Raw genomic sequence first — 115343 nt, 5'->3', positions numbered from 1 at the left:
AGCCCCAGGACTGCACGCCGAGGAAACCGCTGCGGAATGCCGATCGATCCTTGCCGTCCAGCTTCGCCGGATCCCGATCGCAGAACCGGAACGCGCCCGACACCGCCCAATCGCCCGGCTCCGCCGCCACGTCGAACACGAACGTGTCGGACGGATCGAGCGCGATGGTGCGCAAAAGCTTCACAGGCGCGGTCCTCCAAGCTCGGGGTCGAACCAGGAGGACGAGGCCAACGCCTCGCTGAGAACGCGCCGATCGGCCCTGCTTGTCGCGCTCCGGCGCAGCAGAAGATCGCCATTGTCATCGATCGCCTGCATGGCCTGCCGCTCGCACGACAACCGATCGAGATATTGGCGCGCAATGCCGTCGAAGCCGTCGACCTGCCAGCCGTCGAGGGCGCGCATCAGATGCCGCGCAAAGCTTTCCGTCACCTGGATCGCGCCGGCCTCGCCGAACCCTTCCTGATCCAGCGCGGAAGCGAGCGGATGCAGACCGGCATCGCCGTCGGTCATTGCGACTGTCCGGATCATGGCGCCGAACACCAGCCAGCGCGGTGGCTCCTCCTCACTCGCGGACGAGGGCCAGCCCAGCCGGCCGCCACCGACGAGTCCGCCGTCGACACGGATCGCGTCCGGCCAGTCGATGGCGACCTCCTTGTTCGGCGGCGCATAGGCACGCAAGGCATCGGTCAGGGCGACCATCCCCGCGTAGAAGGCGCGGCGCGCGGTGCGCAAGGGCTCACCGGGTTCAAGCACGACGGCGAACTCGGCAAGGTCGAACCGTCCGACATAGGTCAGCGTACCTGCCCCACCCTGTTCGGCAATTGCCATGGCGTGGGTGAAGGCATCACGACTCTCGCGCAGCCTCACCAGCGCAAACGGCGGTGGCAATTCGATCGGCTCCGAGGCTACTGCGCGCCAAAGGTCTGACGATGTCAGTCGGACCTCCTCCTTCCTTTTCTTCTCTTGTGAGAATAGCTTAATCGGGCAAACGCGTCGACGCGAGTCCGCCGCGATCATTCTTGGGCCTCGTCAGGAGGTAAGAGCTGGCATGCCGGATCCGCGTCAGACGATCCTGATCTGCTCGTGCGAAGACACGATGCACCCGGATACGGCCGCCCTCAAGCGGACGTGCCGCGATAGCGAAGTCGCCGGGTTCCGCCAGCTCTGCCGCGCGGAGCTCGATTGTTTTCGCGATGCGGCAAAGGCTGGGGGATCGCTGATCGTCGGCTGCACGCAGGAGGCAGCGCTGTTCGCGGAGCAGGCGGAAGGACATTCCGGGAAACTGGAGTTCGTCAACCTGCGCGAGACCGCCGGCTGGTCCACCGAAGGGCGCCAGGCGACGCCAAAAATGGCAGCGCTGCTCGCAGCCGCGTCCGAGCCAGCCCCTGATTTTCCGTTTGTCGCCCTGTCGAGCGAAGGGGTGATCCTGATCTATGGCTGCAACGAGGTTGCGATCGAAGCAGGCCAACTGCTCGCCGACCATCTCGACGTAACTGTCATGATCACGCGGCCGGCGCAGATCACCCCGCCGGCGACAACCCCGTTTCCGATCGTCCAGGGCACGATCCGCAACGCCAAGGGCCATTTGGGGGCGTTCGAGCTGACGGTCGACGGCTACTCGGCGCCTCGTCCCTCCTCGCGCGGTGCGCTGGTGTTCGAAGCTCCGCGCAACGGCCTGACCTCGCGCTGCGACATCGTGCTCGATCTCTCCGGCGGAACGCCGCTGTTTCCCGCCCATGACCTGCGCGACGGCTATCTCCGCGCCGATCCGCGCGATCCGGCCGCGATGTTGCGCACGGTGCTCAAGGCGCGCGACCTCGTCGGCAGCTTCGACAAGCCCAAATACATCAATTTCACCGCGTCACTTTGCGCCCATTCGCGCTCGAAGCTGACCGGCTGTCATCGCTGCCTCGATCTCTGCCCGACCAGCGCGATCAGGCCGGCTGGCGATCACGTCGAGATCAGCGCGGAGATCTGCGCCGGCTGCGGGCAGTGCGCCGCGGCCTGCCCAACTGGCGCCGCCAGCTATGCCCTGCCGCCTTCCGACGCATTGCTGCACAGACTGCGCGCGATGCTGCTGACCTACCGCGAAGCCGGCGGTTCCAATGCCGTCGTTCTGGTGCACGATGTTCAGCATGGCAGCGCCCTGATCGATGCGCTTGCCCGTCACGGCGATGGGCTTCCGGCCAATGTGCTGCCGTTCGCCGTCAACGAAGTGACGCAGGTCGGCCTCGAAGCTGTCGTGGCGTCGTTTGCCTATGGCGCGGCAGGAATCCGTTTCCTGCTTCGCGCACGGCCGCTGCACGACATCGCCGGGCTTGCGCAAACCATCGCGATGTCCGATGCCATCGTGTCCGGTCTTGGATTTTCGGGCCGCCCGGTGGCGACGATCGAAACGGACGATCCCGATGTGCTGGGGGACGCGCTGCGGGCAATCGAACCCGCGCGATCCGTGGAGCGTCCTGCAACCTTCAAGACGGTCGGCAAGCGGCGCGACCTGCTCCGCTTCGCGCTTCACGAGCTGCACCGCGTCGCACCTGCGCCGACCGACGTGATCGCCCTACCCGAAGGCGCACCGCTCGGTGCGATCAGTGTCAATGTGGACGGGTGCACCTTGTGCCTGTCCTGCGTCTCGGTCTGTCCCACCGGGGCAGTCCGCGACGATCCCGAACGTCCGATGCTCAAATTCATCGAAGACGCCTGCGTGCAGTGCGGATTGTGCCAGAGCACCTGCCCGGAAAAGGTGATTACTCTGACGCCGCAGATCGATTTCCGGGCCGCCAGGGCTCCCGCGCGGATCATCAAGGAAGAAGAGCCGGCACTTTGTGTCCGCTGCAACAAGCCCTTCGGTGTGAAGAGCACGATCGACAAGATTGCCGCGAAGCTCGAGGGCCGGCACTGGATGTATCCGGCAGGCGAGAAGCGGCTGGAGGTGGTCAGAATGTGCGCAGACTGCCGCGTGATCACCATGAGCGAACAGCAATTCGACCCGTTCAAGGACGTGCCGGCACGCGCGCCGCCTCGCACGACGGACGACTATTTGCGCCAGCGCGACAACAAGGATTAGGGCAAGCAACTATTCACAGAGCAACGAACCTGGGGGAAGTGCGTCATGTCTCTATTCACCAAAATTGCGTCCTTCGCCGCTGTGTTGATTGTTGGCATCGCTGCGGTGATGCCCTCACCCGCTGAGGCGGCACGCCCAACCAAGGCTGAAAAGGTTGCTCTCAAACGGGCGATCGTGGCCTGCAAGGCGGAAGCGAAAGGCAAAAAGATCAGGTGGCTCTCGCGCCGGAAATACGTCAACAACTGCGTGACCGAGGCCATGAAGGACCATCCCAACATGGACGTCATGACCATGCTCAAGGAACGCCCCAACTTGACGAATCTTCCGGTCGAGCGATGGCCCGGCTTCTAGAGCATGATCCGGAAAAGTGTGAAGCGGTTTTCCCTCACGACAAACGCGAAGCGTTTGCGCGGAGATCATGCTCAAACAAAGAGCTAAAGCGCGATGATGATTCAACCTAATCTCATCGCGCTTTAGCCAGCCGAGGGACAACTAGCGTCGTCTATTGTGAGGTTGCGCGGGCGAGAAAATCGGTGAGTGCCCTGCGATCCTCCGCCGATCCTATTCGCTGCTCCGGCATTTTTGTCCCCGGCGTGTAGGCATTCGGACCGACCTCGAACAGCCTTGCGACCGTCTCTGGCGTCCAGACGATATCCATGCCCTTGAGTGCGTCGGAGAAGTGATAACCCGGCAGCGTCGCGATCCGTCGGCCATACAGGCCTGCGAGCGTCGGGCCGGCGCGTTGCGGCTCCTTCTCCGATAAGGTGTGACAGGCAATGCACGCCCGAAACACCTCGGCGCCGTGATCTCCCGCAAAGGCGGCGAGCGGGTCCCGCGTCGCGGCCTGCAACGATGCGCCGATCGGCTCGCCGGTGCGCGCGTTCCAGCGCCTGATCTTACCGTCGCCCCCGCCCGTCAGCAAAGTTGCGTTGTCGATCAGGAACGCGGCCGACCAGACCGGCGAGCCCGCATCGGCCAACGTTCGCGCGATGCTTCGCGTCTTGCGGTCGATGACGGCCACCACGCCGCGAATTGCGGCGGCGGCGATCAACGTCGCGTCGGGAGAGATCGCCAGCGCGATGATCGGCGTGACGCCGGCCTGCACCTCGCCGGTTTGCTCGCCCTCCGGCGTCAGAAAGCGGACCTTCCCATCGGCGCCGCCCGTGATGATGTCGCCGTCGGGCGCGACCGTCACCGCGTTGAGCGGCGCCGGGAGCACGACGAGTTTCGGTGTTCCGCCCGACATCGGCCAGATCCTCAATTCGCGATCGTAACCGACGCTGACCAGCGACCGTCCGTTCGGCGCGAATGCCACGCCATTGACGTTCTGTGCATGTCCTTCGAGCACCTGCGCCTTGCCGTCGGCAAGCGACCAGACGCGAACCGTGTGGTCCCACGACGCCGACGCGAGCCTTGTGCCGTCTGGCGACTCGCCAAGCGCAACGATCGGTCCGCGATGGCCCTCAAAAATCTGATCCGGCTGCGGCCGACCTGGCGTCCAGATGCCGATCCGCGCATCCGCGCCGGCGGTGGCCATTCGGCCGTCCTTCAGGAAGGCGACCGCGTTCACGGCATCGGAATGAAAGCGAAGGACCTGGTCAGCGGATTCGGTCTTGAGCGACCATCGGATGGCGGCGGTGTCGAAGCTGCCGGACAGCAGGCTGTTGCCGTCACGGGACATCGCAATTGCCCGCACGGGTCCGCCGTGACCTGCCAATTGCGCGCGCGCCGGCGTTACATGGAGCGCGAGCACGATGACGACGCCGCACAGACTTGCGCCCCAACTCATCGGCTGGCAGGCCGGCCGCGGCATGTCGCCCAAGGCCAGGCAGAACATCTCCCTCGCCCGCGTCAACGCGCGGAGCGGTCGGCCGGCTTCCATGTTGCGCCGCGTGATACGCATCGACCGCTACTCAATGCCGCAATAGGTCCGGCTTGAACGCGATATAGCCCGATCCTATGCTGTGTGACACGTCGAGGACGTCATTATGCATATACGACCTAGAACGTATCTGCATTTTCTCTCGCGGAGGCGATCACTTCGCGATTCGATCCCGCCACGGGATCGTGACGCGCCGGCTGAGGCGTCCCCGTTCCTCATTTATGTCGTCACCGTGCTGGCGTTTCTATTGGCCATTCTGGAACTCGACGCACATCGTGCCGAATTGGAAGCGCTCGGCCTGTTGCGAAGTGCCTATTCGATTCCGCCCAACTTCTTGAGCCCGTGACCGGTCCGCTGCTTCACCGCTTCGATTCGCGCGGGAAGACCAATGACCGATCGTCAAAGTCGTCGGCCGGGAGCTTGTCGGCCTGCCGCCCGCTTTGCATGTCGTGCAGCGACGATCCGCCACCCGCTTTGGCAAGTCCGACGGTCGAGATCGGGTGTGATCGCGGGGCGGTCAGGACTGCAAGCAGTCCGACGGCGGCTATGAAAGATGCCATGATCAAAGGCTTCATGCGAAATCTCCTGCTCGGCTCAAATCCAGGAAACGCCCGCCCGCGATCTGATTAGTGCGCGGCGCGGCGAGGGGGTATGAGCGAGTTCACAGCTTGCAGGATTTCCCGCATCGAACAGGCATCAGGTTCCTGGCGCGGAACCCGCAAGATCGGTGCGCTCAGGCGAGAATCCCCCAACCGTGCGCCGGCACCGTAATCTCGGTCATGGCACCCCTGCGATCGACCGCGAGATCGCCAGCCAGCTTGTCGAGCCTCGCATCGATCGCGTGCGTGACCGGCGCATCGGACACGCTCAACGCAACCCACAGCCGGCTCTCTTCATGGAACGCCTCGAACAGCATATCGGTGTTGCGAAGCGCGGTGATGCGAGTCTTCGCCCGATGCAGCCACGGATATCGCCGCCGCAGCCCGATCAGGTCCTGATGAAGACGATAGACCGGCCATCCGAACGGCGCGAGATGGGCCGGCGTCGCGGGAAAAGCCGGACGGACCGCATCGTCGCCTCCCGCCCGGTGCTCCTTGATCCCGCGAAACGCCTGCTCATCACCGGCATAGATTGAAGGTGTGCCGCCACAGGTCATGAGGACGACAAGCGCATGGGCAAGGTGCCGTTCATCGCGCAGTTGGCTCGCAATCCGCGTGACGTCATGATTGCCGACAAAGGTCTGCGGCACGAACGCTTCAAGCATCGCGGTGTGACGATTGAGCGCCCAGGCGAGCTCGAACAGATTGCGATCGTTGAGCGCGCTCCAGATCGCCTTCCATAATTCATATTGTGTGACGGCGCTCATGCCGGTGTCGTGAACAAAACCCGCGTAATCGCCGTGGATGACCTCGCCGAAAATGTAAGCGTCCGGATGCCGGGCCCGGACCTGCGGCAAAACTCGCCGCCAAAACGGCCTTGGGACGGCGTAGGCCGCGTCGAGACGCCAGCCGTCGGCACCGCGCTCGAGCCAATAGTTCATCACGCCCGTCACGTATTCGGCGACCGCAGGTTCGTCATGGTTCAAGGCAACCAGTTGCCGGTGGCCTTCGAACGTCGCGTAATCCGGCTCGCGATCCGCAGCCCCGTCCGGCGGCCAGGTCAATCGAAACCATGACGCCTCTCTTGAACCCGGGCCGCCGGCGACCGCGCGCTGGAAGATCGGGCAGTCGCGGCCGACATGATTGAACACGCCGTCGAGGATGACCCGCAGGCCGCGTTGCTGTGCCGCCGAGATGAAGGCTTCGAAATCCGCCTCGTCGCCGAGGCGGCGATCGATCTGAAAGTGATCGATCGTGTCGTAGCCATGGGTGGCGGAGGCAAAGATCGGCCCCAGCAGCAAACCGGAAACACCAAGGTCCGCCGCATAGTCGAGCCACGCGGCAAGCCTGCCGAAGCGATGCGCGACGCCGCTGCACACACGGCTCTCCTGCTCCGCCCCGACAAAGCCGAGCGGATACACATGCCACCAGATGGCCTGCTCAGGCGCGCCCGACACCTGAAGATCCCGTCCGTCTGAAAACATCACAAGCGAGATCTCCTTCTGAACCGCAGTCTATGGAAGCACAAAGCGCGCCAAATCTGACCAGCGGCGCATCGGCCTGCGTCAGCTCGATCTGCTTTTCCGGACCGATCCGGAAGCGGCCGTCGCCCTGCCTGCTGATGGCATATTGCTGGACCTGAAGCCTGCCCTGCTGCGCGATCGCGCTCCTGATGCGCCCTGCTCCTCGCCCTCTCAGCTTCAAGAGCTCTTCGCGTTCAGCGCCGAATATCACGGGACTTTCGCTCCGCGCGAGGTGGAAGAATATCGTCCGGTTGGTTTGCGCGAGATCGTTCCACAACATCCCTGTCGCCACGACGACAAGCCCCAATCCGGCGGCGGCAATTCTCCACGATCTCGACATCTCCGTCACGTCGGTTGAATGGCTGACATGGTCATAGGCCTGAAATCGAGTTCTCCAGGTAAACAACCTGTCAGACTCGCACAGATCCGGCATTTCCATGCATGTGGAAATGCATGGGCGCGACGTCCTTCGATGTGCTTGGCGCGCTGAAGACGCTACGGTTCGGCCACTGCTCTCGGCAGAGAACGCGGTCGGTCGGCAGGCCTCCGATTGCTGGGCAAGGAAAGATCGGCCGCAGCCGGACATCAAAGGATGCCGGTCACACGGGAGGAGTCCGCCGCATGTCCGAAGAGACGCTTGCTTCGTCGCGCCTCGTCGCTGCCAGGGCAGCCGAGGGGCAAAGCCTGTCGCTCAGCACCTGGTCGTGGATCGGCTATGAGGTTGGCCGCGTTCCCTATGTCGTGCTCATCAAGATCTATATCTTCACGCCCTACGTCACCAAGGTGCTGATCGGCGACCCCGTCATGGCGCAGGCCCTGTTGGCCGGCTTTGCCGTGGCTGCCGGCGTGATTGCCGCATTGACCGTGCCCTTTCTCGGGGCGGCGCTGGACCGCATGGGGCCGCGAAAGCCCTGGATCGCGGTGTTCGTGCTGCTCGAGATCCCGCTCCTCATCAGCCTGTGGTGGGCGAAACCCGACCGCAGCGGCTTGTCGGCAACGGCCGTGATCAGCATTCTGGCCTTGCTCGGCCTGCTGTTCGCCTATGCCGAGATCCTGCACAACGCAATGCTGGGACCTTCGGTCGGCATCCGGCGCGCAGGCCGCTATTCCGGCATCAGCCTCGGCGTCGCCAATCTCTTCACCGTCGCCATCATGATCTTCCTGCTGTGGGGCTTTGCGCTGCCGGGCAAACTGCATGGGCTTGGCGTGCCGGACCAGCCGCTGTTCGGCCTGTCGCGAGCCGATCACGACATGGAGCGGTTGCTGGGACCGTTCATTGCGGTCGTTGTCTTTGTCGGGCTCACAGGTCTGCTGCGCTTCGCCATCGACGCCGCGCCGACACGCGAGACGCTGGGCACGGCGGTTCGCTCGGGCCTCAGGGACGTTCTGGTCCTAATCCGAAGCCTGCCGCAGCAACGCAACATCCTCAAATTCCTGATTGCCCGGACGGTCTACGGCGACGGCCTCTATACTCTGATCAAGCTGGAGGGGATTTACGCGTCCGGCGTGATGGGATGGCATGCGCTCGATCTGCTGGCCTTCGCGGTGGTCAAGATCATCTTCGCGAGCCTCGGCGGGCTGCTTGCCGGCATCCTGAATACCCGGATGGGAACGCGTCGCGCGCTCATCCTCGAGCTCTGCTGCACCATCCTGCTCCTGGTGATGGTGCTCGGCACGACGCCGACCAGGCTGCTCTATTTCTGGCAGTACGATCTCGCGGCACATGCACCATTGTGGTCCGGCCCGGTGTTTCGCAGCTGGCCGGAGGTTGCATTTCTCTTGATTTCCTCGTCGATGACCGCGTTCGCCGTTGCGACCACCGCGTCGGGCCGCGCCATGGTCGTCGAGATCGTGCCGCCCGAACGGCTCGGCTCCTTCCTCGGCCTGTTCCATGTCACGGCCTCGACCACCGCCTGGATGGCGCCCGCCATGATCGGAGTCTTCACGGCGTATTTTCACTCACAGTCGCTCGGCCTCATTCCGGTTGCGGTGCTGCTCGGCATCGGCACGATCGGCTTGCTGTTCGTGGAGGGTGGCGACCGTCACGGTGCAAAGCAACGGAGCGGGATTGGCCGCGCCTGAGCGCGCGGCCCTGGCGTTCACGCCTTTCCCCGTAGCCTGCCCGGGCGGAATCCAACGTCCGGCCAAAGCGCGCCGCAATCGCGAGGCCAGCCCCGGCGGAGGTCGCGAGCACGCGATCCGCCAGGCCACACCGCCGATTTCGTCAGGTAAGCTCCTCGGACGAATAGCCGAGGATTTCGCGCGCAATCACGAGGCGCTGGATCTGGCCGGTGCCTTCATAGATGTCCGTGATGCGGCCGTCGCGCAGATACTGCTCGATCGGATAGTCATGGCTGAGGCTCATCGCACCCAGCGCCTCCATAGCGCGCTGGGGCCCGCTGCGGCAGAGCTCACCGCCTTTGGCCTTTGCTACCGACGCTTCGAGATTGTTCGGTTTCCCCTGGGAAGCGAGCCAGGCCGCTCTCAGCACGGTCAGGGTCGCCGCCTCGATGTCGGCCTCGATATCCAGCAGCGCCTGTGCGGCGGCGCTGCGGCAGGTCGGGCCTTCGTCGACGTCGACCACGATGCCTTCCTCGGCAAGCCTGTCGCGCGCGAACCGGAAGGCGCCTAATGCCTTGCCGATGCCGCCGGCCGCAACGAACGGACGCGTCATGTTGAAGGTCTTGAGCACACCCTTGTAGGACGCCGAGCCTTCGCGCTCGCCCCGTGGCACGCTCTCGTCCCCGCCGATCAGGTGATCGCGCGGAACGCGGCAATCCCGGAACGCATACGCGGCCGTGTCGCTGGCGCGAATACCGAGCTTCTTTTCCTTGCGAACAAGCTCAAAACCGGGCGTGCCCTTCATCACCAGAAAGGACTTGATGCCGCCGCGGCCAGCCGACTTGTCGACGGTCGCCCAGACGATGGTCCCGTCGCAACGGACACCATTGGTGACGAAGATCTTGTCGCCGTTGAGGACCCACGCGTCACCGTCGAGCCTGGCGGTGGTCTGGATCGCCTTGGTGTCCGAGCCGGCACCAGGCTCGGTGATCGACATCGCCAGCATCAGATGTCCCCAGCGTGCCTTTTGGACCGCGGTCCCGGCGGCGTCGAGCGCGGCATTGCCGAGCGCGGTGGGCGGCTGACGCAGCGGCACCCCGCAATGAGCCTCGCGCTCGATCCGCATCAGCACCTGCAGGACGAGCATCGGCGTGTCGTGGCCCGATCGGCCGCGCAAGCGTTGCTGGATGGGCGGGAAGCTGGAGGCTTCCGGAAAGGATTTCGGCAGAAGCTCCTCTTCATGGTCGTCATAGTGACGCGCGTATTTTTCGCCGGCTTTCGCCTCGGCGGCGACACCATCGAGAACGGCGCGATCTGGATCGGAAAGCGAGAAATCCACCATATCGGCCCCTATGCTGCCGCGATCGCGTCATGGATGGTCAGCATCCGCATGTTGCGCAGCCACATCTCCAGCGGAAGATCGCGGATATAGCCGTGCCCGCCGAAAATCTGCAGGCCGTCATCGGCGATCTTGAATGCGTGCCGGTTGACGTAGTTCCGGGCAAGCACGCTCGCCCTGGTGGCGTCACGTCCAGCGTCGGCTTCGGCGGCCGCCTTCCAGACCATCCAGCGCATCGCATCACATTCGATGTGCATATCGGCGAGCATGAAGGCGATCGACTGCTTCCTTGCAATCGGCTCGCCGAAAGCGACGCGCTGCTTCGCATAGGGGATCGCGAAATCGGTCACCGCGCGCGCAAGCCCGGTTGCTAGCGCCGCCCCGCCGATCCTCAGGCTCGCCAGCAGCGGACGAATGTCGGCGCCATCGCCGCCGCCCAGCACGGCATCGCCCTCCAGCCGGACGCCGGCAAGTTCGACCCGCACGAAGCCCAGCGCAGTCAACCCGATGGTTCCGCGCTCGGGCGTGATCGTGACGCCCGCGGCATCCGTGCCGACAATGAATGCCCTGATTCCCGCCAGTCCCGGCGCATGCGAGGCGCGCGCGAGCACCAGGAGATGATTTGCGCCCTCGCCCATCGGAACCAGGCGCTTGGCGCCGGTCATGATCCAGCCTGTTCCACTGCGTTCGGCGCGGGTCGCCATTCCGGCGAGGTCGACGCCCGACGCCGCCTCGTGCAGGGCAAGGCTCGCCGCGCACCGTGTCTCGCCGCAAAATGCCGGCAGGTAGCGCAGCTTCTGCTCCTCGGAGCCGAGATCGATCAACGGATTGACGAACAGCATGGAGGACAAGGCCGCGCCGGCAAGGCCGGCGCAGCCGTAGCCCAAGGCCTCCAGCATCAGCGCGCCGGTCAAATGCGAGCGCGGCGCTCCGCCGCCGCCGCAGCCCTCGGGGATGGAGAGGCCGGTAAATCCCAGCGACCAGGCGGTATCGAGCAACTCGGTTGGTGCACCTCGCGCCTCATCGGCGCTGCGCGCGCGGGGCGCCAGTTCGTTCTCCGCAAACGCCGTCAGCGTGTCGCGCACCTGGTTCTGCTCGTCGGTCAACGCGAAGCTGATCATGACGAATGCAATCCCGTTTCGGCCAAGCGGCCCGCTCGGCGGCGCCTGTCGAAGGTCAGCGCGTGCGCCGCCGCCACCAGGTCCCGGATGTGCGCGAAGACTGGCAAGCCGGCCCGCCAGAGCGCCTGGCGCGCAAAGCCGGATGGCAGGGTGTAGCTGTAGATCAGAATCGGCTTCGCGCTACGCGCCACAAGTTCGCGCGGGGCATCGATGTCGATCGAGATGCTGCGCTCGCCCGACAGCGTTGCTGCAAAGACGACGAGATCGACCTCGTCTCCGTCCAGCAACACCTCGAGCGCGCGCATGGCGCCGCCGGTGAAGATGCCCTGGGCCGTCACGTCGACAGGGTTCGCCGCCGATCCATAGGCGGGAAACGTCGGCCGAAGCGAAGATTGAAGCGGTTCGCTCAACGCGGGAATGGCGAAGCCCGCTCCCGCAAGACTCTCGCAAAGCACGGTGCCGGCGCCGCCCGCGGTGGTCACGATGCCGACGCGCCTGCCGCCAGACATCGGATTGGTGACGCAGGCCAGCGCAGCGGCAACGGCCTCATCGGCCTCGGCGGCGACGAGCACGCCGAGATCGGCGAACATGGCATCCAGATCGGCGGCAGCCCCGGTGATGCTTCCGGTATGCGCGAGCGCGGCACGGCGCCCCGGCTCCGATTGGCCGATCTTGATAACAATGATCATCTTGCCGGATGCGCGTGCGCGCTCGGCCGCGAGGCGAAATCCCGCAACGTCCCGGATCTCCTCGAGATAGGCGATGACGACCTTGCTCGCGGCATCGGCAACGAAATGGCCGATGAAATCGACGGCGGTCAGATCGCACTCGTTTCCGGTGGTGACGATATGGGTGAAATCGAGCCCAAGGGCGCGGCCCCGATTGAGCATGGCAAAGCCGAGACCGCCGCTTTGCGCGACGACGGCAACTCGTCCCGCACCGACGATCCCCTGGTTCTCGGCCTCCGCGGGCTCGGCGGCGGCACTGAAGGTCGCCGCCACGCCGTCGAGAAGATTGTAGAAGCCCTCACAATTCGGACCGCAAATCCGCATGGCGGTGCGGCGGGCGATTTCGTAAAGACGCAGCTGAAGGCGCGCCTTTTCGGCGCTCTCCTCGGCGAAGCCGGACGAGATGATGATCGCCGCGCGCACGCCCGCCGCGGCGCACTCTGCCGCCGCATCGCAAACGAACGCCGCGGGGATCGCAATCACCGCAAGATCGACCGCAAAGCCAACCGCGCCGATCGACGGATAGCAGGGAATGCCGTTGATCTCGGCGTAACTTGGATTGACCGGAACAATCCGGCCATCGAAGCCGCTGCGGCGCAGCACGCGCATCAGCGTGCCGCGAATGCTGCGCTGCTCGGCGGGAGCAGCGCCGATCACAGCAATGGATTTTGGCTTTAGAAACGCCTCGATCGCCGCGCTGCCGGCATCGGCGTGCGCGTGGTCCTGCGCCGGTGTGAGGGATGGCGTGGTCATCAGCGCGGCAGTCCCACCAGGTTGCGCGCAATGATGATGCGCTGGATCTGTCCGGTCCCTTCGACGATGTTGAGCGCCTTGGCGTCGCGGAACAATTTTTCGACCAGGCACTCTCCGGCGCCCGCTTCCAGGCCGATGATGTCCATGCCGGTGGTGGCCAGTTCGTGCGCAGTCTCGGCGGCAAACACCTTTGCCATCGAAGCGTCGACGACGTTGGGAATCTTCCGGTCGGCCTTCCAGGCGGCGCGCAGCGTCATCAGCCAGGCCGCGCGCAGCTTGCGCCGCATGTCCTCGAGCCGGTCACGCACTCGCGCCGAGCTGATCGCGCCCGAGCGCCTGGCGAAGCTCAGCGTTTCATCATACGCGCTGCGGGCAAGGCCGACCGCGCTGGCGGCGACCCCCACCCGCGTCGTATTGAGCGCGCCCATCGTTTCGCCATAGGCGCCGGATCGGGAGCCGCGCGCGGGCTGCTCGCCGCCCAGCAGATTTTCGCGCGGCACCTCGCAGTGCTCGAGAATGAACGAGACCGATTCATAGGCGCGCAGGCCCATCTTGTTCTCGATCTTGATCCCGGTCATGCCAGGGGTGCCGCGCTCGACAAAGAACGCGCGCTGGCCGGCTCTGCCCTTGTCGGGATCGAGATTGGCCTGAACCAGCACCCAGTCGGCGCGCGCCGCATTGCCGATAAAGCACTTCGAACCGCTCAGCAGGTAACCGCGATCGGTGCGGATGGCGCGGGTCCGGAAGGCGGAGGTGTCCGAACCGCCGCCGGGCTCGGTCAGCGCGAAGGCTGCCCAGCGCGGCGTGCCAGCGGTCCGAAACGGCGCAAGAAAGCGCTCGCGTTGCTCGGGCGTGCCCATCGCGACGACCAGTGGCGTGGGAAGACCGGGGCCCGGCGCGGCGACGCCCATGCCGCGGTCCCAATAGGCGTTCTCCTCGTTGAGCACAGCCATCCGGACGGCATGGCCCTCGGGCATGCCGTCATCCTCGGCGGGCAACGGATGCGCGCGACGCCAGGCAACGAACCTGGTGAAATAGGGGTGATCGGCCGGCAGCGGAGCGCCGTTGCGGTCGGCTTCAAGGCCGGCGGGGCGAACCTCCGCCTGTCCCCACTCCCTGGCACGTTCGACATGGCCGCACAGCGCCGCACTGAACCCGCTCACGCCGCCAACTCCTGTGATTTGGCGGACGCGCCGGCATCATCCTGCGCGGCATCGAGGCCACCGCCAAGCAATCCGAGCGCGCGACAGTCCCGCATCGCCTTCTCGACGGGATAGTCCCGCATGAAGCCATGGCCGCCGAGAATCTGCACCGCGTTCGGCCCGACGAACCGGCTCGCCTCGATCGCATCGATGAAGGCCGAGGCGGCGTCAGCCGCGCCGTCTTCGCCGGCATCGATCCGTCGCGCGGCATCCTCGATGAGGAGCCCGAGGCGCTCGACTGCGATGTGCATGTCAACGATCAGGAACGCGAGGGCCTGATGGTGGGCGATGGGTTTGCCGAACGCCACGCGATCGAGCGCGTAGCGGCGCGAGAAGCCGGCGGCGTCCGCGACAGCGCCCCAGATCAGCGCGGCATAATACAGCCTGATCTTCGCCAGGGCCCACGCTGCCGAGTTCGGATCGTGCCATGCATGGGCCGCTTTGCCATCATAGCGAACGCGGCTGCTGCCTGCCGCATGCAAGGCCGCACCGCGAACCGCTTCGATCACGAATCCGCCCTCCAGCAGCCACGCGCCGGCACGACCGAGGCCGACCAGCACATCGGCGCGGCCGGATGCGATCCATGCAGCTTCACCGCGGACCGAGCTTTTGGGCGCCGAAATCACATCGGGATCGATGACCAACGCCACGCGCATCTCCGGACGCTTCGCAAGGAGATCGACATATCGCTTCAGGAGATCACGGCCGCCGAACGCCTCGATGACATAGCCGGCCGGGCCGAGACGATCCAGCGCGAGCGCCGCGCCGGCATCAGCCTCGGCGAGCCGGCGATTGATCTGAAGGCGGGTCGTAAGGCCGAGCCCGGCCCCTCCGAGGTCCTCCGGTAGGTCGACGGCGGCAAAGCCGAGCGCCTCGAAGCGCATATGCAGGTCGTTGCTGACCGATCCGGCCGCTTCGAATTCGCGCAACCTCGGGCGCAATTCCTCTGCGGCGAACCGTGCGATGGTCTCCGACAGGATGTCGTCGGTCTCGTTGCAAGCGAAGTTCATCGGCTCCTTCCGCGTGACGGGGACCCGCGCGCGGCAGGCCTCGGTCACGATTAGAAGCGGACCGTCAGCGTCGCAATCCGATTCACGTGCCGGCAGCTATTTCCATATATCTGGAAAGCGCGTCAGGTGATCTGCGGCGGCAGCAATGTCCTGATCGCCTTGCGCATCGCCGTCAGGTTCGCGGCGAGGTTCTTCTCCAGGCGTCGGACCGGCCCACCGAGCGCGACGACGAATGTCCGGTTGTAGGGCGCGGCCGGGAGCGGCATTGCGATCACCCCGACGCCTTCGGTGTAGAGGTGACGGGAAAAGAAGTAGCCCTGCTTGCGGATGCCGCTCACCTTTTCCATCACGTCCTTCAGCGCGACCCGGCGGCTTCGATTCGGTTCATCGTAGTTGCTGCGATAGACCAGGGTGTCGATCTCAGGATCGGATTTGGTGCTCAACAGCACCAGCCCGACTCCCGATCTGGTCAGCGGCCGTAACGAGCCCGGCTCGGCCGAATAGCTCAGCGGCTGGGGAGACCGCAGCACGTGCACATACTGGGCCCGGATCTCGCTCTGGGTTCCCAGAATGATGGTTTCCCGGGTCCGCTCGCGCAGCTCCTCCATCAGCGGCAGCATCCTGGCTTCGCTGAACAGCTGATCGGCGACCCAGCGGCCGAGCACAGCGATGCGCATGGTTGGCAGATAGGTTCGGCTCGCCTGGTCATATTCGAGATAGCCAAGCAGCATCAGGCTCTTCAGCATGGCGGCGCCACTCGAGACCGGATAGCCGAGCCCGTCGCAGATTTCCTTCAGACCGATCGGCCGCCGCTTGCGGTCAAAAAACTCCATGATCTCGATGACGCGACGGGCGGATTTGATGGTCGCGTTGGCCATGGCCTGCCTCAATAAAATTCCCTGTATATGAAAGCGCATTTTCTATCAGGGAATCGTTTCGGTTTCAGCCCGTCGTGCCTTGCAGCGATCGCTGCGTCGACGAACTCGCGACCGATCCGCAAGGGTTGGCACGAGCTGGCAGTTGCGCAAGCTCGGCATGTCGACTAGGCTTTGCATCACGAAGAGCCTCCGGGCTCATTCGTCCTGTCGCGCGACTGGCGAGCTAACGTGGAACTGACCACGGTGAAGCGCGAAGGGTTCTGACGCCGATCGCCTGGGCAACCAATCTGCTGGAAACACAGCGCATTGAGGAGCCCGCGCATGCCGTCATTTCGCAACGAATTGTCGATCAACGATCACGAAATCGCCGCTGCCCTTGCCGGGGAAGAGCGCCGTCAACAGGACGGCATCGAGCTGATTCCGTCCGAGAACTACACCTATCCGGAGGTGCTTGAGCTGCTCGGATCGGTCTTCACCAACAAATATTCCGAAGGATATCCGGGCCGCAGATACTACGGCGGCCAGCAGCATACCGATGAGATCGAGACCCTCGCACGGCAACGGGCCTGCTCGGTTTTTCGGGCCGGGCACGCCAACGTTCAGCCGCTGTCCGGATCGCCGATGAACCAGGCCGTCTATCTCGGCCTGCTCAATCCCGGCGACACCATTCTCGCGATGGACCTGTCCCATGGCGGTCATCTCACCCACGGCGCGCCGGTGTCGCACATGGGGCGCCTGTTCAACTTCGTTCGCTACAAGACGGCGCCGTCAAACGGCGGCGCAATCGATTTCGACGAGTTGCGCGCGATCGCCCGCGAGGCGCGTCCGAAGCTGGTGCTGTGCGGCTACAGCTCCTATCCGCGCGACCTCGACTATGCGGCATTCAAGAGCATCGCCGACGAGGTCGGCGCGCTGACAATGGCTGACGTGAGCCATTATGGCGGATTGATTGCCGCGAACGTGATGCGCAATCCGCTCGATGCCGGCTTCGACGTCATGACGACGACAAGCCACAAGACGCTGCGCGGACCGCGCGGCGGGATCATCCTGTGCCGGAAAGAACATGCCGGCCGGATCGATGCGTCCGTCTTTCCCGGTTTGCAGGGCGGACCTCACATGAACGTCGTGGCCGGGATTGCCGTGACGCTCAAGCAGGCGGCGACCGCGGATTTCCAGGCTTACGCCCGGCAGGTCTTGCGCAACGCCAAGGTCCTTGCCGGCGCGCTGATGGAGCGCGGAATGCAGCTGGTCACCGGCGGGACCGACAATCACATGATGGTGGTCGATACGGTGGCGTCGGTCGGACTGGACGGGCGAACAGCCGAGCAACTGCTCGATGCCATCACCATCACCACGAACAAGCAGGTCATTCCGGACGATCCGCGCCCGCCGCTCAGGCCGAGCGGGATTCGCCTTGGCACGCCGGCAGCGACCACGCGTGGCATGGGAGAAGCCGAGATGCGCCGGATCGGCGCCTTCATTGCGGCGGCTCTGCAGGCGAACGGAGACGATGCGGCCGTCGCGCGTCTCCGGTCGGAGTGCATCGAAATGTGCCGGGCGTTTCCTGTTCCCGGTGTGACGTCGGACGCGGACGCGTTCGCCCGCGGCACGGTTCGCGCGGACGGCCAGTTCGTGCACGAGTGAACCAAGCTGGCGTGCGTTCAGATCATCGGCTCCTCGCCACCTCTCGGATGGCTTGGTTCTGGCGCGGTAGCAGCGCCGATTGGAGAGCGACGGTGCCTTTGCAGCACGGCGGCCCAGGGCCGCCGCAGCCGCATCGGCACGCCGCCGCGAGGCGGTGGATCATCGTCGCCATCATCGAGCTGGCGCAGCGCAGCGAGGATGTCGGCAAGCCGGATGGTGTGACTCATGCCGGGAATCTCGCGCAATGCGGGACAGGATTCGACCGCGAACATGTCGGACGCCCAGGACGAGAGGATGATCCGCTTTTCCGGCGTCGAGAGTTCGGCGTCGTTCAGGACGTCGTCCGGAGAGGCGTAGTGTGCGGCAGGATGGAATAGTGGATTGAGTCTGTCGGCATTCATGTTGGCGTCGGTCATCGCTTACTCCCTTTACACTCCTTTCTACGGGATGGGGTTTGAGGTCGGACGGCGGCCGGGGCCGCCGCCCATGATTGTCACTGCGTATTGATGGCAATGCGCTTGACCGCCGCGCGCGCCTTCTCCGATTTCGGCAGCGCGATGGTCAGCACGCCATCCTTGAACGAGGCCTCGGCCTTGTCGGCCTCCACGTCATCGAGCGGGATCTGCCGCTCGAAGGCGCCGTAGTAGCGCTCGGTGAAGTGCCTGCCTTCGCCGCTGCGCTCGTCCTTCTTCTCGCCGCGGATCGTAAGGACGCCATTGGCGATTTCGAGCTGGACGTCCTTCTCGCTCATACCGGGCAGTTCTGCCGAGATCGTCAGCGTCTTGTCGGTATCGTCGAGCTCGATCTTAGGCCAGCCGAACCGGCCCTCCATAAGCGGCGACAGGCCGGCGCCGCCGAATCCCCTGAACGCGTCATCGAACAAGCGGTTCATCTCGCGATGCAGCGTCAGGAATGGATCGTAGTTGCCTCGCGCCGGCGTGAGCTCCTGGCTTCTGGACCAGGGAATGAGATCGCGAATAGCCATGATATCCTCCTTTATTCAATGATCTCGGAAGCGCGGAGGTTCAGTCCGCGCTCCATACCAACGTCTCGGACGAGCCTAAGCTGCTTTCTCCTGCTCGATTTGCGACGTCGGAGATGCGCCGTTCGCGATCCGTATCTTGCGCGGCTTCATGGCTTCCGGAACCTCCCGGACGAGGTCGATGACCAGCAGCCCGTCTCGGAAGGAGGCCTGCTTCACCTGCACGTACTCGGCGAGGTTGAAGACGCGTCGGAACGGACGCGCGGCGATCTCCTGGTACAGGTACTCACGCGCACCGCTCTCAGGTTTCCTGCCCTCGATGATGAGCGCATTCTGCTCCGCCGTCACGGTGACGTCGTCCACCCCGAACCCGAGCACCGCGAGGCTGATCTGATAGTGGTCCTCGCTGGTCCGTTCGATGTTGTAGGGGGGATAGTTGTCCTCGGGCGCCTGGCGCAGCGCGCTGTCGACGAGGTCGGCCAAATGATCAAGGCCGATAGTGGAGCGCCACAGGGGCGCGAAGTCAAAGGTGGTCCTCATAACCAAGTCCTCCAAAGAGCAAGATGGATACGAAGGAGCGCAAGACAGGGGTTTCAGACAGGATCCGAAGACTCCCGCCCGGCGCCCGCGCCGAACCCAAGGAGGCGTTCGGCACACCGCTGTCGCGGCGAAAAATGACGTAGAACAGCAGCAAGTGCTTTCAAGAGGAGGATGACAAAAAATTTTAGGTGGCTCTCCAGCCGACTAGGCCGCGAACCGATAAATCGGCTGCGCTGACGGCTCGTGAAGGTCTGCTATACGCCGAGGCGACGAAATTCTGCATCGCAGCAAGACATGCGTTGGGCCGAATAATGGTTGGGCCTAATAATGGAAGTCCACTCAGTTGTTCGTTGCGGCCTGCCTAACGATTGCTCGGGACCACTGTCTCTGCATGCTGATCTTTCACGGCCTGATCGCCGCCTCGACAGGCATCGGAGTTTGCCAGGGGGGTCATTCCCAGCAGGCCCCCGGCGAAGCGACTTCCACCCCTAAGCTGTTCCGGGCCGCTTAGGTGCTATCGCGCGGCGGCTGGAACGTGTACGGTGTCCCCAAGCGCAAAAGTGCCTGCCGAGCTCGCGTTCCCGGAACGCGTCAGCGGCGCGACCGCAGTGTCGAGATTCAGCTTGCAATCCGGAACGGATTGGCTCGTTGGGCGTTGTTTGATCAGGAGCAGGAGATCTCGAAAGAGACGAATGCTCCGGAGGCTCCGTCGGTTTGCGCAAATGCAAATGGCGGGGCCGCTTTTGCGTAGGCATTTGGGCTGTTCAACGTCTAGAGCGTCGAATCGATCACCAGAGCGACGAAAGCGATGGCGGCGCAAACGGCCCGAGCAAGGTGCGAATACTCCCAGCGGTCGCGCAGAACCATCCAATCTCGCTCCGCTGCGGGAGCTCCGGCAAAAAAGCTTGCGCCGAGTCCGCTCAAATTTGCACCAATCAGCCAGAACCGGTTCACCGGCTGCGTCACGGTCCAAAATATCGCGTGCATGACGATAAGCGAGATCAGCGCGAGGACCGTCAGCCAAGGTACCGCGATCTGCGACTGCATCAGCACCACTGCCAGTACGATGAGAATGCTCAACGGTTCTGCGGCGCCGCCGACCGTGAAGCCGGGATAGTAGACGGACTGCATTGCCAGATAGCTATCGCGATCCAGGCGATATTTGCCGGGAAGCTCCAGCGCATGAGCCAACGATAGCCCCATCGGAATGGATGTGACTATCACCGTCAGGATTTTGAGAGTGTGTATCATTGGCGATAACCCGCCAATGTGAGGAAGCGTTCCCCGTGGCGCGAGCGCACCCCTACGCCAGCTCAACGTTTGCTTTGGGTGTCGTTGCTAGGTGCCGGTGATCCGCGGCAAAGGCGGCTTACGCTCTGGAAGTTTCTTCTTCGGAGGCGCCGGCAGCAATCCTTCGCGGATCGCTTGCTTCCGAGCCAGCTTGCGGGCCCGGCGAACAGCCTCCGATCTTTCCCGCGTCTTTCTTTCCGAAGGCTTCTCATAGGCGCGGCGTTGCTTCATCTCCCGGAAGACGCCTTCGCGCTGCATCTTTTTCTTCAGGACACGAAGCGCCTGGTCGATATTGTTGTCGCGAACAAGAACGTGCATCAAAACTCCTCGGTGGCTGCGAACTGGAACATTCCTGCACGCAGCCTTCGCGCAGAGGACGTTCACGAATGTGAGGATGAGAATAACGGCGCAATTCTTCGCCGGGTTCGAACAGCCCGGTCTGCTCGCCATGCCGATACGGTTGGTCGATTGACCGGATCACTCCTGCGCGGCGGTGTCAACTGATTAAGCTTCCTTCGGCGGAGCCGTTCGATGCCCTCGCATCGGCAGCAGAAGGCCCGGACTGAAACAAATCAGCTCTCTCCCTTGTAAGTCCCGCAGATCGTGTGTATATGGACGCTATTCGATTAGCCGCTGTGCCTTGTTGAACGCGCCCGCGGGCTCCTTTTCCAAAGACATCGACGAAGTTGAAATCATCGCGTGATTGGCACGCGGTGCGCGCTCATGCGCTTTGGAGAACAAGATGACGACAGGTACTGTTAAGTGGTTCAATGGCCAAAAGGGCTTTGGCTTTATCCAACCGGAAGACGGCAGCAGCGATGTGTTCGTTCACATCAGCGCGGTCGAACGGGCCGGTCTCTCAGGACTCGCGGAGGGCCAAAAGGTCCAGTACGAGGTCAAGACCGACAAGATGCGAGGCAAGGTCAGCGCTGAAAGCCTTTCGCTGGCGTAAATCTCGTCGCGTCGTTTCACGGATGTACTGAAACGATGGGACTGCCCGCTTGATCTCCGGATCGAGCGGGTTTTGCCTGTTGGCAAGTGGGTGAGGATGAGCGTCAGGAAGCCGGCAGAATCATCACCTGAAAGCCTCGCGCGAGCCAACCGCGTAAGCGATTGGCCGCTGAAGAAGGAGCGCGCGCGATGGCGGAGGCCGCAAGGCAGGCCATCGAGATTCGCAAGAACATGGCGCGACTTCGAGAGCTCCGCGAGACCAGGGAGGCCGACGCTGCAACGCGTCTGGTCCCACTGCCGGCGCCTTCGAAGAAGCGCACCAGGAAGTTGCCGCGATAGACAATTTCGGCTGCGGTGACGATTCATTTCGTTGTCTTGACGGCGTGCGCCATGAGCGCCTTGTCGCTGAGATCCTGCTGCAGGACCTCGCTGAGCACCGCGAGCAGCCAGCTGCCTTGCGCGACAGCCTTGGGCATGACCGGATTGGGCGGAATTGCCCGGCCCAACTCCAGCTCCCCGCTCGCCGTACGTTCGACGACCTGGGTGAGCCGGCAATAATCGGCACCGCTGCCGGCAATGTTTCGGAGCACGATCGCCGGCGCCTGATCGCGCGACGGGTCCGCAATCTTGGTTCGTCGCAAACACACGTCAACGGCCAGCGGCGCCATCTTCCTTTGCGTCCCCCGCGGCGTCACGCCGACCTTGGCAGTGTCGCGGCCCTCGACGCACGCGCTCGCCGTCGTTTCCGAAGCTTCATAGAACTGACGATCGAGGCCGCCGCGCCTGATCGCGACCACACGCATTCCGGCCAGGACAGCAATGGTGTCGACGGCTTCGTAGTTTTGCTCGCCAGTGGTATCGACGTCGTCCAGGACGATGAGGTCGTATTTGGCGGATGGCGGCTTCAGCGGGACGGCGCCGGTCGCGCATTTCGCGATCAACTCGCTGGCGGCATTCTGGAGCTTGATCACGTCGCTGACGGCGTTGACGCTCCACAAGGTCAGCGTCCCGAGCGGCGATAGAGCGCCGGCGATGGCCAGCACGGCGACGCCGATGGCGTGGGGAATTCGGCCGAGGATCAGGAATCCGACGAAGAGCAGACCGACGACGCCGACGCTCCAGAATGGCAGCAGCGGCAGGAAGAAGCCGGCGGCCGGTATCATCAGAAACGCCAATGGCGGTCCCAGTGCCAGCACCACGGCCAGGATCAATCCATTGAACACTCCCGCAACAACTCGCCGCATCGAACGACCGCCGGACCTGTGGACCGAGCCATGTCGTATCACTGCAAACTTAAGAAGCGGTCATTGGGAGGCTGGCGGAGAGAGTGGGATTCGAACCCACGGTACGGTTTCCCGCACACACGCTTTCCAAGCGTGCGCCTTAAGCCACTCGGCCATCTCTCCGGGAGGCCCTCTCTTGAAGGGCGGAAGCGGATTTTGCAAGGGAGCGCAGGGCTCGCGCGCAAAATTTCCACAATGCTTTGAAATTATTGCGAAATTTATGCCTGTTCGCGGTGCTGCGCGATCCCCGGCGTCTTCGGCGGCGCGCCGCGCGGTCATCCCACGAACGAACTGATTTGCCCCTGGGGGCAGGTCAAGTGCTCACGGGTATCCGAATCTATGACTCACCGGCCGTGCAGCACGATGTCGTCCTGGCGAAAAGCCAGACCACGGCCCCACCGTCGCGCAACAATTGATATTTGGGGTAATGGGTCCTGGCTTTCCGCCAGGACGACATCGTGTCTGTTGCGCGATTCCACCCGGCTCAGTGATATCGCGCCGCGCGATCCGCGGTTCGGCGCCGCCACGGGGTTGCGGCCTCGGGCAGCGTCGCATGGCCGGGACCATGGGTGTCCTGCAGCGCCTCGATGAAGTCGGCGAACCATTGCTGGATGGTGCCGCGGTTGAGCTTGTCCATCATCGCTTCCCAGCGCATCCGCCGCTCGCTCAGCGGCATCGCAAGCGCCGCCGCCACCGCGCGCGCCATGCCGTCGATGTCATGCGGATTGACCAGCAGCGCGGCGTCGAGCTCGTTGGCGGCGCCGGCGAATTTCGACAGCACCAGCACCCCGGGATCGACCGGATTCTGCGCCGCGACGTATTCCTTGGCGACCAGGTTCATGCCGTCCTGCAGCGGCGTCACCACGCCGACCTGCGCGGTGCGGTAGAGGCCCGCGAGCACGCCCTGGCCAAAGCCCTTGTTGAGGTAGCGGATCGGCGTCCAGTCGACCTCGCCATGCACGCCGTTGACGTCGGTGACGAGCTTTGCGACCTCGCTCGCGAGATTGCCGTAGGCCTCGATGCCGCCGCGCGAGGGGGTCGCGATCTGCAGCAGCGACACCGAGCGCTTCAGGCTCGGATGCAGCATCCACATCCGGTCGAACGCCCTGATGCGGTTGACGAGGCCCTTGGAGTAGTCGAGCCGGTCGACGCCGATCGCGAGCTTCTCGCCGTTGAGGCTGCGCCGCAGCCGCGTCACGTCGGGATGCGTCATCGCCTTGGTGGCCTGCTGCGCGAAGCGATCCGGATCGATGCCGATCGGAAACACTGCGGCGCGGGTGCGGCCGAACGGCGAGATGATGACGCCGTCCTGCACGCCGAGCCCGAGATCGCATTTCACATAGGCGAGAAAGTTCTCGCAATCCTCTTCGGTCTGGAAGCCGATCAGGTCATAGGCCAGCATCGCCTCGATCAGCGCGCGATGATGCGGCACGCCCGCGATCAGCGCGCGCGCCGGCCATGGCGTGTGCAGGAAGAAGCCGATCGGCTGGGTCACGCCGAGATCGCGCATCTCGGCGCCAAGTGCAAGGAAATGGTAGTCCTGGATCCAGAACACCGAGTCGGGCTTGCGGAATCGCAGCAACGCACGCGCCATGAACGCGTTGACCTCGCGATAGCTCGCATAGTCTTCGCCGGATGCACGAATCAGATCGGCGCGCGAATGCAGCGCGGGCCACAGCGCCGAATTGGCAAAGCCCTCATAGTAGCCGCCGTAATGCGCTGCCGGCAGGTCGAGCATCGCCAGCGCACCGGCGCCGAGCGCTTCAACCTCCGCAAATGGTTCCTTCAGGTTTCCGTCGCGAACCCGTCCGCTGGAACCAACCCAGATCGCCCCTGTCTTTTCCACCACCGGCAACAATGCCGCTGCAAGCCCCCCCGTCATGGGTTCATTGGGTTTTCCGCGCGAAACGCGGTTAGATACGACGACGAGGTTCACCAGGTCCCCTCCTGTTGGTCAACTCGCGTATTAACAACCATTCATCAAGATGGTTCCTGATCAAGGAATCTCCCAATTGAAACCAAATTCTGGCAATTGCGCACGGAACTCGCGGGAACTCGCGAAAAGAAAAATGCGCGCGAGGCACAAGCCACGACGCAAAAGCACCGCATTCAACTTGGCTGCGAGAAAAGTGGCTCGATTAGGACAGTCTCACGTCCCCTTACCGTCGATCAGATGCGCGAGAAATTCGCGCACGTCGTCCGGCGTGCCGAATTGTCCGGCCACACCAAGCGCGCGGCGGCCGACGGAGAATGAGAATCCATTGTAGTCGGGCATGATCGCGAACACGGTTTCGTCGGTGACGTCGTCGCCGATGAAGAACGGACGCCGGCCCTTGAACGGCTCCTGCGTCATCAATTCGCGCACGCCGCTCGCCTTGGTGAAGCCGGCATGCTTGATCTCGCAGACGCTCTTGCCCGGCAGCACCTCGATCGGCGCATTGGGCAGCTCGGCGCGGATCAGCGACACCGCCTCATAGATCGCCTTCTCCGCCGCGGGCGCGAGGCGATAGTGCAGCGCCAGCGAGTAGCCCTTGTCCTCGAGCAGGATGCCGGGGCTGAGCTTTGCGATCGCGGCCAACCGGCGCTTCAATTCCTTGTCGAGCGGCGGCGAATGGGTGGCGACCGCCTCGCTGTCCGGCTGCAGCCGCATCTCGGCGCCGTGGCCGCCGATGGCGGGAAACAGGTCCGGCGCGAAGATCAGGTCGATGTCGTTCAGGGAACGTCCGCTGACCAGCGCCAGTGCTCCATTGGAGCGCGCGTGCAACTGCTTCAGCGTCACCGCCAGCTCCGGCGGCACCCAGACCTCGCGCGGCGTCGGCGCGAAATCGAGCAAGGTGCCGTCGATATCGAGCAATATCGCGGTCTCGCCGAGCGGCGGAATCAGCGCTGCCAGCGCCGGCACACTGTCCGGCGCGTCGTCAGCGGCGATGTCGTTGTCCATTGTCTTCGGCCTTTCAGCCACGTCATGCGTCATGTCATTCTACTCCAGAAATGCCAGCGGCCGCGCCACGGATTCGAGCGATTTGCGCTCGGCCGCGACGGCGTAGCGCCACGCCACCACGGCCGCTGCGATCATCAGCGCGGCTCCCAACAGGTAACCGCCGAACACGCTGTTGCGCGATCCGGTGTCGATCAGGACACCGAAGAGCGCCGGCCCGATCACGCCGCCGATGCCGGTGCCGATCGCGTAGAAGGCGGCGATCGCGAGCGCGCGGACCTCGAGCGGAAACGTCTCGCTGACGGTGAGATAGGCCGCACTCGCGGCCGGCGAGGCAAAGAAGAAGATCACCATCCAGGCGATGGTCTGGGTCTGCGCGCTGAGCACGCCGATCGAGAACAAATAGCCGGACAGCGCCAGCAGCACGCCGGACACGCCATAGGTGACCGTGATCATGGTGCGGCGGCCCAGCGTATCGAACAGGCGGCCGATCAGCAGCGGACCGAGGAAGTTGCCGGCGGCAAAGGGCAGGATGTACCAGCCGACATCGCTGGAGGGGATGCCGAAGAAATCGGTCAGGATCAGCGCGAAGGTGAAGAAGATCGCATTGTAGAAGAAGGCCTGCGCCGCCATCAGCGTGAGCCCGACCAGCGAACGCTGCCGATAGGTCGAGAACAGCGTCACCGCGACCTCGCGCAGCGGCGTGTGGTCGCGCATCCGCAGCTTGACCTTGGGAAAATTTTCGCTGGATTGTTCATGGCCGAGCACCGACCGCTCGATGTCGCCGACGATCTGGTGGGCGCGGTCCGGATAGCCGTGGATCATCAGCCAGCGCGGGCTTTCCGGAATCCACATCCGCATGAACAGCACGACGAGGCCGAGCGCGGCACCGATGAAATAGGCGATCCGCCAACCGTGATCGGGCGCCAGCACCGCGGGATCGAGCAGCACGATCGCGCCGACGGCGCCGATCGCGGCGCCGAGCCAGAAGCTGCCGTTGATGACGAGATCGGTCCAGCCGCGATAGCGCGCCGGCACCAGCTCCTGAATGGTCGAATTGATCGCGGTGTATTCGCCGCCGATGCCGGCGCCGGTGAGAAAACGAAACAGCGCGTAGCTGGCGACATTCCACGACAGCGCGGTCGCGGCCGTTGCCGAGAGATAGAGTGCGAGCGTGATGAAGAACAGCTTCTTGCGGCCGATCCGGTCGGTGAGCCAGCCGAAGCCGAGCGCGCCGAGCACCGCGCCGGCAAGATAGGCGCTGCTGGCGAAGCCGACATCGGCATTGGAGAAGCCCATCGTCGGGCTGTCCTTGAGCGCGCCCGACAAGGCGCCGGCCAATGTCACTTCGAGCCCGTCGAGAATCCAGGTGATACCGAGCGCCAAGACGACACGGGTGTGAAAACCGCTCCAGTGCAGATCATCGAGGCGAAGCGGGATCGAGGTCTCGATGATGCGGTCATCGCTAGGTGCGGCCGCAGCCGTGACGTCGTTGGTCGTCGCGGAGTTCGGCTGTGTCTGCTGCAGGCTCATCAGATCGGACCAATGGGAAAGACCCCGGAACGGATTGCTCCAAGGTTCTTGGTTCCCAGGATTGCGGCAAACGGATTGCCCGCCACCGCATGCTAACGCCGGCGCTGCGCTGCGGTTCCCGCGAGGCAGGATAGGAACTGCGCCAGCCGCGGGCTGTTCTCGGCTCAAAAGCAACGGAGGCGATCATGGCGGCACGCAAGACGGCAACGCGCAAGACTGCACGCAAGACCGCGCGAAAATCCGCGGCGCGGACGACAAGCACAGCGCGCCGCAAGCGCGTAGCGAAGAAAGCGACATCGAAGCGCTGGTCGCAGCGCGTGACGAAGGAGAGCGATGCGCTCGACCTTCAGCGCGGCGTATTCAAGCTGACCAGCGCCAGGAAGATCGCGGCGTCGCTGAAGGCATCCGCCGAACACAGCACGCGGCGCAAGAGCGGCGCCTATCGCTCCGCGCTGTCGATGCTGACCTTCTACATCAACCGCGCCGGCAAGACCTTGCCGAAGACCCAGCGCTCACGGCTGGAACGCGCCAAAGTCGAATTAAAGCACCAGTTCGGCCGGGATTGATTGCGCCGCACCAACCAACAGCGTCGTCCCGGCGCAGGCCGGGACCCGTAATCACAATTGTTCGTTGGCGCGCGCATAACCGGCCGCTTGCCCGTTTCACAAGCCGCGGCGTATGGGTCCCGGCCTGCACCGGGACGACGGAAGTGATGTTACGCCGCGCGGATGTTGGCCATGAAGCGGTCGAGCTCCTCGCGCAGCCGCGAGCTCTCGACCGACAGCGAGCGCGCCGAGTTCAGCACCTCTTCCGAGGCCGCGCCGGTCTCGGTCGCGCCGCGGTTGACCTGGGTGACGCTGGCGGCGGCTTCCTGGGTGCCGATCGCGACATTCTGCACGCTGCGGGCGATCTCCTGCGTCGCCGCGCTCTGCTGCTCGACCGAGCTTGCGATGTTGGTCGCAATGCCGGAGATCTGGCCGATGGTGCCGCCGATCTCCTTGATCGCGGCGACCGATTCCTGGGTCGCCGCCTGCATGCCCGCGATGTGGTTGGAAATCTCGTCGGTGGCCTTGGCGGTCTGGCTCGCCAGCGACTTCACTTCGGATGCAACCACCGCAAAACCGCGGCCGGCGTCGCCGGCCCGCGCCGCCTCGATGGTGGCGTTCAGCGCCAGCAGATTGGTCTGCTCGGCGATCGCCGTGATCAGCTTGACCACGTCGCCGATTTCCTGCGCGGCGCGCGAGAGCTTGCCGATCCGCGCGTCGGTCTGCTCCGCCTGACGCACGGCGGCGTCGGCGATCTGGCTGGATTCCTTGGCGCGGCGGCCGATCTCGTCGACCGAGGCCGACAGCTCCTCGGTCGCGGAAGCCACCGACTGCATGTTGCTGGAGGCCTCCTCGGAGGCGCCGGCGACCTGGCTGGAGAGGTTCTGCGTGGTTTCCGCGGTCCGCGTCAACGTGCCGGCCGAGGATTCCAGCTGCACGGCGGAGGCCGAGACATTGGAGACGATCGAGCCGACGGCGGATTCGAATTCGTCGGCGAAACGAATCAGCTCGGCGCGCCGCGCCGCGGCGCTCGCCTTGTTCTGCGCCTCCTGGCTCGCGGCATCGCGCTCGGCCTTGGCGATCGCCTGGAGCTTGAACTCCTCCACCGCGCCGGCCATCTCGCCGAGCTCGTCGCGGCGGCCGAGGCCGGGCAGCACGACGTCGAAATTGCCCGCCGCGAGCTCGCGCATCGCGCCGCACATCGCCGCGATCGGCCGCGAAATCCCCTTGCCGAGCAGGAAGGCCCAGACGAGCCCGAGCACGAAGCTGCCGGCGGCCAGCATCAGGATCAGCCGTTCGGTGTCGCCGATCGTGGCCTGCGATTCGGTCTCGAGCCGCTTCTGGTCGGCGAGCAGGTCGGACTTCATCGCGGCCGCGCCCTGGCTGATGGCCGCCGCGGATTCCGTCATCTCGACGGTCAGTTCGTCGATCGATTTGGCGTTCTCGATCAGCTTGGCGAGCGCCGCGCGGTACTCGTCGAGCAGAGCGCTCACGTCCTTCACGCCCTGTGTGATGCGCTCGTTGCTTGAGGTGATAGCCTTCACCAGGTTGTCGGCAAATTTGAGCCGGGCGAGCGCGCTGGCGGCAACCGACTTGTCGCCATTGACGACGAAGGTGTTGACGGCACCGGTGATCGACTGCAGCTGGTCGGAGACCTTCTTGGTGCCGAACTGGATCGACTGCAGTTCGGAATCATCGGCATTGCTCGGCAGATCGTCGAGCTTGTAGCGCATCGAGGTGGCGCTGCGGATCAACCGGTTCTGCGCGGTCTGCGCGCTGTCGTCCTTGATCCGGACGATCTCGGCAAAGATCTTGGTGAAGGCGCGGAATTCACGCTCCAGCTTGGTGATCTGCTCGAGCCGGGCCGGATTGGTGGTGCCCTTCATCGAGGCTAGGATGGCCTCCTTCAGGCTGGCCTCCGCGGCCTGCGCCGCCTTGGCGTCATCCTCCTTACCGGTCACCACGAAGTAACGTGCCAGCGAACGGTAGGAGATCAGCTCGCGGTCGATATTGCGGGCGAGGTCGGCCTCGGCGACGCTCTGGCGGTAGGATCCGACCCCGGTCGAAACCCGCTCGAAGCCCAGATAGGCAAAGGCCATGGTGCCCGCCGACAGCGCCAGCGTCACGGCAAAGCCGAGCATGATCTTGGCGCGGAATCTGAGGGTTGGGATCCTGATCGAGAGCGATCGCTTGAGTCCCGGCATTCCAACCCCCGTCTTCATTCTGAAAACCACGCGGGGTCCGGCAGCAACCCGCCCCAGACCCCGGAGGGCAAAACTAAGGCAGAATCGATAAGGCCCGGTAAATGGGCAGCGGCCGACGGGTTCGGCACGCTACTACCTTGGTCGGTCTAGGAGGCCGGGCTTGGCGATTGACGCGCGGGTCCGGCCCGATAGTTTAGAACCGATCAAACCCGTCCCTGCCCGGGCCGGGAGAACACATCGGGAGGAGTCCCATGTCATCGCGTCGCAAGACGCCGCTCGTGCTTGCGGCGAGCATGGCCGCCGGCGGCGCAGCCGGGCCAATGACATTTCCCCTCACGATCTGGACTATGCAGGCCGAAACGCGAGCCATCGCGGCATGACCTGAACACGCTCACGACCTGCGCGGGCACCGGCCGCGCCAAGAAGAGCAAAAAATTCTGGTCAGGGAGAACGCCTTTGGCGGAGGAGCAGGCAAGCGCCACCGACAGCATTGTCGTGGTGCAGGCAAAGACCGACGGGCCGCGGCAAGCCGCGGACGAGATCGTGCGCCAGTTGGCGGCGGCCGATCTCGCCATGCTCGTGGTGTTCGTCTCGCCGTTCTACGACCCTAAGGCCTTCATCGCGGAGCTGTCCGGCCGGATGCCCGACGTTCCGATCTTCGGCTGCACCACGGCCGGCGAGCTGTCGCCCGGCGGCTGGGACGAGGACAGCGTCGTCGCGATGGGTTTCAGTGCCGCCGATTTTGTCATCGCGGCCCGGCCGCTGTTCGATCTGACGACGTTTCGGGTCGACCATGGCCGCTCGATCTGTACCGAGTTGCAGCACGAATTCGCGGAGCGGACCGAGCATTGCGATCACACCGACGAATCGTTCGGGCTGCTGTTCATCGACGGCTTGTGCCAGCGCGAAGAAACCATCATGTCGGCGATCTACGCATCGCTCGAAGATATCCCGGTGGTCGGCGGCTCTGCCGGCGACGGCCTGCGCTTCGAGCGGTCCTGGGTCTTCCATGGTGGCGAGGCCTACACTGACGCTGCAGTCCTGATCCTGATCCGGACCCGTCTGCCGTTTCGCCTGTTCAAGTGCGACCATTTCGAGCCGACATCGACCAAGATGGTGGTGACCGAGGCCGATATCGAGCGCCGCATCGTCAAGGAGTTGAACGCCGAGCCGGCCGCGCTGGAATATTCCCGCGCCGTCGGCCTCAGCGAGAGCAAGCTCGAACTGTTTTCCTTCGCGGCTCACCCAGTCCTCGTCCGCGTCGGCGGCGCCTATTACGCGCGGTCGATCCAGCGCACCAACCCGGACGGATCGCTGCAATTCTTCTGCGCCATCGACGAGGGGATGGTGCTGACGGTGGCGCGCGAGCGCGATCCGATCGACGTCACCAGCCGCCTGCTCAAGGAACTCGCCGACGATCTCGGCGAGGTCTCGATGTTCATCGGCTTCGAATGCGTGCTGCGCCGGCTCGATGTCGAGCAACGCCAATTGTCGCGGGAGATGTCGGAGCTCTATCGCAGCAACAAAGTGATTGGCTTTCAGACCTATGGCGAGCAGTATCGCTCCATGCATGTCAACCAGACGCTGACCGGGATCGCCATCGGCAAACGGGCCGTCGCGCCGCAATGACTGACAGCAAGACCACGCGATTGATGGCCCTCGAACGCGAGGCCGAGAAGCTGCGCAAGATCAACGCGGCGCTGATGTCGCGCGTCGAGCGCTCGACCGACCAGCAGCTCAACGCCTTTTCGCTGTTCGAGACCGCGATTGCGCTCGATCAGCAGGTTCGCGACCGCACCCAGCAGCTCAAGCAGGCGCTGCAATCGCTGGAAAAGACCAATGGACGGCTGCTGCAGGCCAAACAGCAGGCCGAGGCGGCAAGCTCGCTGAAATCGTCGGTCCTGGTCTCGGTGACCCACGACCTGCTGCAGCCGCTGAATGCGGCGCGGCTGACGCTGTCCGCGCTGGCCGAAATGACGAGCGAGCCGAAGGGCGTCGCGCTGACCGAGCAGATCGACCGTTCGCTGGCGACGCTCGAGGACATGCTGCGGACGCTGCTCGACATCTCCAAGCTCGATGCCGGCGTGCTCAAGCCGGAATTCGGACCGGTTTCGATCGCTTCGCTGTTCGAGGCGCTGGAGCAGGAATTTTCCGCGACCGCAGCGAGGCGCAACCTCGGCTTCCGGATCATGCCGTCGTCTGCGGTGGTTCGCTCGGATCCGCTGATGCTGCGCCGGATCCTGCAAAACTTTCTGGCCAATGCACTGCGCTACACCCATCGCGGCAGCGTGCTGATGGGATGTCGGCTTCACGGCGACGATATCCGGATCGAGGTGCACGACACCGGGCCCGGCATTCCGGAAGCCCAGCGCGAAGCCATCTTCGTCGAATTCCAGCGCGGCGAGACCAGCGCAGGCGACAAGGCCGGCATCGGACTCGGGCTTTCAATCGTGCGGCGGTTTGCCGACCTGCTCGAGCACGACATCAGGCTGACGTCGCGCCCGGGCAAGGGCGCGGTGTTCTCGGTCACCGTGCCGCGCACGCTCGAGCCGGTCGCGATCCCGATGCGCGAGCAGGCCAGCGTCGACTATCGCTACGGCGGCATGGAGGGTGCGAAGATCCTGCTGATCGAGAACGACCTGTCGAGCGCCGAGGGGCTGGCTCACCTGCTCGAAAAATGGGGTTGCGACGTCGCGGTGACGATCTCCAAGAGCGAGGCCCTCGAACGCATCCACGCACTCGACGGCATTCCCGACGCCATCATCGCCGACCTGCATCTCGACAATGGCGAGACCGGAATCCAGGCAGTCGATGTGATCCGTGGCGCGATCAACACCAAGGTTCCGGCAATCATCGTCACCGCCGACTACTCCGCCAAGGCCGCCTCCGACGTCTCGGCGTTCGGCCACGAGCTGCTGAAGAAGCCGATCAAACCGGCCGAGATGCGCTCGCTGCTGTCGTTCCTTTTGGCGGCCGAGCAGTCGGCCCGGCTATGACCCGGCGCCGCGCGGCGGCGAGGCCGTCACCGCCGCGTGGTCGTGCTTGCCGAAGTCGAGCTTCGACAGCGCGATGATGGCTTCGGTCCGGCTCCGCACGCCGAGCTTGCGCAGGATCTCCGAGACGTGGACCTTCACGGTGGTGACCGAGATATTGAGCTCGTAGGCGATGTGCTTGTTTTGCAGACCGCGGCAGATCATGTCGAGCACGCGCAGCTGCTGCGCCGTGAACTGGCCGAGGCGCTGCATCAGCTGCTGCGCGTCGGCCTGGCCTTGCCGCGCGGCGGCGCGGTCGCGGAACCGGGTCGGCAGGCACACCTCGCCTTCGAGGATGCCGCGCAGCATGCGCGCCAGCTCGGCCTTCGGCGTCGATTTCGGGATGTAGCCGGAAATGCCGAGCGCGATCGCGCTGCCGACGATTCGGGAATCATCATGCGCTGACACGATCACGAGCGCGCTGCGCGGTGCGGCAGCCCGCACCCGATAGGCGCCGAGCAAGCCCTTGGTCCCCGGCATCGACAGATCGAGCAGGATGAGATCGAGAGCGTCGCGCTCGGCAATCACGTCAAGCGCGCCATCAATCGAAGTCGCCTGCAGCATCTCGGCGTCGGGAAACTCGGCGCCGATCACGCCGACCAGGGCGGCACGGAACAGCGGGTGATCCTCGACGATCAGCAGCCGAGGCACGGCCGCCTTGCCGGGCGGCGGCTCGTCTGCCGGGGGCATCGTCGTGGTCAATGCTGCGCCGTCCTCTTTGGGGTCACCGATGACAGCCATTGTGCGACACCGTTATCCAAAAATACAGCGGCAGCCCATGGTCAGCGCCTTCTGTGCGCGCCGCGCGGCGCCGCTAGCCTAAGGTGCCTTGTCCTGCTTCGCGCCCGCACAGGTCTCCGCGACCGGGAGCGTGATCTTGCCAAGCTCGATGATCGCCTTGTTGCGGCTGAACAGTTTTAGCTTGCGCAGGATCTCGGTAACGTGCGCCTTCACGGTGGACTCGGCAAGCTTGAGTTCCGCGGCGATCTCGCGGTTCTGCAGGCCGCGGACGATCAAATGCAGCACCCGGATCTGCTGCGGCGTCAGCTTCTGGATCCGCTCGCGCAGCGTTCGCGCCGTCTCGGACTGGTCCAAGGCGCCGGCCGCGACGAAGTCGCGCGGCGCCGAGACCGAGCCGCTCAGCACCCGCGCGATCGCCTGCGAGAGCTCGCCGAGCGACGTCGACTTCGGCAGATAGCCGACCGCGCCCATTTCCAGCGCTTCGCGGATCGTGTGCTTGTCCTCTTCGCTCGATACGATGGCGATCGGCAGGCGAGGATAGCGATCCCTGATCTTCTGGAAGCCCGAGAAGCCGACGACATCGGGCAGCAACAGATCGAGCAGCGCGAGGTCAATGCTCGGCTCGGCGGCGAGGATGCCGAGCGCGCCCTTGATCGAGGTGGCCTCATAGATGCGGGCATCGGGATGCGAGATGCGGATGGCGTTGCCAAGCGCCTCGCCGAACAGAGGGTGATCGTCGATGATCAGGAACCCCATCATCAGGACCCTCGCACAGCTGGTTGCCGACGGCCGCGGCTAGTTCGATCCACCCGTGTCCTGCACGGTCTGCAGATAGACATACACGTTTCGCAGCTCATCGTCGCTGAAGACGTCCTTCCAGGCCGGCATGCCCTTGGCCGGCCGGCCGTCGTGGACGGTCTTCCAATAGGTCGACTCCATGTCGTCGGCATAGCGCTTCTTCAGCAGCCTGAGGTCGATCTTGCGCTCGGCCTGCACGGCGTCCGGGCCATGGCAATGGGCGCAGGTACCGTTGAAGACCTCCCGCCCCGTCGTGGCATCCCCGGCGGTGGCCGCGGTCTGAACCGGCTTCTCGGCTGCGGCCGCCTGACCGACCGTGACGGGTTCCTTTGCTCCGACGGATGACGTCGTCGCCCGATCGGCCTCACCGAACTTCACCGGGGCGCCGTTCGGCACCCCGTATTTGGCAAACAGGGCGGAAATATCCGGCTGCAGCGACGGCAGCACGGCATCGACTTCATCGCGCAATGCACCAGACGCCCTGGCGAAGCCGATCGCCGTTACCCAGAGCAGGCCGTCACTTGCCGTCGACACGATCTGATACTTGTCGCCATACGTGGTCTTGTTGAGCCAGCCGGCCACCGGCGCCCAGATGAAGGCGACGTCGACCCTGCCCTGTTCGAGCGCCGTCATACCCTCGTCCGGGCTGAGCACGGTGACTTTCTGGATCTCATCGCGCGATGCCAGCAGGTTTTGCGGGGTCGACTGATACTGCACCGCAACGCGCAACCCCTTGAGGTCGTCGATGCCGGCAAGCTTGCGATCCCTGGCGCCGACCAGCGCATAGCCTTCATGGGCGATCGGCTTCGAGAATATCACGGCCGGTCCCATGAAATCGTCGATCAGCGGCAGGCCGACCATGGCGTCGCACTGCTTGCTCAGCAGCGTCTCGCGGACGGTGCGCTTGCCGAAATACGACTTGTACCAATTGGTGCTCACCGTGCGGCCGAGCTTTTGCGCCACCGCCTGGCCGATCTCGAGATAAAGGCCGGGCTTGGCCGGATCGTCGCTCGAGAACGGCAGATTGGTCGGGTCGGCGCAGAGCCGCAGCGGCGGCTTTGTCTCGATGGCGCCGGCCGCCAGGGCCGGCGCCATCAGCAGGGCGGAGAGCAGCACGGTCCGGATCGCATGTTCCAACCGCGTGTTGCGCGAGGGGGTGCGCAGTTCGTTTCGGACGATGCAGGACACGGACAATGCTGCCTCCTTTCGAGGATCGTTTACTGCAGGGCGAACACGAACAGCGAGCCGCCTTCCGGGGCCGCGGCGACCATCTTCTTGCCGATGTCGCCGAGGAAGGCCGGCAGCGCCGCGGTGCGTCCGACCACGATCGCGACATACTGCTTGCCGTCGACCGAATAGGTCACAGGACCTGCGCCGATGCCGCTGCCGAGGTTCTTGCTCCACAGCACCTTGCCGTTCTTGGCGTCGATGGCGCGGAAGTCGCCGTGCAGATTGCCCGAGAACACCAGGTTGCCGGCCGTCGTCAGCGTGCCGCCGTTGAAGGGCAGGTCTTCCTTGATGCCCCACACCTTCTTGTTGGCGACGGGATCCCAGGCCACGAGCTCGCCGAGGAAGCCGCCGGGGCCTTCCTTGGTCGGGAATTCGGCGCCGAGATAGAACACCCCGCGCTTGTAGTTCACGTCGCTGACCGACCAGTCCATGCAGACATTGTTGGTCGGGATATAGACGAGACCGGTCTGCGGGTTGAACGACATCGGCTGCCAATTCTTGCCGCCGATCAAATTGGGGCAGATGTCCTTGGCGGGATGGCCGGGGCCCGGGCGCTTGTCGGGATCCTCTTCCGCCCGCATCGTGTTGATGTCCCACTTCTTGGCCCAGTTGGCGAACACATACTTCTCGGCCGAGATCACCTTGCCGGTTTCGCGGTTGGCCACGAAGAAGAAGCCGTTGCGGTCCGCCTTCATCAGCACCGGCGTGTCGGCGCCCTTGATCTTCAGGTCGGCGAGCAGCAGTTCGTTGACGCCGTCGTAGTCCCAGGCATCGGCCGGCGTGCCCTGGATGTGCCACTTGATGCTGCCGGTGTTGGGATCGATCGCCAGCGTCGACGCCGTGTAGAGGTTGGTCAGCTTGCCGAAATTGCCGTCGCCGGTGGAGCGCACCGCGGTGTTCCAGGGTCCCGGATTGCTGGTGCCCCAATACACGGTGTCCGATTTGGCGTCGTAAGAGCCGACCAGCCAGGCGGCGCCGCCGCCGTGCAGCCCGGTGTCGCCCTTCCAGGTCTCACTGCCGGGCTGGCCCGGCGCCGGCACCGTATAGGTCTGCCACAGCAGCTTGCCGTCCTTAATGGAAAATGCCTGCAGCGAACCGCGGACGCCGTATTCGCCGCCGCCGAAGCCGGTGATCACCTTGTCGCGCACGATGAGCGGCGGCGAGGTGATGACCGAGCCCTGCTTGTAGTCGACCACCGTCGAAGTCCAGAGTTCCTTGCCGGTCTCGGCATCGAGCGCGGTCAGCTTGCCGTCGAGCCGGCCGACGAAGATCTTGCCGTCGGCAAAGGAGACGCCGCGGTTGTTGACGTCGCAGCAGGCGTATTGAAGCACGTCGTCGGGAATATCCGGCTGCCAGGTCCATTTGCGCGCGCCGGTCGCGGCATCGATGGCATAAACGTATTTCGGCCCCCAGGAGGTCGAGACGTAGAGCGTCTTGCCGATCACGACCGGGGACGACTCGTTGGAGCGCAGCGAGGCCAGCGACAGCGAGTAGACGAGCTGGAGCTTGCCGGCGTTCTCGGAGGTGATCTGCTTCAGGGGGCTGAAGCGCGTATTGCCGTAGTCGTGGCCGGCGATCGCCCATCCGTTGGGATCGGACACCGCCTTGACGACGGAATCATTGGCCCTCGCGGCCCCGACACTCACCATCAGCATGGCAGCCAGCGACACGCCGGCAAAGAAAATCCCGCTCCTCAGCTTCATCTGTTTCCTCCAAACAAAATGGTTTCGTTGCCGCGATGCATGCATCGCGCGCGCGGCTCTCTACCCAATTCATGAACCAGCGATCTTCCGTCGCTGCGTCGGCGACGAAAATGACAGCAACGCTTTTGCGTCGTTATAGGCGGAAGGTAGTAGCGGCCGCGCCGGCGGATTCCGGCGCGCGACAGCACGCCCGATCGAGCCGCGAGACCGCGCATGCGGACGCAATTTCGCCGCGCCGGATCGGCCTTGCGTCCGCTTGTAAATTGCCCATTCAATGGCTGCCTGCTAGGATCGCAGCCACTGCCCGGCCCGCCTTCATGACAAGGCCGCGACTACGACTTTGATCGCGGTTACGTCGCAAAAGAAGCGTGCTGTACTGGGCCAATAATTGAGACTTCGGGAGGAGAGACGCGTGTCTACAATCAAACTGACCGTCAACGGCAGGGCGGTCTCGGTCGACGTCGAGGACCGCACCCTGCTCGTGCATTTGCTGCGCGAAAACCTGAACCTGACCGGCACCCATATCGGCTGCGATACCAGCCAGTGCGGCGCCTGCGTCGTCCATGTCGACGGCCGCGCGGTCAAATCCTGCACCATGCTGGCCGGCCAGGCCGCCGGGTCCAACGTCACCACCATCGAAGGCCTCGCCAAGGGCGACGAGTTGCACCCGATGCAGGCCGCGTTCCGCGACAATCACGGCCTGCAGTGCGGCTACTGCACCCCCGGCATGATCATGTCCGCGGTCGATATCGTACATCGCCATGGCGGCAAGCTCGACGAGGAGACCGTCCGCCACGAGCTCGAAGGTAATATCTGCCGCTGCACCGGCTACCACAATATCGTCAAGGCGGTGCTCGACGCCGCCAGCCGAATGAAGGTTGCGCAGGCCGCCGAATAGCCCACGCAACGCAAAACAAGCTCATGACCGCCAACTCGATGGAAGCGGCGGCAATCCGAAATCTCCGGTCGGGAGGACTAGACAATGGGTGTTGAAGGTATCGGCGCCAGCGTCGTGCGCAAGGAAGACCGACGCTTTATTACCGGACAGGGTCGTTACGTCGACGACATCAAGATGGTGGGCATGAGCTACGCTCACTTCATCCGCAGCCCGCACGCGCATGCCAAGGTCAAGGGCATCGATTCAGCCGAGGCGATGAAGATGCCCGGCGTGATCGCGGTGCTGACCGGGCAGCAGATCGTCGACGACAAGGTCGGCAACCTGATCTGCGGCTGGGCGATCACCTCGAAGGACGGCTCGCCGATGAAGATGGGTGCGTGGCCGGCGATGGCGCCGGAGACCGTGCGCTTCGTCGGACAGGCGGTCGCGGTCGTGATCGCCGAGACCAAGAACCAGGCCAAGGACGCCGCCGAGGCGGTCGTGGTCAATTATGAAGAGCTTCCCGCCGTGCCTGATATCAAGGCCGCGCTCAAGCCGGGCGCGCCGCAGCTGCACCCGGAGGCTCCCGGCAATGTCGTGTACGACTGGCATCTCGGCGACGAAGCCGCGGTGAAGGACGCCTTCAGCAAGGCCGCCAATGTGGTGACGCTGGAGCTGACCAACAACCGCCTGGTGCCGAACGCGATGGAGCCGCGCGCGGCGATCGCGCATTACGACCAGGCCGAGGAGCACTACACGCTCTACACGACCTCGCAGAACCCGCACGTCGCCCGCCTCGTGCTGTCGGCGTTCTACAACATCGCGCCCGAGCACAAGCTGCGCGTCATCGCGCCCGATGTCGGCGGCGGCTTCGGCTCCAAGATCTACATTTATCCGGAAGAGATGGTGGCGCTGTGGGCGTCGAAGAAGGTCAATCGCCCGGTGAAGTGGACCGGCGATCGCTCCGAAGCCTTCCTCACCGACGCGCATGGCCGCGACCATGTCTCGAAGGCCGAGATGGCGTTCGACAAGGACAACAAGATCGTCGGCCTCAGGGTGAAGACCCACGCCAATTTCGGCGCCTACATGTCGCTGTTCTCGTCGGCGGTGCCGACCTATCTCTACGCGACGCTGCTGTCGGGCCAGTACGTGATCCCGGCGATCTATGCCGAGGTGATGGGCGTCTACACCAACACCACGCCGGTCGACGCCTATCGCGGCGCCGGACGTCCCGAGGCGAGCTATCTGCTCGAGCGGATGATGGAGACCGCGGCGCGGCAGCTCAAGGTCGATCCGGCCGAGCTGCGCAAGAAGAACTTCATCACCACGTTCCCGTACCAGACGCCCGTCATCATGGCGTATGACATCGGCGACTTCCACGCCTCGATCGACGCTGCGATGAAGGCGATCGACTATGCCGGCTTCCCGGCCCGCAAGGCCAAGGCCAAAGGTGAAGGCAAGCTGCGCGGCATCGGCGTCTCCTGCTACATCGAGGCCTGCGGCATCGCGCCGTCGAAGGCGGTGGGCAGTCTCGGCGCCGGCGTCGGCCTGTGGGAGTCCGCGGAGATCCGCGTCAACCCGGTCGGCACCATCGAGGTGCTTACCGGATCGCACAGCCATGGCCAGGGCCACGAGACGACGTTCTGCCAGATCATCGCGGAGCGGCTCGGCGTGCCGGTCAGCCAGGTCTCGATCGTCCATGGCGACACCGACAAGGTGCAGTTCGGCATGGGCACCTACGGCTCGCGTTCGATCGCGGTCGGCGGCACGGCCATCGTGAAGGCGATGGAGAAGGTCGAGGCCAAGGCCAAGAAGATCGCGGCGCACGCGCTCGAGGCCTCCGAGAGCGACATCGTGATCGAGAACGGCGAGTTCAAGGTCACCGGCACCGACAAGTCGATCGCGCTGCCGATGGTCGCGCTCGCGGCCTACACCGCGCACAATCTGCCTGACGGCATGGAGCCGGGATTGAAGGAGACGGCGTTCTACGATCCGACCAACTTCACCTTCCCGGCCGGCGCCTATATCTGCGAGCTCGAGGTCGATCCCGGCACCGGCAAGACCTCGTTCGTCAACTTCGTCGCAGCCGACGATTTCGGCCGGCTGATCAACCCGATGATCGTCGAAGGCCAGGTCCATGGCGGCCTCGCCCAGGGCATCGGCCAGGCGCTGCTCGAAGGCGTGGTCTATGACGGCACCGGTCAGCTCGTGACCGCGTCGTTCATGGATTACACCATGCCGCGCGCCGACGATTTGCCGTCGTTCCAGCTCTCGCACACGCCGACGCTATGTCCGGGCAATCCGCTCGGCGTCAAGGGCTGCGGCGAAGCCGGCGCGATCGGCGCTTCGGCGGCCGTGATCAACGCGATCACGGATGCGATCGGCAACAACAAACTGGAAATGCCGGCGACGTCCGATCGCGTCTGGCACGCCATTCACGGCTAAGGGGAGGATACGATGTACGAGACCACTTATCACCGCGCCTCCTCCGTCGACGATGCCGTGGCGCTGTTCGGCAAGGGCACGGAAGCGAAATTCCTCGCCGGCGGGCAGACCCTGCTGCCTGTCATGAAGCAGCGCCTCGCGGCGCCGTCCGACGTCATTGATCTCGGCAAGGTCAAGGAACTGATCGGTATCGAACCAACCGGCGACGGGATCGTGGTCAAGGCCGCGACCACCCATTACGACGTCGCCACCAGCGACGTTGTGCAAAAGGCGATCCCTGCGCTGGCCCATCTCGCCTCGCTGATCGGCGATCCGGCCGTGCGGCATCGCGGCACGATCGGCGGTTCGCTCGCCAACAACGATCCCGCAGCCGATTATCCGGCGGCGGTGTTGGCGTTGGGCGCGACCATCAAGACCAACAAGCGCACGATCGCGGCGGACGACTTCTTCAAGGGCCTGTTCGCGACGGCGCTCGAAGATGGCGAGATCATCACCGCGGTGTCGTTCCCGGTGCAGGCCAAGGCGGGCTATGCGAAATTCCCCAACCCCGCCTCGCGCTTCGCGCTCACCGGCGTCTTCGTCGCCAGGACGCCGGCGGGGGAGGTCCGCGTCGCCGCGACCGGCGCCTCGCAGAGCGGCGTGATGCGGGTCGGCCCGATCGAGGCGGCGTTGAAGGCGAACTGGTCGGCGGGCGCGATCGACGGCGTGACGATTCCCGCCGCGGGATTGCTCGCCGATATCCACGGCTCGGCGGCCTATCGCGCCAACCTGATCAAGGTGATGGCGCAGCGCGCGGTGATCGCCGCGGGCTGATAGCGCCTAGACACAAGTCGGAAACGGCGCGCAGCAATGCGCGCCGTTGGCATTTTACCGGCAAGGTCGGGCAAAAGCCGCTTGCCACACCGCGCATTCGGCGAGACAATTTAGCTAATCAGCTAATTAAAAATACCGTCCCACGGACGGCCGGGAGAACCCATCGCCCACCGCGGCTGCATCTCAGCCGCCTCACGCCCAACAACCAAACGGAACAACAACGTGCTCGACAAGCCCGCATCCCAAACCGCCGTCCGCGCCTCCGGCCCGCTCGCCGGCTTCCGCATCGTCGAATTCGCCGGCATCGGTCCCGGCCCGTTCGCCTGCATGCTGCTGGCCGACATGGGCGCCGAGGTCATCACGCTGGACCGCGTCGGCGCGGGCAAGAACCTCAAGGCGGTCGCCACCCGCGGCCGCAAGGTCATCGAGCTCGACCTGAAGAACAAGGCAGCGGTATCGGAAGTGCTCGAGCTGCTCGGCCATGCCGACGCGCTGATCGAGGGCTTTCGCCCCGGCGTGATGGAGCGCCTCGGCCTCGGCCCCGACGTCGTGCTCGCACGCAATCCAAGACTGGTCTACGGCCGCATGACCGGCTGGGGCCAGGAAGGCCCGCTCGCGAACGCCGCCGGCCATGACATCAACTACATCTCGATCACCGGCGCGCTGGCCGCGATCGGCACCAAGGAGAAGCCGGTGCCGCCGCTCAACCTGGTCGGCGATTTCGGCGGCGGCGCGCTCTACCTCGTGGTCGGCGTGCTCGCCGCGCTGCTGGAAGCGCAAAAGTCCGGCAAGGGCCAGGTGGTCGACACCGCGATGTGCGACGGCGCGGCGTCGCTGATGTCGATGTTCTACGACATGCGCGCGCAGGGCCGCTGGAAGGAAGGCCGCGACCAGAATTTCCTCGACGGCGGCGCACATTTCTACGGCGTTTACGAATGCTCCTGCGGCAACTTCATCTCGATCGGCTCGATCGAGCCGCAATTCTACGCCCTGCTGCGCCAGCACGCCGGCCTTTCCGACGCCGATTTCGACGCACAGATGGACCGCAAGGCCTGGCCGGCGTTGAAGCAGAAGCTGGTGGAAGTGTTCAAGACCAAGTCGCGCGCGGACTGGTGCACGATCATGGAAGGCACCGACATCTGCTTCGCGCCGATCCTCACCATGGAGGAAGCTCCGAAGCATCCGCACATGGCGGCGCGCAACGTGTTCGTCGAGCGCCACGGCGTGACCCAGCCCGCCCCCGCGCCGCGCTTCTCGCGCACCCCGTCGGCGATCCGCGAGCCGGAGCTGGCAAGCATCGGCGATGTGACCGCGGCGTGGAAGACGGGAAAATAAACTCACCGTCGTCCCGGCCTAGTGCGCAGTTGCGCACGGGGGCCGGGACCCATAACCACCAAACGCAGTTGTTGTGCGCGCCGCTACCGCGGGACGATCACCAGACACACTCGATAGATTCCGCGGTATGGGTCCCGGCTTTCGCCGGGACGACAGCGGTGAGTTTTGCGCGAGCGCGCTTTCCTACAAAGCCCTACGCCGCATCATCCACCTTCAGCACGCCGCGGCGGATCTGGTCTTCCTCGATCGATTCGAACAGCGCCTTGAAGTTGCCCTCGCCGAATCCATCGTCGCCCTTGCGCTGGATGAATTCGAAGAAGATCGGGCCGATCGCGTTGGCCGAGAAGATCTGCAGCAGCACCTTGGTCTGGCCGCCGTCGACCACGCCCTCGCCGTCGATCAGGATGCCGTTGGCCTGCAGCCGCGCGACGTCTTCGCCGTGCTTGGGCAAGCGGGTGTCGATCCGCTCGAAATAGGTGTCGGGCGGTGATGGCATGAACGGCAGGCCGGCCTCGCGCAGCGTCTCCACCGTCGAATGGATGTCGCGCGCGCCGCAGGCGATGTGCTGGATGCCCTCGCCGCGATAGGTGTTGAGATATTCCTCGATCTGCCCGGAATCGCCGGCGTCCTCGTTGATCGGAATCCGGATCTTGCCGTCCGGGCTGGTCAGCGCGCGCGAGAACAGGCCCGACGCGCGGCCCTCGATGTCGAAGAAGCGGATCTGGCGGAAGTTGAACAGCTTTGCGTAGAAGCCGGTCCACACATCCATGCGGCCGCGATGGACGTTGTGGGTCAGGTGATCGATGTAATAGAGGCCGGTGCCTGCGGGGCGAGGATCCACCGCGCCGAGCCATTCGAACTCGGCATCATAGGCCGAGCCCTTGGCGCCGTAGCGATCGACGAAATACAGCAGGCTGCCGCCGATGCCCTTGATGGCGGGAACATCCAGCGTCTTCTGCGCGGACGACGCATCCGCCGGCTCGGCGCCGAGCGCAATCGCGCGCTCATAGGCGTGCTTGGCGTCGACCACGCGAAATGCCATCGACGGCGCGCAGGGGCCGTGCGCGGCGACGAAGTCGAAGCCGTGGGTACCCACCTCCTCGTTGACGAGATAGTTGATGTCGCCCTGGCGATAGACCGTGATCGCCTTGGTCTTGTGCCGGGCGACCGGCGCAAAGCCCATCAGCGTGAACAGCCTGTGCAGTTCTTGCGGGTTGGGATGGGCGTATTCGACGAACTCGAAGCCGTCGGTACCCATCGGGTTGTCGGCACTGATCTCGGCCGGCGGCGCATCGTGCGGAAACGGACCCATGGCGGCATCTCCCTGATTTGTCCGGGGATGAGTTTCCGCCGTTTTTCGCGCAAAGTGCGTGCAAAATGGCCCGTGATTGGCTACATTGATGCACAATATACGCACAAAACTGGCCATTGGCGCATGATCGAAGTCGACGCCTTCGACCTCAAAATGCTTGCCGCCCTGCAGGACGACGGCCGGCTGACCAACCAGCAACTGGCCGACCTCGTCGGCCTGTCGGCCTCGCAGTGCTCGCGGCGGCGGATGCGGCTGGAGGAGGAAAAGGTCATCGCCGGCTACCACGCCGATCTCGCCGGCGAGGCGCTCGGCTTCGGCCTGATCGCCTTCATTCACATCACGCTGGCGACCCACTCGCCGGACAATTCGAAGCGATTCCGCGAGCTGGTCAACCGCGTCGACGACATCCAGGAGGCCTACGCGCTGACCGGCGATGCCGACTATGTCCTCAAGGTGATCCTGCGCGACCTGAAAAGCCTGTCTGACATCATCAACAACGTGCTGATGCCGCACCAGAGCGTCGCCCATGTCCGCTCCTCGATCGTGCTCGACCGGCTGAAGGAGAGCACAAAGCTGCCGCTGAAGGCCTGACGTGGCGCGAATCGAGGGAAATGCGACATTCGCTTTTGCAGCATGATTTGCGATCATTCGCTTGAATTGGTTCGGTGCTGCGACACGGGCAGTGGGCTCCCTCTCCCCCTGTGGGAGAGGGTTGGGGTGAGGGGTTCTCTCCGCGGGTGCACTGCTTGGATGGACCGCTACCCCTCACCCGGATCGCATCTCGCGATGCGATCCGACCTCTCCCACAAGGGGAGAGGTGCACCGGAGAGTGCGCGGCATCTAAAGAAGAGAGACAACCATGGCGCTGCAGCTGCGACCGAACTGCGAATATTGCGACAAGGACCTGCCGCCGAGCACGCTTGAGGCGCGGATCTGCTCATATGAATGCACGTTCTGCGCAGATTGCGCCGAGCAAAAGCTCGGCAATGTCTGCCCGAACTGCGGCGGCGGTTTCGCGCCGCGCCCGATCCGCCCCGCCAAGGCGTGGCGGCCGGGCGTGTGCACGGTGAACCAGCCGCCGTCCGACAAGCGGGTGCATCTGAAGTACAGCACTGAGGACTGCGCGGCGCATACGGCGCGGCTGCGGGATATCAGGCCGGAGGAGCGGTGAGCTCTCCCCGTCATTGCGAGCGAAGCGAAGCAATCCATCTCACAGCGCGGGGATAGATGGATTGCTTCGTCGCTTCGCTCCTCGCAATGACGGCCGAGGGAATCACTCCGCCGCGACGATCGTGCCCTCCACCTCGCCGAACCCGACGCGATAGCCGTCGCCCTGGCACCAGCCGCGCATCACCAGTGAATCGCCGTCTTCGAGGAACGAGCGGGTCACGCCATTCGCGAGCTCGACCGGCTCGGTGCCGTTCCAGCTGATCTCGAGCAGGCTGCCGCGCTGATGTTTCTCCGGCCCGGAGATCGTGCCGGACCCGAGCAGGTCGCCGACATTCATCGCGCAGCCGCTGGAGGCGTGATGCACGAGTTGCTGCACCGACGACCAATACATGTATTTGAAGTTGGTGCTGCAGATCGTCTTCGCCTCGTTCATCGCGCCGGCGCGCAGCGCGACGTCGAGCGCAAGGTCGTAATTGTTGGCACCTGCCTGTTTCAGATAGGCGAGCGGCTCCGGCTGTTGCGCTGGGCCCTGCAGGCGGAACGGCTCCAGCGCCTCGCGCGTCACCACCCAGGGGCTGATCGAGGTGGCAAACGCCTTGGCCTGGAACGGGCCGAGCGGCACGTATTCCCACTGCTGGATGTCGCGCGCGCTCCAGTCGTTGAGGATGACGAAGCCGAAGATCATCTCCTCGGCCTGCTTCTCCGTGAGCATCTCGCCCATCGGCGAGGCCTGGCCGACCACGACGCCCATCTCGAGCTCGAAATCGAGCCGCTTGCAGGCGCCGAAGCTCGGCACCTCGGCGGTCGGCGGCTTGAGCTGGCCGCGCGGCCGCCGCACTTTCGTGCCCGACACCACAACGGTCGAGGCGCGGCCGTTGTAGCCGATCGGCATGTGCAGCCAGTTCGGCTGCAGCGCATTGTCCTTGCCGCGGAACATGACGCCGACATTGGTGGCGTGCTCCTTCGACGAATAGAAGTCGGTGTAGCCCGAGACCGCAAACGGCATATAGAGCTTCACATCGGCCATCGGCACCAGCGCCCGCGCCCGCAGCTCCCTGTGGTCGCGCAGCTCCGGATGATCGGACCGCAACAGCTCGCTGATCCGCGCCCGAGTTTTCGACCACACTTTTGGCCCCAGCGCCATGAAGGCGTTGAGCGATGGCATCGAGAACACGCCGAGCGGCCCGACATCGAGCCGCGAGTCCTGCTCGAGCTCCCAGAGGTCGAGCACATAGTCGCCGATCGCAACCCCGATCCGCGGCGGCAGACCGTCCTTCGACGAGAACACGCCATAGGGCAGGTTCTGGATCGAAAAGTCCGAGGTCGGCGCGACGTCGATGAAGGAGCGGAGGGATGGGTCGTTGGGGTGGGGCATAGGATTTCCCGATCTGCAATCAGATGCGACGGCTGATGTTCTTCACCCTCCCCTGGAGGGGGAGGGTCGGTTCGCATGGAGCGAAGCGAAATGCGAAGCGGGGTGGGGTGATCTCTCCACTCGGGCACCGCCTCAAAGGAGAGACTGTCACCCCACCCCGCCGCTCATTTCATTCGCGTCGACCCTCCCCCTCCAGGGGAGGGTGAAGTCCTTAGCGCTTGTTCGGATCGAACTTCTTCTCGAGGCCCTTCCAGCAGTCCGAGTAATCGTCCTGCAGCGTCGCCGAGGTGGCGGCGTGCTGGGTTACCCGCTGCGGGAAGCGGGTCTCGAACATGAAGGCCATCGTGCCGGTCAGCTTCACCGGCTTCAGCTCGCTGTTAGAGGCATGCTCGAAGGCTTCGCGGTCGGGGCCGTGCGGCAGCATGCAATTGTGCAGGCTGATGCCGCCGGGCACAAAACCCTGCGGCTTGGCGTCGTAGACGCCGTAGATCAGCCCCATGAACTCGCTCATGATGTTCATGTGGTACCACGGCGGGCGGAAGGTGTTGTCGGCCACCATCCAGCGCTCCGGGAAGATCACGAAGTCGATATTCGCGGTGCCCGCGGTCTCCGACGGCGAGGTCAGCACCGTGAAGATCGAGGGATCGGGATGGTCGAAGGCAATCGCGCCGACCGGCGAGAAGGTGCGCAGATCGTATTTGTAGGGCGCGTAATTGCCGTGCCAGGCGACCACATCGATCGGCGAATGCGGCAGCGTGGTCTTGAACAAGGAGCCGCCCCACTTCACGTAGAGCTCGGTCGGCGTGTCCTTGTCCTCGTAGCTGGCGACCGGCGTCAGGAAGTCGCGCGAATTGGCGAGGCAGTTGGCGCCGATCGGGCCGCGCTCCGGCAGCGTGAACGCGCCGCCGTAATTTTCGCAGAGATAGCCGCGCGCCGGACCTGACGGAATCTCGACCCGGAACTTGACGCCGCGTGGGATCACGATGATCTCGCCCGGCTCGGCATCGATGCGGCCGAACTCGGTGACAAGCCGCAGATTGCCCTGCTGCAGCACGAACATCATCTCGCCGTCGGCATTGTAGAAGTGCTGGTCGACCATCGATTTGGTGATCAGGTAGACATGCGCCGCCATGCCCGCCTGCGTATTGGCATCGCCCGCCGTGGTCATGGTTTGCACGCCCTGCAGGAAGGTCATGTCTTGCTTCGGGATCGGCGCCGGGTCCCAGCGCAGCTGCGCGATCGGCATGTCGTACTCATGGCACGGCGCGGTGCGCCACAGCCCGGCATCCGCCTTGGCGAAGCGGCCGGAGTGCCGCACCGAGGGGCGGATGCGGTAAAGCCAGGAGCGCTCATTGGTGCCGCGCGGCGCGGTGAACGGCGAGCCGGACAATTGCTCGGCATAGAGCCCGTAGGCGCAGCGCTGCGGCGAGTTGCGGCCCATCGGCAGCGCGCCGGGCAGCGCCTCGGTCTCAAAGCTGTTGCCGAAGCCGGACATGTAGCCCGGCGTCACCTGCGCGGTGCTGCGCACGATCTGATCAGGCGAGGCGTTGATGTTCATGACTATCCTCCTCCTTGCAGGGCGGCCCACATTTCCTGGTCGCGCTTGTCGGTCCAGATCACGGGGTCATCGATCCCGGACGCTTCGTCATAGGCGCGCGAGACGTTGAACGGCAGGCAGTGCTCGTAGATCGCGAAGCTGGAGAACTTCGGGTCCATCACCTCGCGCGTCGCGGCCATCGATTCCTTCAAGGTGCGGCCCTTGGCGACCGAGGACTCGGCGGCGCCGTACAGCGTGGTGACGAAGTCGCGGGTCATCGCGATCGCATCGCGCCCGGTGGCGAGGCCCTTCAGCGCGTCGCCGCGGCCCGGCGCGATCGCCTTCGGATTGAAGGCGCGGATCTCGTTCAGCGTCATCGGCCATTCGCGCAAATGCGCATCGCCGCAATAGCAGGCCGAGTGGTATTCAATGAGATCGCCCGAGAACATCACCTCGGCGTCCGGCACCCAGGCGACGATGTCGCCCGAAGTGTGGCCGGCCCCTAACTGCATCAGCCGCACCTCGCGCTTGCCAAGATAGATCGACATCTCGCCTTCGAAGGTCAGTGTCGGCCAGGTCAGGCCGGGAATGCTCGCGGCATCCTGGAACAGGCGCGGGAAGCGGCCGTATTCAGAATCCCAATCCTGCTGGCCGCGTTCCTGGATCAGGCGATAGGTCTCCTGCGAGGCGACGATGCCCTGCGCCTTGTAAGCGGAGGCGCCGAGCACGCGGACGGCGTGGTAATGCGACAGCACGACATATTTGATCGGCTTGTCGGTGACGGTCTTGACCCGCTCGATCACCTTGTTCGCCATCGCCGGCGTCGCCTGCGCGTCGAACACCAAGCAGCCGTCGTCGCCGACGATCACGGCAGTGTTGGGATCGCCCTCGGCGGTGAAGGCGTAGAGATCGGTGCCGATCTCGGAGAAGGTGACCTTCTTCTCCGCAAGGTCCGTGGTCGAAGCAAAACCTTTGGCCATTAGTTCAATCCTGTTCGTTCAAGAGCGTACCCCCTCTCCCCGTTCTTACGGGGAGAGGGTTGGGGTGAGGGGCTGTCTCCGCGTAGACGGTGACAGCGGACTCACGGAGACTCCCCCTCACCCGGATTGCATCTGGCGATGCAACATAGCCGAGGTCTTGCCTCGGCGTTCTTGAGAACGGCCGCCGGAGGCGGCCTACGCCTCTCCCCGCAGGCGGGGCGAGGTGAAGTGGGGGCTGCGGCTCGATTTGATTCATCTTGTTCGTCTATTCGTGACTATTGCTGTTGTTGCTGTTGCTGCTGCTGGCTCGCGTCCGGCATCCGGCGCTTCGCCAGTGCGATCGCCTCGCGCAGCACGTCGATGTCGCCGATATGGTTGGCGAGCACCAGAACCAGCGCGGCGTCGAGATCGGCGCTTTGCGCATCCGTCAAGCCGCGATGCGCCTCGACGATGGCGCGGAAGGCGTCGTCGGGCTTTGCAAAGTTCGAACTGGTCGACAGCGCCATCGCCAAACCTCAATTCAGCCCGGATGCGCGCGCCAGCGCCGCATCGATGGCCGGCCGCTCGGCGTTGCGGAAGCGCGCCGCGACGTAGCCGTCCGGCCGCAGCAGATAGGCGGTGCCGGGCTTGGCGTCGTAGCGCTTGCCGGCAAAACCCTGCGCATCGACCAGGCCGCCTTCGCCACCAATCCGGATCGAGCCGACGCCCTCGGGCGCATCAACGGCGGCGCCATTGGAAAACTCCAGCAGGGTGAAGCGTGTTCCCTGTCTGATGAAGACGTCGGTCAGATAGGTGGAACCGCCGCCTTGCTCGATCAACGGCGCATCCGGCATCGAGGCGCCCGGCCGCGGGCCGCCGCGCCATTCGTCACGGTCACCACTCGACAGCGGCGTGTCATAGACCGACGGCACCGACAGACGGCCGCCATTGACCATGCGCTTGCCGAATTCGGTATCCTTGGCGAGCGACAGCACCGCCTCGCGCAGCCGCGCCTCCTGCCGCGTCACCGGTGCCATGAAATCGGTCGAGCGCGTCGATTCGCGGATGTTCTCGTCCGCCGCCGCGCTGCGCTCGATGTGATAGCTCTCCAAAAGCGCTTCCGGCGAGGCGCCGCGCAGCACGCGATCGAGCTTCCACGCCAGATTCTCGGCGTCCTCGAGCCCGGAATTGGCGCCGCGCGCGCCGAACGGCGAGACCTGGTGCGCGGAATCGCCGGCGAAGATTACCCTTCCGTGGATGAATTTTGCCATCCGCCGGCACTGGAACTTGTAGAGCGAGATCCATTCGAACTCGAACTTGTCGTGGCCGAGCATGCGCTCGATCCGCGGCCGCACATTCTCCGGCCGTTTCTCGGCGACCGGATCGGCATCCGGATTGAGCTGCAGGTCGATGCGCCAGATGTCGTCGGGCTGCTTGTGCAGCAGCGCCGAGCGTCCGGCATGGAACGGCGGATCGAACCAGAACCAGCGCTCGGTCGGGAACGCCGCGGTCATCTTGACGTCGGCGATCAAAAACTGGTCTTCGAACACCTGGCCCGCGAAGTCCGCACCGACCATCTGGCGCAGCGACGAGCGGGCGCCGTCGCAGGCGACGACGAAGCTGGCATGCACCTGGTAGGCGCCGTCGGGGGTTGCGATGGTCAGCGCGACGCCATCATTGCGGCTCTCCAGCGCGGTCACCTTGTTGCGCCAGCGCAGATCGATCTCGGGCAATTGCTCGACCCGATCGACCAGATAGGCTTCCGCGTAAAACTGCTGCAGGTTGATGAAGGCGGGCCGCTTGTGGCCCTCCTCAGGCAGCAGGTTGAATTGATAGAGCTGCGAGGCGCCGTGAAAAATCTTGCCGACGCTCCACACCACGCCCTTGTCGACCATGCGGTCGCCGACGCCGAGACGATCCCAGAACTCCAGCGAGCGCTTTGAGAAGCAGATCGCGCGCGAGCCTTCGCCGATTCGGTCGGCGTCGTCGAGCAGCACCACGCGCTGGCCGCGCTGCGCGAGATCGATCGCGAGCGACAGGCCGACCGGCCCCGCGCCGACCACCACAACCGGGTGCTCCGCCATATTGGCGCCCGTGCGGTCCTGATCGGGATGGCGGCGATAGCCGAACTGGGTTCTGGCCTGTGCCGTATTGGCGTCTGCCATGCGCGTGACCCTGGATGTTCCCGTGGCGCCGGCCGTCGGGTCCCGTGTGACAGTCTTCCTACCAAGACCTTGCGACCGGACCGCGACCTTGCTAAATTAGTCTCACTTGCAACTATCTTAAACTCCCAGTCGGGCTCGCCGTCAACTCAAATTGGAGAGATTCTTGGCAAGGACCACTGCTGGCCAGCCTCCGCTGCGGCCGCGCGCCGCGGTCGAGGCGGACCCGCGCGACGATGTCGCGGCGGGGAAAAAGCGCCTCGATCTCTTTCACTTCATACCGTTCCGGCTGAACCGGCTCGCCGCCGAGGTCTCCTCGGCGCTGTCGAGCGAGTATCAGGCGCGCTACGGCCTCGACATTCCGGAATGGCGCGTGCTCGCCACGCTCGGCTTTCGCAGCGATCCCTGCAGCGCGCAGTACATCGCGCACTGCACCCGCACGCATAAATCCACCATCAGCCGTGCCGTCTCGGCGCTGATGGAGCGCGAGATCGTCGAGCGCGTCGAGAACGAGGACGACCGCCGAGAATTCCGCCTGCGGCTGACCAAAAAAGGCCAGGCACTCTACGAGGAGCTGATTCCGCGCCTATTGCGCAAGGAGCAGGAGATTCTGTCCTGCCTCTCCGCCCAGGAACGCCGCGATCTCGCACGCCTGCTCGGCAAGGTCGAGCAGAGCCTCGAGCTGGTGCAGACCAGCGAGGAAGCCGACGCGAAGGAAGCGTATTAGGCGCAGGTGCTCCTACGCAATCCGTCATCCTGAGGTCCGTCATCCTGAGGTGCGAGCTCTTGCGAGCCTCGAAGGATGAATCGGCCCCGCTGGTGGCCGTCGACCCTTCGAGGGCCGCTGAAGAAGCGGCCACCTCAGGGTGACGGAGATGGAGTTGTGTTCGCTGCGCTGCTTCCTCCACCGTCATTGCGAGCCAACGGGTCGCGCGAACGCGCGCCCGATGACAGGCTCCGCGAAGCAATCCATGCATCCGCGCATGCAGGACGATGGATTGCTTCGTCGCTTCGCTCCTCGCAATGACGGCGGAGGGAATTTACGCCTTATCGATATGCTTCGCGATCACCGGGAAATAATTATCCTTCGATCCCTTGTCGATCGCCTCCTGCAGCACCGTCCCGATCAACTCGGCGCCGCGGATCTTGATCCCGGCATCTGCCGCCAGCTCCAGCGCGTAGGACAAATCCTTCAGCGCATATTCGGTCGAGAACGCGCGTTCCGGAAATACACCCGGCACGATCGCCTTCAGGCCGTGGTTGCGCAGCGCAAAGCTGTCCGCCGAGCCCTTCGACAGCGTCTCGAGCAACAGCTTCGGATCGACGCCATTGTGCTTCGCCACCGCGACGGCTTCGGCCAGCGCGTTCACGGTCTCGAATAGCACCATGTTGTTGAGGATTTTCGTCACCTGCCCGGCGCCGACATCGCCGCAATGGGTGACGTCGGTGGCGAAGCAGCGGATCAGCGGCTCGATCGCGGCATAGAGCGCCGGCGCCGCGCCGACCATCACGCTGAGCGTGCCGTCCTGCGCCGCCTGCCGCGTGCGCGCGATCGGCGCATCGGCCCACGCCGCGCCCTTGGCCTGCAATTGTCCGGCGAAATCGCGGGTCTGGCTGACCGAGGAGGTGCCGAGATCGACCACGACCTGGCCGCTCCTGATGTTGCGCAGGACGCCGTCGCCCTCGAACACGGCGCGGACGTGCTTGGCGCTGGGCAGGCACAGGAACAAGAGATCGCTTTGCCTGACGACGTCGGCGACCGACGCCGCCACCTCGGCGCCGTCGCCGCGCAGGCGCTGCAGCGGTTCGGCCGCAAGGTCGAACGCGATCACGCGCCTGCCGCTCTTCTTGACCAGGTTACGGCAGATCGGCTCGCCCATCACGCCGAGCCCGATGAAGCCGAGAGTGTTGTAGTCGGTCATATCGCTGCTTCTTCTTGACGTTTCTTGAAGGATCGGCGCCGCAAACGGCGCCGCTATTTCGCAAACGAGCGCGACGGCACGAGGTGCAGCGCGAACGCATCGACCTTGTCGCTGGCGCGCGGATAGATCTCGCTGACGATCGGATCGTGGCCGGGGATGAAGCGGTCCGGATGGCCGGCGAGTCGCTCGACGGTCTCCCAGCCCTGCGCCATGTCGCCGACATTGTAGACGATCGGAAACGGGCTGCGCTTGTGCAGGTTCGCGTAATAATGCGCGGCGTCGGAGGCCAGCACGACCGGTCCGCGCGCGGTCTCGACCCGCACCACCTGCAGGCCGTCGGAATGGCCGCCGACCCGGTGCACGGTGACGCCGGGCGCGACCTCGCCGTCGCCGGAATGGAAGGTGACGCGCTCGCCATATACATGGCGCACCATCTGGGTGACGTGCTCGACCGAAAATGGATGGCGCAGCATGCCGTTACACATGCAGCGGCCGGTCGCGTAGCTCATCTCGCGTTCCTGCAGATGGAAGCGGGCGTTCGGGAAGCGGTCGAGATTGCCGGCATGGTCATAGTGCAGGTGCGTGACGATGACGTCGCGGATCGCGTCGGCACTGACGCCAAAACCGGCCAGCGCATCGACCGGGTTGAGCGTCAGCTTGCGGGCACGCGCCTTGGCCTCCTCGGCGTTGAAGCCGGTATCGACCAAAATGTCGCGGCCGTGGCCGCGGACCAGCCAGACGAAATAATCCAGGTCCTGTGCGGTGGTGTCGTGCGGATCGGGCACCAGGAAATTGAGGTGCGGCGTGCGCGGCGACATCGTCGCATAGCGCAGGGCGTAGATCTCGTAGGCGTTTCCCATTGGTTTTGCTCTTTTTTGCAGGGGCTTTTGAATGGCTTGCCGTCCTGCACACAAAGCCATCGCCGCGCCCAAAGGTCAAACCATGGGGACCTGTGGCGCACGCATGACAGGGCAGGCCATCGCATGTGGCTAGCGGCCACGCCCGATGGCTCGTTATGCCCGGGCCTTGGGCGAGAGGCACTGCACGGCTTCGGAATAATGGAAGAATACCGGTGAGTTGCCCGACGTGTCAAGTCGCCGTGTGAACGCCGGCAGCCGCGGGCTACTTTGCATGGGGTTGTTTTTCGGCATTTTAGAGCGGTCACATGATCGGCCTGCCGAAAGGTGCATCATGACGGGCGCCACGCGCGCAACTGCTGCACCGCAGCCTCGCGCCAGTCGTTGCAATTTGCAGTGGTGCCACAGGCCGTTGACGCGGTTTTGCGGCGGTTTGATAATGGGTTTTCGCTAGAGTAAGGTCGCCGCGGCGCAAGCTGATACCGGCGCCATTTCATTTGGAATGCCGCGATCTGGATTGCCGCGATCATGAAAATCTGCCTCGCATTGCTCGCCACGCTGATTTTTTCGATCGCGTCGCCCGCGCCCTCCTTCGCGACCGGCGAGCGTTTCGCGCTTGTGATCGGCAACGCCAAATATCCGGACGCCGATGCGCCGCTGAAGGAGCCGATCAACGACGCGCGCGATGTCGCCGACGAGCTGAAGCGCGATGGCTTCGCCGTCGAGGTCGGCGAGAACCTGACCGGCGACGGCATGCGCCGCGCCTTCGACCGGCTCTACAGCAAGATCAAGCCGGGCTCGGTCGCGCTGATCTTTTTCTCCGGTTACGGCATCCAGTCGAACCGGCAGAGCTACATGATCCCGGTCGACGCCCAGATCTGGGCCGAGGCCGACGTTCGCCGCGACGGCTTCAGCCTCGAGACCGCGCTTGGCGAGATCAACAGCCGCGGCGCCGGGGTCAAGATCGCCCTGGTCGACGCCTCCCGACGTAACCCGTTCGAGCGCCGGTTCCGCAGCTTCTCGGCCGGCCTCGCCCCGGTCATCGCGCCGAATGGTACGCTGGTGATGTACTCGGCCGCGCTGTCGTCGGTGGTCTCGGACAATGGCAGCGATCACAGCCTGTTCGTGCGGGAACTCCTGAAGGAAATCCGCACCCCCGATTTGATGGCCGAGGAGACGCTGAACCGCACCCGGGTCGGCGTCACGCGGGCCTCGCGCCAGGAGCAGGTGCCGTGGATTTCATCATCGCTGGCCGAGGATTTCTCCTTCATCCCCGCCGGCGCGGCAAAGCCGTCGGGCACGGCTCCCGCGCCGGCCGCATCACCCTCGCCCGAGGTGGCGGCGGCACCGCCGGTTTCGCCTCCGCCGGCGCCGCCTCCCGCGACCACACCGCCCCCGGCGGCCGCGCCGACCCCGCCGCCGGTTGCGACGGCACCCGCAACGACGCCGCCCGCTACGCCAGCGCCCGCCTCGCCGCCGCCGAAGCCGCCCGAGGTCGTCCTGCCGCCACCCGCGGCTCCCCCGCCGGTGGTGATCCAGCCGACACCAACGCCGGCACCGAGCAATTCCCCGGTGCTGGCCGACGATCCGACCATCAAGAGCCTGAACGAGAAACTGGACAAGAACCCTGACGATGCGGCTGCGCTGTATCGCCGCGGCCAGGTCTTTGCCAGCAAGGGCGCCTACGATCTCGCGGTCAAGGACTTCACCAATTCGCTGCGGCTGAACCCGAAGGATGTCGAGGCCTATAACAACCGCTGCTGGGTCCGCACCGTGATCGGCGACCTGCAGGCGGCGCTGAAGGATTGCAACGAGGCGCTGCGGCTGCGCCCGAATTTCGTCGACGCGCTCGACAGCCGCGGGCTGATGAACCTGAAGAGCGGGCAGAACAAGAACGCCATCGCCGATTTCGACGCCGCGCTGAAGATCAACCCGCGGCTGACCTCCTCGCTATACGGACGCGGCCTCGCCAAGAAGCGCAACGGCTCGGTCGCGGAAGGCGATCTCGACATTGCCAATGCCAAGGCGATGGATCCCAACATCGTCAAGGAGTTCGCCGATTACGGCGTCCAGTGACAGGGGATTGCAGCCTGTCCGCTCCGGCCTTGAACCACGGGCGGAATCCGGCGACTAAGCAGCAGAGGGTGCCGGAGCCCATAGCCGGCCATCGATTTCAGCGTGATTTGGAACCGCGCCGACCGCGCGCAGAAGGGGCCGACATGTTCAAGCCGTCCGGAAAAGCCGCCATCCTTTCGATCGTGACCATCGGCGCCGCGCTGTCGCTTGGCATGGCGGCGGCCCGCGCCGGTGACAACGTCACCGAGGATCAGATCCTCAGGGCGCTGACGCCCGAGAAGAAGCCGCCGCTGACCCGCGGCCTATCGGTCGGCCCGCAGACCGCGCCCGGGCTGAACGCCGACCAGGCCAAATTCGTGCAGAGCGTCCGCGGCCGCGCCACCCGCTCGCTGTCCTCCGCCGAACGCGAGGAGATCGCGACCATCGTCAAGGACAAGCCGAAGATCGATCTCGAGATCAACTTCGACTACAACTCCGCCGATATCAGCGCGAAATCGCTGCCCTCGGTGCAGGCGCTCGGCCGCGCCCTGACCAACCCCGACTTGCAGGGCTCGACCTTCGTGGTCGCCGGCCACACCGATGCCGCCGGCGGCGAGGAATACAATCAGGGTCTTTCCGAGCGCCGCGCCGACGCCATCAAGCGCTATCTGGTCGACAAATACGGCATCAACGGCACCGATCTCGTCACCGTCGGCTATGGCAAGAGCAAGCTGAAGGACCCGGCCCAGCCGCTGGCGGAGGTCAACCGCCGCGTGCAGGTCGTGAACATGGAAAACAAGGCCACCGCCGCCAAATGATGGCAAGCGATGGGCCGTGGCATGCCGCGTTTTTGAGGTTACAATGCGTCCCGCACCCCGGCGGGGCGCATTTGCTTTTGGGCCGAGCCCGGAGGCAATTCCTGGTGACCCGCCGCACATGACGACAGAGCATGATCCGGGACAATGGCACCCGGGGTCCGCATGCTCAAAGCAACAAGGTGGCGAGCGGATGAGCCTTCGACGGGCGCTCATGGCGCGCCACGGTTCGGGATTAGAGTTCTGGATGCAAGTTCTGGATTGATGTGGCGATGAATTTCTCCCAGTACCTCAAGCCCGCGCTTGGAACCGTCGTCTTTATCGCTGTCGCGGTCGCCTATTACGCGTTCGAGCACCGCTCCCATCCGGAAGAGAAGGATACGCCGGGCCAGGCGCTGGTCGTGGTGACGAAGTCGACCAATGCCTGCTTCTCCGACATGGTCCGCGTGACCGGCTTCATCGTGCCGCGGCGCGAGGCGCAGGTGAACGTCGACCAGGAAGGCTCCAAGGTCACCGACGTGCTGGTCCGCGAGGGCGACACCGTCACCGAGAACCAGGAACTGGCGCGGCTCACGCCGCCGCCGCAGCAGGCCGCCCAGGGTAACGCCAAGCCGATTTCGCTGCGCGCGCCGGCGGCCGGCCTCGTCACCGAGGTGCGCACCGCAGCCGGCGCGCCGGCCTCCCCGCAGGCGCCCCCGATGTTCAAGATCTCGATCGGCAACGAGATCGAGCTCGACGCCGAGGTGCCGGGCTTCCAGCTTTTAAAACTCAATCCCGGCGCCACGGTACGCATCAGCCGCGACGATGCGCCCGACATGGTCGGCAAGGTGCGCCAGATCTCGCCGCAGATCGACCGCACCACGCAGCTCGGCCACGTCCGCATCTCCCTGAACAACAACCCGACGCTCAAGGTCGGGATGTTCGCGCGCGCCAATATCGACGCCAAGCGCTCCTGCGGCGTCGCGGTGCCGCGCACCGCGATCGACCGCCTGACCCTGCAGGTCGTGAAGGGCAACACGGTCGAGACGCGCCGGGTGCGCGTCGGGCTGACCTCGGACACCTCGACCGAAATCCTTGAAGGCCTCGACGTCGGCGAAATCGTCGTGGCCGACGCTGGCACCTCGCTGCATGACGGCGACCAGATCAGGACCATGTTCGCCGACGAACTCGATCGCACTCGGTCACGGTAATCGGACACACCAATGGCTTTGAACATTTCGGCATGGTCGATCCGGAACCCGCTTCCCTCGATCGTCTTCTCGATCATCCTGCTGGTGCTGGGCTGGGTCTCCTTCACCAAGCTCGCGGTGACGCGGCTGCCGAGCGCCGACATCCCGGTGATCTCGGTCGCGGTCTCGCAGTTCGGCGCCGCGCCGTCGGAACTTGAATCGCAGGTCACCAAGACCATCGAGGACGGCGTCTCCGGCGTCGAGGGCGTGCGCCATATCTCGTCCTCGATCACCGACGGCCTTTCGGTCACCACCATCCAGTTCGCGCTGGAGACCAACACCGACCGCGCGCTCAACGACGTCAAGGACGCCGTGACCCGGGTGCGCGCCAACCTGCCGCAGAACGTCACCGAGCCGCTGATCCAGCGCGTCGACGTGATCGGCCTGCCGATCGTGACCTATGCCGCGATCTCGCCCGGCAAGACGCCGGAGCAGCTGTCCTATTTCGTCGACGACGTGGTCAAGCGCGCGCTGCAGGGCGTGCGCGGCGTCGCCCAGGTCGAGCGCATCGGCGGTGTCGAGCGCGAGATCCTGGTCTCGCTCGATCCCGACAAGCTGCAGGCGATGGGGCTCACCGCGGTCAATGTCAGCCAGATCCTGCGCGGCACCAATGTCGACGTCGCCGGCGGCCGCGCCGGGATCGGCAAGAACGAACAGGCGATCCGTACGCTGGCCGGCGCCAAGACGCTGAACGAGCTCGCCGGCACCATGATCCCGCTGTTCGGCGGCGGCGAGGTCCGGCTCGACGATCTCGGCACCGTCACCGACACCATCGCCGACCGCCGCACCTTCGCCCGCTTCAACGGCGAGCCGGTGGTAGCGCTCGGCATCAAGCGCTCCAAGGGCGCCAGCGACGTGGTGGTCGCAGCCGCGGTGCAGAAGCGGATCGAGGCGCTGAAGGCGGCCTATCCCGACGTCGACCTCAAGCTGATCGACACCTCGGTCGAGTTCACCAAGGGCAATTACGAGGCCGCGATCTCCACCCTGTTCGAGGGCGCGATCCTCGCCGTCATCATCGTGCTCTTGTTCCTGCGCGACATCAGGGCGACGATCATCGCCGCGGTGTCGCTGCCGCTGTCGATCTTCCCGGCGTTCTGGGCGATGGACCTGCTCGGCTTCTCGCTTAACCTGGTCTCCTTCCTCGCCATCACGCTGTCGACCGGCATCCTGGTCGACGACGCCATCGTCGAGATCGAGAACATCGTCCGCCACATGCGGATGGGCAAGACGCCCTACCGTGCCGCGCTCGAAGCCGCCGACGAGATCGGCCTCGCGGTGATCGCGATCTCGCTCACCATCATCGCGATCTTCGCGCCGGCGAGCTTCATGTCCGGCATCGCCGGGCAGTTCTTCAAGCAATTCGGCATCACCGTGTCGGTGCAGGTGTTCTTCTCGCTGCTCGCCGCGCGCTTCGTGACGCCGGTGCTCGCGGCGTATTTCCTCAAGCACCATGACCACGACGATCCGCCGCCCGGCCGCATCCTGCGCGGCTATCACAGCCTCGTCACCTGGTCGGTGAAGCACCACTACGTCACCGTGCTGATCGGCTTTGCGGTATTCGCCGCGTCGATCTGGAGCATCACGCTGTTGCCGCAGGGCTTCCTGCCGGCGCAGGACACCGCGCGCTCGCTGCTGGCGATGGAGCTGCCGCCCGGCTCGCAGCTTGCCTATACCGAGAAGGTCACCGAGGAGATCGTGGCGCGGCTGCGCAAGCGGCCCGAGGTGAAGAGCGTGTTCGTCGACGGCGGCCGCGTGCCGCCCGGCACGCAGGAGGTCCGCCGCGCCGCGCTAATCATCAACTACACGCCGAAGGCCGACCGCAAGATCACCCAGCGCGCACTCGAGCTCTCGATCAGCAAGGAGCTCGAGAACGTCCCTGACATCCGCTACTGGTTCCTCGACGAGAACGGCCTGCGCGCGATCTCGCTGGTGGTCACCGGCACCGACAGCAACATCGTCAACAACGTCGCCAGCGAGCTGGCGACGCAGATGAAGCGGATTCCGATCATCGCCAACGTGATCTCGGAAACCGCGCTCGACCGCCCCGAGCTCCGCATCCGCCCGCGTGCCGAACTTGCGGCGCGGCTCGGCGTCTCGACCGAAAGCCTGTCGCAGACCATCCGCGTCGCCACCATCGGCGACGTCGGCCCGGCGCTGGCGAAGTTCGACGCCGGCGACCGCCAGGTGCCGATCCGGGTCCAGCTCGAGGACAGCGCGCGCAGCGACCTGCAGATGCTGGAGCAGTTGCGGGTGCCGCTCGGCCAGCGCGGCGAACGCGGCGGCGTGCCGCTCTCCGTCGTCGCCGACATCCAGCTCGACCAGGGACCGACCAGCATCAACCGCTACGACCGCGAGCGGCAGGCCACCGTCGCCGCCGACCTCGTCGGTACCGCCGCGCTCGGCGACGCCACCAAGCTGATCTACGACCTGCCGGTGATGAAGAGCCTGCCCAAGGGCGTGAAGGTCTCACCGTCCGGCGACGCCGAAAGCCTTGCCGAACTGTCGGACGGCTTTGCCACCGCGATCACCGCCGGCCTCATGATGGTCTATGCGGTGCTGGTGCTGCTGTTCGGCACCTTCCTGCAGCCGATCACCATCCTGTTCTCGCTGCCGCTGTCGATCGGCGGCGCAATCGGCGCGCTGCTGCTCACCGGCAAGCAGCTCACCACGCCGGTGTGGATCGGCATCCTGATGCTGATGGGCATCGTCACCAAGAACGCCATCATGCTGGTGGAGTTCGCCATCGAGGCGATCCGCGGCGGCAAGACCCGCGAGGACGCGATGATCGACGCCGGCATGAAGCGCGCGCGTCCGATCGTGATGACCACGATCGCGATGGTCGCGGGCATGATGCCGTCGGCGCTCGCATTCGGCGCGGGCGGCGAATTCCGCTCGCCGATGGCGCTCGCGGTGATCGGCGGCCTGCTGTTCTCGACGGTGCTGTCGCTGGTGTTCGTGCCGGCGATGTTCATGGTGATGGACGACATCGGCAATCTGTTCTGGCGCTTCGGCAGGCGCCTCGTGGTCTCGCACGCCGACCACGAGCTGACGCCGAACGAACAGCATGGCCGGCCATCGGCCAAGGGCCCGCCGTCGACAATGTCACCTGCGGCGGAGTGAGCCGGAGGCGCGCGCGATCGCCGCGGCCGCGCAGGGCGGCGCGGCTCCCAGGTATTCAGCGACGAATTCGCGGGATCAAGCTCAGTACAGCCTGGTGCGATAGGCCTCTTCCATCGTCTTCTCGGCGACCTCGACCTCGATCGCGGCGGTCTGCTCGGCGATGATCCGGCCAAGCGTCGGAAAACTGCTGCGCTCGACCTGCGAGGCGGGATTCCAGAGCTTCGAGCGCATCAGCGCCTTGCCGCAATGGAAGTAGATTTCATCGACATGCACCTTGAGGCCGATGACCGGCGTGACGTTCTGCACCGTCAGCGGCGTCAGCAGATCTGCCTCCTGCGAGATTTCGGCCCGCCCGTTGACGCGCAGCGTCTCGTTGATGCCGGGCACCATGAAGATCAGGCCGATTCCCGGCGAGGCCAGGATGTTGGCGAACGTATCGACCCGGTTGTTGCCGCGGCGGTCCGGGATCAGCAGCGTCTTGTCGTCGATCACGGCAACGAAGCCCGGCGCGTCGCCGCGCGGGCTGGCGTCGGCGTGGCCCTTGCCGTCGCTGGAGGCGATGACGAGGAACGGCGACAGCGCGATGAAGTCGCGGCAGAACTTGTCGAGGTGGTGGAGGACCTTCTTCTCCGCCAGCGGGCTGACTTGCCCGAAATGCGTGCGCAGATCGTCCTGCGACCTGACCGGCGGCCTGCCGCCCGCGACATGTTCGTTCATAGCGCGCCTCCCTGGTGTTATCGGTCTACATCTTCAGCGCGTCGCGCCGGACGCGGTCGTCGAATTCGGATGCATTGCCGGCCGCGAAGCCGGGCTGATCGAAGAACGCGCGGCCGGGGATCGCGTCGAGCAGGTCGCGAGTATAGGCCTGGCGCGGCGCGGTGAAAACCTCGGCGGTCGAGCCCTCCTCGACGATGCGTCCCTTCTGCAGGACGATGACGCGGTCGGCGATCTCGGCGGCGATGCGCAGATCGTGGGTGATGAAGATCATGGCGAGGCGCATCTCCTGGCGCAGTTCGGCCAGCAGCGCCAGCACCTGCGCCTGCACCGAGACGTCGAGCGCCGACACCGCCTCGTCGGCGATCAGGACCCGCGGCTTGAGCGCGAGCGCCCGCGCGATACAGATGCGCTGGCGCTGGCCGCCGGAGAATTCGTGCGGATAGCGATCCGCTGTGGTTTCAGACAATCCGACCCGCACCAGCAGCCGTTTCGCCAGCGCCATCGCGTCGGTGCGGGACATGCCATAGGCCATCGGCCCACGCGCGATGGCGTCGCCGACCTTCTGGCGGGGATCGAGGCTCGCGAACGGATCTTGGAACACGATCTGGAGCTGCCGCCGGGCCTGGCGCAGCGCTTCGCCGCGCAGCTGCCGGAGATCGGCGCCGCCAAAGCGGATGGCGCCGGCGTCGGGCTCGGTGAGCCGCATGATCATGCGCCCGAGCGTCGACTTGCCCGAGCCGGATTCGCCGACCACCGCAAGCGTCTCGCCCTCGTGCAGCGTCAGCGAAACGCCGTCGGCGGCAACCACCTCGCGCACCGGCTGCAGCCAGCCGCGCTTGACCCGAAAAGTCTTCTGCAACCCGACGACCTCGAGCAGCGGTTCGGGGCGGGCGATGGTGCCATGAATGTCGGCGAGGCGCGCCTTCGGCACCGCATCGATCAGTTCGCGGGTGTAGGCCGCCTTGGGATTGCGGAGCACCTCGCTGGCGGGGCCCTGCTCGACCACCTTGCCGTGGCGCAGCACCACGACGCGGTCGGCGACATCGGCGACGACGCCGAAATCATGGGTGATCAGCAGGACGCCCATGCCGCGCTCGCGCCTGAGGTCCCCGATCAGGCGCAGGATCTGGCGCTGGGTCGTGACATCGAGCGCGGTGGTCGGCTCGTCGGCGATCAGGAGCGCGGGCCGGTTGGCCATCGCCATCGCGATCATCACGCGCTGGCGCTGGCCGCCGGAAAGCTCGAACGGAAAACTTCGTTCCAGCAGTTGCGGATTCGGCAGGCCAACCTGCGTCAGCAGCGTCTGGACACGCGCCTGGACCTCGGCCGCCGGCGGCACCGGCTGCTGGTGGGCGAGAATCATCTCCTCGATCTGCTTGCCGACGCGCTTGAGCGGATTGAGCGAGGACAGCGGCTCCTGGAAAATCATCGCGGCCTTGCCGCCGCGCAGCCTCCGCAGTCCACGGCCGTCGAGTTGCGATGGATTCTCTCCCGCAACCGTCACGGCGCCGGCCACGATGCCGACGCCCCGCGGCAGCAGCGACAGCACCGCGTGGGCGATCATCGATTTGCCGGAACCGGACTCGCCGACCAGGCAGACCACCTCGTTCCGCTTGATCGCGAAGGAGACGTTCTCGACCGCGAGCTCGCGATCGCCGCCCTTGGGCAGCGCAATCGAAAGGCTCTCGACCGCAAGCACCGGCGTGTCGATCTGCGCGGCTTCACTCATGACCGGCGCCTCGAGACGCGCGGATTCAGGACATCGGACAGTCCCTCGCCAAACAGGTTGATCGCCAGCACAGTGATCAGGATGGCGAGCCCGGGAAACACGCTCATCCACCAGGCGTTGCGGATCACAGTGCGTCCCGCGCCGATCATGAATCCCCAGGACATCAGATTCGGATCACCGAGGCCCATGAAGGACAACGCGCTTTCCAGCAGGATCGCGGTCGCGACCGTCAGTGACGTGACCACCAGGATCGGCGAGATCGCGTTCGGCAGGATGTGGCCGAGCACGATGCGCCAGGTGCGCTCGCCCTGGCACAGCGCCGCCTCGACGAATTCACGGTGCCGCAGGCGGAGGAATTCGGCGCGGGTGAGCCGCGCCAGCGGCGGCCAGCTCACGGCGCCGATCGTCAGGATGATCGTCAGCAGCGACGGATTGAAGGTCGCGACCAGCAGGATCGCCAGCACGAAGGCCGGAATGGTCTGGAACAGTTCCGTCATCCGCATCAGCACCAAATCGACCTTGCCGCCGAAATAGCCCGACATCGCGCCGATGACGACGCCGATCGCCATCGCGGCAAGCGCGGACGCGATGCCGATCAGCAGCGAGACGCGGGCCCCGTAGGCGACGCCCGCCGCGACGTCGCGGCCGAGCGTATCGCCGCCGAGCCACAACCCGTCCTCGCCGGGCGGCGTGAACGGCGCGCCGACCATCTCCCAGGGCGAGACCGGAAACAGCTTCGGCGCGATGATCGCGACGATGACGATGACGAGCAGCAGCACCAGCCCGATCATTCCGCTCGGATGGCGCAGGAAGGCGCGCACGGTGTCCATCATGCCGCCCCCGTGGTCATGCGCGGATCGATCAGGCGGTAGACCAGGTCGGTCAGGAGATTGAGCGCGATCACCACGATCGACAGGATCAGGAAGATCCCGAGCAGGACGGGATAGTCCCGCTGCAGCAGCGCCTCGAAGGTGAGGCGGCCGAGTCCGGGCCAGGCAAACACCGTCTCGATGACGACGGCACCGCCGACCAGCGCACCAGCCTGCATGCCGGCGACGGTAACAACCGGTACCAGCGCATTGCGCAGCATGTGGCCGACGACGATACGCGGGCCGGACAAACCCTTGGCGCGCGCGGTCTTGATGAAATCCTGCTGGGCGACCTCGATGATCGAGGAACGCATCAGCCGGGCATAGATCGCCAGATAGATCGCCGCCAGTGAGGTGACCGGCATGATCATGTGCTTCACGATGTCGAGCGCATGTTGAAGCGGCGAGAGCTGGACATTGATGGTCTCGTAGCCGAACGGCGGCAGCCAGCCGAGCGTGACCGAGAACACCAGCACCAGCATCAGGCCGAGCCAGAACACCGGCGTCGCATAGAGCACGAGCGAGAGCACGGTGAACACCGTATCGAGCACGCTGCCGGCCGCGAGCCCCGCCAATGCGCCGAGCGTCGTGCCGATCAGGAGTGCCAGACAGAACGCCGTCACGGTCAACAGCAGCGTCGCCGGGAGCCGCTCGAGGATGAGGTCGACGACGGGCCTGCGCTGGCGATAGGAGTAGCCGAGATCGAGCTTGATGACACGGCCGAGATGGCTGGCAAGCTGCACGAGATACGGCTTGTCGAGGCCATACTCCTTGCGCAGATCGTCCAGCAGTTTTGGATCGGCGGCGCCCGATTGCCCGGCCATCACCTGGGCCGGATCGCCGGGCGCAGCCCGCACCAGCACGAAATTGAACGTCGCAATGACGAGGATCACGGCGACCAGCTGGGCGATGCGGCTGATCGCCTGCAGCCCGACGGCGGCGAGGCTCCCGAGCCGGATCACGATTTGTAGACCGACCCGAAGGTTTCGTGCGAACCGATGCCGGTCGTCACGATGTTCCTGAACGCCTTGTCGTAGATGATCGGATATTCGATCTCGAGCGTCCAGGCCACCGGTACATCCTCGACAAGGATCTGCTGCACCTTGGTATAGAGCTCCTGGCGCTTGGCGTCATCGAGCGAAACTGCGGCCTCCTCGAACAGCTTGTCGACCTCGGGGTTCGAATAGCCCTGGGTATTCGAGAACAGGATGCCCTTCTTGATGTTCGACGAAATGTAGGTGCGGGCGACGCCGAGCGCAGGATCGCCGAGCTGGTAGAGCAGGTTCTGGGTCATCTCGTAGTCCCAGTTGCCGACCTTCTCGGCCCAGCCGGCCATGTCGGTGCCGACCAGCACGAGGTCGATGCCGGCGCGAGCAAAGCTCTGGCGGAAGAATTCACCGGAGCGCTGATAGACCTCGCCATAGGGCGGCACGAGGTACTTGATCTCGGCCCGCTTGCCGTTGGCGCCAGGCTTCAATCCCATGTCGTCGAGCAGGGCCTTCGCCTTGTCGACCGAGAATTCGTAACGCTTCACGTTCGGATCGTAGAACCGCGTCTTCGACGAGATGGGGCCGGTCGCCACCTTGGCGTTGCCGAAATAGACGCGCTTGTTGAACGCGTCGCGATCGATCAGGTGCATCACCGCCTGCCGGAACCGCTTGTCGTTCATCGGCGCGACCCGGTTGTTCATCTCGAGCCATTGATGCGGAGCGAAATACTCGTAGCCCTTGGTGGTGAATTCGAGATTCTGCTGTGTCTTGAAGCGCTGCACGTCGAAGAATTCGACGTCGGACCACTGCACGAGCTGGACCGTACCGTTTTCGAGCGCGAGCGCCCGCGACGCTGCATCCGGGATCACGCGGTAGACGATTTCGTCGAGATAGGGCTGGTCCTTCAGATAGTAGCCGTCGTAGCGAACGAGGTGAACATGCGAGCCGCGCACCCACTCCTTGAGCTTGAAGGGGCCGGTGCCGATCGCCTTGTCGTTCATCGGGTTCTTGCGATAGTCGGTGCCCTCATAGATGTGTTTCGGCACGATCGGGGCCGACGTGCAGTCGAAACAGCCGATGAAGGGCGCGAACGGCTGCTTCAATTTGAACACGACGGTAAGCGGATCAGGCGCTTCGGCCGACGCGACGCGCGCAAAATTCTGCCGGGCGCGCGGATGCGTTTCCGTCAGCACCTTCATGCAGCTGAACACCACGTCCTCAGAGGTCATCGGCGTGCCGTCGTGAAAGGTGATGCCGGGAAACAGCTTGAAGGTGTAGGTGAGGCCGTCGGGCGCGATCTCCCAGGACTGCGCCATCCCGGGCATCGGCTTGAGATCGGCGCCGTATTTCAGCAGGCCCTCATAGATTTTGCCGCCAAGCGTCAGCGTCGGCTGCTGCTGGTTGAATGCGGTCACCAGGATCGGCGGCTCGGGCTGGATGATCGTATTGAGCGTTCCACCGCGGGTCTGGCCCGCCGCCCGCGTGATACCGAACGGGATCGCCGCGCCGGCGGCCAGCATGGCCATGGTGAATTCGCGTCTGTTCATCGGACCTCTCCGTCTGCGCGCGTCAGACATTCGATTTCGGCGAATGTCGCGGGCTGGGCGATTGTTGCCAAACCGTCTGCCCCGCGCTACCTGAACGGGGACAGCGACCATCGCGATTGGGCCAACTGGCCCGGAAGATGCATGAGCACCCTGCGAAAAACGCGATGGATCAGGAGCTCACGACAGTTGAAAGTCGCAGCGCGACGACATGACGCCGTCAGCGTGCGCGTCGGCAGCAAGCAATCCGGTCCGGTGGCCGCGGCGCACTATGCCGGACAGCTGCAGCAGGTGGAGCGGCCGGTCGGGGCCATGGCGGCCACCTATCCGAATGAGAGCACGAGCGCGCGTCACGCGCATCGGCGCGACCAGTTCATCCTGCAGATGGCGGGCGTCACCTCGATGATGACCGAGCGCGGCCATTTCGTCGTGCCGCCCGGCCACGGTCTGTGGATTCCCGCCGGCGTCGTGCACCAGTCGCGCGCATGGGGCGAGGTTGAAATCCAGACGATCTATGTCACGCCGCATCAGGTGACGAACGCACCGGCAACCTGCCGCCTGGTCAAGGTCTCCCCGCTGGTTGAGGCGCTGATGGACGAAGCGGTGCGCATGCCGACGCGCTACGATCCGGATGGGCGCGACGGCCGGCTGGTCGAATTCCTGCTCGACGAGATCGGCGGCATGCCCGAGGTGTCGCTCCATGTGCAGATGCCGCCCGATCCGCGGCTCGCCGCGATCTGCGAGGCGGTGCTGGTCGACCCGAGTTCCGATCTCACGCTGGACGAATGGGCCGATCGCTGCCGGCTCAGCCGACGGACATTGACGCGTCTGTTCCGGCGCGAGACCGGACAGAGCTTCTCGGCCTGGCGTCAGCGCGTGCGGCTTCTCGAGGCGCTGGCGCGGCTCGGTGCCGGCGAGGCCGTGACCTGCGTCGCCCTCGATGTCGGCTATGACAGTCCGAGCGCCTTCGCTGCAATGTTCAAGCGCGAACTTGGCGCCGCGCCGCGGCAGTATCTGCGATGGGCCGATCCGGAGATCGTGCTGCGGTAGGTCCGTCCCTGTTGCGCGCGGAATTGAGGCCGTTCCCGCGCAGTGCTTCACACGCACCGTCACAACGCAAAACCCCTGCGGTCAACGGGAAAGACCGCAGGGGTTTGCAGGTGGATGGCGTGAGGCCAGCAAGGCTGGGGCTCACCCCAAGAACCGGCATGCGCGATCAAAGCGAGCGCGGCCTGTTCCCGCAAGCAAGTCTTTTAGGCAGCCGCGGCGCGGACATGCGCCAGCGATGCGCGCGAGACAGTTCGATCTTCTCGCGCGTTGCGGGCGGGGCGGCTAGTCGTTGCGCGCCACCGCGGTCAGCTTGGGCATGTTGTGCAGCAGGATGCGCCCGCGCTGCAGATCGAGAATGCCGTCCCTGCGCCAGCTCTGCAGCTGCCGGTTGACGCTCTCGCGCGCGGCGCCGACGAAGATGCCGAGCTGTTCCTGCGAGATGTGCACCTCGGAACCGAAATCCTCGGCCAGCGCGCACAGCCGCCGCGCCAGTCGCACCGGCAGCGGCTGCAGCACGGATTCCTCCATCCGCTCGCTCTGCCAGCGGATGCGCTGGCACAGCAACGCGATCAGCTTGACCGCAACCTTCGGCTCACGCTCGAGGAAGCCGAGAAAATCCTCCCGCCGCAGCACGAACAGTTCGCTGGCTTCGCCCGCAGCCGCATCCGCGGTGCGGTCCTGGCCATCGAGCACCGCGACCTCACCGAAGAGATCGCCGGGCCCCATGAAGTTCAGTGTCAGCCGGCTGCCGTCGGAGGCACCGGTTTCGATGCGGATCTGGCCGCGGCGGACGCCGAACAGCGCATCGCCGGGATCGCCCTTCTGGAACAGCACCTCGCCGGAATTGAGCTGCTGAGTGTGGCAGAGGCCCGAAAGCCGCTGCAATTCGTCCGCGCCAAGGTCCGCGAACATCGGGTTCATCTTCAGAATGACCGCAAATTCGGCCTGTTTGCTCATTTTGTTGTGCCTTCCAAATCAATCCGAGCGGTCCCCGCTAGCCGGTTAGCAAAATTCACCCTCATGGAAGTGTGTCTGAGATCACATAAGTTCATGCCAGGAGCTGATTATTTTTCCAGGCGTTGGAGCAGGGTCCCATTTGCGGGATAATCGTGCGCGATCGGCCACCCTTGCCCGGGGCCGGACCGCTCTGACGCCGCTTGCCCGGCCGGGAACGACGAGATGAGAGCATTGAAACTTGCCGGCGCCGCCCTCGCCGCCGTGATCGCGATCATCGCGCTGGTCGCGGTGACCGGGATCCCGTCCGGGTTCCTCACGAAGGCGATCGCCGAGCGGGTCGAGCGCGAGACCGGCTACAAGCTCACGATCAATGGCGGCGCCAAAATCGGGCTGTGGCCGGCCGTCACGCTCACGCTGAACGATGTCGTGTTGCAGGATCCCGCCGAGCGCGAGGTCAACAACCGGTTTGCGGCTGCGAGCATCGAGGCGGAGATGACGCTTTCGAGCCTGTGGTCGGGCCAGCCCGACATCACGGATCTCTCGATCGTCCGTCCCGTGATCAACCTGCCGCTGCAGCGCGAGCGCACGCCCGATCATCAGCCGCCGGCGAAGTCAGCCGCCTCCAACAACGCCATCACGATCCGGCATGTCGGCGTCACCGGCGGCACCATCGTGCTCTCCAATGTGCGCGACCGGGTCGAGAACCGGATCGAGACGCTGAATGGCGATGCGACGATCGGCGACGACCGCAAGATCGTCGTCACCGGCAATGCGCGCGCCGGCGACAGGCCGCTGAAGTTCGAGATCCGCGCCACCGCGCCGCCTCAGCCGATCGCGCAGCAGACCGTGCCTGCCGAGTTCAACATCGATGCGCCTGGCCTGCTGCCGGCCGTGATCAAGGCCAATGCCGAGGTGCAGCTGAACGGCACTGTGGTGATGTTCAACGGCGTCTCCGGCACGCTCGGCGACGGCGGTTTTACGGGCTGGGCCTCGGTCGACCTCGCCAGCAACAAGCCGCTGGTGAAGCTCGATCTCGATTTCCAGCGCATTGCGATCGCGGCGCCCGGCCAGTCCGGCGCGGCGCAGCCGCTCGGCACCAACGCCTGGAGCAACGCCACGATCGATCTGACCGGGCTCAATTATGTCGACGCGCAGGCGCGCATTTCGACACCGGAGCTTTTGATCGGCGACGGCCGCTTCACCCAAGCCGCGATCGACACGACGCTCGATGGTGGCGTGCTGAAGGGCCGGCTCGCCAATCTCGCCGCCTATGAGGGCACCGCCAACGGCGATCTCAGCATCGACGCCCGCACCGCTACCCCTAGCTACGCGCTGCGGCTCGATCTCGCCGGCGTGCGCGCGCTGCCGGTGCTGAAGAGCGTTGCCGAGTTCGACAAGCTCGACGGCAAGATGCAGGCGAAGATCACGCTGGCTTCGCAAGGCACGAGCGAACGCGCCATCGTCGGCAATCTCAGCGGCACCGCGTTCACGGTGTTTCAGGACGGCAAGATTCTCGGCCTCAACGTCGCGCAGATGATCCGCAACCTGACCTCCGGCACGCTGTCCGGCTGGCAGGAGGGCCAGGAGTTGTCGACCGATCTGTCGCAGCTCTCGGCCTCGTTCAAGCTCGACAGGGGCCAGGCCGTCACCACCGACCTCAATCTGATCGGTCCGCTGGTGAAGGTGACCGGGGTCGGCACCGTCGACCTCAACACGCGGCAGATCGGGTTCCGCGTCGAGCCGCAGCTCGTGCTGACCACCGAGGGCCAGGGCCGCGCCGGCAATCCGGTCGGCTTCGGCATCCCCGTGATGATCGAGGGGCCCTGGGTGTCGCCAAGAATCTATCCGGAGATGCAGGGCATCCTCGATAACCCCGAGGCGGCCTATGCCCGGCTCAAGCAGATGGGCCAGGGCCTGTTCGGGCCGAACGGCGAGGGGCTGGCGCAAGGCCTGAGCGGTCTGACCAACCTGCTCAACGGCGCGCAGGGCGGCGGCAACCCCACGCAACCGGGCAGCGGCGGCGGCCAAGGCAATTCCCCCGGCGATCCGCTCGGCGGGCAGCTCGGCAATACCATCGGCAGCCTGTTGCAGCAGGGCCTGTCCACGCTCAACCAGGGCGGCGCGTCGCGTCCGAGCCGCAGCCTGGCCCAGCCCCCGTCCGCCACCGACCAGGCCGCGCCGCCCCCGCCCGCCAGCCCGCCGCAGGCCGACAGCCAGCAGCAGGACAATCCGGCGATGAACGAGGTGCTGCGGCAGCTGTTCAATCGCTGATATCGCCCCGCCGACATACCGGGCTAACCATGCGGCCCCAGCGCCCGCCTCGCGTCCCCGATCCATGCTAAACAGGCCCCGATCGTGCGGCGCACCCGATGCAATTGAAGGGGCGGACGAGGCTGGATGACCGGGGCTGAGACCAAGGGCTGGTTCCTGCGCGGGGGCTTGTTCGCCAAATACGTCCTCGCGCTGGTCGGCCTTGTCGTGTTCGTGCTGGCGGTGAACGGCGCGCTGGAGACCTGGATCAGCTACCGCGCCATCAAGAGTTCGCTGACCGATGCGATGGGCGAGAAGGCCGACGCGACGGCAAAACGCATCGAGCAGTCGATCGCCGACCTCGAGCGCCAGATCTCCTGGGTCACCCGCGCCTCCTCCAACACCATCGAGCTGCGCCGCGCCGACTATGCGCAATTGCTCGGCCAGGTGCCGGCGGTGAGCCAGCTGACGCTGCTGAGCGGCAGCGGGCGCGAGCTGCTGCGGCTGTCGCGCCAGACCACGATCATCAACTCCAACGCCGACTTCTCGCGCGACGTCCGCTTCACCGAGACGGTGAGCCGTGGCACCGCCTATGCGCCGGCCTATTTCCGCGACGCGCGGCCCTTTATGTCGATGGGCGAGCAGCATTCCGGCGTCAATGCCGGCGTCACTGTGGCCGAGATCGACCTGCGCTTCCTCGGCGAATTCCTCGGCGATTCCCAGGTCGGCCGCCTCGCCTCCGCCTATGTCGTCGATCCCAAAGGCCGCGTGCTGGCGGCCTCGTCGAAGGGCCCGGAGATCGGCCGCGACCTCTCCGCGCTGCCGCAGATCGCCGCCGCGCTCGCCGCGGGCGGCAGGGCGCCGGCCGCCGGCACCGACAGCGACGGCCATGCGGTGCTGACCACAGCAAGCGCGATGCAAAATCTCGGCTGGCTGGTGTTCTTCGAGCAGCCGACCGCGCAGGCGCTGTCCCCGATCCGCGATCAGCTGGTGCGCATCGCGCTGTTGATCGCGCTCGGCCTCGTGCTCGCGATCATCGCCGGCACGATTTTGGCGCGGCGCATGCTGGTGCCGATCACCGCGCTGCGCACCGGCGCGCATCGGCTCGGCGCCGGCGATTTCGGCCACCGCATCGAGGTCAAGACCAAGGACGAGCTGGAAGAGCTCGCCGGCCAGTTCAACAGCATGGCCGCCCAGCTGGCCGAAACCTATTCCGGCCTCGAGGCCAAGGTGAAGGAGCGCACGCGCGACCTCGCGCAATCGGTCAACGAGCTGAAGGTGCTCGAGGAGGTCGGCCGCGCGGTGGCCTCCTCGCTCGACCTCAACGCCGTGCTGCCGACGGTCGCCGCCCGCGCGCTCGAGATCACCCATGCCGACGCCGTGCTGATCTACGGCTACGAGCCCGCGCGCCGCATCTTCACCCTGACGCAATCGATCGGCATCGACGGCGAGGTCGAGGGCCGCCACCGCGCCATCGACGCCAGCGGCAGCCCGCTCGGCGAGGCGGCGGCGCGGGGCGAGCCGCTCGCGATCCCCGACCTCGAAGCAGACTCCGATCATCCGCTGCGCGAGATTGTCGTCGGCGCCGGCTTCCACTCGGTGCTGGTGGTGCCGCTGGTCGACCAGCAGGGCGTGCTCGGCGCGCTGGTGGTGCTGCGCAAGGCGGCCGGCGACTTCCCCGAAAGCCTGATCGGCCTGATGAAGACCTTTGCGCACCAGGCGGTGCTGGCGATGCGCAACGCGCGGCTGTTCACCGAGGTCGACCAGAAGAGCCACGCGCTGGAGGAAGCCAACACCACCGTGCGCGAGCAGGCCGACAAGCTGCGTGAGCAGACCGAACAGCTCAAGGACTGGAACAAGTCGCTGGAGGCGCGGGTCGAGACCCAGCTTTCCGAGATCGAGCGCATCCGCAAGCTCGAGCGTTTCCTGGCGCCGCAGGTGGCGCAGCTGATCGCCGCCTCCGACGGCCATGAGGGACTGCTCGACAGCCACCGCCGCGAGGTGACGGTGGTGTTCTGCGACCTGCGCGGCTTCACGGCGTTCACCGAGGCGACCGAGCCGGAAGAGGCGATGAACGTGCTGCGCGAATATCACGCGGCGCTCGGCAAGCTGATCTTCAAATACGAGGGCACGCTCGACCGCTATGCCGGCGACGGCGTGATGATCCTGTTCAACGCGCCGATCCAGCTCGAAGGCCACACGCAGCGCGCGGTGAAGATGGCGGTGGAGATGCGCGACACGATCGGCGCGCTGACCGAGAAGTGGCGCAACCGCGGGCACAGCCTGGGCTTCGGCATCGGCATCGCGCTCGGCTACGCCACGCTCGGCCAGGTCGGCTTCGAGCAGCGGCTGGAATACGCCGCGATCGGCAGCGTCACCAACCTCGCCTCCCGCCTCTGCGGCGAGGCCAAGGCCGGCCAGATCGTGGTGAGCCGAAGGGTCTACGGCATGGTCGAACCCTACGTCGAAGGCCGCGCCATCGACGACCTCGTGCTGAAGGGATTCAATCACCCGATTTTGGCCGCGGAGATTCTGCGGTGGAAGGGTGAGCCGAGCGCGGAAGCGGCGGCGGAGTAGGCCGCGCTGCTTCCGGTCTTCCCCAGCGCAACCACTCGGTCCCGTCATCCTGAGGTGCGAGCCCTGCGGCGCATTTGCGCCGCTGGGCGAGCCTCGAAGGATGCACGGCCCCGCTCGTGCCCGTCGACCCTTCGAGGCTCGCCAAGAGGCGAGCACCTCCAGCGACAACGGCAAAGCCGTTGCGCGGGGGTGACGGTTCGGCAGTGGGCACCGCTGCGGCAATCGTTCTGATTTGACTGTCAAACAGCTAAGGGCGTGGAGACAACCGTCCGCATCCTCGCGGCGCAACGCGCCCGAGCTGTGCGATCGTCTCACCCTCTGCAAACTGAGAGGGCGCAGGGAAGGCCGGGTGCCGATTGCACCCGTGGGTCCCGTGCAAAAAAGCACGGGAGGTAGGACCACAGGTTCAACCGGAAACATCCGGCCTTCCCTGCGCAATGGTTTGACGGCTTATACGTGCTCTTCCCGGTGAGACTAGGCTTTGTTGTCACCGCCTTCGCAGAACGCTTGCGCGCTCCGCGACTGGGCACCTGCCACTTGGGCGCCAGAACCACACGACTTCGCCGTACGCCAGCCCGCGCGCATCGTCCTCGCGCCGCCAACGTCCATCGCATCCCACCGCACGTCCGTGACGCTCGCGAAACGCCCCTCTCGCCGGGCGGGACGGGGGTGGTTTTACACGTGAGTTGGGTGGGAGTCAAGAAGAATTACGAAAATCCGAACAGCAGCCGAAAAAGCTCTGAGGCGGTCGGCGCGATATCTATGAAGGGCACTCGTGCAGCGGCGCCGAGTCTCACGGCACATAAATCCTTTTAGCCGTGGATGTTGCCATCCCTGCGTGAACTCCGGTCGTTGTCAGTCGGATGGCTAACCTGCGTCGCTACTCGCTCCCCGAGAAAGCCTCACTCGATCCGTTTCGATAGGTCGATCCCAATAACGGTGATATCTTCGACATTTGGATGGTTACCGGCGATTGAGCTCCAGTGTTCGCGGAGCGCTCCGAGCAACTGATTGAAATCTACTCGATCTCCCGAGGGAAGCCGCCATTGCCGTCCATTCGAGCCATTCACCAATACAAAGATGCCGCGCATCGAGCGGTTGTCACGCAAGTAATCGCCTGAAAGTTGGACCTCCAGCCTTTCGAATAAACGCGGCCCCGTCCAACGCTCCGCCAATTTCAACTCGGCCGGCACCGGCGCGTCAAAACCAGCGCCGTGAAACCGCAGGTCCGGGCGCTTTGCGTCGGCCAATTCCTCCTCTTGCGTGATCGTATATCGTCCACGAGCTTTCCCACGGAGTTCGTGCGCGAGAAAATTTCGCATCTCGGTTTCTTCAACGCGCCGGAGAACTCGCGCCACACTTTCGTCGCCGTTCTCAAGGTCATCCTGAAGGTCAATAAGTCGCATTATCGCTAAATCGGCCAGCTCGCGATGGTTCGTCGGTGTACGATCCAGATGCTGATGAAAGTCCCGGACTTGGGCTGGCGACCACGGAGCCAGGTCCGCATCCTGTACCGCCTTGCCGTACGCGAAGGACACGAGCCACGGCCGAGAGGCGGCTTTTGGATGCTGGATCGCAATTTCCGACAGCGCGACGAAGGCCTCCTTACCCGGGATTTGCTTGAGCTGATTGAAGAGCGCATTCCGCGCGTCTTGAGCGTTGTCGCGTAGTCCGGGCGAATAGACTCCTCCACCTATTCTACTAATATCGTCGTCTTCGCGCACATACGCTTGCATCAATATGGGGCGCGAGAGAAGCGCCTGCTGATCGCGATCATTCCAGTCCGACAAGATCATTCGAACAGGGATGCCCTTGTTATTGTGAGAGCCATCCGGCACCTGGATAGTCGGCTCCTTTCCCAAGATGGACGCCGCCGCGAGTAAGCGCGCACCTTCCCGCGCGCGCACAGCCGGGAGTGGTTGTATCTCGCGATGGTTTTGGTCGCGCTCCTCTAGACGGCGATGAACACTGTTCTGCATCAGTTCCAAGCGTGTACCGATGCGGCACTCCTTTACCCAAAAGTCAACCAGCTCTTCCAGATCTTGCGGTCTAGTCGTGAACGATCCGGCGTCGGCGCGTTCGATTTCCTCAAGAAATGCTTGTGTGTCCGTTACGCCGCGGTTCTGCGCGAACACTTTTATTTGTGACATCGAGAGATCGTCGAGGGTCACAATTCGGAACACTGGCGGCAACTCCTCTTCACCCGAGTGCTCTGTAGGAACAGTCTCGACATCGAGAACGTCTTCTAACAAGCCTTCTTCTTGCGCATTATGCACAACGCGCCTATTGGCCTCCGAAGCAAAGGGAAGACAGCGCTCACACAATTCGATATCTGTTCTGGCGCGCCAAGCGCTCGCGCGACCTGTGAGAACGATGTGCGCACGGGCAGTCGCCGACTGAATGCGGCGGCCGATTTTTCGGACGGCAAGTTCGAAGTCACCAGGGTTACGAAGCCGCGCCTCGTCTACGGAGTCGAGTAGCAGCCATGCCTCGTCGGTTGAAGCTAGCCACTCTGTAAATTCTTCGAAGGTGCCAACCTCGAATGCATCTTCGAGATCATTAGAAATATGCTCAAGGCGCATGAAGAACGCCCTTTTTCCTTCGGTGCGGAGCTGTTTTGCCGCCTGTCGAATCTCCACTGTCTTGCCAGTACCTGCCTCAGACAAGACTACCGTTCGATATCCCTTCAGGAGGTCGTCCCAATGCAGACGCGGACCCACGGAATAGGCTCGGTTTAACTCGAAGGCATCGCTCTCTCGGGCATACTTGGCGAGTTCGTGAAACGAACGTTCCAACTGGACGAAGTCATTTGGCGCTATGGGCATGGCTTTGAGCCTATCAGAGTCGCAGCCAGCAGGGAGCGCAGGCGTCTCCGCGGTGTGTAAAGATCGCTCACGTCGCGGGCGACACCGAGCGAACCGCGAACTTTTTTTGCTTATTTATCAGAAAGTTGAATTCCGATGACCTCTCCGACAAAGTGAGAGGCGGTCATAGCAAGCACGCCACCCGCCACTGTCGCTGGCCGCCCCCTCCCCCATCTGCTATTCAAGGCCCCGCATATTTTGGGAATGATCCGCCGATGACGTCCCGTTTTTTCCGGTCCGCCCTCGCCTCCGCGCTGCTGCTGCTCGCCGCGTCGCCCGCGCTCGCCGCCGGCGAAACCGACGCCACGCCGAAGGGCGCCGCGGTCACCGTGCTGAAAGCCTCGAAATTCTGCTTCGACAATATCGCCGAGGTCACCGGCTTCGTGCTGCCGCGCGACGAGCAGCAGGTTCGGCCCGAGCGGTTCGGGCTGAAGGTGGCGGAGGTGAAGGTCGATGCCGGGGACAATGTCGCCGCGGGGCAGGTGCTGGCGCGGCTGACCGACGGGGCGAACTCGGTCAACGTCACCGCGCCGGTGGCGGGGACGATCTCGGCCTCGACGGCGGTGGTCGGCGCACCGGCCTCGGCCAAGGGCGAGGCGCTGTTCTCGATCATCGCCAAGAGCGAGTACGACCTGGTCGGCCTGGTGCCGACCCGCGACATCGCCAGGCTGAAGACCGAGCAGACGGCGCGGATCAGGATCTCCGGCGCCGGCGATCTCGACGGGAAGGTGCGGCTGATCGCGCCGACGGTCGAGCCGAACAGCCAGCTCGGCCGGGTGTTCGTCGGCATCGCCGGCGACAAGCGGCTGCTGGTGAATTCTTCCGGCCGGGCGCAGATCAAGACCGGGCAGAGCTGCGGGGTGGCGGTGCCGCTGACCGCGATCCTCTATTCCACCGCCGGCACCGTGGTGCAGGTGGTGCGCGGCGGCCGGGTCGAGACCCGGCGGGTGGAGACCGGGCTGATGTCGGCCGGCCAGGTCGAGATCCGCGACGGCGTCCAGGACGGCGACATCGTGGTCGCCCGCGCCGGCGCGCTGCTGCGCGAGGGCGATCCGGTGCGGCCGGTGGGGAATGCGGACGCGAAGTGAGGGCGGGCGGTGATGGCGGCTCGCGATGCGTGATGCGTCGTCCAGCGGAGCAAGCGGTACCCCTCACCCTAGCCCTCTCCCACAAGGGGAGAGGGAACCCGACCGCCGGTGGCTTCCTTACGTGACGCTACTCATGCAGACGCGCGACACGGATGTGAGGTGAGCACGGCTCTCAGGCTCCCTCTCCCCTTGTGGGAGAGGGTTGGGGTGAGGGGTATCTCTCCATGCGGCCCGCCGTGCGGAGAGATACCCCTCACCCGGATTGCATCTGGCGATGCAATCCGGCCTCTCCCACAGGGGGAGAGGCGAAGCGGAGCAAGCGGCCGCGGCGCGACGGCTGATCGTGGTGGTTGGGTCCCGGCCCCCCGTGCGCAATTGCGCACTAGGCCGGGACGACGTGGAGAGAATTACGCCCGGGCCTAGCCGCCGAGCTTGATGTCTTCGAGCAGCGACGACGACACGCTCGGGATCTGCTCGCCTTCGGAGGCGCGGGTGATGGCGAGGCGGGTCTTGTTGAAGGCGCTTTCGGCGCCGGCCTGGGCCGAGAGGTTGTTGAGCAGCTCGGAGACCAGCACGCTGTTCGCCGTCTTGCCGTCGTCGGCGACCTTGCCCGGCGTCGCCGAGGTCAGGACCAGCGTGTTCTCCGGCGGGGAGATCGGGGCGAGGCCGTGCGAGAAGGCGCGGAAACGGCGCTCATAGGGATTGCGGCGCGAGGCATCGAGCACGACCAGTTTTGCTTTGGCGCCCTGCTGCTTCATGGCGTCGAGCACCGCTTCGACGCTGACGCCGGTGCGCTTGACGTCGGCTTCCTTCCAGATCGCGGCGTCGACCGGGATCATGTAACTTTCACGACCCACCTGCACGCCGTAGCCGCCGAAGAACAGCATCACCACGGTGTCGGGCGTGATCTTCGCCTTCATCCGCTCGACCGCGCGGAGCATGTCGTCGCGGGTCGCGTCCTCGACGACATCGACGTCAAAACCCTCGTGGCGCAGCGCGGCCGACAGCATGCGGGCGTCGTTGATCGGCTGCAGCAAGGGCGCCGATGCGTCCGGGTAACGGCCGTTGCCGATCACCAGCGCGACGCGGGAGGCGGCGTGCGCGATCGAGCCGGTCACCTCGGTGGCGGCAGTTCCACTGGTAAAGGTTTTGGCGACATCGCCCGAACGCTTGGTGTTGAGCGCAGCGTGGGCGCCGATCGCCAGCGACACCGTGCCGGCCGCCGCGACGGCGAAAGCAAGGGTGCGGCGGGAGATGCGAAGCTGCCGAAGGTTCATGGCGTTCCCAATCATTTTCCCAAAGGCGCTCAAGTGAAGGCCGCGCCAGTTAGTCGCGTTAAACACGGTCAGGTTTAATGGGGTTGCGATGCGTCTTGCCGTTGAATTGAACTCAATTTGCGGCGTTGCAACAAGCACTCCCTTAACCCGATCGGGTGCGCGGGGCAACCCGGTTTGGCGCATGTGGCCGGGGCGGAGAGACACTTGACGGAGTTAAGATTTCGTTTTGTGAGGTCAGTCACATTTGCAACTCCCAAGGATTCATGTAGCTTTCCAAGGACTTGCGCGATTGGGGGCGGACCGGTCGAACATGCCGCACCCTGCGGCGTTAACCGGTTCCTTGGGAAAGAGATCCAACTTGAGCTTGCTGGATTTTCACGGAATCGCCGGCGCCGTGTGCCGGTCGCTGACGGCGAGCAAGGACGGCCCGTCGCTGTACGACGTCTGCGACCCCGTGCTGCAGAGCTACCAGGGCGGCGATGCCCATCTCGGACAATTTTACCGGACCGCGCTCGGCAATCCGCCGCTGCGCGCGCTGCTCCGTCGCACCGGCCTGCCGGCGCTGAAGGACGGCGAACGGCTGGCGGGCCTGCGCGCCGCGCTGGTCGCCGCCCGCGACGAGGCGGCGCCGGACTGGGCCGCGGTCGGCGCCCCCGTTGCGGCGCTGATGGACGATCTCGGCGTGCGCCACCCGGCCCCGCCGGCGGCCGGCGCGCCGGGCCGCCCGCCTGACCTGGCGCAAATCGAGCGCGTGATCCGCCTGACCGGCGCGCATCTGTTGCGTTCGTTCCGCCGCAACGGCTTCATCCCGACCTATGCCGCGTTCAACCTGATCGGCGACCCCGACATGGGCGGCCGCGAGATGCTGATGGCGCTGACCGGGCTGAACGCCCGTGGCTACAAGAACTCGACCCTGCTGTTCTCCCTCGCCCGCATCTTCATCGCGCATTCGCCGGCGCGGGCGCTGGTCAACCCGCCGTGGCGCGGCATCGCCGAGCCGATGTGGGAGCCGGTGCAGATCCGCCACCGCTCGGCCTATTACGACGCCTTCTTCACCGAGGCGCTGCTCGGCCTGCTCGAGAGCGGGCTGGCATCGCCGGGCGAGGCCGTCGCGGCACGGCACGCGATCGCCGAGATGGTGGAGTTCTGCCTCAAGACCAGCGCCGAGGAGGTGCATTCGCAGGACGGCTCCGCGGTGAAGGTGATCACCGCGCTGGCGCCGGGCAAGCATCCGCGCTTCTCACGCTTCTTCGCCCAGATCAAGCAGGACCTCGGCTTCGGCATCTATGTGCCGGACTGCGACACCACCGCCTGCGCGTTCTCGGCCGCGACCCAGGCCGGCTCCGACGATCCGATCCTGGGCCAGCCGCTAGTCGATTTCTACCGCGGCTACCAGGTGCGCGCCGGCGCCAACGAGCCCCGCGTCACCGTGCCGCTCAACGACCACATCGACTATGAGGGCGGCGTCGTCACCTGGATCGACAACCTCAGGGGCGAGCGGCCCTATGGCAACGATCTCGACCCGACGCTGAACCTCGACATCCTCGAGGTCTCGTTCCGCAACCTCAAGCGCTGGAAGATCATCGAGACGCCGCAGCGGCTGGAGACGCTGCATCGCATCATCGCCTTCCAGCAGAAGCTGGTGGAAAGCGGCGCGTTCAAAAATCCGCGCTCGCATATCTATTACCTGCCGGAGCTGTACTCGGCCTATTTCGGCCGCTGCTACGCCGCCTTCGTCGCGCTGCCGCTGACCGCACAGCGCATCATCGATCCGCACAATCTGTTCGCGCTGATCCGCGCCCGCGTGCTCGGCTATGTCAAGGACGAGTTGATCACCCATGAGATGAACCCGTTCGACGCGGCGCTGGCGCTGATGGCGCTGGCGCATCTCGACGCCGAGCCTTCGAGCTTCACGCCGGCGCTGCACTGCATCGTGCAGCATCTCGGCGAGGGCGGCCGCAAGGGGCCGTACAAGGCCTATGAGTGGAACAAGATGAAGACGCCGACGCGGATTCTGGTCGGCGGGCCGGAGGTGACGTCGGCGTTCGTGCTGATCGCGCTGGCGCTCGCGCGGAAACGGATGGCGGGCGCTTAGCTTCTCTCATCGTCATTCCGGGATGGCCCGAAGGACCAGACCCGGAATCTCGAGATTCCGGGTTCGATGCTCCGCATCGCCCCGGAATGACATTGCGGTGGATGACGCGAAGTTGAAACCGTCTGCAACACAACGCCACTGGCATGGCTGCCCAATTGCCCGCACAATCCTTCGGCACTGACAATTGATTGCTTCACCCCATCGGGATTGCCGATGCTCAAGACGTTGCTCACCGCTGCCCTGCTGCTGTCACCGACGCTGGCGTTCGCCGCCGACATCACCGGCGTGCCGAAGATTCGCGACGGCGACCAGCTCCTGATCGGCTCGACCCGGATCCGGCTCGGCGGCGTCGACGCGCCGTCGACCGACCAGCTCTGCCTCAACACCAAGGGCGAGCGCTGGACCTGCGGGGTCGCGGCGCGCGACGAGCTGATCAAGCATGCCGGCCACAAGAGCTGGACCTGCCACGCCCGTTCGGTCGATCGCCGCGGCCGCACCGTGGCGCGCTGCGAGGTCGACGGCGAGGACATCCAGAAATGGCTGGTCGAGAACGGCTGGGCGCTGGCCTTCACCCGCATCTCGCGCGACTACGAGGCCGACGAGAAGGCCGCGCGCGAGGCCAAGGCCGGGATGTGGCAGGGCGCGTTCATCGCGCCGTGGGACTGGCGCGTGCGCAACAAGAAGACCCATGTGCTCGGCGCGGTGAAGCCGCCGGAGGGCGCGCTCGCGATCCTGCTCGCCTCCGCCTCGGGTGCGGTCGCGCCATCGCCCGACTGCACCATCAAGGGCAACGTCAACCGCTCCGGCGAATGCATCTTCCACCAGCGCACCAGCCGCTGGTACGCCAAGATCGAGATGAAGATTTCCAAGGGCACCCGCTGGTTCTGCTCGGTCGAGGAGGCCGAAGCCGCCGGCTGCCGCGAGACCCGGCGCTGATCTCTGCGGATGCGCTCGATCGCCGCATGGGGCGCCCGGCCAAACCAGCGAAAACAACCCCATGCAAAGTAGCCGGCAGCCGGGGTTCGGCGCGGCAACTTGACACGTCGGGCAATCCAGCGGTATTCCATTATTCCGAAATCATGTAAGTTCCCCCCTCGCCCCGCTTGCGGGAGGGGTGACGCGGGTCGCGGATAGTCTGTTGGACGCTCAGACCGACATCAATGCCAATCCAGACCCCGCGCGCCGCGGCCGGCTGCGCCGCGCGCAGCTGTTGCTGCTGCTGGTGCTGACGACCTACCTGCTGGTGGCCTATCTGCTGCTGCCGGCGTTCTGGACCCATTACGAGCACCAGAAGGGCCTCGCCAGCCTGCCGATGGTGACGCGCACCGCACAGGGCATTCCCGGCGATCCCATGAACATCGGCCTGATCGGCGACGTCAGAGACGTGGTCTGCGCGATGCATCAAGCGGGCTGGTATCCGGCCGATCCGGTCACGCTGCGCTCCTCGATCGCGATCGTCGGCAGCGTGCTGCTCGATCGTCCCTACAAGGATGCGCCGGTGAGCAGCCTGTTCTATCTCGGCCGCCGCGAGGACCTCGCCTTCGAGAAGCCGGTCGGGGTGAGCGCCGACCGCCGCAACCATGTGCGGTTCTGGAAAGTGCTCGACCAGGGCGAGGAGAAGCGCCCGGTCTGGCTCGGTGCTGCGACGCTCGACCGCAGCGTCGGCATCAGCCACTACACCGGCGCGGTGACCCACCACATCGCGGCCGACCTCGACGCCGAACGCGCGCTGCTCGCCGGCGATCTGGAATCGGCAGGAATGGTCACCACGAAATATCAGGTCACCGGCATCGGGCCGACCTTCGACGGCCGCAATGGCGGCGGCGATCTTTATTTCACCGACGGCGAAATCTGGGTGCTGCGGCTGGTCGAGGCCTGCAGCAGGCATGACGGTCCGGTTGAAAGGATCCCGAGCCCGGCGATGACCGAATTCAAGGACCAGGTCTGGCACGCGGTGATGCAGGCGATCGGCAAATGAGACGGCTGTAATCAGGCGGTGTTCTGCGCTTTTCGAAGCTCTGGATTGCTCCGTCCTGCTCGCAATCGGCGGCCCGATGGCCTATCCTTCGCCCTTGACCCCTCACACGCATGATTTGCGCACCTCACCCACAAGGACCACGACAATGACCGTTCGCGCGGGCCGGGAATTTCTGGCCATCCCCGGGCCCACCACGATGCCGGATCAGGTGCTGCAGGCGATGCATCGCCCGGCGCTCGACATCTACTCGGCCGAGATGATCGAGCTGACCGAGAGCCTGCTGCGCGACCTGTCAAAGCTGTTCGCGACCCAAGGCAAGTCCTACATCTACATCTCCAACGGTCACGGCGCCTGGGAAGCGACGCTGTCCAACGTGCTGTCGCGCGGCGACAAGGTGCTGGTGCTGGAGAGCGGCCGCTTCGCGATCGGCTGGGGCCAGGCCGCGGCCGCGATGGGCGCCGAGGTCGAGGTGCTGAAAGGCGACTGGCGCCGCGCCATTCGTCCGGCCGAGGTCGAGGAGCGGCTGCGGCGCGACAAGGAGCATACGATCAAGGCGATCCTCGCGGTGCAGGTCGACACCGCCTCGGGCGCCTATAACGACATCGAGGCGATCGGCAAGGCGATCAAGGCCGCCGGCCATCCCGCGCTGTTCATGGTCGACACCGTGGCCTCGCTCGGCTGCACGCCGTTCGAGATGGACAAATGGTACATCGACGTCGCGATGTCCGGCTCGCAGAAGGGCCTGATGACGCCGCCCGGCCTCGGCTTCGTCGCCGCCAGCGACCGCGCCTTCGAGGCGCACAAGAAGGCCGATCTGCGCACACCCTATTGGGACTGGACCGAGCGCGAAGGCAGCGAGCACTACCGCAAATATGCCGGCACCGCGCCGGTGCATCTCTTGTTCGCTTTGCGCGAGGCGATCAACATGATCCACGCCGAAGGCTTGGATAACGCCTTCGAGCGGCACCGCCTGCTCGGCGAAACGGTGCGCCGCGCGGTGGCGGTGTGGGCCGAGGGCCAGGTGCTCGGCTTCAACATCGCGGAAGCCGCCGAGCGCTCCAACACGGTGACGACGGTGACCGTGAAGGGCGCCGACCCCGCCGCGATCCAGCGCTATGCCAAGGAAAAATGCGGCGTGGTGCTCGGCACCGGCATCGGCGACCTGCAGGGCCAGGCCTTCCGCATCGCCCATATGGGCCACGTCAACGCGCCGATGGTGCTCGGCACGCTCGGCGTCATCGAAGTCGCCCTCGCCGCCCTGAAAATCCCCCACGGCCGCGGCGGCGTCGACGCCGCCGTGCAGTGGCTGGGGGAGAATGTGAAGGCGTAGAGTTGGAGCGCGGCCTTCGGACCCGTCATCCTGAGGTGCGAGCCTTGCGGCGCAATTGCGCCGCTGGGCGAGCCTCGAAGGATGCACGGCCCTGCTGTCGACGTCTGCACGGTCTCTTCTTCGCGGCCACAGGGGCCGTTCATCCTTCGAGGCTCGCCGAAGAGGCTCGCACCTCAGGATGACGGGGAGGGAATCATTCCACGTCAGATTTGGCGCGCGGAGCCCCAGCGCGACGGCGCGCCAGACGGCTGATGGTTTCCCAATCGGATTTTATGAGGGCTTCCTTCTTCGTCCGGCCCCAGCCCTTGATCTGCCGTTCCGCCGCGATGCCGTCAGCGATGCGATCGAAGTATTCTGACCAGACGAGGACGACCGGTCGCCGGTTGTAAGTATAGCCCGGGAAAGCGCCCGCATTGTGCTGATCGACGCGTGGCGCCAGATCGTCGCCCGTTGCGCTACCGACATAGAAGGAATTGTCGGCGCAGCGAAGCATATAAACGTAGATGCCCATCGCCGTTGTCCACGATACACCGGGATTGAGCATACTTCGCCGCGACCAGCGGGCAAGCGTTCGTCGAATGTTTCAGCATTCCGCAAACGACGTACCGTCATCCTGAGGTGCGAGCCTCTTCGGCGAGCCTCGAAGGATCGACGGCCCCGCTGCAGCCGCGAACGAACACTTGCACGCGGAACCAGCCGGGCCGTCGATCCTTCGAGGCTCGCCCAGCGGCGCAATTGCGCCGCAAGGCTCGCACCTCAGGATGACGGGACGAGATTAACTGGATGACGGGGAAGGAATGCGTGCGACGCATTGCTAAGAGCCTCCGCACTTTTCGTCGTCCCCGTTTTCCGCTTTACTGCCGGCAACAGCCGGGCACGGATCCCTGCGAGAGAACAAGATGGAGGGATCGCTTGGCGGCGGTGGAGTTGCGCGGGCTGGTCAAGCGGTTTGGGTCGTTTGTCGCGGTCGATGATGTCTCGCTCACGATCGATCACGGCCAGTTGGTCTGCCTGCTCGGGCCGTCGGGCTGCGGCAAGACCACGACGCTGCGGCTGATCGCCGGATTCCTGGAACCCAGCGGCGGCGAGATCCGGGTCGGCGAGCGCGTGGTGTCGTCGCGGGCGCGCACGCTGCCGCCCGAGCAGCGCAACATGTCGATGATCTTCCAGAGCTACGCGCTGTGGCCGCACATGACGGTGGCCGAGAACATCGTCTACGGCCTGCGCATCCGCAAGATCGATCGCGACACCATTGCGAAAAAGCTCGCCGCGATCCTGGCGACCACCAAGCTGGAAGCGCTGGCGCAGCGCTATCCGGGCGAGCTCTCCGGCGGCCAGCAGCAGCGCGTCGCGCTGGCGCGCGCGCTGATCGTCGGCCCGGAGACGCTGCTGCTCGACGAGCCGCTGTCGAACCTCGATGCGAATTTGCGCGAGGAGATGCGGTTCGAGATCCGCCGGCTGCACGACGAGTATCGCTACACCACGGTCTATGTCACCCACGACCAGTCGGAGGCGATGACCACCGCCGACCTGATCGCGGTGATGAATGCCGGCAAGATCGACCAGCTCGGCACGCCGGAAGACATTTACGCACGGCCGGAATCCGAATTCGTCGCGCGCTTCATCGGCGCCGCCAATGTGATCAAGGGCACCGCGCGCGACGAGAGCCATGTCGAATTCGCCGGTGCGACCTTGCAGGTGGTCGGCGCAAAACTCACCGCCGGCCAGAGCGCGCCGGTCGCGATCCGCCAGCACGAAATCCTGCTGTCGACGCAGGCGCCCACGGCGCAGCAAAACACCATCAAGGCCACCGTGACGCGGCAGGTCTATCTCGGCATGAACCGCGACTACATGGTGGAGACACCTGATGGCACGTCGTTGCGCGTGACCACGCCGACCGAGACCGCGGTCGACAGAGGCAGCGAGGTCTGGCTGACCTTGCCGCCGGCGCGCTGCCGCGCACTCAGCCGATAAGGGACGGAGCGACGCGATGCGGAAGCGGATTTCCAGACGCGATATCCTGAAAGGCTCGGCCACGCTTGCGCTCGGCGCGGTGTTCGCCTCTCCCGCGCGCGCCGGAGCGCCGGAGCCGACTTCGATCACGCCCGAGCTCGTCGCCGCCGCGAAGAAGGACGGCAGACTGGTGTTCTATTCGTCGATGGACCTGCCGGTCGGCGAGAAACTCGGCAAGGCGTTCGAGGCGGCCTATCCCGGGATTACCGTGCAGATCGAGCGCTCCGGCTCGGAGCGGCTGTTCCAGCGCGTCGCGCAGGAATTCGACTCCAACATCCACGCCGCCGATGTCGTCAACAGCGCCGACGCTTCGCACTTCATCCCCTGGAAGAAGAGCGGCTGGCTGATGCCGTTCGTGCCCGAGGACGTCGCGAAATATTTTCCGGAAAGCTACCGCGATCCGGACGGCATGGCCGTGACCACGCGGCTGTGGCTGTCGTCGATCGCCTACAACACCAATCTGGTGAAGGCCGAGGACGTGCCGAAGAGCTTTGCCGATTTGCTCGACCCGAAATGGGCCGGCAAGATGGTGAAGGGCCACCCGGCCTATAGCGGCACCATTATGACCACGACGTTCCAGCTGGTGCGCGAGCTCGGCTGGCCCTATCTGGAGAAGCTGGCCAAGCAGCGCGTGATGCAGGTGCAGTCGTCGACCGATCCGCCGAAAAAGCTGTCGCTCGGCGAGCGCGCGGTGATGGCCGACGGCAATGAATACGGCATCGTACTGCTGAAGGAAGCGGGCCAGCCGGTCGAGCCGGTTTATCCGAGCGAAGGCACGCCGACGATCTCGGGGCCGACCGGCATCTTCGCCAGCGCGCCGCATCCGAGCGCCGCAAAGCTGTTCCAGGCCTGGCTGCACAGCCGCGAGACCCAGCAATTCTTCGTCGACTTCACCGCGCAGCATTCGGTGCACTCGCAGGTGACGCCGAAGGCGGGCCGGCGCAAGCTCTCCGACATCAAACTGATGAAGGAGGATCCGGCCGGCGTCGAGGCGATGACCGAAGAGATCAAGACGCGCTATGCGCGGCTATTTCGGGTGTGAGAATGCCGAGCGCGGTGCGCACGTCCTCGCCTCGCCCCGCTTGCGGGGAGAGGCCGACGCGCATCGCAAGATGCGCGGCGGGTGAGGGGGACTCTCCGCGCATTCGGTACATGTGGAAGCAGCCCCTCACCCCTCCCTCTCCCCGCGAAGAGCGGGGCGAGGGGGCTAAAAGAGCTTGCCGCGGATCAACATGACAATAACCACCACCTCCCCCGCCAAATCCCGCATCGACTGGACACGCCCGGTGCTGTGGCTGTTCGCCGCCGTGCTCGTCCTGCTGATCCTGCTGCCGCTGTCGTGGCTTGCGGTGTTTGCCTTCACCGACAAGGGCCGGCACCCGACGCTTGCGAATTTCGTCACGCTGTTCAGCAATCCGGATTTCCTCGATCCGCTGTGGACGACCGCCGTCATCGCGACCACCTCCGCCGTGATCTGCTGCATCGTCGCGGCGCCGATCAGCTGGCTGGTGTCGCGCACCGACATGCCGGGGCGGCAGACCATCCGCGCGCTGGTGACCGCGTCGTTCGTGACGCCGCCGTTCCTCGGCGCAGTCGCGTGGGAGTTGCTGGCGGCGCCGAATTCGGGGCTGCTCAACCAGCTCTACCGGCTGTTCGTCGGCGAGGACGCCGACGCGCTGTTCAACATCTATTCGCTGACGGGGATCATCTTCGTGATCTCCTGCTACACCTTTCCGTTCGTGTTCGTGCTGGTGGCGAACGCGCTCGACACCATGCCGGGCGAGCTGGAAGACGCCTCCGCGATCCTCGGCGGCAAGGCCTGGACCACGGCGCGGCGGGTGACGATCCCGCTGGCGCTGCCGGCGCTGGTCGCAGGCGCGCTGATCGCGTTCCTGCAGGCGATGACGCTGTTCGGCTCGCCGGCGATCCTGGCGCTGCCGGCCGGCTTCCACACCATGACGACCAAGATCTGGAGCCTGTTCCAGTATCCGCCGAAGCTCGAGCTCGCCGCCGCCGCCGCGGTGCCGCTGCTGCTGCTGACGATCCTGCTGCTGCAGGGCCAGAAGGCGCTGCTCGGCCGCCGCGGCTATTCCGTGATCGGCGGCAAATACGGCGCGCCGCGCCGGGTAGAGCTGAAAGGCTGGCGCTGGGCGGCGCTCGGCTTCTGTCTCCTGGTGCTGCTCAACCCGGTGTTCCTGCCCTATCTCGCGCTGCTCAACGCCGCGTTCTCGCCGAACGCCACCACGCTGGTGACGCCGTCGACGGCGACGCTGCACAACATCGTGTTCGTGTTCACCGAGCTGTCGTCGACGCAGCTTGCGCTGAAGAACACGGTGATCCTGGGCACCGCGACAGCGACGATCGGCACCATCCTCGCGCTCGTGATCGCCTATGTCACGACGCGAAAAGTGATCGCGGGCCACCGCGTGCTCGGCTTCCTCGCCACCGCGCCGGTCGCCGTGCCCGGCATCGTGCTCGGCGTCGGCCTGTTCCTGAGCTATACGCGGCCGCCCTTCGTGCTCTACGGCACGCTGTGGATCCTGCTGCTCGCCTTCCTCACCATCAATTTGCCGTCGGCCTATCAGCAATTGCAGGCGGCGTTCGCCACCATCCATCCCGAGCTCGAGGAGGCCAGCCGCATCCTCGGCGCGACGCGGCTGCAGGCGCTGCGCCAGATCACCGCGCCGCTCTTGCGCACCGGCGTGATCGCGACCTGGTGCTTCATCTTCATCGGCGTGATGCGGGAATTGTCGGCGGCGATCGTGCTGTTCACCTCGCAGACCAAGGTGCTGTCGGTGCTGATCTACGACCTCAACGAAGGCGGCGACCTCGCCGCGATCGCGGTGCTCGGCATCGCGATGCTGGTGATCACGTTTGCGGTGGTGCTGGCGGTGAACCAGATTCCGATGTCCGGCGGCAATGCCGGGGCGAAGCTGCGGAACGGGTAGCGGCGCTCTTTCCCCGTCATTGCGAGCCAACGGGTCGCGCGAACGCGCGCCCGATGACAGGCTCCGCGAAGCAATCCATTCTATCCCTTCAGGGAAAGGTGGATTGCTTCGCTGCGCTCGCAATGACGGGGATGGAACGGAGCGCCTAATCCCATCTGGCAATCGCCGCAATCATCCCGATATAAAGCGATGCTCCCGCACAATGAGGATCGAGTGACCAAACCTGCCAGCAAGCCCCCCGTCGCGCCGCGCCGGCCGCATTCCTTCACCACCCACGGCATCACGGTGACGGACGATTACGCGTGGATCAAGGACCCGAAATGGCAGGAGGTGCTGCGCGATCCCGCGATTCTCGATCCCGATATCCGCACCTATCTCGAAGCCGAGAACGGCTACACCGAGAGCCTGCTCGGCCACACCGACGGCTTGCAGAAGCAGCTCGTCAAGGAGATGCGCGGGCGGATCAAGGAGGACGATTCCAGCGTGCCGTCGCCGGACGGCCCGTTCGCCTATTTCCGAAAATTTCGCGAGGGCGGCCAGCACGAGCTGTTCTGCCGCATGCCGCGCGACGGCGGCGACGAGCAGATCGTGCTCGATGGCGACGCGCTGGCGAAGGACCATAAATACTTCAAATTCGGCGGCAGCCGGCATTCCAACTGCCACAAGCTGCATGCCTGGAGCGCTGACACCAAGGGCTCGGAGTACTTTTCGATCCGGGTGCGCGACTGGGCGACCGGCGGCGATCTCGACGATCTCGTCGAGGAGACCGACGGCGGCGTGGTGTGGGCGGCGGATTCCAGCAGCTTCTTCTACGTCAAGCTCGACGACAATCACCGCCCGATGCAGGTGTGGCGGCATAGACTCGGCACCAAACAGGCCGACGACATCCTGGTCTATGAAGAGCAGGATTCCGGCTGGTTCACCCATCTGCACGAGAGCGCCAGCGGCCGCTTCTGTGTGATCGCAGGCGGCGACCACGAGACCTCGGAGCAGCGGCTGATCGACCTCGCCGATCCCGACGCGCCGCCGCGGCTGATCGCGGCGCGCCAGGACGGCGTGCAGTATTCGGTCGCCGATCGCGGCGACGAGCTGTTCATCCTCACCAATGCCGACGATGCCATCGACTTCAAGGTGGTGACCGCGCCGCTCGCGGCGCCCGAACGCGCCAACTGGCGCGACCTGATCCCGTATCGCAAAGGCGTCTACGTGCTCGATGTCGAGCTCTATGCCGGCCACATGGTGCGGCTGGAGCGCGCCAATGCGCTGCCGGCGATCGTCATCCGCGACCTCAAGACGGGCGAGGAGCATGCGATCGCGTTCGACGAGGCCGCCTATTCGCTCGACACCATGGGCGGCTACGAGTTCGAGACCACGAATCTGCGCTTCGCCTATTCGTCGATGACGACGCCGTCGGAAGTCTACGACTACGACATGGCGACGCGGACCCGGGTGCTGCGCAAGCGGCAGGAGATTCCGTCGGGCCACAACCCGGCGGACTACGTCACCACGCGGATCATGGCGACGTCACATGACGGGGCGCAGGTGCCGGTCTCGATCCTGCATCGCAGGGATTTTGTCCGCGACGGCAAGGCGCCGCTGCTGCTCTACGGCTACGGCTCCTATGGCATGGCGATGCCGGCGTCGTTCGCGGCGAACCGGCTGTCGCTGGTCGACCGCGGTTTCGTCTACGCCATCGCGCATATCCGCGGCGGCGCCGACAAGGGCTGGGGCTGGTATCTCGACGGCAAGCGCGAGAAGAAGACCAATTCCTTCGACGATTTCGCCGCGGCCGGCCGCGCGCTGTGTGAGGCGAAGTACACCAGCGCAAAGCGCATCGTCGGCCACGGCGGCTCGGCGGGCGGCATGCTGATGGGCGCCGTCGCCAACCGCGCCGGCGAACTGTTCGGCGGCATCGTCGCCGAGGTGCCGTTCGTCGACGTGCTCAACACCATGCTCGACGACACGCTGCCGCTGACGCCGCCGGAATGGCCGGAATGGGGCAATCCGATCGAGAGCGAAACGGATTTTCGCACCATCCTGTCCTATTCGCCCTACGACAATGTCGCGGCCAAGGACTATCCGGCGATCCTGGCGATGGGCGGGCTCACTGATCCGCGCGTCACCTATTGGGAGCCGGCAAAATGGATCGCGCGCCTGCGCGCCACCATGGCGGGCGGCGGCCCGGTCCTGCTGCGCACCAACATGGGCGCCGGCCACGGCGGCGCGTCGGGGCGCTTCAACCGGCTCGACGAAGTCGCGATCGTCTACGCCTTCGCGCTGTGGGCGGTGGGGATGGCGGAGGCGGAGGTGTGAATGCTCCCTCTCCCCGTTCTTCACGGGGAGAGGGTTGGGGTGAGGGGCTGCTTCCGCAAAAACGGAGAAAGACGGACCCGCGGAGGCTCCCCCTCACCCGGATCGCATTGCATGCGATCCGGCCTCTCCCCGCAGGCGGGGAGAGGCGAAGAGGTCATCGCCCCTTCACCTTTCGCCACGCGGCAAAATCCTTCAGCGTCTGCTCATCCGTTGCCGGATAGAGGCCGAAGATGCCGCGGCCGTTCTGGACTTGCTCGGTGACGAAATCCTCGAACGCGGTCATCTCAAAAGTCTCGTCGGCGATCTCGTCCGCGAGATGCGCGGGAATCACGATGACGCCGTCGCTGTCGCCGAGGATCACGTCTCCTGGAAACACCGGCGCGTCGCCGCAGCCGATCGGCACGTTGATCTCGATCGCCTGGTGCAGCGTCAGATTGGTCGGCGCGCTCGGGCGGTGGTGGAAGGCGGGGAAGCCGAGCCGCGCGATCTCGGCCGAATCGCGAAAGCCGCCGTCGGTGACGACGCCGGCGCAGCCGCGCTTCATCAGCCGCGTCACCAGGATCGCGCCGGCCGAGGCCGCACGCGCGTCCTTGCGGCTGTCCATCACCAGCACGGCGCCAACGGGACAATCCTCGATCGCCTTGCGCTGCGGATGCGCGCGGTCGCGGAAGACGTCGATCTTGTTGAGGTCCTCGCGCGCCGGCATGTAGCGCAGCGTGAAGGCCTCGCCGACCATGGTCGGCTGGTCCGAACTTAAGGGGTGGACGTCCTGGATCATCTGGATGCGGAAGCCGCGCTTGAACAGCGCGGTGGCGACGGTGGCGGTGGAGACGGATTTGAGTTTGTTGCGAGTGGTGTCGCTGAGGTTTGACATGGTGCTCTGTCCCTAATGTCATTCCGGGGCACTCGCGTCAGCGCGTGAACCCGGAATCTCGAGGTTCCGGATTCGATGCTGCGCATCGCTCCGGAACGACGGTGACTAATAGATCGACGGCTCGCCGACCGGCTTGCCAAAACCGGTCTCGAGGAAATCGAAATCGCAGCCCTCATTGGCCTGCTTGATGTGTTTTGAGAACATCCAGCCATAGCCGCGCTCGAAGCGGCGCTCGGGCTGCTGCCATTCGGCGCGGCGTTTTGCCAATTCGGCTTCCGGCACATCCAGATTGATGGTGCGCGCGGCGACGTCGAGGGTGATGCGGTCGCCGTTCCGCACCAGCGCCAGCGGGCCGCCGATATAGGACTCCGGCGAGACATGCAGGATGCAGGCACCATAGGAGGTGCCGCTCATCCGCGCGTCCGACAACCGCACCATGTCGCGCACGCCCTGCTTCACCAGCTTGGTCGGGATCGGCAGCATGCCCCATTCCGGCATGCCCGGCCCGCCCTGCGGCCCTGCGTTGCGCAGGATCAGCACATGGTCCGCGGTGACGTCGAGATCGGGATCGTCGACCGCCTTCTTCATCGACGGATAGTCGTCGAACACCAACGCCGGCCCGGTGTGTTTCAGGAAGCGCGGATCGCAGGCGCTCGGCTTGATCACGCAGCCGTCGGGCGCGAGATTGCCCTTCAGCACCGCCAGCGCACCCTCTTTGTAGATCGGATTGTCGACGGTGCGGATGACGTCGTCGTTATGCACCTCGGCGTGCGCGATGTTTTCGCCGAGGGTCTTGCCGGTCACGGTGACGCAGTCGAGATGCAGGTGCTGCTTGATCCGGCTCATCAGGCCGGGCAGCCCGCCGGCGTAGAAAAAATCCTCCATCAGATAGAGGTCGCCGCTCGGCCGCACATTTGCGATGACAGGCACCTTGCGGCTCGCGATCTCGAAATCGTCGAGCCCGATATCCTGGCCGGCGCGGCGGGCCTGCGCGATCAGATGGATGATCGCGTTGGTCGAGCAGCCCATCGCCATCGCGACCGTGATGGCATTTTCGAAAGCCTTGCGGCTCTGGATGTTCTGCGGCGTCAAATCCTCCCACACCATCTCGACGATGCGGCGGCCGGCTTCCGAGCTCATGCGGATGTGGTTGGCATCGGCCGCCGGGATCGAGGAGGCGCCGGGCAGCGTCATGCCGATCGCTTCCGCAATCGCGGTCATGGTCGACGCCGTGCCCATGGTCATGCAGGTGCCGTAGCTGCGGGCGATGCCGGCCTCCATGTCGACCCAGTCGCGGTCGGAGATCTTTCCGGCGCGGCGCTCGTCCCAGTATTTCCAGGCGTCGGAGCCGGAGCCGAGCGTCTTGCCCTTCCAGTTGCCGCGCAGCATCGGGCCGGCCGGCAGGTAGATCGCGGGCAGGTTCATGCTGGTGGCCCCGAGCAGCAGCGCGGGCGTGGTCTTGTCGCAGCCGCCCATCAGCACCACGCCGTCGACCGGATGGCCGCGCAGCAGCTCCTCGGCATCCATCGCCAGCATGTTGCGGTAGAGCATCGTGGTCGGCTTCAGCAGCGACTCCGACAGCGACAGCGCCGGCAATTCCAGCGGAAAGCCGCCGGCCATCAGCACGCCGCGCTTGACGTCGTCGACCCGGCTCTTGAAGTGCATGTGGCAGGGCTGCGCGTCGGACCAGGTGTTGATGATCGCGATCACCGGGCGGTCGCGCCACTCCTCCGGCGCGTAGCCCATCTGCATCGCGCGCGACCTGTGGCCGAAGGCGCGCAAATCGTCCGGCGCAAACCAGCGCGCGCTGCGCAATTGATCCGGTGTCTTGTTCTTCGTCATCGCCCTGGGTCTCGACATTGCTCGCACGGCGCGCCGTCCCCGGCGCACCTGCCTTAGCCTACGCATATACAGGATTTCCGGACGGGTCGTCCCCCACGCGCGGCGCAGAGGTGCCGTTCGCTGAACGTGCGCCGCACAGGTCCGCAATGTGGAAATCGGAGCGTAAACCGACCTTGGCTTACTTCTGCTGCGCCGTCATCACGATGCGAACCAGATCGGCGGCGTTGCGCGCGCCGAGCTTCTTCATGATGTTGGCGCGGTGGTCCTCGATGGTACGCGGGCTGATGCCGAGATGACGCCCGGCCTCCTTGTTGGAGGCGCCCGCGGTGAATTGCTCGAGCACCTCGCGCTCCCGGCGGGTCAGCGGCTCGCGGCCCGGGAAATGCAGCGAGGCGATCCGCGACGCCGAGCTCTCGGTCCGGCGCCTGGTGTAGGCCTCGATCGCCTCATTGAGGCGGCTGACGATCTCGTTGCCGCGGAACGGCTTCTCGATGAAATCGAGCGCGCCGTTCTTGATGGCGCTGACCGCCATCTGGATGTCGCCCTGGCCCGAGATCATGAAGATCGGCGCCGGATAATCCTCGCCGTGCAGTTCTCTGAGGATATCGAGGCCGGATTTGCCGGGGATATGCACGTCGAGCAGGATGCAGGCCGGCGTCCGGCTGCGCGCCACCTGCAGCAGCGCGGCGCCATCGGCAAAGCAGATCACCTTGTAGCCGGCCGTCGACAGCACCACGGAAAGCGTCTCGCGCACGGCGGGATCGTCGTCGACTACGAAAATCTCTCCGCGCGGAACACCATTCTCAACCATGTGCATCGTCCATCAGTGGTGCAGCGACATATTCGACTGCACAAGGAATAGCTCGACCATTTCGATCGATGGACCCGTATTTGTACGGGACGTCGGCTTAACGCACAAGTAGCGGCGCTCTCCATAAAAATGGCGGTAGTGGAGAAACTTGCATGGAATATCCGGCAGCGGATGGCGTTACGGTGTGACCTGCGACGCGAGCCTTGCGGCTGCGCTCGATCGGCCGTGCGAGTCCGCGGCGCCGACGCGGCTCCTGAACTGATCCCGCCGAGCCCGAAAACCCGCCGGGATTGATCCGGGCGGGCCACGCCGACCAGGCTCCAACACATCAGGCCGGCGATCCGTTCCTCGCGGGTCCGCGATGCGGACGGCCCGCAGGGCCCGCTTAGGCCCCGATCCGGTCCGCCTCGCCGGCCGGCGGCCGTTTCTTGGCCGGCTTGCCCTTGAGGAAGCTGATGTCCATCTCGGTGCCGTTGACGCGGACCAGTTCGCAACGGCGATAGGCGAGCCCGGTTGAGGACAGCAGAAGGAAGAACTCCTTCAGGTTGAGGCCCTGGATGGAACCTTCGACCGTCAGCGCCGCGTCGGTGTCGGAGATGGCGTTGAGCAGGCAATCCCGCCGCCAGGTGCCGTCGATGGCCATGATGCAGACATCGACACCCCGGCTGAAGGTAACCCGCTCGACGAGTTTGCCATCTTCCGTCATCACGCTATCCCGCGACGGCGACCCTGGGCATGGCGGCCGCAAGTCCCCGCGCCCCGTTCGGCCGGTACAGGCCGCGCCGCTCCGGCACCGGCTTGAAGCTGTCGGTCAGGCCGACCACCGTTTCGGCCGCGCCCAGCACCAGGAAGCCGTCGGCCTCCATCGATCGGGCGAGACGGTTGAAGACGTTGATCTTGGTGTCCTGGTCGAAATAGATCAGCACGTTGCGGCAAAAGACCACATCGAAGACGCCGAGCTGGGCGAAATCGTGCAGCAGATTGAGCTGACGGTGCTGCACCATCGAGCGCAACTCCGGGTTGATCTGCCAGAGCTCGCCGGACTGCTTGAAATACTTGACCAGCATCTGGATCGGCAGCCCGCGCTGCACCTCGAACTGGCTGTAGATGCCGGCCTTGGATTTCTCCAGCACCTCCTGCGACAGATCGGTCGCGACGATCTCGACCCGCCACCCGGCCAGCGCCGCACCCATTTCTTTCAGGCACATCGCCAGCGAATAGGGCTCCTGACCGGTCGAGCCGGCGGCACACCAGATCCGGACGCTGCGGCGCGCGGCACGCGCCTTCAACACGTCGGACATGATGGTGTCGCGGAAATGATCGAACGGCACCTTGTCGCGGAAGAAGAAGGTCTCGTTGGTGGTCATGGCCTCGACCACCTGCGGGATATAGGCGCCGCCCCTGATCTTCGTCACCAGGTCGGGGATGCCGGACAGGCCGTATTTGCGCGCCAGCGGCAGCAGGCGGCTTTCAATGAGGTATTGCTTGTCCGCGGACAAGTCGAGACCGGAATGGTCCTTCAGGAGCTTACGCAGATACTCGTAGTCAGGGGGCGTCACTGCAGCCTCACAACGCAAGAGGTGGACGTGGTGTCAGGCTTCGCTCGGCGCATCGAGCGCGAGCAGGCCGACTTCCTGGAATTTTGCGATCACGATGTCCTTGTCGAACGGCTTCATGATGTATTCGTTGGCGCCGGCATGCAGCGCGCGCGAGATGTGGTCGATGCCGTTCTCGGTGGTGCAGAACACGACCTTGGGCTGATCGCCGCCGGGCAGGCGGCGCAGCTGCACCAGGAATTCGAAGCCGTCCATGACCGGCATGTTCCAGTCGAGCAGCACGGCGTCCGGCAGCGCACGCTTGCAGGCTTCGAGCGCGACCGCGCCATCCTCGGCCTCGATGATGTGGAAATTCATGCCTTCGAGAATGCGGCGCGCGATCTTCCGCACCACGCTGGAATCGTCGACGACGAGACATGTCTTCATCTGTTGGCCTCCTTGTTGAACCGCCGTCTTTCGCGGCGGAGCGTTACGCTGCAGCAGCTGTCTTCAGATCAAGCTTGGGCACCAGTTCGAGTACGCGATCGACGTCGAGCACGACCATGAGCTGGCCGTCGAGGCGATGGACGCCGCCGGCGAGCTTGGCCATGCGCGGATCGAGGTTGACCGGGTTGTCCTCGCGGCCGGCATCGGGCAGCCGCAGCACTTCGCCGATCTGGTCGATCAAGAGGCCATAGGATTCGCCGCGCTGGTCGACGCCGACCGCCATCGGCGGCTGGCCGTCCTCGGCCTTCGGCAGCCCGAGCCGGGCGCGCATGTCGATCACGGTGACGATGCGGCCGCGCAGATTGAGCACGCCGGCGATCTCCGCCGACGACAGCGGCACCCGCGTCAGCCGCTCCGGCATGAACACGTCCTGCACCCGCGAGATCGGCAGGCCGAACAGCTGCCCGCCGATCACGGCGGTGACGTATTCGGCCATCGCGCCTTCGCCTGCTTCGGTCTTGCTGGTCATCGATATTGTTTCCCTCAAGTCCTTTGTCTGAGCATGATCTGATCGGAAAACCGCTTCACACTTTTCCGGATCATGCTCTACGCCGCGCGCCGCATCTCGGCGGTCTGCTCCTTCAGCGCCGCGATCAGCCCGGGACGATCGAACTTTGCGACATAGTCGTGGAAGCCGGCCTGCCGGCCGCGCTCGATCGCCGCCGGCGACACCATCGCCGACAGCGCGATGATCGGCATCGCATTGAGATTGTTGTCCGAGCGGATGCTCTCGGCGAACTCGAAGCCGTTCATCTCGGGCATCTCGATGTCGGTCAGCACCACATCGAAACTCTGGCCCGAGCGCAGCGCGGCAAGACCCTCCTGCGCGCTCGGCGCGGTCCGCACCCGGTAGCCCGCGGCCTTCAAGACCGGCGCCAGCATGTTGCGGAAGAAGGCCGAGTCGTCGACCAGCAGCACCGACTGCGCGCCCGCCGAGGGCCGCATCTCCTTGCGCGAGAACCAGTCGGCAAACGCCATGGGGAGGAAGTGGCCGACGTCGATCACCTCGGTGGCCTGGCCCTTGATCACGGCCGAGCCCAGAATGCCGTCCTGCGAGCCCGCCACCTCGATGTTGAGCCGTTCCTCGACGATGTCGATGATCTCGTCGACCACGAGCCCCATCGAGCGGCCGTCGTCGGCGAACACCAGGATCGGCTGGGTGCCCTGGGTCTGCACCTGGACGCCGGCCATCTGCACCAAGGGCATCAGCTGCTCGCGGTACTGCACCATGTAGCGACCGTTGCTGAGCTCGATCTTGTCGGTCGCGATCTCCTCAAGGCGCGTGACCAGGCTGAGCGGCACCGCCTTGGGCTGGCTCGAGCCGGCGCGGAACACGAGCAGCGAGGTCAGCTGCTCGCCGGAGTTGGCGTGCGCCGCGCTGTGATCCTCGGCGAGGTCATGCGCCGCGGCGCTGGAGGCGCCGAGCGCTTTGACGATGCCGTTGGGGTCGATGATCATGATCACCGCGCCATCGCCCAGAATCGTATTGCCGGAGAACATGTCGATGTGGCGCAGCTTCGTGGACATCGGCTTGACCACGATTTCTTCGGTGTGGAACACGCCGTCGACCACGATGCCAAAGGTCTGGCTGCCGACCTGCGTCACCACGATAAAACCGTTCTCGGCGTCGGTGGTGGTCGCGCCGTCGTCGATCTTGAGCAGCTTCTTGAGATGGATCAGCGGCAGCAGCTTGTTGCGCAGCCGCAAGACCGCGGTGTCCTTGATCCGCTCGATGCGGTGCTCGGAGTTGGCGCGGGCCCGCACCAGCTCGACCACGGAGAGCTGCGGGATCGCAAAACGGTCGCCGCCGGCTTCCACGATCAAGGCGGACACGATCGCCAGGGTCAGCGGGATCTTGATGGTGACGGAGGCGCCCTCGCCGGCCACGCTCTTGATGTCGATGGTGCCGCCGATCTGGTCGATATTGGTGCGCACCACGTCCATGCCGACGCCGCGGCCGGAGACCGAGGTGATCTGCGCCGCGGTCGAGAAGCCCGGCGCGAAGATGAACTTGTGGATCTGGGCTTCCGTCATCTTCTCCAGCTCGGCCTCGGTGACGAGACCGTTCTGGAGCGCCTTGGCCTTGATCCGCTCGGTGTTGAGCCCGCGGCCATTGTCGGCGATGCAGATGATGATGTGGCCGCCCTCGTGATAGGCGCTTAGGCGAATGGTGCCCTGCTCGGGCTTGCCGGCGGCAACGCGCTCCGCGGTGGTCTCGAGACCATGGTCGGCGGAGTTGCGCACCATGTGCGTCAACGGATCCTTGATCAGATCGAGCACCTGGCGGTCGAGCTCGGTGTCGGCGCCGTGCATCTCGAGCTCGATCTGCTTGCCGAGTTCGCCACTGAGATCGCGGACGATGCGCGGCAGCTTCTGCCAGGCATTGCCGATCGGCTGCATGCGCGTCTTCATGACGCCCTCCTGCAGCTCGGCGGTGACATTCGACAGCCGCTGCAGCGGCACCTTGAACTCGGTGTCCTCGTTGCGGCGGGAGATTTCCAGGAGCTGGTTGCGGGTCAAGACCAGCTCGGAGACCATCGTCATCAGATGCTCGAGGGTGTCGACATTGACCCGGATCGACTGGTTGGCGATCTTGTCGCCTTCCTGGACGTCGCTCTCGGCGGCCGCCTTGCGGGCCGGCTTCTTGGCGGCCTCGGGCTCTGCGGCGGTCGGCTTGGCGACGGGCGCCGGCGCGGCCACTTCGGTCTCGGTCTCGCGGAAGGCGCGCTCGAGCTCGTCGAGCGAGACCTCGCCCGGACGCAGCGGACGCTCCAGCGTCTGCACCACCAGCGTGCCCTCGGTGACATCAGGCTGCATCGACGGCGCTTCGACGACAGGGACGTCCTCAACCCCAGCAGCCGCGATCGGCAGAGCCGACGCTGACATCGCGGCCATGCCGCGCTCGACCATCGCTTCCAGCTGATCGATCAGGTCGCGGTCATTGCCCTCCGGCTCGGCCTCGGTGGCCTCCAACCCTGCAAGGATCTCCTTGATGCGGTCGATCGAGGACAGGATCAGCGTCACGGCTTCGGCCCTGACCGGCATGCCGTCGCGGAATTTGCCCATCAAGGTCTCGCCGGCATGCGCCAGCGCCTCGAGCCGCGGCAGCCCGAGGAAGCCGCAGGTGCCCTTGATGGTGTGCACCAGGCGGAAGATGTTATCGAGGATCTTGGCGTTGTTCGGATCCTGCTCGAACTGCACCAGCTGGTTGTCGACCGTGTCCAGGCTCTCGCTGCTCTCCGTCAGGAACTCGCGCAACAGATCGTCCATCGGAACAGGCCCCCTCAAAGTGCTGCGGAACGGTCGGCTCGCATCGATAGCTCCACCGGCTTCACGGCGACGTTAATTTTGCCGTCCGTGCAAATACGGACGATGAGGTAATTCAAATGGTTGCATGATTGTTACGACGTCGCGGCAGTCTCAACGGAACAGCCACTTATCGCCCGTATGGGCAAAACCGCGTTCCGCCGGCGATTCCGACTTGAATCAAAATTGATGAGAGCGCGCTCGATGCGCAGCGCACATCAGGCGCAGGGCTGCAAGCAATCCGCAGCATCAGCCCACAAAGCAGAAGCGGCGGAGTTTCCTCCGCCGCCTCGATAATCGATGTCGGTCGCTACTTCGCTTAGCGGAGCAGCTGCAGCACGCTCTGCTGCGACTGGTTGGCCAGCGCCAGCGCGGACACCGCGATCGACTGGCGGGTCGACAGCGCCTGGCTGTTGGCCGCTTCCTCGTTGGTGTCGGCCAGCGTCAGGTTGGACGAGCCGGTCTGCAGCACGTTGATCAGGTTCTTCGAGAAGTCCTGACGGATCTGCACGATCGACAGGTTCGAACCGAGGGTCGAAGCCTGGGTGCGCAGCTTGCCGCTCGCGGTGTTGAGCGTCTTCAACGTGGCATTGGCGGACGCGTTGTCGATGAAGTCGGTGCCGGCCACCAGCTTGGTGAGGTTGAGGCCGGAGGCATCGAAGGTGACGCCCTGGATCTTCAGCGTCGAGGAGCCCGTCTCGTTGAAGGTCAGCTTGAGCTGATCGCCATTGAGCAGGTTGATGCCGTTGTACGACGCGTCCTGGGCGGTCGTGGTGATCTGGTCCAGGATGTTGTTGTACTGATTGACCAGGTTGGCGCGGTTCGCCAGCCCGCCCGGATCCTGGACCGGGGCGCTGCCCGCCAGGCCGTTGAACAGCTTGCCCGCAGCCGCTGCAGTGCCACCGATCGTGCCGATGGTCGCGGACGCAGCGTCGTTGGTGGTGCTGATGGTGAGCGCACCGCCCGCGCTGAGCGACGCCTGCAGATTGTTGGCCGCCAGTGCGTTGTTCAGGTCGTTGAGCGACTTCACCTGGCCTGCGCCGGCACCAAACGTAATGCTGGTGGCAGTGCCGTTGCCGGTCGCACCGATCGTGAGCGTCAGACCGTCCAGCGGCGAAGCCGTTGCCACGGTGCGCGCCGTGGTTCCAGCCGTAAGGCCGAAAGCGCTCAGCGCCGAGCCGGAGATGTTGAGATCCTGCTTGATGCCGGTGCTGATCTGGAGCGCGCCAGCCGAGATGGTGGAAGCGGTGGTCGCACCGGTGATGCCGTCGATCGCGGTGAGCAGGTCGCCGACGGTCAGGTTGCTGCCGGCGCCGGTGCCGAGGGTGACGTTGCCGGCCGCGTCGGTCGTCGCAGTGGTCTGCGAGGTCGAGAACGTGATCGTCTTGCCGTTGACGCTGATCGTGCCGGTCGGGGTCGTCGCCAGGGTGTCAGCGTTGGTCGCGCTGACGAGCTTGGTGGCAGTCGTGATCGCCGCGGGGGTCGTCAGGTTGTTGTTGACGGCCGTACCAGCGAGGATGGCATTGCTATAGGTGGGCGTGCCGCGGATGTCGTCGGTGGTCGCGCCGGTGATCGTTGCGGTCGTAACACTCGACTTCTGCGAATAGCCGACGGCGGCCTGCAGGGCCTGGTTGGCGACCGACTTCGCGCTGTCGACCAGCTTCTGCAGCGAGGTGATGCCGGTGTTGGCGGCCTGCAGCACCTGCACGCCGTTGCTGATGCCGTCCAGCAGGTTGTTGATGTCGCTGGCGCGGTTGTCGAGCGACTGCGCCGTGAAGAAGTTGGTCGGGTTGTCGAGAGCGGTGTTGACCTTCTTGCCGGTGGACAAGCGATTCTGCGTGGTGGCGAGCAGGTCGGCCGTCGACTGCAGCGAAAGCAGGTTTTGGCGGACCGATGCCGAAAGAACGATGCCGGACATACTGATACCCTTCTGGATGAACACGTTGACGCAACGCCGCAGGTTTCGCGCGGCGGTCCGTGCCACACTGGGCTGTCCGCGCTACCCGTTCGTTAAAGAGCCAGTCCGTACAAATACCAAGGACGGCCCCACCCGGTGATTCTACGCGCCGCCCAACTTCACGGCGGAAGCCCGGCGATCGGCCGCGGCGCCGCGGCGAAATTGTCTCGCCTTTTCAGGACTTGCTGCGGCTGGCCGGACGCCGCGTATTGCCGGCACGCCGAATTGACGGCGGCCGGATTCGGCGCGGATTAGAGTTAACGCAAATCAATAAATGCCACGAAAAGCTGCAGCTTTTGCCGCGGCACCACCGGAGAGTGTGGCAAAGTCGAATCGATGCCGCGCTGGCGAAGGCGGCCTGGGCTGTCTGCCCTGTAGCGGGTATATTATCAATCCTACAACCGGATATTGCCGCCACCACAACACTTGTGCAATTGGACAGGCAAGCTATGGTCGCTTTCATTCCACGCGCCAAGAGTAGGTGATGCGAGACCGTAGTGCTCCCCGCCCTCGGCAGGAGTTCTAATGTCTGCCGTTTCACGTCCGCCTAACCGTCTGTTGCAAGCGCTGCCCGCAGCTGACTACACGCAACTTCATCCGCTTCTCGAAACCGTCGAGCTGGTCAAGGAAACCGTGCTGGCCGACGCCGGCGCACCGGTGCAGCGGGTCTATCTGCCGCACAGCGGCGTGGTCTCGATGATGGTCAATCTGTCCGACGGGCAATCGGTCGAGATTGCGACCGTCGGCCGCGACAGCATCGTCGGCGCCTCGGCCGCGCTGCATGACCGGCCGCCGCTCGCCGACGCCATCGTCGTGGTGCCCGGGACCGCCTCGGCGCTGCGCGCGGAGGATTTCCGCGAGGCCGTCGATCACAGCGCCGCCTTGCGGACCCTGGTCGCGCTCTACGAGCAGGCGCTGATGGCGCAGACGCAGCAATCCGTCGCCTGCAACGTGTCGCATCCGGTCGAGGCGCGGCTGTCGCGATGGTTGCTGCGCGCACGCGACCTGTGCGGCAGCGAGGCGTTGCCGCTGACCCAGGAGATGCTGGCGCAGATGATCGGGGTCCGGCGCAACGCGGTCTCGATCGTCGCGCATGGATTTCAACAGGCCGGCATCCTGCGCTACAGCCGCGGCCACATCGAGATCACCGATATCGAGGGCCTGCGCAAGGCGGCCTGCGAATGCTACGCCACCGTCAAGGCGCATGCGGAACAATTCATCGGGCCGGAGGACTGAGAGCGGCGTTGCCTACCGAATATGCAGTTTGTGCCAGCCGTATCCGCGGCGTTAGCCGGTGCGGCGTTACGTGTATTTTTCTCAAATTGAAGACGTGGCAAGATGGGTTGTGGGGACGTCGACGTGCACGCGTCCTTGGAGGTGCCACAAACAAGCATTGCCGGATGGCAGGAGGTCGCTTTGGATACGGTTCCGCGATCGCCCAACGGATTTCTGTCGTCGCTGTCGGCGAGCGATTTCGAATTGATTCGGCCGCATCTGCGCACGGTCGACCTTGCCGCGGATTCGGTGCTGATCGAAGCCGACGAGGTCCTCAAGCGCGCGTACATGCCGCACAGGGGCGTGATCTCGCTGGTGGTCAAGCTGGCAAAGGGTGAGCGGGTCCAGGTCGCGATGGTCGGCCGCGACAGCCTCTATGGCGCGTTCACCCCGCTGGTCCAGGAACGCGTGATGAACAATGCCGTGGTGCTGGTGCCCGGTGTCGCCTCGACCATCGAGCTCGAGCCGTTGCGTGCGGCCGCCGGGCAGAGCCCCACGCTTCGCACGACCCTGATCCGGCACGGGCTCGCCGTCTATGCCCAAATCCAGCAAACGGCCGGCTGCAATGCCGCGCACACCGTGGAATCGCGGCTGGCGCGATATCTGCTGCACACGCGGGATCTCTCCGGCAGCGACAAGATCGTTCTGACCCAGGAGGCGATGGCGCAGATGATCGGCGCGCGGCGCAACAGCGTGTCGCTGGTCGCACATACCCTGCAGCAGGCGAACTTCATCCACTACAGCCGCGGCCACATCGAGATCACCAATGTCGATGGCCTGATCCGGACCGCCTGCGAATGCTACGCCACGGTGAAGTCGCAATATGCGCGGCTGCTGCATTGTCAGGAAATCAGCGGCTAAAGCGCGATGAGATCGGGTCGAATCGTCATCGCGCTTTAGCTCTTTGTTTGAGCATGATCTTTTCGGAAAAACCGCTTCGCACTTTTCCGGATCATGCTTTAGAGTATTTTTGGTTCTGATTGAATCAAAACCGTAGCTCCGGCTTGTCGTCTTGACGCGTTCGCGAAGGGGCATCCCCTTCGCTCGAAAACGCTCTGATCAGCCCGCGAGCCGTACTTCTACGGCCCGCAATTTTCACCGTCGGATAACGCTGAATCTTCACAGTGCGTGAACGCGCGGGGGAGCCGATGTTCACCTACCAGACGACCGACCGGAAGGAGGCCAGGCGCCTCCGCATTGCCCAGTTCAACGCCAGGCCTGCCACCGTCCGCTCGGCCGGTGCGACCGTCACCGGACGCGTGCGCTCGATCGTCGAAAGCGAGAGCGGCGCGGCGTGGGTGGTCACCATCGTTCCGGATGCACCGAAGTCCGCCGCCCCGGCGATGCGACGGGCGCCGCGGATGTGCCTCGCTGCGGAAGATTATCTCTAAAATCGCCGGTCAGGCCCGCTGCAACAACGCCTTGCGGACGAGGTCGGCGGTGTTGCGCGCGCCGAGCTTGCGCATCGCCTCGGCGCGATGGCTTTCGAAGGTGCGCGGGCTGATGTTCATGCGCAGCGCGCCCTGCTTGTTCGAATAGCCGTCGCTGATCAGGCTGAGCACTTCGCGCTCGCGCTTAGTGAGCGGCTTGCCGCCGGCTTCCGCCGCGAACATCACATCGGGCGGGCGGGAACGGGCCGGCCGCTCGTCGCGGAGCGGCCTGAGATCGGGGGCGGGAAGCGCGTTCGGATAGAGATCGGAAATCTGCTTCAGCATCGCCGACACGCGTTCGGTCTGCTCGAGCGCGTTCTCGATGACCTGGCGCAGGTAGACCCCGTTGCCCGGCGCCTGGGCGAACTGGTGGCTGTGCTGCTTCAGCTCATTCATATAGAGCAGCAGCGCCGTCACCGGCCCATTGAGCTGGCGGACCACCGTGGCTCCGGTCTCTTCGATCGGCGGCAGTCTCGGGGCGGTCGGCGGAGCCGCCGGCTGCTGGGTCTCGAGCGGCTGCGTCTCGAGCGGCGCACCGCCGTCCATCCACGCCGGAAGGCGGGCCTCGGCTCGATTGTCATGTTGCGTCATAAGTATGGTTTACCGAAGGTGAACTATGGCCGAGTTAATGCCGGACCCCGTAGAAATACGGGTGACGCAACTGTGACCTAGGGCTCCGGTGGTCAAACAGACGCAGATTGCCGCTGATTTGGCAATGAATCTCGCGTAGCCGAGTCGGATTACAGTATTCTTACGGAACGATGGCTGCCTTAATCCCGGTAGTTCCACGCGGACCGCGTTTACCTTCCCGAGGCCACAACGGCCGGAAACGGGACATGATTCGCAAGTCCGCGGCGGTTCCGGCGGCAGGGCCGGCGACGCGAGCGCGCTCCGTCCGTCACTGCAGCTGGAGAAACTTCTGCAGGAACCGACCGGTCAAAACGACTCTGAACCACCAATGCACCTTCCGCCGGGTCGACATCGCTCATGCCCTCGGGTGTTGGGATGGGCATTTGCTTACCGCACCCGGCACCGCATGCTTGTGAAGCGGTTCACATGGCTGCCAAAACTCCGTCTCAGGCAGATGTCAATTTACAGCGACGGCGGGCGCCGCGATGGTCGCGGCCCCGGATGGCCTGCAAGACCCCAACAAGGAGGCGGCGATGGCGCACCGACGAAACCGATCCTGGATGACGATTGCGGCGCTGGCCGCTGCCCTGATGTTCGCAGGCAGCGCGCAGGCGCAGCCCACATCGACCACCGACGGTGCGCCGACGCCCGACAACGCGGTCATGCTCACGATCTTCTTCAAGCATGACCAGTCGCGGCCGCTGAGCGAGCTCAATGCCCAGCTCGAACGGCAGGGTTTTTACAAGGCGTTTCCGCCTGACGGCGTCGACGTCGTCAGCTGGTATGTAATGATGGGCGTTGGCCAGGTGGTGACGTTGCGGCTGCCGGCATCGCGGCTGCGCGAGGTCAACCGCATCGTCGAGAACAGCGCCTGGGGCGCCTATCGCACCGAGTTCTATCCAACCTACGATTACAAGGCGATCGGGATTGCCAATCACGATAAGGCGAAGCAATAGCCTGACGTGTCGGGGACTGAACTAGCTCGCACGCCAAACTCGCCGGTTTTGGTTCGATCAGAACCGGCTCACGGTTGAGCGGGACCCTGGGCTACGCGTGGGCCCGCGAGCGCTGGCTCAGCCGCTGCGCGAGAATCCGCAAATCCTGCTTGCGCCCGCTGCAAAGCAGGCGGCTGAATTCGTCGGGATCGATCGAGAGCGGCGGAAAATCGGCAGGCTTGCGCGCGCCGCGGCGTAGCCAGGTCAGTTGGAAGAGACGCTTGAGCATCTTCATGTTGATGAGCCCCGATGAGCGTCTGAGTTAAATCGCGGTAAGGTGGATTGGTTCCCGGCCCTTGCGTGGCCTCGCGCTGAATTCGTTCGGCGCCGTCAGGCGAGCAGCGCCTTGCGCGTTCGCACCCGCGCAATGGAGTGCCGCACCGCGTTCTGATCGAGCGCGCCATCCTGCACCGCACCCGCGATCGCTTCCGCGATGCCGGCCATCTCCTGCTCCTGGTCGAACAGGTTGTTTCCGATGCACAGCATGTCCATGCCGGCGCCGATCGCTTTGAGGCTGGCGGCGCGGGTGCCGAGCGCCTTCTGCAGTCCCTGCATCTGCATGTCGTCGGTGATCAGCAGCGTTTCCGGCAGGCGGCGGCGCAGACGGCCGATTGCATTCGATGACATCGTCATCGGATGCTGCGCGTCCCAGGCACGGACGATGGCGTGGCTGACCAGCACGGCATCGCCGTGGATCTGCGGCGCCAGTGTGTAGAACAATTCCTCCTGCTCCGGCCGCAGCGCATCGGAAATGTCCATGAACTCGAGGTGCGAATCGACGTCGGCGCCGCCGATGCCCGGAAAATGCTTCAGGCAGAGACCGACGCCCGCCTGCCGCGCCGCGGCGTCGACCAGCCGCGCATTGGCCTCGACCTCGCCGATATCGGCCGAATAGGACCGCTTGATCCGGCCGATATTGGGATTGTCTGGATTGTAATCGACGTCGATGGCGGGCGCGAAATTGTAGCGGATGCCGAGCTGCCGCAATTCGCCATAGCTCGCGGCCAGGATGGCCTGTTTCTCGCCGGTCGGAAGCCGATTGAAATCCCGGGCGCTCGGCAACGGCTGAAAGCCGAGGCTGTCCTTGAGGCGGCGCACCAGGCCGCCCTCCTGGTCGATGAACACCAGCGGGTTCGACGGCAGCGCCGCGATCTCGGCGCAGAGCGACTGCACCTGCGCCGGCGAGGCGATATTGTTGTCGTATTGCCGGGTCTGGCAGGAATAGTCGAACAGGATGACCCCGCCGAGCCCGAAGCGCGCGGCAAAATCCCTCAGCCACGGCGGAATGACCTTGCCGTAGAAGCCGAGGATGAAGAGTTCGCCGACGGCGATGGGCATTTGCTTTGGTCCTGCGCGCAGAATCAGCCGCGGCCTCCTGATGACGGCATAGCACGCGGAAACGGCGGTAAGAATATGCTGGTGCCGATGGCGGCGGGACGGCGTTCCCCGCGCTTGCGCGCCTGTGTTAAGAGATCGCACAAGCGGCCGCCGCGAAGACAACGACGACAACAACGAGACGATCCGGAAACGACCATGACAGCACCTCACGTCCCGCAGATGGCCCTCTACCGGCAATGGCTGAAGCAGACGCGCGGCCTTGAGTTCGCGGATTTCGGGGCGATGCGGCGCTGGTCCGTCACCGACATCGACGGCTTCTGGCAGAGCATCTGGGACTATTTCGATCTGCGATCGCCGACGCCGCACAGCGCCGTGCTGGCCGAGCGCAAGATGCCGGGCGCGGTGTGGTTTCCCGGCGCCCAGGTGAACTATGTGCGGCAGGTGTTCCGCCATGTCGAGCCGGCGCATGCCGCCGGCCTGCCGGCCCTGATCGCGAGCGGCGAGGACGGCAAGCTGTCGGAGACCAGCTGGCCGGAGCTGCGGCGCAAGGTCGCCGCGCTCGCGCTGCATCTGAAGGCCAATGGCGTGCGCTCCGGCGATCGCGTCGCGGCCTATCTGCCGAACATCCCGGAGACCATCATCGCGTTCCTGGCGACCGCGAGCCTCGGCGCGATCTGGAGCGTCTGCGCACCCGACATGGCGGCGCCGGCGGTGATCGACCGCTTCAAGCAGATCGAGCCAAAGGTGCTGATCGCCTGCGACGCCGTGACCTATGCCGGCCGGCGCCATGACCGGCAGGGCGTGATCGAGGAACTGCGGGCCGCATTGCCGACCGTGCAGCACGTCGTCCTGCACAGCGAGAACGCAGGCGCCGGGACGCTGCTGTCGTCGATCCTCGCCGGCAGCAGCGCCGAGATCGACGCATTCGAGCCGGAATGGCTGCCGTTCGATCATCCGCTCTGGATCGTCTATTCCTCCGGCACCACGGGGCTGCCGAAGCCGATCCTGCATAGTCATGGCGGGATCATGATCGTGACGCTGCCGCTCGGCGCGCTGCACAACGACGTCGGCTGCAGCTATCATCCGAATTCGTTCGGCGAACGCTTCCACTGGTACTCGTCGACCGGCTGGATCATGTGGAATTGCCAGGTCAACGGCCTGCTCAACGGCACCACCTGCTTGATCTTCGACGGCAGCCCCGGCGGCTCCAAGGACAAGCCGGACTGGACCACACTGTGGCGCTTCGTTGCCGACGCCAAGGCGACGTTCTTCGGCGCCGGTGCGGCGTTCTTTGCCAACTGCACCAAGGCGGAGATCGACCTCGCTGCAGTCGGCGATCTCGCTCAGCTGCGCGCGCTGGGCTCGACCGGGTCGCCGCTCAGCGCCGACACGCAGAGCTGGTTCAACGACCGCTTCGCCGCGCTCGCGAAGCATAACGGCAGCGCGGCGCAGGCCGAGATGTGGTGGGCCAACATTTCCGGCGGCACCGATTTCGCCGGCGCCTTCATCGGCGGCAATCGCGAGCTGCCGCAGACGCCGGGCACCATGCAGTGCCGCCTGCTCGGCTGCGCCGTGGAGGCCTTCGACGAGCAGGGCCGCGCCGTCATCAATGAGGTCGGTGAGCTGGTCTGCACCGAGCCGCTGCCCTCGATGCCGCTGCGGTTCTGGAACGATCCGGGTGACGCGCGCTATCGTGCCAGCTATTTCGAGACCTATCCGGACAATTTCGACGGAAGCGGCCGCGGCCCGGTGTGGCGGCATGGCGACTGGCTCAAGATCGAGCCCGATGGGGCCTGCGTGATCTACGGCCGCAGCGACGCCACCATCAACCGCCACGGCCTGCGCATGGGCACCAGCGAGCTCTATTCGGCGATCGAGGCGCTGCCCGAGGTGCTGGATTCGCTGGTCGTCGACCTCGAATATCTCGGCCGCGACAGCTACATGCCGCTGTTCGTGGTGCTGCGCGAGGGCGTTGCGCTCGACGCCGCGATGAAGGCGAAGATCAACAAGGCGGTGGAGGCCGGCCTGTCGCGCCGCTTCCTGCCCAACGACATCTTTGCCGTCGCGGAAATCCCGCGCACGCTGTCGGGCAAGAAGCAGGAGCTGCCGATCAAGAAGCTGCTGCTCGGCCATCCGCTGGAAAAGGTCATCAATCGCGACGCGATGGCCAATCCCGGATGCCTTGACTGGTATCTGGATTTTGCCAAGAGCTATCTGAGCAAGCAGGCCGGCGCCGCCTGACGCCTGCGCTTGCTGCAACTTCGCGTTTGGGATTTGAACATTATGCCGTCACCGAGCTACATCGACCCGCTCAACGGAAAGCTCTACCCGCTGGACGTTCCGCGCTGGTGCTCCGACGAGGGCAAGCCGCTGCTGGTGACGCCGCTGGCAGGCATCTCCCGCGACGAGATCGATCGCACCACGCGCTCGCTGTGGCGCTACCGCGCCGCGCTGCCGGTCGAGATCAGGCGGCCGATCACGATGGGTGAAGGCTGCACGCCCCTGGTCGAGAAGGCGTGGGGCGATCTGCGTCCGCAGTTCAAGCTGGAATGGTTCAATCCGACCGCGAGCTTCAAGGATCGCGGCACCACCGTGATGCTGTCGTTGCTGCGCCAGCTCGGCGTCGATGCCGTGCTGGAGGACAGTTCGGGCAATGGCGGCGCGTCGGTTTCGGCCTATGGCGCGGCCGGCGGAATGCGGGTCAAGATCCTGGCGCCGGCCACGACGTCGCCGATGAAGGTCGCGCAGATGCACGCCTTCGGCGCCGAGGTGCAGCTGGTGGAAGGCCCGCGCGAGGAATCCGAAGCCGAGGCGATCCGTCAGTCGAAGCAGATCTTCTACTCCAGCCACAACTGGCAGCCGTTCTTCCTGCAGGGCACCAAGTCGCTGGCCTACGAGATCTGGGAGGATTGCGGCTTCGCCGCGCCCGACAACGTCATCATGCCGGTCGGCGCCGGCAGCAGCCTGCTCGGCTGTTACATCGGCTTCAAGGAATTGCTCGCAGCCGGGCAGATCACCCGTTTGCCGCGGCTGTTTGCGTCGCAGCCGCAAAACTGCTCGCCGGTCGATGCCAGCTTCGCCGCCGGCGTCGACACGCCGGTTACGCGCGAGGTGCTCAAGACCATCGCCGAGGGCACCGCGATCAAGCATCCGCTGCGGCTGAAGCAGATGATCGCGGCGCTGCGCGAGAGCGGCGGCGGCACGGTGGCGATCCCCGAGGACGGCATCGTCGCGGCGCTGAAGCGGATGGCGCATACCGGCCTGTTCGTCGAGCCGACCTCGGCCTCCGCCGCGGCGGCGCTCGACGTGCTCAGCGCGCGCGGCGCGATCCGGCCCGCGGAGCGTACCGTCGTCATCATCTCCGGCACGGGGATCAAAGCGGCGTCGCTGATCACGGAGCTGCTGGCCAACGGCTGACGGGATCGGGTCACGCGCGCGGGTTCGGGACATCAGCGACGTCAAGTGCGAGCGGCTGCGCTTGGCCAAGGAATGCGTTCAGCTCCGCCTCATAGGGAGCCGGATCAAGCCCGCGCGAGGCCAGCCACGCCGGGTCGTAATAGGTCTGGCGATAGCGCTCGCCGGAATCGCAGATCAGCGTCACCAGCGATCCGGTCGTTCCCGCGCCGCGCAGCTCCGATGCGAGACGGCACAGCGCCAGGAAATTGGTGCCGGTCGAACCGCCGACCGGCCGGCGCAGCAGGCGCGACAGCACGTTCATCGCCGCGATCGACGCCGCATCGGGGATCTTCATCATACGATCGACCACGCCGGGCACGAACGAAGGTTCGCAGCGCGGCCGGCCGACGCCTTCGATCAGCGACGGCCGCTCGCAGACATGGGAGCGGTCCTGGGTGCGAAAACAGTCGAAGAAGGCGGAATGCTCGACATCGGCGACGCACAGCCGGGTCGGAAACTGGCGATAGCGCAGATAGCGCCCGATGGTCGCCGAGGTGCCGCCGGTGCCCGCTCCCATCACGATCCATTCCGGCAGCGGACGCTGCTCACCCTTGAGCTGGGTGAAGATCGACTCGGCGATGTTGTTGTTGCCGCGCCAGTCGGTGGCGCGCTCGGCGAAGGTGAACTGGTCCATGTAGTGGCCGCCAAGCCGCGCGGCGAGCGCGGCGGCCTCGGCATACAGCGCGCGGCCGTCGTCGATTAGATGGCAGTTGCCGCGGTAATGCTCGATCGCGGCGATCTTCTCGGCCGATGTCGTCCGCGGCATCACCGCGTAGAACGGCACGCCGATCATCTGCGCGAAATAGGCCTCCGAGACCGCCGTCGAGCCGGACGACGCCTCGACCACGGCGGTGCCTTCGCGGATATGGCCGTTGCACAGCGCGTAGAGAAACAGCGACCGCGCCAGGCGATGCTTCAGGCTGCCGGTCGGATGGGTCGATTCGTCCTTCAGATAGATGTCGATGCCTGACAGCGCCGGCACGATCAGCCGCATCAGATGGGTGTCGGCGGTCCGGCACTGGTCCGCCTCGATTGCCGACACGGCGTCATCGACCCAGCCGCGCCGGTAGGTCGGCGCGGCCGGAGGCGCTTGGCGGAAAGGCATGTGATCATGCGACATGGCGTCATGTAACCACACTTCGCCTGTCGGGTGCCAGAGGGGCTATTTCGATTGAAGTGTCGCGACAGGCGACCACTCGTCGTCGGCGCCCGACTGCTCGAGGAGCTTGCAGCGCTCGAGCATCAACTCAGCCGGCCTGTCGTAAGGACGCTGGCGCAAGGCAGCCTCGAAGCAGCAACGCGCGCCCGCGAAGTCGCGCTCGCGATATTTGAGCAGTCCCTCTTCGTAATGGATGATCCAGGCCGGGCGCGCGTCGCCTGTTGCCGAACCGATCAGTTCATACACGGCGAGGCCTTCCGTCCTGCCGTAGACGGCGATGCGATCGATCTCGCGCGTGACCATGGCCCCCTCGACGAGGCGCTTGGTCTCGGCGCCGATCAGAATTTGCGTCGCATAGTGCTTGTTGGCGCCTTCAAGGCGGCTTGCCACGTTCACGGCATCGCCGATCACGGTGTAGTTCAGCCGCAATTCGGAGCCGACATTGCCGACCAGCATGCGGCCCGAATTGATGCCGATCCTGATTTGCAGGAGATGGCCCTGGTCGTCCCTGACGCCGGCGGCCTCGATCGCCTGACGGCAGGCGAGCGCCGCCCGGCAACAGAGCAGCGCATGTTCGGCCTGCGCGGTCGGCGCGCCCCAAAACGCCATCACGGCGTCGCCGATGAATTTGTCGATGGTGCCGCCGTGGGCGACGATCACTTCGGAGGCGACGTCGAGATATCGCGACAACAACGGCACGACGCGATCGCCCATGCGTTCCGAGAGCCCAGTGAAGCCGACCACGTCGATGAACATCACCGTCAGTTCCTGGATCGAGCCGCCGGGCTTCGCCTCGATGCCCTGGCGCAGCAGCGACCTGACCAGATCGGCCGGGATGAATTTGCGGAAGGCGGCCAGGCCCGCGGCCATTTCGGCGATTGCCCCCGAAAGACTTGCGATCTCGGCGAGCCGCGACGGATGGCGACGGACCTGATCGAGCGCAAAGTTCTCAACGTGCCGGATCTCGCCGACGACACGCGCAAGCGGAGCCGCGATCACCGAACGCGCCAGCATCGCCGACAGGAGGGCCGCGAGCAGCGCGCCGACGGCAAGACCGATGACGAGCCGCCTCAGCGTGGTCTCGACCGGGGCGAGGAACTCGGCCTCCGGGATGACGGTGACAAGCGACCAACCGGGAAACGGCAGCGGCGTCAGTGCGACCTCATAGGCGGCGCCGTCCGACGAGAGCCTGCGGCGCCACGCGTCGTCGCCGCCACGATCGCCCGCCTCGTTCATCGCCATGCGCGCCAGCGGCAACATGTCGATGCGGCTGTGGGCGGGATGCAACTCGTCAGCATCCTTGTCGGGAGCAGCAATCAGTTCACCGCTCTTGTCGAGAATAAACGCGGTACCCGTGCGTCCGACCTCGAGCTGAGCGAGGAACCGGGACAGCCGCGTGTATTCGATCACGACCGCAAGCACGCCTTGCCGTTCCTGGTAGACGTCGATCGGCCCCGCAAAGGCAATCGAGGGGCGCGGGCCGATCGGGTGGTCGAGCACCCGGAACCATTGCGGGCCGTTGGAGCCCATACTGGTCTTGAACCAGGCCTGGTCGATGACACGGAAATCACTCGGCTCGAAGCGGCGGGTCTCGAATTCGATGTCGCCGGGGATCACCCGATATTCATCGATCCGGCGCTGGCCGGGATGATCGGTCTTTGAAATTTCCATCATCTCGAGGTGGCCGTCGCCCAGCTTGTGGGCGGCAAAAAACGAACCGTCGGGCCAGCCGAAGGCGACCCAGGAGATCGTCGCCTGCGACTGCAGTTGCGACAGGAACACGAACTCACGCTTGTCGGCCTCGCGGGTGTCGAGGACGTTCTGCAGGAACAGCGTCCGGATCGCCGTATGGGCGGCGCGCGCTTCGCCGACGATCGCCGAGACTTCCTTGCGCACCGCAGCGACGATCTGCTCGTTGATCGTCGAGGCGAGCTGCCGGCTGATCGATTCCGCGGTACGCCACCACAACAGGCTCGAGGCGGCCGCGGTAAGCAGGATCGCCGTCAACACCAGTGCCGAGACGGCCAAGCGAATGCTGACGGTCATGGCCTTGACCGACGAAGGCCGCAGGCGTCGCAAT

94 protein-coding genes, 1 tRNA gene and 1 riboswitch (1 of these 96 running past the window's edge) are annotated in these 115343 nt (G+C 65.1%); of the genes, 37 read left to right on the top strand and 58 right to left on the bottom strand.

Annotation, left to right across the window (positions count from 1 at the left end; translation table 11 throughout):
• A protein-coding gene (locus tag XH93_RS02650) for a DUF6505 family protein (protein ID WP_194472287.1) crosses the window boundary here: on the bottom strand, nt 1–184 show its 5' end (the start). It extends 356 nt beyond the left edge of the window; 184 of the gene's 540 nt are visible here — the first part of the coding sequence; the start codon lies at nt 182–184; its stop codon lies off the left edge, out of view.
• Nucleotides 181–867, bottom strand: coding sequence for a biotin/lipoate--protein ligase family protein (locus tag XH93_RS02645; RefSeq protein ID WP_246799468.1), 687 nt, complete (start codon nt 865–867; stop codon nt 181–183). The genes XH93_RS02650 and XH93_RS02645 overlap by 4 nt, the downstream gene beginning before the upstream one ends.
• Before the next feature lie 229 nt (nt 868–1096).
• Between XH93_RS02645 and XH93_RS02640 the strand changes: the two genes are divergently transcribed.
• On the top strand, nt 1097–3067 hold the full coding sequence (locus XH93_RS02640) for a 4Fe-4S binding protein (RefSeq protein ID WP_194474964.1): 1971 nt from the start codon (nt 1097–1099) through the stop codon (nt 3065–3067).
• Between the two features lie 45 nt (nt 3068–3112).
• The gene (locus XH93_RS02635) at nt 3113–3418 is read left to right on the top strand and encodes a hypothetical protein (protein ID WP_229173026.1); all 306 of its coding nucleotides are present in this window, start codon (nt 3113–3115) and stop codon (nt 3416–3418) included.
• 151 nt (nt 3419–3569) lie between these two features.
• Here XH93_RS02635 and XH93_RS02630 read toward each other — a convergent pair whose 3' ends face one another.
• The 4 genes from XH93_RS02630 to XH93_RS02615 all read right to left on the bottom strand — a co-directional run bounded on the left by XH93_RS02630 (nt 3570) and on the right by XH93_RS02615 (nt 7510).
• Entirely contained in the window at nt 3570–4856 is a 1287-nt protein-coding gene (locus XH93_RS02630; RefSeq protein WP_194474963.1) for a c-type cytochrome, read from the bottom strand.
• Nucleotides 4857–5308: 452 nt separating this feature from the next.
• Nucleotides 5309–5524: a hypothetical protein gene (locus tag XH93_RS02625; RefSeq protein ID WP_194472285.1), complete on the bottom strand. Its 216-nt coding sequence runs from the start codon at nt 5522–5524 to the stop codon at nt 5309–5311.
• A gap of 158 nt (nt 5525–5682) precedes the next feature.
• A complete protein-coding gene (locus XH93_RS02620; RefSeq protein ID WP_194472284.1) occupies nt 5683–7032 on the bottom strand; it encodes an alpha-amylase family protein in 1350 nt (449 codons plus the stop codon).
• A complete protein-coding gene (locus tag XH93_RS02615) occupies nt 6989–7510 on the bottom strand; it encodes a hypothetical protein (RefSeq protein WP_194472283.1) in 522 nt (173 codons plus the stop codon). Before XH93_RS02615 ends, XH93_RS02620 begins: the two co-directional genes overlap by 44 nt.
• A 182-nt stretch (nt 7511–7692) precedes the next feature.
• Between XH93_RS02615 and XH93_RS02610 the strand changes: the two genes are divergently transcribed.
• Nucleotides 7693–9153 (top strand): MFS transporter, encoded by a 1461-nt coding sequence (locus XH93_RS02610; RefSeq protein WP_194472282.1) that lies wholly within the window; start codon nt 7693–7695, stop codon nt 9151–9153.
• 142 nt (nt 9154–9295) lie between these two features.
• Here the strand turns inward: XH93_RS02610 and XH93_RS02605 are convergent, their stop codons facing one another.
• From XH93_RS02605 to XH93_RS02580, 6 genes are all read right to left on the bottom strand, one after another.
• Nucleotides 9296–10471, bottom strand: coding sequence for an acyl-CoA dehydrogenase family protein (locus XH93_RS02605; protein WP_210340434.1), 1176 nt, complete (start codon nt 10469–10471; stop codon nt 9296–9298).
• 11 nt (nt 10472–10482) lie between these two features.
• A complete protein-coding gene (locus XH93_RS02600; protein WP_194472280.1) occupies nt 10483–11592 on the bottom strand; it encodes an acyl-CoA dehydrogenase family protein in 1110 nt (369 codons plus the stop codon).
• Entirely contained in the window at nt 11589–13073 is a 1485-nt protein-coding gene (locus tag XH93_RS02595) for a CoA-binding protein (protein WP_194472279.1), read from the bottom strand. The genes XH93_RS02600 and XH93_RS02595 overlap by 4 nt, the downstream gene beginning before the upstream one ends.
• Nucleotides 13073–14236: an acyl-CoA dehydrogenase family protein gene (locus XH93_RS02590; RefSeq protein ID WP_194472278.1), complete on the bottom strand. Its 1164-nt coding sequence runs from the start codon at nt 14234–14236 to the stop codon at nt 13073–13075. Before XH93_RS02590 ends, XH93_RS02595 begins: the two co-directional genes overlap by 1 nt.
• On the bottom strand, nt 14233–15285 hold the full coding sequence (locus tag XH93_RS02585) for an acyl-CoA dehydrogenase family protein (RefSeq protein ID WP_194472277.1): 1053 nt from the start codon (nt 15283–15285) through the stop codon (nt 14233–14235). The genes XH93_RS02590 and XH93_RS02585 overlap by 4 nt, the downstream gene beginning before the upstream one ends.
• Nucleotides 15286–15407: 122 nt before the next feature.
• On the bottom strand, nt 15408–16163 hold the full coding sequence (locus XH93_RS02580) for an IclR family transcriptional regulator (protein WP_194472276.1): 756 nt from the start codon (nt 16161–16163) through the stop codon (nt 15408–15410).
• 201 nt (nt 16164–16364) lie between these two features.
• Nucleotides 16365–16450, top strand: a riboswitch (ZMP/ZTP riboswitch).
• Between the two features lie 34 nt (nt 16451–16484).
• Between XH93_RS02580 and glyA the strand changes: the two genes are divergently transcribed.
• Nucleotides 16485–17807 carry a serine hydroxymethyltransferase gene (gene glyA, locus XH93_RS02575; RefSeq protein ID WP_194472275.1) on the top strand — a complete coding sequence of 441 codons (1323 nt, stop codon included), beginning with the start codon at nt 16485–16487 and terminating at the stop codon, nt 17805–17807.
• 17 nt (nt 17808–17824) lie between these two features.
• Here the strand turns inward: glyA and XH93_RS02570 are convergent, their stop codons facing one another.
• The 5 genes from XH93_RS02570 to rpsU form a co-directional block, all read right to left on the bottom strand.
• Nucleotides 17825–18223: a hypothetical protein gene (locus XH93_RS02570; RefSeq protein WP_229173013.1), complete on the bottom strand. Its 399-nt coding sequence runs from the start codon at nt 18221–18223 to the stop codon at nt 17825–17827.
• Between the two features lie 77 nt (nt 18224–18300).
• Nucleotides 18301–18792 carry an Hsp20/alpha crystallin family protein gene (locus XH93_RS02565; protein WP_194472274.1) on the bottom strand — a complete coding sequence of 164 codons (492 nt, stop codon included), beginning with the start codon at nt 18790–18792 and terminating at the stop codon, nt 18301–18303.
• Between the two features lie 75 nt (nt 18793–18867).
• Nucleotides 18868–19329: an Hsp20 family protein gene (locus XH93_RS02560; RefSeq protein ID WP_194472273.1), complete on the bottom strand. Its 462-nt coding sequence runs from the start codon at nt 19327–19329 to the stop codon at nt 18868–18870.
• A 771-nt stretch (nt 19330–20100) separates the two neighbouring features.
• Nucleotides 20101–20580, bottom strand: coding sequence for a DUF1772 domain-containing protein (locus XH93_RS02555; protein ID WP_194472272.1), 480 nt, complete (start codon nt 20578–20580; stop codon nt 20101–20103).
• An 87-nt stretch (nt 20581–20667) separates the two neighbouring features.
• A complete protein-coding gene (gene rpsU, locus XH93_RS02550; protein ID WP_139479867.1) occupies nt 20668–20937 on the bottom strand; it encodes a 30S ribosomal protein S21 in 270 nt (89 codons plus the stop codon).
• A 424-nt stretch (nt 20938–21361) separates the two neighbouring features.
• Between rpsU and XH93_RS02545 the strand changes: the two genes are divergently transcribed.
• The gene (locus XH93_RS02545) at nt 21362–21571 is read left to right on the top strand and encodes a cold-shock protein (protein WP_194472271.1); all 210 of its coding nucleotides are present in this window, start codon (nt 21362–21364) and stop codon (nt 21569–21571) included.
• A 361-nt stretch (nt 21572–21932) separates the two neighbouring features.
• Here the strand turns inward: XH93_RS02545 and XH93_RS02540 are convergent, their stop codons facing one another.
• The 5 genes from XH93_RS02540 to XH93_RS02520 form a co-directional block, all read right to left on the bottom strand.
• Nucleotides 21933–22781 carry a hypothetical protein gene (locus XH93_RS02540; RefSeq protein WP_194472270.1) on the bottom strand — a complete coding sequence of 283 codons (849 nt, stop codon included), beginning with the start codon at nt 22779–22781 and terminating at the stop codon, nt 21933–21935.
• A 105-nt stretch (nt 22782–22886) separates the two neighbouring features.
• Nucleotides 22887–22976 (bottom strand) — tRNA-Ser (locus XH93_RS02535).
• 361 nt (nt 22977–23337) lie between these two features.
• A complete protein-coding gene (locus XH93_RS02530; RefSeq protein WP_194472269.1) occupies nt 23338–24789 on the bottom strand; it encodes a trehalose-6-phosphate synthase in 1452 nt (483 codons plus the stop codon).
• Nucleotides 24790–25002: 213 nt separating this feature from the next.
• Entirely contained in the window at nt 25003–25827 is an 825-nt protein-coding gene (otsB, locus tag XH93_RS02525; protein ID WP_194472268.1) for a trehalose-phosphatase, read from the bottom strand.
• Between the two features lie 6 nt (nt 25828–25833).
• Nucleotides 25834–27324, bottom strand: coding sequence for an MFS transporter (locus XH93_RS02520; protein WP_194472267.1), 1491 nt, complete (start codon nt 27322–27324; stop codon nt 25834–25836).
• A 185-nt stretch (nt 27325–27509) separates the two neighbouring features.
• Between XH93_RS02520 and XH93_RS02515 the strand changes: the two genes are divergently transcribed.
• The gene (locus tag XH93_RS02515) at nt 27510–27890 is read left to right on the top strand and encodes a DUF3175 domain-containing protein (protein ID WP_194472266.1); all 381 of its coding nucleotides are present in this window, start codon (nt 27510–27512) and stop codon (nt 27888–27890) included.
• Nucleotides 27891–28039: 149 nt separating this feature from the next.
• Here the strand turns inward: XH93_RS02515 and XH93_RS02510 are convergent, their stop codons facing one another.
• Complete coding sequence (locus tag XH93_RS02510; RefSeq protein ID WP_194472265.1) at nt 28040–30073, bottom strand: methyl-accepting chemotaxis protein; 2034 nt, start codon at nt 30071–30073, stop codon at nt 28040–28042.
• Nucleotides 30074–30529: 456 nt separating this feature from the next.
• Here XH93_RS02510 and XH93_RS02505 point away from each other — a divergent pair, with 456 nt between their 5' ends.
• Nucleotides 30530–31702, top strand: coding sequence for an FIST N-terminal domain-containing protein (locus XH93_RS02505; protein WP_194472264.1), 1173 nt, complete (start codon nt 30530–30532; stop codon nt 31700–31702).
• A complete protein-coding gene (locus tag XH93_RS02500; RefSeq protein WP_194472263.1) occupies nt 31699–33069 on the top strand; it encodes a hybrid sensor histidine kinase/response regulator in 1371 nt (456 codons plus the stop codon). The genes XH93_RS02505 and XH93_RS02500 overlap by 4 nt, the downstream gene beginning before the upstream one ends.
• On the opposite strand, the gene XH93_RS02495 is transcribed toward XH93_RS02500, so the two are convergent.
• From XH93_RS02495 to XH93_RS02480, 4 genes are all read right to left on the bottom strand, one after another.
• The gene (locus tag XH93_RS02495; protein WP_246799467.1) at nt 33064–33846 is read right to left on the bottom strand and encodes a response regulator transcription factor; all 783 of its coding nucleotides are present in this window, start codon (nt 33844–33846) and stop codon (nt 33064–33066) included. The two genes, XH93_RS02500 and XH93_RS02495, sit on opposite strands and share 6 nt — an antisense overlap.
• Nucleotides 33847–33924: 78 nt before the next feature.
• Nucleotides 33925–34605: a response regulator transcription factor gene (locus tag XH93_RS02490; RefSeq protein ID WP_194472262.1), complete on the bottom strand. Its 681-nt coding sequence runs from the start codon at nt 34603–34605 to the stop codon at nt 33925–33927.
• A gap of 36 nt (nt 34606–34641) precedes the next feature.
• A complete protein-coding gene (locus XH93_RS02485) occupies nt 34642–35832 on the bottom strand; it encodes a c-type cytochrome (RefSeq protein ID WP_371815149.1) in 1191 nt (396 codons plus the stop codon).
• Between the two features lie 29 nt (nt 35833–35861).
• A complete protein-coding gene (locus tag XH93_RS02480) occupies nt 35862–37577 on the bottom strand; it encodes a PQQ-dependent dehydrogenase, methanol/ethanol family (protein WP_246799466.1) in 1716 nt (571 codons plus the stop codon).
• Between the two features lie 412 nt (nt 37578–37989).
• Here XH93_RS02480 and XH93_RS02475 point away from each other — a divergent pair, with 412 nt between their 5' ends.
• The 4 genes from XH93_RS02475 to XH93_RS02460 all read left to right on the top strand — a co-directional run bounded on the left by XH93_RS02475 (nt 37990) and on the right by XH93_RS02460 (nt 43047).
• Nucleotides 37990–38475 (top strand): (2Fe-2S)-binding protein, encoded by a 486-nt coding sequence (locus XH93_RS02475; RefSeq protein WP_139857178.1) that lies wholly within the window; start codon nt 37990–37992, stop codon nt 38473–38475.
• 84 nt (nt 38476–38559) lie between these two features.
• Entirely contained in the window at nt 38560–40899 is a 2340-nt protein-coding gene (locus XH93_RS02470; protein ID WP_194472260.1) for a xanthine dehydrogenase family protein molybdopterin-binding subunit, read from the top strand.
• A gap of 12 nt (nt 40900–40911) precedes the next feature.
• Nucleotides 40912–41712 carry a xanthine dehydrogenase family protein subunit M gene (locus tag XH93_RS02465; RefSeq protein ID WP_194472259.1) on the top strand — a complete coding sequence of 267 codons (801 nt, stop codon included), beginning with the start codon at nt 40912–40914 and terminating at the stop codon, nt 41710–41712.
• Nucleotides 41713–41934: 222 nt separating this feature from the next.
• Complete coding sequence (locus XH93_RS02460) at nt 41935–43047, top strand: CaiB/BaiF CoA-transferase family protein (RefSeq protein ID WP_194472258.1); 1113 nt, start codon at nt 41935–41937, stop codon at nt 43045–43047.
• 193 nt (nt 43048–43240) lie between these two features.
• On the opposite strand, the gene hppD is transcribed toward XH93_RS02460, so the two are convergent.
• Entirely contained in the window at nt 43241–44359 is a 1119-nt protein-coding gene (hppD, locus tag XH93_RS02455; protein WP_194472257.1) for a 4-hydroxyphenylpyruvate dioxygenase, read from the bottom strand.
• A 123-nt stretch (nt 44360–44482) separates the two neighbouring features.
• Between hppD and XH93_RS02450 the strand changes: the two genes are divergently transcribed.
• On the top strand, nt 44483–44950 hold the full coding sequence (locus XH93_RS02450) for an Lrp/AsnC family transcriptional regulator (RefSeq protein ID WP_194472256.1): 468 nt from the start codon (nt 44483–44485) through the stop codon (nt 44948–44950).
• Between the two features lie 268 nt (nt 44951–45218).
• Nucleotides 45219–45530 (top strand): DUF1272 domain-containing protein, encoded by a 312-nt coding sequence (locus XH93_RS02445; RefSeq protein ID WP_194472255.1) that lies wholly within the window; start codon nt 45219–45221, stop codon nt 45528–45530.
• Nucleotides 45531–45632: 102 nt separating this feature from the next.
• On the opposite strand, the gene fahA is transcribed toward XH93_RS02445, so the two are convergent.
• The 5 genes from fahA to XH93_RS02420 all read right to left on the bottom strand — a co-directional run bounded on the left by fahA (nt 45633) and on the right by XH93_RS02420 (nt 51565).
• Nucleotides 45633–46904: a fumarylacetoacetase gene (gene fahA, locus XH93_RS02440; RefSeq protein WP_194472254.1), complete on the bottom strand. Its 1272-nt coding sequence runs from the start codon at nt 46902–46904 to the stop codon at nt 45633–45635.
• Between the two features lie 211 nt (nt 46905–47115).
• Nucleotides 47116–48462 carry a homogentisate 1,2-dioxygenase gene (gene hmgA / locus XH93_RS02435; protein WP_194472253.1) on the bottom strand — a complete coding sequence of 449 codons (1347 nt, stop codon included), beginning with the start codon at nt 48460–48462 and terminating at the stop codon, nt 47116–47118.
• A gap of 2 nt (nt 48463–48464) precedes the next feature.
• Complete coding sequence (locus tag XH93_RS02430; protein WP_194472252.1) at nt 48465–49421, bottom strand: MBL fold metallo-hydrolase; 957 nt, start codon at nt 49419–49421, stop codon at nt 48465–48467.
• Between the two features lie 275 nt (nt 49422–49696).
• Nucleotides 49697–49927, bottom strand: a complete 231-nt coding sequence (locus XH93_RS02425; RefSeq protein ID WP_194472251.1) for a DUF2783 domain-containing protein — start codon at nt 49925–49927, stop codon at nt 49697–49699.
• Between the two features lie 9 nt (nt 49928–49936).
• Entirely contained in the window at nt 49937–51565 is a 1629-nt protein-coding gene (locus XH93_RS02420) for an FAD-dependent oxidoreductase (RefSeq protein WP_194472250.1), read from the bottom strand.
• A 193-nt stretch (nt 51566–51758) separates the two neighbouring features.
• On the opposite strand from XH93_RS02420, the gene XH93_RS02415 reads away from it, so the two are divergent.
• Entirely contained in the window at nt 51759–52289 is a 531-nt protein-coding gene (locus XH93_RS02415) for a MarR family winged helix-turn-helix transcriptional regulator (protein ID WP_246799774.1), read from the top strand.
• A 313-nt stretch (nt 52290–52602) separates the two neighbouring features.
• Here XH93_RS02415 and XH93_RS02410 read toward each other — a convergent pair whose 3' ends face one another.
• Nucleotides 52603–53484 (bottom strand): NAD(P)-dependent oxidoreductase, encoded by an 882-nt coding sequence (locus XH93_RS02410; protein WP_194472248.1) that lies wholly within the window; start codon nt 53482–53484, stop codon nt 52603–52605.
• Between the two features lie 53 nt (nt 53485–53537).
• Nucleotides 53538–54344, bottom strand: coding sequence for an N-acyl homoserine lactonase family protein (locus XH93_RS02405; protein ID WP_194472247.1), 807 nt, complete (start codon nt 54342–54344; stop codon nt 53538–53540).
• Nucleotides 54345–54869: 525 nt separating this feature from the next.
• On the opposite strand from XH93_RS02405, the gene XH93_RS02400 reads away from it, so the two are divergent.
• The 4 genes from XH93_RS02400 (at nt 54870) to XH93_RS02385 (ending at nt 61560) form a co-directional block, all read left to right on the top strand.
• Nucleotides 54870–56417, top strand: coding sequence for a caspase family protein (locus XH93_RS02400; protein ID WP_194472246.1), 1548 nt, complete (start codon nt 54870–54872; stop codon nt 56415–56417).
• Between the two features lie 143 nt (nt 56418–56560).
• Nucleotides 56561–57214 carry an OmpA family protein gene (locus tag XH93_RS02395; protein WP_194472245.1) on the top strand — a complete coding sequence of 218 codons (654 nt, stop codon included), beginning with the start codon at nt 56561–56563 and terminating at the stop codon, nt 57212–57214.
• A gap of 269 nt (nt 57215–57483) precedes the next feature.
• On the top strand, nt 57484–58401 hold the full coding sequence (locus tag XH93_RS02390) for an efflux RND transporter periplasmic adaptor subunit (protein WP_194472244.1): 918 nt from the start codon (nt 57484–57486) through the stop codon (nt 58399–58401).
• Nucleotides 58402–58413: 12 nt separating this feature from the next.
• On the top strand, nt 58414–61560 hold the full coding sequence (locus XH93_RS02385; RefSeq protein WP_194472243.1) for an efflux RND transporter permease subunit: 3147 nt from the start codon (nt 58414–58416) through the stop codon (nt 61558–61560).
• 81 nt (nt 61561–61641) lie between these two features.
• Here the strand turns inward: XH93_RS02385 and XH93_RS02380 are convergent, their stop codons facing one another.
• Genes XH93_RS02380 through XH93_RS02360 form a run of 5 tightly spaced genes read right to left on the bottom strand, consistent with a single transcriptional unit; the run spans nt 61642 to nt 67411 of the window.
• Nucleotides 61642–62277, bottom strand: a complete 636-nt coding sequence (locus tag XH93_RS02380) for a pyridoxamine 5'-phosphate oxidase family protein (RefSeq protein ID WP_194472242.1) — start codon at nt 62275–62277, stop codon at nt 61642–61644.
• A 25-nt stretch (nt 62278–62302) separates the two neighbouring features.
• Complete coding sequence (locus tag XH93_RS02375; protein WP_194472241.1) at nt 62303–64006, bottom strand: ABC transporter ATP-binding protein; 1704 nt, start codon at nt 64004–64006, stop codon at nt 62303–62305.
• Complete coding sequence (locus tag XH93_RS02370; protein ID WP_194474960.1) at nt 64003–64836, bottom strand: ABC transporter permease; 834 nt, start codon at nt 64834–64836, stop codon at nt 64003–64005. The genes XH93_RS02375 and XH93_RS02370 overlap by 4 nt, the downstream gene beginning before the upstream one ends.
• Nucleotides 64836–65837, bottom strand: a complete 1002-nt coding sequence (locus tag XH93_RS02365; protein WP_194472240.1) for an ABC transporter permease — start codon at nt 65835–65837, stop codon at nt 64836–64838. Before XH93_RS02365 ends, XH93_RS02370 begins: the two co-directional genes overlap by 1 nt.
• Nucleotides 65834–67411 (bottom strand): ABC transporter substrate-binding protein, encoded by a 1578-nt coding sequence (locus XH93_RS02360; protein WP_194472239.1) that lies wholly within the window; start codon nt 67409–67411, stop codon nt 65834–65836. The genes XH93_RS02365 and XH93_RS02360 overlap by 4 nt, the downstream gene beginning before the upstream one ends.
• Nucleotides 67412–67597: 186 nt before the next feature.
• Between XH93_RS02360 and XH93_RS02355 the strand changes: the two genes are divergently transcribed.
• Nucleotides 67598–68458, top strand: coding sequence for a helix-turn-helix domain-containing protein (locus XH93_RS02355; protein ID WP_194472238.1), 861 nt, complete (start codon nt 67598–67600; stop codon nt 68456–68458).
• Between the two features lie 282 nt (nt 68459–68740).
• On the opposite strand, the gene XH93_RS02350 is transcribed toward XH93_RS02355, so the two are convergent.
• A complete protein-coding gene (locus XH93_RS02350) occupies nt 68741–69415 on the bottom strand; it encodes a Crp/Fnr family transcriptional regulator (RefSeq protein WP_139479905.1) in 675 nt (224 codons plus the stop codon).
• A 222-nt stretch (nt 69416–69637) separates the two neighbouring features.
• On the opposite strand from XH93_RS02350, the gene XH93_RS02345 reads away from it, so the two are divergent.
• Nucleotides 69638–71686, top strand: a complete 2049-nt coding sequence (locus XH93_RS02345) for an AsmA family protein (protein WP_194472237.1) — start codon at nt 69638–69640, stop codon at nt 71684–71686.
• 126 nt (nt 71687–71812) lie between these two features.
• Nucleotides 71813–74242 carry an adenylate/guanylate cyclase domain-containing protein gene (locus XH93_RS02340; protein WP_194472236.1) on the top strand — a complete coding sequence of 810 codons (2430 nt, stop codon included), beginning with the start codon at nt 71813–71815 and terminating at the stop codon, nt 74240–74242.
• Nucleotides 74243–75144: 902 nt separating this feature from the next.
• Here XH93_RS02340 and XH93_RS02335 read toward each other — a convergent pair.
• Nucleotides 75145–77067: a hypothetical protein gene (locus tag XH93_RS02335; protein ID WP_194472235.1), complete on the bottom strand. Its 1923-nt coding sequence runs from the start codon at nt 77065–77067 to the stop codon at nt 75145–75147.
• 254 nt (nt 77068–77321) lie between these two features.
• Between XH93_RS02335 and XH93_RS02330 the strand changes: the two genes are divergently transcribed.
• On the top strand, nt 77322–78194 hold the full coding sequence (locus XH93_RS02330; RefSeq protein ID WP_194472234.1) for an efflux RND transporter periplasmic adaptor subunit: 873 nt from the start codon (nt 77322–77324) through the stop codon (nt 78192–78194).
• Nucleotides 78195–78613: 419 nt separating this feature from the next.
• Here XH93_RS02330 and XH93_RS02325 read toward each other — a convergent pair whose 3' ends face one another.
• Nucleotides 78614–79471, bottom strand: a complete 858-nt coding sequence (locus XH93_RS02325; RefSeq protein ID WP_194472233.1) for a caspase family protein — start codon at nt 79469–79471, stop codon at nt 78614–78616.
• Between the two features lie 367 nt (nt 79472–79838).
• Here XH93_RS02325 and XH93_RS02320 point away from each other — a divergent pair, with 367 nt between their 5' ends.
• The 4 genes from XH93_RS02320 to XH93_RS02305 all read left to right on the top strand — a co-directional run bounded on the left by XH93_RS02320 (nt 79839) and on the right by XH93_RS02305 (nt 84874).
• Nucleotides 79839–81566 carry a hypothetical protein gene (locus tag XH93_RS02320; RefSeq protein WP_194474959.1) on the top strand — a complete coding sequence of 576 codons (1728 nt, stop codon included), beginning with the start codon at nt 79839–79841 and terminating at the stop codon, nt 81564–81566.
• A 213-nt stretch (nt 81567–81779) separates the two neighbouring features.
• The gene (locus XH93_RS02315) at nt 81780–82502 is read left to right on the top strand and encodes a thermonuclease family protein (protein WP_194472232.1); all 723 of its coding nucleotides are present in this window, start codon (nt 81780–81782) and stop codon (nt 82500–82502) included.
• A 202-nt stretch (nt 82503–82704) separates the two neighbouring features.
• Nucleotides 82705–83544: an LssY C-terminal domain-containing protein gene (locus tag XH93_RS02310; RefSeq protein ID WP_246799465.1), complete on the top strand. Its 840-nt coding sequence runs from the start codon at nt 82705–82707 to the stop codon at nt 83542–83544.
• A gap of 145 nt (nt 83545–83689) precedes the next feature.
• Entirely contained in the window at nt 83690–84874 is a 1185-nt protein-coding gene (locus XH93_RS02305; RefSeq protein WP_194472231.1) for an alanine--glyoxylate aminotransferase family protein, read from the top strand.
• A 193-nt stretch (nt 84875–85067) separates the two neighbouring features.
• On the opposite strand, the gene XH93_RS02300 is transcribed toward XH93_RS02305, so the two are convergent.
• Nucleotides 85068–85385 carry a GIY-YIG nuclease family protein gene (locus XH93_RS02300; RefSeq protein WP_194472230.1) on the bottom strand — a complete coding sequence of 106 codons (318 nt, stop codon included), beginning with the start codon at nt 85383–85385 and terminating at the stop codon, nt 85068–85070.
• Nucleotides 85386–85795: 410 nt separating this feature from the next.
• On the opposite strand from XH93_RS02300, the gene XH93_RS02295 reads away from it, so the two are divergent.
• The 4 genes from XH93_RS02295 to XH93_RS02280 all read left to right on the top strand — a co-directional run bounded on the left by XH93_RS02295 (nt 85796) and on the right by XH93_RS02280 (nt 92148).
• Nucleotides 85796–86848: an ABC transporter ATP-binding protein gene (locus tag XH93_RS02295; RefSeq protein WP_246799773.1), complete on the top strand. Its 1053-nt coding sequence runs from the start codon at nt 85796–85798 to the stop codon at nt 86846–86848.
• Nucleotides 86849–86864: 16 nt separating this feature from the next.
• Nucleotides 86865–87929 (top strand): extracellular solute-binding protein, encoded by a 1065-nt coding sequence (locus XH93_RS02290; RefSeq protein ID WP_194472228.1) that lies wholly within the window; start codon nt 86865–86867, stop codon nt 87927–87929.
• Nucleotides 87930–88119: 190 nt separating this feature from the next.
• The gene (locus XH93_RS02285; RefSeq protein ID WP_194472227.1) at nt 88120–89835 is read left to right on the top strand and encodes an iron ABC transporter permease; all 1716 of its coding nucleotides are present in this window, start codon (nt 88120–88122) and stop codon (nt 89833–89835) included.
• A gap of 213 nt (nt 89836–90048) precedes the next feature.
• Complete coding sequence (locus tag XH93_RS02280) at nt 90049–92148, top strand: S9 family peptidase (RefSeq protein WP_246799464.1); 2100 nt, start codon at nt 90049–90051, stop codon at nt 92146–92148.
• A 154-nt stretch (nt 92149–92302) separates the two neighbouring features.
• Here the strand turns inward: XH93_RS02280 and XH93_RS02275 are convergent, their stop codons facing one another.
• The 9 genes from XH93_RS02275 to XH93_RS02235 form a co-directional block, all read right to left on the bottom strand.
• Nucleotides 92303–93022: a ribonuclease activity regulator RraA gene (locus XH93_RS02275; RefSeq protein ID WP_194472225.1), complete on the bottom strand. Its 720-nt coding sequence runs from the start codon at nt 93020–93022 to the stop codon at nt 92303–92305.
• Between the two features lie 105 nt (nt 93023–93127).
• Entirely contained in the window at nt 93128–94864 is a 1737-nt protein-coding gene (gene araD, locus XH93_RS02270; protein ID WP_194472224.1) for an L-arabinonate dehydratase, read from the bottom strand.
• Nucleotides 94865–95042: 178 nt separating this feature from the next.
• Nucleotides 95043–95675, bottom strand: a complete 633-nt coding sequence (locus tag XH93_RS02265) for a response regulator transcription factor (RefSeq protein ID WP_139479922.1) — start codon at nt 95673–95675, stop codon at nt 95043–95045.
• Between the two features lie 385 nt (nt 95676–96060).
• Complete coding sequence (locus XH93_RS02260) at nt 96061–96381, bottom strand: PilZ domain-containing protein (RefSeq protein WP_139857215.1); 321 nt, start codon at nt 96379–96381, stop codon at nt 96061–96063.
• A gap of 4 nt (nt 96382–96385) precedes the next feature.
• Entirely contained in the window at nt 96386–97234 is an 849-nt protein-coding gene (locus tag XH93_RS02255) for a protein-glutamate O-methyltransferase CheR (RefSeq protein ID WP_194472223.1), read from the bottom strand.
• Nucleotides 97235–97267: 33 nt separating this feature from the next.
• A complete protein-coding gene (locus tag XH93_RS02250) occupies nt 97268–97657 on the bottom strand; it encodes a PleD family two-component system response regulator (protein ID WP_194472222.1) in 390 nt (129 codons plus the stop codon).
• A 43-nt stretch (nt 97658–97700) separates the two neighbouring features.
• Nucleotides 97701–98186, bottom strand: a complete 486-nt coding sequence (locus XH93_RS02245; RefSeq protein WP_194472221.1) for a chemotaxis protein CheW — start codon at nt 98184–98186, stop codon at nt 97701–97703.
• Between the two features lie 77 nt (nt 98187–98263).
• Nucleotides 98264–100987 carry a hybrid sensor histidine kinase/response regulator gene (locus XH93_RS02240; RefSeq protein ID WP_194470581.1) on the bottom strand — a complete coding sequence of 908 codons (2724 nt, stop codon included), beginning with the start codon at nt 100985–100987 and terminating at the stop codon, nt 98264–98266.
• 355 nt (nt 100988–101342) lie between these two features.
• Nucleotides 101343–102941, bottom strand: a complete 1599-nt coding sequence (locus tag XH93_RS02235; RefSeq protein ID WP_139480198.1) for a flagellin — start codon at nt 102939–102941, stop codon at nt 101343–101345.
• Between the two features lie 564 nt (nt 102942–103505).
• Between XH93_RS02235 and XH93_RS02230 the strand changes: the two genes are divergently transcribed.
• The 3 genes from XH93_RS02230 (at nt 103506) to XH93_RS02220 (ending at nt 105646) form a co-directional block, all read left to right on the top strand.
• Complete coding sequence (locus tag XH93_RS02230; protein WP_246799463.1) at nt 103506–104216, top strand: Crp/Fnr family transcriptional regulator; 711 nt, start codon at nt 103506–103508, stop codon at nt 104214–104216.
• A gap of 180 nt (nt 104217–104396) precedes the next feature.
• Nucleotides 104397–105116 (top strand): Crp/Fnr family transcriptional regulator, encoded by a 720-nt coding sequence (locus tag XH93_RS02225; protein ID WP_246799462.1) that lies wholly within the window; start codon nt 104397–104399, stop codon nt 105114–105116.
• Between the two features lie 287 nt (nt 105117–105403).
• Entirely contained in the window at nt 105404–105646 is a 243-nt protein-coding gene (locus XH93_RS02220; RefSeq protein WP_139479929.1) for a hypothetical protein, read from the top strand.
• 9 nt (nt 105647–105655) lie between these two features.
• On the opposite strand, the gene XH93_RS02215 is transcribed toward XH93_RS02220, so the two are convergent.
• Nucleotides 105656–106276: a LuxR C-terminal-related transcriptional regulator gene (locus XH93_RS02215; RefSeq protein ID WP_194472219.1), complete on the bottom strand. Its 621-nt coding sequence runs from the start codon at nt 106274–106276 to the stop codon at nt 105656–105658.
• A gap of 629 nt (nt 106277–106905) precedes the next feature.
• Between XH93_RS02215 and XH93_RS02210 the strand changes: the two genes are divergently transcribed.
• A complete protein-coding gene (locus tag XH93_RS02210) occupies nt 106906–107271 on the top strand; it encodes a hypothetical protein (protein ID WP_246799772.1) in 366 nt (121 codons plus the stop codon).
• A gap of 91 nt (nt 107272–107362) precedes the next feature.
• Here the strand turns inward: XH93_RS02210 and XH93_RS02205 are convergent, their stop codons facing one another.
• Together XH93_RS02205 and XH93_RS02200 are read right to left on the bottom strand one after the other, a co-directional pair.
• Nucleotides 107363–107545: a hypothetical protein gene (locus XH93_RS02205; RefSeq protein ID WP_139479932.1), complete on the bottom strand. Its 183-nt coding sequence runs from the start codon at nt 107543–107545 to the stop codon at nt 107363–107365.
• 95 nt (nt 107546–107640) lie between these two features.
• Nucleotides 107641–108648 carry a glycoside hydrolase family 3 N-terminal domain-containing protein gene (locus tag XH93_RS02200; protein WP_246799461.1) on the bottom strand — a complete coding sequence of 336 codons (1008 nt, stop codon included), beginning with the start codon at nt 108646–108648 and terminating at the stop codon, nt 107641–107643.
• A gap of 195 nt (nt 108649–108843) precedes the next feature.
• On the opposite strand from XH93_RS02200, the gene XH93_RS02195 reads away from it, so the two are divergent.
• Together XH93_RS02195 and XH93_RS02190 are read left to right on the top strand one after the other, a co-directional pair.
• Nucleotides 108844–110889, top strand: coding sequence for an acetoacetate--CoA ligase (locus XH93_RS02195; RefSeq protein ID WP_194472218.1), 2046 nt, complete (start codon nt 108844–108846; stop codon nt 110887–110889).
• Between the two features lie 42 nt (nt 110890–110931).
• Nucleotides 110932–112065 (top strand): threonine synthase, encoded by a 1134-nt coding sequence (locus XH93_RS02190; protein ID WP_194472217.1) that lies wholly within the window; start codon nt 110932–110934, stop codon nt 112063–112065.
• Between the two features lie 10 nt (nt 112066–112075).
• Here the strand turns inward: XH93_RS02190 and XH93_RS02185 are convergent, their stop codons facing one another.
• Both XH93_RS02185 and XH93_RS02180 read right to left on the bottom strand, forming a co-directional pair.
• Entirely contained in the window at nt 112076–113209 is a 1134-nt protein-coding gene (locus tag XH93_RS02185) for a PLP-dependent cysteine synthase family protein (protein WP_194472216.1), read from the bottom strand.
• A 57-nt stretch (nt 113210–113266) separates the two neighbouring features.
• Nucleotides 113267–115309 carry an adenylate/guanylate cyclase domain-containing protein gene (locus XH93_RS02180; RefSeq protein WP_246799460.1) on the bottom strand — a complete coding sequence of 681 codons (2043 nt, stop codon included), beginning with the start codon at nt 115307–115309 and terminating at the stop codon, nt 113267–113269.
• Between the last annotated feature and the right edge of the window lie 34 nt (nt 115310–115343).

The organism is Bradyrhizobium sp. CCBAU 51753, assembly GCF_015291565.1.
Taxonomy (GTDB): domain Bacteria; phylum Pseudomonadota; class Alphaproteobacteria; order Rhizobiales; family Xanthobacteraceae; genus Bradyrhizobium; species Bradyrhizobium ivorense.
The sequence above is the reverse complement of the archived record's forward strand: the minus strand, read 5'-3'. Positions and strand labels throughout refer to the sequence as shown.

What these genes read in the sequence shown, in the direction of transcription:
- XH93_RS02375 (WP_194472241.1), bottom strand. Translation starts at nt 64,006, where the DNA reads ATGAGTGAAGCCGCGCAGATCGACACGCCGGTGCTTGCGGTCGAGAGC.
- XH93_RS02565 (WP_194472274.1), bottom strand. Translation starts at nt 18,792, where the DNA reads ATGGCTATTCGCGATCTCATTCCCTGGTCCAGAAGCCAGGAGCTCACG.
- XH93_RS02405 (WP_194472247.1), bottom strand. Translation starts at nt 54,344, where the DNA reads ATGGGAAACGCCTACGAGATCTACGCCCTGCGCTATGCGACGATGTCG.
- hmgA (WP_194472253.1), bottom strand. Translation starts at nt 48,462, where the DNA reads ATGAACATCAACGCCTCGCCTGATCAGATCGTGCGCAGCACCGCGCAG.
- XH93_RS02470 (WP_194472260.1), top strand. Translation starts at nt 38,560, where the DNA reads ATGGGTGTTGAAGGTATCGGCGCCAGCGTCGTGCGCAAGGAAGACCGA.
- XH93_RS02510 (WP_194472265.1), bottom strand. Translation starts at nt 30,073, where the DNA reads ATGCCGGGACTCAAGCGATCGCTCTCGATCAGGATCCCAACCCTCAGA.
- XH93_RS02340 (WP_194472236.1), top strand. Translation starts at nt 71,813, where the DNA reads ATGACCGGGGCTGAGACCAAGGGCTGGTTCCTGCGCGGGGGCTTGTTC.
- XH93_RS02345 (WP_194472237.1), top strand. Translation starts at nt 69,638, where the DNA reads ATGAGAGCATTGAAACTTGCCGGCGCCGCCCTCGCCGCCGTGATCGCG.
- XH93_RS02490 (WP_194472262.1), bottom strand. Translation starts at nt 34,605, where the DNA reads ATGATGGGGTTCCTGATCATCGACGATCACCCTCTGTTCGGCGAGGCG.
- XH93_RS02325 (WP_194472233.1), bottom strand. Translation starts at nt 79,471, where the DNA reads ATGAACCTTCGGCAGCTTCGCATCTCCCGCCGCACCCTTGCTTTCGCC.
- XH93_RS02390 (WP_194472244.1), top strand. Translation starts at nt 57,484, where the DNA reads ATGAATTTCTCCCAGTACCTCAAGCCCGCGCTTGGAACCGTCGTCTTT.
- XH93_RS02395 (WP_194472245.1), top strand. Translation starts at nt 56,561, where the DNA reads ATGTTCAAGCCGTCCGGAAAAGCCGCCATCCTTTCGATCGTGACCATC.
- XH93_RS02250 (WP_194472222.1), bottom strand. Translation starts at nt 97,657, where the DNA reads ATGAAGACATGTCTCGTCGTCGACGATTCCAGCGTGGTGCGGAAGATC.
- XH93_RS02200 (WP_246799461.1), bottom strand. Translation starts at nt 108,648, where the DNA reads ATGCCCATCGCCGTCGGCGAACTCTTCATCCTCGGCTTCTACGGCAAG.
- XH93_RS02545 (WP_194472271.1), top strand. Translation starts at nt 21,362, where the DNA reads ATGACGACAGGTACTGTTAAGTGGTTCAATGGCCAAAAGGGCTTTGGC.
- XH93_RS02425 (WP_194472251.1), bottom strand. Translation starts at nt 49,927, where the DNA reads ATGGCGCTGTCGACCAGTTCGAACTTTGCAAAGCCCGACGACGCCTTC.
- XH93_RS02625 (WP_194472285.1), bottom strand. Translation starts at nt 5,524, where the DNA reads ATGAAGCCTTTGATCATGGCATCTTTCATAGCCGCCGTCGGACTGCTT.
- XH93_RS02450 (WP_194472256.1), top strand. Translation starts at nt 44,483, where the DNA reads ATGATCGAAGTCGACGCCTTCGACCTCAAAATGCTTGCCGCCCTGCAG.
- XH93_RS02300 (WP_194472230.1), bottom strand. Translation starts at nt 85,385, where the DNA reads ATGGGCATCTACGTTTATATGCTTCGCTGCGCCGACAATTCCTTCTAT.
- XH93_RS02500 (WP_194472263.1), top strand. Translation starts at nt 31,699, where the DNA reads ATGACTGACAGCAAGACCACGCGATTGATGGCCCTCGAACGCGAGGCC.
- XH93_RS02210 (WP_246799772.1), top strand. Translation starts at nt 106,906, where the DNA reads ATGTTCGCAGGCAGCGCGCAGGCGCAGCCCACATCGACCACCGACGGT.
- XH93_RS02465 (WP_194472259.1), top strand. Translation starts at nt 40,912, where the DNA reads ATGTACGAGACCACTTATCACCGCGCCTCCTCCGTCGACGATGCCGTG.
- glyA (WP_194472275.1), top strand. Translation starts at nt 16,485, where the DNA reads ATGCCGTCATTTCGCAACGAATTGTCGATCAACGATCACGAAATCGCC.
- hppD (WP_194472257.1), bottom strand. Translation starts at nt 44,359, where the DNA reads ATGGGTCCGTTTCCGCACGATGCGCCGCCGGCCGAGATCAGTGCCGAC.
- XH93_RS02315 (WP_194472232.1), top strand. Translation starts at nt 81,780, where the DNA reads ATGCTCAAGACGTTGCTCACCGCTGCCCTGCTGCTGTCACCGACGCTG.
- XH93_RS02515 (WP_194472266.1), top strand. Translation starts at nt 27,510, where the DNA reads ATGGCGGCACGCAAGACGGCAACGCGCAAGACTGCACGCAAGACCGCG.
- XH93_RS02215 (WP_194472219.1), bottom strand. Translation starts at nt 106,276, where the DNA reads ATGACGCAACATGACAATCGAGCCGAGGCCCGCCTTCCGGCGTGGATG.
- XH93_RS02245 (WP_194472221.1), bottom strand. Translation starts at nt 98,186, where the DNA reads ATGACCAGCAAGACCGAAGCAGGCGAAGGCGCGATGGCCGAATACGTC.
- XH93_RS02265 (WP_139479922.1), bottom strand. Translation starts at nt 95,675, where the DNA reads ATGGTTGAGAATGGTGTTCCGCGCGGAGAGATTTTCGTAGTCGACGAC.
- XH93_RS02430 (WP_194472252.1), bottom strand. Translation starts at nt 49,421, where the DNA reads ATGGCCAAAGGTTTTGCTTCGACCACGGACCTTGCGGAGAAGAAGGTC.
- XH93_RS02560 (WP_194472273.1), bottom strand. Translation starts at nt 19,329, where the DNA reads ATGAGGACCACCTTTGACTTCGCGCCCCTGTGGCGCTCCACTATCGGC.
- XH93_RS02445 (WP_194472255.1), top strand. Translation starts at nt 45,219, where the DNA reads ATGGCGCTGCAGCTGCGACCGAACTGCGAATATTGCGACAAGGACCTG.
- XH93_RS02275 (WP_194472225.1), bottom strand. Translation starts at nt 93,022, where the DNA reads ATGTCAAACCTCAGCGACACCACTCGCAACAAACTCAAATCCGTCTCC.
- XH93_RS02220 (WP_139479929.1), top strand. Translation starts at nt 105,404, where the DNA reads ATGTTCACCTACCAGACGACCGACCGGAAGGAGGCCAGGCGCCTCCGC.
- XH93_RS02195 (WP_194472218.1), top strand. Translation starts at nt 108,844, where the DNA reads ATGACAGCACCTCACGTCCCGCAGATGGCCCTCTACCGGCAATGGCTG.
- otsB (WP_194472268.1), bottom strand. Translation starts at nt 25,827, where the DNA reads ATGACGCATGACGTGGCTGAAAGGCCGAAGACAATGGACAACGACATC.
- XH93_RS02585 (WP_194472277.1), bottom strand. Translation starts at nt 15,285, where the DNA reads ATGAACTTCGCTTGCAACGAGACCGACGACATCCTGTCGGAGACCATC.
- XH93_RS02595 (WP_194472279.1), bottom strand. Translation starts at nt 13,073, where the DNA reads ATGACCACGCCATCCCTCACACCGGCGCAGGACCACGCGCACGCCGAT.
- XH93_RS02205 (WP_139479932.1), bottom strand. Translation starts at nt 107,545, where the DNA reads ATGAAGATGCTCAAGCGTCTCTTCCAACTGACCTGGCTACGCCGCGGC.
- XH93_RS02480 (WP_246799466.1), bottom strand. Translation starts at nt 37,577, where the DNA reads ATGAAGCTGAGGAGCGGGATTTTCTTTGCCGGCGTGTCGCTGGCTGCC.
- XH93_RS02635 (WP_229173026.1), top strand. Translation starts at nt 3,113, where the DNA reads ATGTCTCTATTCACCAAAATTGCGTCCTTCGCCGCTGTGTTGATTGTT.
- XH93_RS02230 (WP_246799463.1), top strand. Translation starts at nt 103,506, where the DNA reads ATGTCTGCCGTTTCACGTCCGCCTAACCGTCTGTTGCAAGCGCTGCCC.
- XH93_RS02420 (WP_194472250.1), bottom strand. Translation starts at nt 51,565, where the DNA reads ATGGCAGACGCCAATACGGCACAGGCCAGAACCCAGTTCGGCTATCGC.
- XH93_RS02620 (WP_194472284.1), bottom strand. Translation starts at nt 7,032, where the DNA reads ATGTTTTCAGACGGACGGGATCTTCAGGTGTCGGGCGCGCCTGAGCAG.
- XH93_RS02615 (WP_194472283.1), bottom strand. Translation starts at nt 7,510, where the DNA reads ATGGAAATGCCGGATCTGTGCGAGTCTGACAGGTTGTTTACCTGGAGA.
- XH93_RS02235 (WP_139480198.1), bottom strand. Translation starts at nt 102,941, where the DNA reads ATGTCCGGCATCGTTCTTTCGGCATCGGTCCGCCAAAACCTGCTTTCG.
- XH93_RS02240 (WP_194470581.1), bottom strand. Translation starts at nt 100,987, where the DNA reads ATGGACGATCTGTTGCGCGAGTTCCTGACGGAGAGCAGCGAGAGCCTG.
- XH93_RS02335 (WP_194472235.1), bottom strand. Translation starts at nt 77,067, where the DNA reads ATGCCCATAGCGCCAAATGACTTCGTCCAGTTGGAACGTTCGTTTCAC.
- XH93_RS02180 (WP_246799460.1), bottom strand. Translation starts at nt 115,309, where the DNA reads ATGACCGTCAGCATTCGCTTGGCCGTCTCGGCACTGGTGTTGACGGCG.
- XH93_RS02520 (WP_194472267.1), bottom strand. Translation starts at nt 27,324, where the DNA reads ATGAGCCTGCAGCAGACACAGCCGAACTCCGCGACGACCAACGACGTC.
- XH93_RS02305 (WP_194472231.1), top strand. Translation starts at nt 83,690, where the DNA reads ATGACCGTTCGCGCGGGCCGGGAATTTCTGGCCATCCCCGGGCCCACC.
- XH93_RS02385 (WP_194472243.1), top strand. Translation starts at nt 58,414, where the DNA reads ATGGCTTTGAACATTTCGGCATGGTCGATCCGGAACCCGCTTCCCTCG.
- araD (WP_194472224.1), bottom strand. Translation starts at nt 94,864, where the DNA reads ATGACGAAGAACAAGACACCGGATCAATTGCGCAGCGCGCGCTGGTTT.
- XH93_RS02570 (WP_229173013.1), bottom strand. Translation starts at nt 18,223, where the DNA reads ATGACCGACGCCAACATGAATGCCGACAGACTCAATCCACTATTCCAT.
- XH93_RS02260 (WP_139857215.1), bottom strand. Translation starts at nt 96,381, where the DNA reads ATGACGGAAGATGGCAAACTCGTCGAGCGGGTTACCTTCAGCCGGGGT.
- fahA (WP_194472254.1), bottom strand. Translation starts at nt 46,904, where the DNA reads ATGCCCCACCCCAACGACCCATCCCTCCGCTCCTTCATCGACGTCGCG.
- XH93_RS02410 (WP_194472248.1), bottom strand. Translation starts at nt 53,484, where the DNA reads ATGACCGACTACAACACTCTCGGCTTCATCGGGCTCGGCGTGATGGGC.
- XH93_RS02370 (WP_194474960.1), bottom strand. Translation starts at nt 64,836, where the DNA reads ATGGACACCGTGCGCGCCTTCCTGCGCCATCCGAGCGGAATGATCGGG.
- XH93_RS02290 (WP_194472228.1), top strand. Translation starts at nt 86,865, where the DNA reads ATGCGGAAGCGGATTTCCAGACGCGATATCCTGAAAGGCTCGGCCACG.
- XH93_RS02400 (WP_194472246.1), top strand. Translation starts at nt 54,870, where the DNA reads ATGAAAATCTGCCTCGCATTGCTCGCCACGCTGATTTTTTCGATCGCG.
- XH93_RS02380 (WP_194472242.1), bottom strand. Translation starts at nt 62,277, where the DNA reads ATGAACGAACATGTCGCGGGCGGCAGGCCGCCGGTCAGGTCGCAGGAC.
- XH93_RS02360 (WP_194472239.1), bottom strand. Translation starts at nt 67,411, where the DNA reads ATGAACAGACGCGAATTCACCATGGCCATGCTGGCCGCCGGCGCGGCG.
- XH93_RS02190 (WP_194472217.1), top strand. Translation starts at nt 110,932, where the DNA reads ATGCCGTCACCGAGCTACATCGACCCGCTCAACGGAAAGCTCTACCCG.
- XH93_RS02630 (WP_194474963.1), bottom strand. Translation starts at nt 4,856, where the DNA reads ATGAGTTGGGGCGCAAGTCTGTGCGGCGTCGTCATCGTGCTCGCGCTC.
- XH93_RS02330 (WP_194472234.1), top strand. Translation starts at nt 77,322, where the DNA reads ATGACGTCCCGTTTTTTCCGGTCCGCCCTCGCCTCCGCGCTGCTGCTG.
- XH93_RS02555 (WP_194472272.1), bottom strand. Translation starts at nt 20,580, where the DNA reads ATGATACACACTCTCAAAATCCTGACGGTGATAGTCACATCCATTCCG.
- XH93_RS02495 (WP_246799467.1), bottom strand. Translation starts at nt 33,846, where the DNA reads ATGGCTGTCATCGGTGACCCCAAAGAGGACGGCGCAGCATTGACCACG.
- XH93_RS02580 (WP_194472276.1), bottom strand. Translation starts at nt 16,163, where the DNA reads ATGGCCAACGCGACCATCAAATCCGCCCGTCGCGTCATCGAGATCATG.
- XH93_RS02610 (WP_194472282.1), top strand. Translation starts at nt 7,693, where the DNA reads ATGTCCGAAGAGACGCTTGCTTCGTCGCGCCTCGTCGCTGCCAGGGCA.
- XH93_RS02640 (WP_194474964.1), top strand. Translation starts at nt 1,097, where the DNA reads ATGCACCCGGATACGGCCGCCCTCAAGCGGACGTGCCGCGATAGCGAA.
- rpsU (WP_139479867.1), bottom strand. Translation starts at nt 20,937, where the DNA reads ATGCACGTTCTTGTTCGCGACAACAATATCGACCAGGCGCTTCGTGTC.
- XH93_RS02600 (WP_194472280.1), bottom strand. Translation starts at nt 11,592, where the DNA reads ATGATCAGCTTCGCGTTGACCGACGAGCAGAACCAGGTGCGCGACACG.
- XH93_RS02285 (WP_194472227.1), top strand. Translation starts at nt 88,120, where the DNA reads ATGACAATAACCACCACCTCCCCCGCCAAATCCCGCATCGACTGGACA.
- XH93_RS02185 (WP_194472216.1), bottom strand. Translation starts at nt 113,209, where the DNA reads ATGCCTTTCCGCCAAGCGCCTCCGGCCGCGCCGACCTACCGGCGCGGC.
- XH93_RS02350 (WP_139479905.1), bottom strand. Translation starts at nt 69,415, where the DNA reads ATGAGCAAACAGGCCGAATTTGCGGTCATTCTGAAGATGAACCCGATG.